Source organism: Psychrobacter proteolyticus, assembly GCF_038155145.1.
In the GTDB taxonomy this organism is placed as follows: domain Bacteria; phylum Pseudomonadota; class Gammaproteobacteria; order Pseudomonadales; family Moraxellaceae; genus Psychrobacter; species Psychrobacter proteolyticus_B.
The window spans coordinates 1-115,343 of record NZ_JBAKAY010000005.1; the positions used below are offsets into that span (position 1 = coordinate 1).

95 protein-coding genes and 3 tRNA genes are annotated in these 115,343 nt (G+C 42.0%); 36 read left to right on the forward strand and 62 right to left on the reverse strand.

Annotated features, from left to right (window positions below):
- The first annotated feature begins 288 nt into the window (after positions 1-288).
- The 6 genes from V6252_RS07305 to V6252_RS07330 all read left to right on the forward strand — a co-directional run bounded on the left by V6252_RS07305 (position 289) and on the right by V6252_RS07330 (position 4,957).
- A tRNA-Gln gene (locus tag V6252_RS07305) sits at positions 289-364 on the forward strand.
- Positions 365-473: 109 nt separating this feature from the next.
- Entirely contained in the window at positions 474-1,421 is a 948-nt protein-coding gene (locus tag V6252_RS07310; protein ID WP_057758042.1) for a ribose-phosphate pyrophosphokinase, read from the forward strand.
- A gap of 421 nt (positions 1,422-1,842) precedes the next feature.
- The gene (locus tag V6252_RS07315; protein ID WP_057758040.1) at positions 1,843-2,523 is read left to right on the forward strand and encodes a 50S ribosomal protein L25/general stress protein Ctc; all 681 of its coding nucleotides are present in this window, start codon (positions 1,843-1,845) and stop codon (positions 2,521-2,523) included.
- Positions 2,524-2,698: 175 nt separating this feature from the next.
- Positions 2,699-3,280 carry an aminoacyl-tRNA hydrolase gene (gene pth, locus V6252_RS07320; RefSeq protein ID WP_101205142.1) on the forward strand — a complete coding sequence of 194 codons (582 nt, stop codon included), beginning with the start codon at positions 2,699-2,701 and terminating at the stop codon, positions 3,278-3,280.
- Between the two features lie 100 nt (positions 3,281-3,380).
- Entirely contained in the window at positions 3,381-3,761 is a 381-nt protein-coding gene (panD, locus tag V6252_RS07325) for an aspartate 1-decarboxylase (protein WP_010196068.1), read from the forward strand.
- 188 nt (positions 3,762-3,949) lie between these two features.
- Entirely contained in the window at positions 3,950-4,957 is a 1,008-nt protein-coding gene (locus V6252_RS07330; RefSeq protein WP_341609921.1) for a calcium/sodium antiporter, read from the forward strand.
- Between the two features lie 79 nt (positions 4,958-5,036).
- Here the strand turns inward: V6252_RS07330 and V6252_RS07335 are convergent, their stop codons facing one another.
- The 3 genes from V6252_RS07335 to V6252_RS07345 form a co-directional block, all read right to left on the reverse strand.
- Positions 5,037-5,699 carry an RDD family protein gene (locus V6252_RS07335; protein WP_341609922.1) on the reverse strand — a complete coding sequence of 221 codons (663 nt, stop codon included), beginning with the start codon at positions 5,697-5,699 and terminating at the stop codon, positions 5,037-5,039.
- A gap of 303 nt (positions 5,700-6,002) precedes the next feature.
- A tRNA-Arg gene (locus tag V6252_RS07340) sits at positions 6,003-6,079 on the reverse strand.
- A gap of 181 nt (positions 6,080-6,260) precedes the next feature.
- A tRNA-Ser gene (locus V6252_RS07345) sits at positions 6,261-6,350 on the reverse strand.
- Positions 6,351-6,701: 351 nt separating this feature from the next.
- Here V6252_RS07345 and V6252_RS07350 point away from each other — a divergent pair.
- Positions 6,702-7,496 carry a hydroxymethylpyrimidine/phosphomethylpyrimidine kinase gene (locus V6252_RS07350; protein WP_341609923.1) on the forward strand — a complete coding sequence of 265 codons (795 nt, stop codon included), beginning with the start codon at positions 6,702-6,704 and terminating at the stop codon, positions 7,494-7,496.
- A 108-nt stretch (positions 7,497-7,604) separates the two neighbouring features.
- On the opposite strand, the gene V6252_RS07355 is transcribed toward V6252_RS07350, so the two are convergent.
- The 5 genes from V6252_RS07355 to ppx all read right to left on the reverse strand — a co-directional run bounded on the left by V6252_RS07355 (position 7,605) and on the right by ppx (position 13,586).
- The gene (locus V6252_RS07355; protein ID WP_224737825.1) at positions 7,605-8,165 is read right to left on the reverse strand and encodes a YggT family protein; all 561 of its coding nucleotides are present in this window, start codon (positions 8,163-8,165) and stop codon (positions 7,605-7,607) included.
- A 128-nt stretch (positions 8,166-8,293) separates the two neighbouring features.
- A complete protein-coding gene (gene proC / locus V6252_RS07360) occupies positions 8,294-9,127 on the reverse strand; it encodes a pyrroline-5-carboxylate reductase (protein ID WP_341609924.1) in 834 nt (277 codons plus the stop codon).
- A 177-nt stretch (positions 9,128-9,304) separates the two neighbouring features.
- The gene (tilS, locus tag V6252_RS07365; RefSeq protein ID WP_341609925.1) at positions 9,305-10,873 is read right to left on the reverse strand and encodes a tRNA lysidine(34) synthetase TilS; all 1,569 of its coding nucleotides are present in this window, start codon (positions 10,871-10,873) and stop codon (positions 9,305-9,307) included.
- A 166-nt stretch (positions 10,874-11,039) separates the two neighbouring features.
- Positions 11,040-11,843: an acetyl-CoA carboxylase carboxyltransferase subunit alpha gene (locus tag V6252_RS07370; RefSeq protein WP_102078709.1), complete on the reverse strand. Its 804-nt coding sequence runs from the start codon at positions 11,841-11,843 to the stop codon at positions 11,040-11,042.
- A 177-nt stretch (positions 11,844-12,020) separates the two neighbouring features.
- Positions 12,021-13,586, reverse strand: coding sequence for an exopolyphosphatase (gene ppx / locus V6252_RS07375; RefSeq protein WP_201548998.1), 1,566 nt, complete (start codon positions 13,584-13,586; stop codon positions 12,021-12,023).
- Positions 13,587-14,046: 460 nt separating this feature from the next.
- Between ppx and V6252_RS07380 the strand changes: the two genes are divergently transcribed.
- Entirely contained in the window at positions 14,047-14,382 is a 336-nt protein-coding gene (locus V6252_RS07380; RefSeq protein WP_227679381.1) for a DUF962 domain-containing protein, read from the forward strand.
- Between the two features lie 161 nt (positions 14,383-14,543).
- On the opposite strand, the gene hemL is transcribed toward V6252_RS07380, so the two are convergent.
- Positions 14,544-15,845: a glutamate-1-semialdehyde 2,1-aminomutase gene (hemL, locus tag V6252_RS07385; protein WP_341609926.1), complete on the reverse strand. Its 1,302-nt coding sequence runs from the start codon at positions 15,843-15,845 to the stop codon at positions 14,544-14,546.
- A 103-nt stretch (positions 15,846-15,948) separates the two neighbouring features.
- Entirely contained in the window at positions 15,949-16,302 is a 354-nt protein-coding gene (locus V6252_RS07390; protein WP_101205152.1) for a zinc ribbon domain-containing protein YjdM, read from the reverse strand.
- Positions 16,303-16,599: 297 nt separating this feature from the next.
- Here V6252_RS07390 and V6252_RS07395 point away from each other — a divergent pair, with 297 nt between their 5' ends.
- Both V6252_RS07395 and V6252_RS07400 read left to right on the forward strand, forming a co-directional pair.
- Positions 16,600-17,352 (forward strand): folate-binding Fe/S cluster repair protein, encoded by a 753-nt coding sequence (locus tag V6252_RS07395; RefSeq protein ID WP_341609927.1) that lies wholly within the window; start codon positions 16,600-16,602, stop codon positions 17,350-17,352.
- 91 nt (positions 17,353-17,443) lie between these two features.
- Positions 17,444-18,769, forward strand: coding sequence for a D-amino acid dehydrogenase (locus tag V6252_RS07400; protein WP_341609928.1), 1,326 nt, complete (start codon positions 17,444-17,446; stop codon positions 18,767-18,769).
- A gap of 92 nt (positions 18,770-18,861) precedes the next feature.
- Here the strand turns inward: V6252_RS07400 and V6252_RS07405 are convergent, their stop codons facing one another.
- Together V6252_RS07405 and V6252_RS07410 are read right to left on the reverse strand one after the other, a co-directional pair.
- Positions 18,862-21,060, reverse strand: coding sequence for a molybdopterin oxidoreductase family protein (locus tag V6252_RS07405; protein WP_341609929.1), 2,199 nt, complete (start codon positions 21,058-21,060; stop codon positions 18,862-18,864).
- 63 nt (positions 21,061-21,123) lie between these two features.
- Complete coding sequence (locus V6252_RS07410) at positions 21,124-21,822, reverse strand: TetR/AcrR family transcriptional regulator (RefSeq protein WP_341609930.1); 699 nt, start codon at positions 21,820-21,822, stop codon at positions 21,124-21,126.
- A gap of 210 nt (positions 21,823-22,032) precedes the next feature.
- On the opposite strand from V6252_RS07410, the gene V6252_RS07415 reads away from it, so the two are divergent.
- From V6252_RS07415 to V6252_RS07430, 4 genes are all read left to right on the forward strand, one after another.
- The gene (locus tag V6252_RS07415) at positions 22,033-23,274 is read left to right on the forward strand and encodes an NADH:flavin oxidoreductase/NADH oxidase family protein (protein ID WP_341609931.1); all 1,242 of its coding nucleotides are present in this window, start codon (positions 22,033-22,035) and stop codon (positions 23,272-23,274) included.
- 436 nt (positions 23,275-23,710) lie between these two features.
- The gene (locus V6252_RS07420; protein ID WP_057758006.1) at positions 23,711-23,914 is read left to right on the forward strand and encodes a CsbD family protein; all 204 of its coding nucleotides are present in this window, start codon (positions 23,711-23,713) and stop codon (positions 23,912-23,914) included.
- 722 nt (positions 23,915-24,636) lie between these two features.
- Entirely contained in the window at positions 24,637-25,299 is a 663-nt protein-coding gene (locus tag V6252_RS07425; RefSeq protein ID WP_341609932.1) for a hypothetical protein, read from the forward strand.
- Positions 25,300-25,383: 84 nt separating this feature from the next.
- On the forward strand, positions 25,384-25,758 hold the full coding sequence (locus V6252_RS07430; RefSeq protein WP_341609933.1) for a hypothetical protein: 375 nt from the start codon (positions 25,384-25,386) through the stop codon (positions 25,756-25,758).
- A gap of 141 nt (positions 25,759-25,899) precedes the next feature.
- On the opposite strand, the gene V6252_RS07435 is transcribed toward V6252_RS07430, so the two are convergent.
- From V6252_RS07435 to V6252_RS07470, 8 genes are all read right to left on the reverse strand, one after another.
- Positions 25,900-26,211: an NGG1p interacting factor NIF3 gene (locus V6252_RS07435; RefSeq protein WP_341609934.1), complete on the reverse strand. Its 312-nt coding sequence runs from the start codon at positions 26,209-26,211 to the stop codon at positions 25,900-25,902.
- A 37-nt stretch (positions 26,212-26,248) separates the two neighbouring features.
- A complete protein-coding gene (locus tag V6252_RS07440) occupies positions 26,249-26,881 on the reverse strand; it encodes a DNA-3-methyladenine glycosylase (protein WP_341609935.1) in 633 nt (210 codons plus the stop codon).
- 282 nt (positions 26,882-27,163) lie between these two features.
- Complete coding sequence (locus V6252_RS07445; RefSeq protein WP_341609936.1) at positions 27,164-27,724, reverse strand: hypothetical protein; 561 nt, start codon at positions 27,722-27,724, stop codon at positions 27,164-27,166.
- A 269-nt stretch (positions 27,725-27,993) separates the two neighbouring features.
- A complete protein-coding gene (purC, locus tag V6252_RS07450) occupies positions 27,994-28,707 on the reverse strand; it encodes a phosphoribosylaminoimidazolesuccinocarboxamide synthase (protein WP_057757995.1) in 714 nt (237 codons plus the stop codon).
- Between the two features lie 128 nt (positions 28,708-28,835).
- Positions 28,836-29,162, reverse strand: a complete 327-nt coding sequence (locus V6252_RS07455; protein WP_425355867.1) for a hypothetical protein — start codon at positions 29,160-29,162, stop codon at positions 28,836-28,838.
- A 141-nt stretch (positions 29,163-29,303) separates the two neighbouring features.
- Positions 29,304-30,209, reverse strand: coding sequence for a 4-hydroxy-tetrahydrodipicolinate synthase (dapA, locus tag V6252_RS07460; protein WP_101204579.1), 906 nt, complete (start codon positions 30,207-30,209; stop codon positions 29,304-29,306).
- Between the two features lie 449 nt (positions 30,210-30,658).
- The gene (locus V6252_RS07465) at positions 30,659-31,867 is read right to left on the reverse strand and encodes a hypothetical protein (RefSeq protein ID WP_341609937.1); all 1,209 of its coding nucleotides are present in this window, start codon (positions 31,865-31,867) and stop codon (positions 30,659-30,661) included.
- A 265-nt stretch (positions 31,868-32,132) separates the two neighbouring features.
- Positions 32,133-33,497 carry a Do family serine endopeptidase gene (locus V6252_RS07470; protein ID WP_413786739.1) on the reverse strand — a complete coding sequence of 455 codons (1,365 nt, stop codon included), beginning with the start codon at positions 33,495-33,497 and terminating at the stop codon, positions 32,133-32,135.
- Positions 33,498-34,463: 966 nt separating this feature from the next.
- On the opposite strand from V6252_RS07470, the gene V6252_RS07475 reads away from it, so the two are divergent.
- The gene (locus V6252_RS07475) at positions 34,464-36,737 is read left to right on the forward strand and encodes a sodium:proton antiporter (RefSeq protein ID WP_341609938.1); all 2,274 of its coding nucleotides are present in this window, start codon (positions 34,464-34,466) and stop codon (positions 36,735-36,737) included.
- Between the two features lie 176 nt (positions 36,738-36,913).
- Here V6252_RS07475 and tmk read toward each other — a convergent pair whose 3' ends face one another.
- Both tmk and mltG read right to left on the reverse strand, forming a co-directional pair.
- Positions 36,914-37,645, reverse strand: coding sequence for a dTMP kinase (gene tmk / locus V6252_RS07480; RefSeq protein ID WP_341609939.1), 732 nt, complete (start codon positions 37,643-37,645; stop codon positions 36,914-36,916).
- 88 nt (positions 37,646-37,733) lie between these two features.
- Complete coding sequence (gene mltG / locus V6252_RS07485; RefSeq protein WP_238050382.1) at positions 37,734-39,023, reverse strand: endolytic transglycosylase MltG; 1,290 nt, start codon at positions 39,021-39,023, stop codon at positions 37,734-37,736.
- 170 nt (positions 39,024-39,193) lie between these two features.
- Here mltG and V6252_RS07490 point away from each other — a divergent pair, with 170 nt between their 5' ends.
- On the forward strand, positions 39,194-39,958 hold the full coding sequence (locus V6252_RS07490; RefSeq protein ID WP_341609940.1) for a DpnI domain-containing protein: 765 nt from the start codon (positions 39,194-39,196) through the stop codon (positions 39,956-39,958).
- Here the strand turns inward: V6252_RS07490 and V6252_RS07495 are convergent.
- Positions 39,950-40,333 (reverse strand): hypothetical protein, encoded by a 384-nt coding sequence (locus tag V6252_RS07495; protein WP_341609941.1) that lies wholly within the window; start codon positions 40,331-40,333, stop codon positions 39,950-39,952. The genes V6252_RS07490 and V6252_RS07495 overlap by 9 nt on opposite strands.
- A 338-nt stretch (positions 40,334-40,671) precedes the next feature.
- Between V6252_RS07495 and V6252_RS07500 the strand changes: the two genes are divergently transcribed.
- Positions 40,672-40,869 (forward strand): DpnD/PcfM family protein, encoded by a 198-nt coding sequence (locus tag V6252_RS07500; RefSeq protein ID WP_341609942.1) that lies wholly within the window; start codon positions 40,672-40,674, stop codon positions 40,867-40,869.
- 3 nt (positions 40,870-40,872) lie between these two features.
- Here V6252_RS07500 and V6252_RS07505 read toward each other — a convergent pair whose 3' ends face one another.
- Both V6252_RS07505 and V6252_RS07510 read right to left on the reverse strand, forming a co-directional pair.
- Positions 40,873-41,883, reverse strand: coding sequence for an aminotransferase class IV (locus tag V6252_RS07505; protein WP_341609943.1), 1,011 nt, complete (start codon positions 41,881-41,883; stop codon positions 40,873-40,875).
- A gap of 3 nt (positions 41,884-41,886) precedes the next feature.
- A complete protein-coding gene (locus tag V6252_RS07510) occupies positions 41,887-42,549 on the reverse strand; it encodes a hypothetical protein (RefSeq protein WP_341609944.1) in 663 nt (220 codons plus the stop codon).
- A 490-nt stretch (positions 42,550-43,039) separates the two neighbouring features.
- Here V6252_RS07510 and aroE point away from each other — a divergent pair, with 490 nt between their 5' ends.
- Positions 43,040-43,903, forward strand: a complete 864-nt coding sequence (gene aroE, locus V6252_RS07515) for a shikimate dehydrogenase (RefSeq protein ID WP_341609945.1) — start codon at positions 43,040-43,042, stop codon at positions 43,901-43,903.
- Positions 43,904-43,934: 31 nt separating this feature from the next.
- Here aroE and V6252_RS07520 read toward each other — a convergent pair whose 3' ends face one another.
- Entirely contained in the window at positions 43,935-45,056 is a 1,122-nt protein-coding gene (locus V6252_RS07520) for an FUSC family protein (protein ID WP_341609946.1), read from the reverse strand.
- Positions 45,057-45,438: 382 nt separating this feature from the next.
- Here V6252_RS07520 and V6252_RS07525 point away from each other — a divergent pair, with 382 nt between their 5' ends.
- Positions 45,439-47,259 carry an acyl-CoA dehydrogenase C-terminal domain-containing protein gene (locus V6252_RS07525; RefSeq protein ID WP_341609947.1) on the forward strand — a complete coding sequence of 607 codons (1,821 nt, stop codon included), beginning with the start codon at positions 45,439-45,441 and terminating at the stop codon, positions 47,257-47,259.
- A 123-nt stretch (positions 47,260-47,382) separates the two neighbouring features.
- Here V6252_RS07525 and V6252_RS07530 read toward each other — a convergent pair whose 3' ends face one another.
- Both V6252_RS07530 and ybaK read right to left on the reverse strand, forming a co-directional pair.
- Positions 47,383-47,757 carry a 5-carboxymethyl-2-hydroxymuconate Delta-isomerase gene (locus V6252_RS07530; protein ID WP_341609948.1) on the reverse strand — a complete coding sequence of 125 codons (375 nt, stop codon included), beginning with the start codon at positions 47,755-47,757 and terminating at the stop codon, positions 47,383-47,385.
- Between the two features lie 204 nt (positions 47,758-47,961).
- Positions 47,962-48,450 carry a Cys-tRNA(Pro) deacylase gene (gene ybaK / locus V6252_RS07535; protein WP_341609949.1) on the reverse strand — a complete coding sequence of 163 codons (489 nt, stop codon included), beginning with the start codon at positions 48,448-48,450 and terminating at the stop codon, positions 47,962-47,964.
- Between the two features lie 247 nt (positions 48,451-48,697).
- Here ybaK and plsB point away from each other — a divergent pair, with 247 nt between their 5' ends.
- Positions 48,698-51,487, forward strand: coding sequence for a glycerol-3-phosphate 1-O-acyltransferase PlsB (gene plsB / locus V6252_RS07540; protein WP_341609950.1), 2,790 nt, complete (start codon positions 48,698-48,700; stop codon positions 51,485-51,487).
- Between the two features lie 102 nt (positions 51,488-51,589).
- Here plsB and ettA read toward each other — a convergent pair whose 3' ends face one another.
- The gene (ettA, locus tag V6252_RS07545; protein WP_057757965.1) at positions 51,590-53,251 is read right to left on the reverse strand and encodes an energy-dependent translational throttle protein EttA; all 1,662 of its coding nucleotides are present in this window, start codon (positions 53,249-53,251) and stop codon (positions 51,590-51,592) included.
- Between the two features lie 449 nt (positions 53,252-53,700).
- Here ettA and V6252_RS07550 point away from each other — a divergent pair, with 449 nt between their 5' ends.
- The 4 genes from V6252_RS07550 (at position 53,701) to V6252_RS07565 (ending at position 57,467) form a co-directional block, all read left to right on the forward strand.
- The gene (locus tag V6252_RS07550) at positions 53,701-54,903 is read left to right on the forward strand and encodes an iron-sulfur cluster-binding domain-containing protein (RefSeq protein ID WP_341609951.1); all 1,203 of its coding nucleotides are present in this window, start codon (positions 53,701-53,703) and stop codon (positions 54,901-54,903) included.
- 158 nt (positions 54,904-55,061) lie between these two features.
- Positions 55,062-56,579 (forward strand): acyl-CoA desaturase, encoded by a 1,518-nt coding sequence (locus V6252_RS07555; RefSeq protein WP_341609952.1) that lies wholly within the window; start codon positions 55,062-55,064, stop codon positions 56,577-56,579.
- Positions 56,580-56,722: 143 nt separating this feature from the next.
- Positions 56,723-57,016, forward strand: a complete 294-nt coding sequence (locus V6252_RS07560; RefSeq protein WP_341609953.1) for a GNAT family N-acetyltransferase — start codon at positions 56,723-56,725, stop codon at positions 57,014-57,016.
- Between the two features lie 157 nt (positions 57,017-57,173).
- Entirely contained in the window at positions 57,174-57,467 is a 294-nt protein-coding gene (locus tag V6252_RS07565) for a 4a-hydroxytetrahydrobiopterin dehydratase (RefSeq protein WP_057757953.1), read from the forward strand.
- 133 nt (positions 57,468-57,600) lie between these two features.
- Here the strand turns inward: V6252_RS07565 and V6252_RS07570 are convergent, their stop codons facing one another.
- Positions 57,601-57,756: a DUF1328 domain-containing protein gene (locus V6252_RS07570; protein ID WP_082624527.1), complete on the reverse strand. Its 156-nt coding sequence runs from the start codon at positions 57,754-57,756 to the stop codon at positions 57,601-57,603.
- 502 nt (positions 57,757-58,258) lie between these two features.
- Here V6252_RS07570 and V6252_RS07575 point away from each other — a divergent pair.
- Positions 58,259-59,545, forward strand: coding sequence for a saccharopine dehydrogenase family protein (locus tag V6252_RS07575; RefSeq protein WP_341609954.1), 1,287 nt, complete (start codon positions 58,259-58,261; stop codon positions 59,543-59,545).
- Positions 59,546-60,296: 751 nt separating this feature from the next.
- Positions 60,297-60,875 (forward strand): hypothetical protein, encoded by a 579-nt coding sequence (locus V6252_RS07580; RefSeq protein WP_341609955.1) that lies wholly within the window; start codon positions 60,297-60,299, stop codon positions 60,873-60,875.
- Positions 60,876-60,993: 118 nt separating this feature from the next.
- On the opposite strand, the gene V6252_RS07585 is transcribed toward V6252_RS07580, so the two are convergent.
- The gene (locus tag V6252_RS07585) at positions 60,994-63,540 is read right to left on the reverse strand and encodes a Tex family protein (RefSeq protein ID WP_341609956.1); all 2,547 of its coding nucleotides are present in this window, start codon (positions 63,538-63,540) and stop codon (positions 60,994-60,996) included.
- A 378-nt stretch (positions 63,541-63,918) separates the two neighbouring features.
- On the opposite strand from V6252_RS07585, the gene ompR reads away from it, so the two are divergent.
- Together ompR and V6252_RS07595 are read left to right on the forward strand one after the other, a co-directional pair.
- Positions 63,919-64,677, forward strand: coding sequence for a two-component system response regulator OmpR (gene ompR / locus V6252_RS07590; RefSeq protein ID WP_057757943.1), 759 nt, complete (start codon positions 63,919-63,921; stop codon positions 64,675-64,677).
- A gap of 105 nt (positions 64,678-64,782) precedes the next feature.
- Entirely contained in the window at positions 64,783-66,042 is a 1,260-nt protein-coding gene (locus V6252_RS07595) for a CobW family GTP-binding protein (protein WP_425355868.1), read from the forward strand.
- Between the two features lie 253 nt (positions 66,043-66,295).
- Here V6252_RS07595 and V6252_RS07600 read toward each other — a convergent pair whose 3' ends face one another.
- From V6252_RS07600 to ubiG, 4 genes are all read right to left on the reverse strand, one after another.
- Complete coding sequence (locus V6252_RS07600; RefSeq protein ID WP_101204603.1) at positions 66,296-66,562, reverse strand: DksA/TraR family C4-type zinc finger protein; 267 nt, start codon at positions 66,560-66,562, stop codon at positions 66,296-66,298.
- Between the two features lie 155 nt (positions 66,563-66,717).
- Complete coding sequence (locus V6252_RS07605) at positions 66,718-67,554, reverse strand: YciK family oxidoreductase (protein ID WP_341609957.1); 837 nt, start codon at positions 67,552-67,554, stop codon at positions 66,718-66,720.
- A gap of 75 nt (positions 67,555-67,629) precedes the next feature.
- Positions 67,630-68,340, reverse strand: coding sequence for an HAD-IA family hydrolase (locus V6252_RS07610; protein WP_341609958.1), 711 nt, complete (start codon positions 68,338-68,340; stop codon positions 67,630-67,632).
- Positions 68,341-68,407: 67 nt separating this feature from the next.
- Complete coding sequence (gene ubiG / locus V6252_RS07615) at positions 68,408-69,235, reverse strand: bifunctional 2-polyprenyl-6-hydroxyphenol methylase/3-demethylubiquinol 3-O-methyltransferase UbiG (protein WP_341609959.1); 828 nt, start codon at positions 69,233-69,235, stop codon at positions 68,408-68,410.
- Positions 69,236-69,740: 505 nt separating this feature from the next.
- On the opposite strand from ubiG, the gene V6252_RS07620 reads away from it, so the two are divergent.
- Positions 69,741-70,361, forward strand: coding sequence for a thiol:disulfide interchange protein DsbA/DsbL (locus V6252_RS07620; protein ID WP_057757933.1), 621 nt, complete (start codon positions 69,741-69,743; stop codon positions 70,359-70,361).
- A gap of 199 nt (positions 70,362-70,560) precedes the next feature.
- Here the strand turns inward: V6252_RS07620 and yjgA are convergent, their stop codons facing one another.
- From yjgA to mazG, 8 genes are all read right to left on the reverse strand, one after another.
- Positions 70,561-71,073: a ribosome biogenesis factor YjgA gene (yjgA, locus tag V6252_RS07625; RefSeq protein ID WP_057757930.1), complete on the reverse strand. Its 513-nt coding sequence runs from the start codon at positions 71,071-71,073 to the stop codon at positions 70,561-70,563.
- A 49-nt stretch (positions 71,074-71,122) separates the two neighbouring features.
- A complete protein-coding gene (rapZ, locus tag V6252_RS07630; RefSeq protein WP_341609960.1) occupies positions 71,123-72,088 on the reverse strand; it encodes an RNase adapter RapZ in 966 nt (321 codons plus the stop codon).
- 51 nt (positions 72,089-72,139) lie between these two features.
- Positions 72,140-73,042, reverse strand: a complete 903-nt coding sequence (panC, locus tag V6252_RS07635) for a pantoate--beta-alanine ligase (protein WP_341609961.1) — start codon at positions 73,040-73,042, stop codon at positions 72,140-72,142.
- Positions 73,043-73,099: 57 nt separating this feature from the next.
- A complete protein-coding gene (gene panB, locus V6252_RS07640; protein WP_341609962.1) occupies positions 73,100-73,900 on the reverse strand; it encodes a 3-methyl-2-oxobutanoate hydroxymethyltransferase in 801 nt (266 codons plus the stop codon).
- A gap of 119 nt (positions 73,901-74,019) precedes the next feature.
- The gene (gene folK / locus V6252_RS07645; protein ID WP_341609963.1) at positions 74,020-74,541 is read right to left on the reverse strand and encodes a 2-amino-4-hydroxy-6-hydroxymethyldihydropteridine diphosphokinase; all 522 of its coding nucleotides are present in this window, start codon (positions 74,539-74,541) and stop codon (positions 74,020-74,022) included.
- A gap of 1 nt (position 74,542) precedes the next feature.
- Positions 74,543-76,747 (reverse strand): polynucleotide adenylyltransferase PcnB, encoded by a 2,205-nt coding sequence (gene pcnB, locus V6252_RS07650; RefSeq protein WP_341609964.1) that lies wholly within the window; start codon positions 76,745-76,747, stop codon positions 74,543-74,545.
- 166 nt (positions 76,748-76,913) lie between these two features.
- Entirely contained in the window at positions 76,914-77,288 is a 375-nt protein-coding gene (locus tag V6252_RS07655) for a ComEA family DNA-binding protein (RefSeq protein ID WP_341609965.1), read from the reverse strand.
- Positions 77,272-78,138, reverse strand: coding sequence for a nucleoside triphosphate pyrophosphohydrolase (gene mazG, locus V6252_RS07660; RefSeq protein ID WP_341609966.1), 867 nt, complete (start codon positions 78,136-78,138; stop codon positions 77,272-77,274). The genes V6252_RS07655 and mazG overlap by 17 nt, the downstream gene beginning before the upstream one ends.
- A 138-nt stretch (positions 78,139-78,276) precedes the next feature.
- On the opposite strand from mazG, the gene V6252_RS07665 reads away from it, so the two are divergent.
- Positions 78,277-79,764, forward strand: a complete 1,488-nt coding sequence (locus tag V6252_RS07665; RefSeq protein ID WP_341609967.1) for a phosphomannomutase CpsG — start codon at positions 78,277-78,279, stop codon at positions 79,762-79,764.
- Positions 79,765-79,865: 101 nt separating this feature from the next.
- On the opposite strand, the gene V6252_RS07670 is transcribed toward V6252_RS07665, so the two are convergent.
- The 4 genes from V6252_RS07670 to galE form a co-directional block, all read right to left on the reverse strand.
- Complete coding sequence (locus tag V6252_RS07670; protein WP_341609968.1) at positions 79,866-81,251, reverse strand: UDP-glucose/GDP-mannose dehydrogenase family protein; 1,386 nt, start codon at positions 81,249-81,251, stop codon at positions 79,866-79,868.
- A 37-nt stretch (positions 81,252-81,288) separates the two neighbouring features.
- On the reverse strand, positions 81,289-82,968 hold the full coding sequence (gene pgi, locus V6252_RS07675) for a glucose-6-phosphate isomerase (RefSeq protein ID WP_341609969.1): 1,680 nt from the start codon (positions 82,966-82,968) through the stop codon (positions 81,289-81,291).
- Positions 82,969-82,971: 3 nt separating this feature from the next.
- The gene (locus V6252_RS07680; protein WP_341609970.1) at positions 82,972-83,865 is read right to left on the reverse strand and encodes a UTP--glucose-1-phosphate uridylyltransferase; all 894 of its coding nucleotides are present in this window, start codon (positions 83,863-83,865) and stop codon (positions 82,972-82,974) included.
- Between the two features lie 69 nt (positions 83,866-83,934).
- A complete protein-coding gene (gene galE, locus V6252_RS07685) occupies positions 83,935-84,993 on the reverse strand; it encodes a UDP-glucose 4-epimerase GalE (protein WP_341609971.1) in 1,059 nt (352 codons plus the stop codon).
- A gap of 145 nt (positions 84,994-85,138) precedes the next feature.
- Between galE and V6252_RS07690 the strand changes: the two genes are divergently transcribed.
- The 3 genes from V6252_RS07690 to V6252_RS07700 are packed head-to-tail and all read left to right on the forward strand — an operon-like array spanning position 85,139 to position 88,527.
- Positions 85,139-86,125: a hypothetical protein gene (locus V6252_RS07690; RefSeq protein ID WP_341609972.1), complete on the forward strand. Its 987-nt coding sequence runs from the start codon at positions 85,139-85,141 to the stop codon at positions 86,123-86,125.
- A 47-nt stretch (positions 86,126-86,172) separates the two neighbouring features.
- A complete protein-coding gene (locus V6252_RS07695) occupies positions 86,173-87,432 on the forward strand; it encodes a nucleotide sugar dehydrogenase (RefSeq protein ID WP_341609973.1) in 1,260 nt (419 codons plus the stop codon).
- 3 nt (positions 87,433-87,435) lie between these two features.
- The gene (locus V6252_RS07700; RefSeq protein ID WP_341609974.1) at positions 87,436-88,527 is read left to right on the forward strand and encodes a glycosyltransferase family A protein; all 1,092 of its coding nucleotides are present in this window, start codon (positions 87,436-87,438) and stop codon (positions 88,525-88,527) included.
- Positions 88,528-88,532: 5 nt separating this feature from the next.
- Here V6252_RS07700 and V6252_RS07705 read toward each other — a convergent pair whose 3' ends face one another.
- The 12 genes from V6252_RS07705 to sdhC all read right to left on the reverse strand — a co-directional run bounded on the left by V6252_RS07705 (position 88,533) and on the right by sdhC (position 107,317).
- On the reverse strand, positions 88,533-90,326 hold the full coding sequence (locus V6252_RS07705; protein ID WP_341609975.1) for a hypothetical protein: 1,794 nt from the start codon (positions 90,324-90,326) through the stop codon (positions 88,533-88,535).
- 63 nt (positions 90,327-90,389) lie between these two features.
- Positions 90,390-91,040, reverse strand: coding sequence for a CatB-related O-acetyltransferase (locus V6252_RS07710; protein ID WP_341609976.1), 651 nt, complete (start codon positions 91,038-91,040; stop codon positions 90,390-90,392).
- Positions 91,027-94,041 (reverse strand): hypothetical protein, encoded by a 3,015-nt coding sequence (locus V6252_RS07715; RefSeq protein WP_341609977.1) that lies wholly within the window; start codon positions 94,039-94,041, stop codon positions 91,027-91,029. The genes V6252_RS07710 and V6252_RS07715 overlap by 14 nt, the downstream gene beginning before the upstream one ends.
- A 106-nt stretch (positions 94,042-94,147) precedes the next feature.
- On the reverse strand, positions 94,148-95,023 hold the full coding sequence (gene sucD, locus V6252_RS07720; protein WP_101204626.1) for a succinate--CoA ligase subunit alpha: 876 nt from the start codon (positions 95,021-95,023) through the stop codon (positions 94,148-94,150).
- Positions 95,024-95,172: 149 nt separating this feature from the next.
- Entirely contained in the window at positions 95,173-96,339 is a 1,167-nt protein-coding gene (sucC, locus tag V6252_RS07725; protein WP_057757869.1) for an ADP-forming succinate--CoA ligase subunit beta, read from the reverse strand.
- Between the two features lie 158 nt (positions 96,340-96,497).
- Positions 96,498-97,952, reverse strand: coding sequence for a dihydrolipoyl dehydrogenase (lpdA, locus tag V6252_RS07730; protein ID WP_114701392.1), 1,455 nt, complete (start codon positions 97,950-97,952; stop codon positions 96,498-96,500).
- 261 nt (positions 97,953-98,213) lie between these two features.
- Positions 98,214-99,461, reverse strand: a complete 1,248-nt coding sequence (odhB, locus tag V6252_RS07735; protein WP_101204629.1) for a 2-oxoglutarate dehydrogenase complex dihydrolipoyllysine-residue succinyltransferase — start codon at positions 99,459-99,461, stop codon at positions 98,214-98,216.
- 155 nt (positions 99,462-99,616) lie between these two features.
- A complete protein-coding gene (locus V6252_RS07740) occupies positions 99,617-102,493 on the reverse strand; it encodes a 2-oxoglutarate dehydrogenase E1 component (RefSeq protein ID WP_341609978.1) in 2,877 nt (958 codons plus the stop codon).
- A 914-nt stretch (positions 102,494-103,407) separates the two neighbouring features.
- Entirely contained in the window at positions 103,408-104,118 is a 711-nt protein-coding gene (locus V6252_RS07745) for a succinate dehydrogenase iron-sulfur subunit (protein ID WP_055123743.1), read from the reverse strand.
- Positions 104,119-104,341: 223 nt separating this feature from the next.
- On the reverse strand, positions 104,342-106,192 hold the full coding sequence (gene sdhA, locus V6252_RS07750) for a succinate dehydrogenase flavoprotein subunit (RefSeq protein WP_057757857.1): 1,851 nt from the start codon (positions 106,190-106,192) through the stop codon (positions 104,342-104,344).
- A gap of 331 nt (positions 106,193-106,523) precedes the next feature.
- Positions 106,524-106,928, reverse strand: coding sequence for a succinate dehydrogenase, hydrophobic membrane anchor protein (gene sdhD, locus V6252_RS07755; RefSeq protein ID WP_057762261.1), 405 nt, complete (start codon positions 106,926-106,928; stop codon positions 106,524-106,526).
- A 2-nt stretch (positions 106,929-106,930) separates the two neighbouring features.
- The gene (gene sdhC / locus V6252_RS07760; RefSeq protein WP_082624524.1) at positions 106,931-107,317 is read right to left on the reverse strand and encodes a succinate dehydrogenase, cytochrome b556 subunit; all 387 of its coding nucleotides are present in this window, start codon (positions 107,315-107,317) and stop codon (positions 106,931-106,933) included.
- A gap of 1,017 nt (positions 107,318-108,334) precedes the next feature.
- Here sdhC and gltA point away from each other — a divergent pair.
- Positions 108,335-109,615: a citrate synthase gene (gltA, locus tag V6252_RS07765; protein ID WP_057757851.1), complete on the forward strand. Its 1,281-nt coding sequence runs from the start codon at positions 108,335-108,337 to the stop codon at positions 109,613-109,615.
- Between the two features lie 132 nt (positions 109,616-109,747).
- On the opposite strand, the gene V6252_RS07770 is transcribed toward gltA, so the two are convergent.
- Positions 109,748-110,677: a hypothetical protein gene (locus tag V6252_RS07770; protein ID WP_341609979.1), complete on the reverse strand. Its 930-nt coding sequence runs from the start codon at positions 110,675-110,677 to the stop codon at positions 109,748-109,750.
- 219 nt (positions 110,678-110,896) lie between these two features.
- Positions 110,897-111,430: a type IV secretion protein Rhs gene (locus V6252_RS07775; protein WP_341609980.1), complete on the reverse strand. Its 534-nt coding sequence runs from the start codon at positions 111,428-111,430 to the stop codon at positions 110,897-110,899.
- Positions 111,431-111,874: 444 nt separating this feature from the next.
- Here V6252_RS07775 and V6252_RS07780 point away from each other — a divergent pair, with 444 nt between their 5' ends.
- Together V6252_RS07780 and ribBA are read left to right on the forward strand one after the other, a co-directional pair.
- The gene (locus tag V6252_RS07780; protein ID WP_341609981.1) at positions 111,875-113,164 is read left to right on the forward strand and encodes a replication-associated recombination protein A; all 1,290 of its coding nucleotides are present in this window, start codon (positions 111,875-111,877) and stop codon (positions 113,162-113,164) included.
- Positions 113,165-113,551: 387 nt separating this feature from the next.
- Positions 113,552-114,664, forward strand: a complete 1,113-nt coding sequence (gene ribBA, locus V6252_RS07785) for a bifunctional 3,4-dihydroxy-2-butanone-4-phosphate synthase/GTP cyclohydrolase II (RefSeq protein WP_341609982.1) — start codon at positions 113,552-113,554, stop codon at positions 114,662-114,664.
- 141 nt (positions 114,665-114,805) lie between these two features.
- Here ribBA and V6252_RS07790 read toward each other — a convergent pair whose 3' ends face one another.
- Positions 114,806-115,297, reverse strand: coding sequence for an acyl-CoA thioesterase (locus V6252_RS07790; protein WP_341609983.1), 492 nt, complete (start codon positions 115,295-115,297; stop codon positions 114,806-114,808).
- Positions 115,298-115,343: the final 46 nt, after the last annotated feature.

Here is a 115,343-nt window from a genome sequence, read left to right on the forward strand (position 1 = left end):
AGGTTTTGATCCTGACATCCGTTGGTTCGAGTCCAGCTACCCCTGCCATTTTTTAGTACGAAGCGTTAGAGATACATCGAGTATAAGAGGTTTATAGACAGCCACTTATCTTATTGTAATTGACAATGTTATCCCAGTTTCGGTATAGTTCGCAATGGACACCGCTAGGGAAAAGTTATGTTCTAAACGGTTTATCCGTTTTTTAGATAACTGACAGGTCATGACACTATATTGAGAACGACTACTTAGTCGCTATTATATATCAGTTGTTCATAGCCTAGACATTACAGGGGTATAGCCAAGTTGGTAAGGCATCAGGTTTTGATCCTGACATCCGTTGGTTCGAGTCCAGCTACCCCTGCCATTTTTTACTGTAATAGTATACTTCAATACCTTCACCACTCTTTTCTTAATTTGAGCAGTTTGACACTGCTTAGCGGTCGCTGCTTGAGTCAATCAATAGGACTTCTGTCATGCCTTATTTGGCGATTTTTACGGGTAATGCCCACCCAGAATTAGCAAAAACCGTAGCCGATCATCTTCACATACCTCTTGGTAAAGCTGACATCACGCGTTTTTCTGATGGCGAAATTGCCGTGGAAATCAAAGAACACGTACGTGGTAAAGATGTGTTTATCATGCAGCCTACTTGTGCACCGACCAACGACAACTTGATGGAAATCATGATGATGGCTGACGCCTTGCGTCGCTCTAGTGCTGGCCGTATCACAGCTGTCATGCCGTATTTTGGTTATGCTCGTCAGGATCGTCGTCCACGCTCAGCTCGTGTACCTATCTCGGCTAAAGTGGTTGCTGACATGCTAAACATCGTTAGTATCGATCGCGTAATGACTGTTGATTTGCACTCAGATCAGATTCAGGGTTTCTTTGATATCCCTGTAGACAACATCTACGGCACACCTGTATTGCTAAACGACCTACAAAAGCAAGACTATGACAATATCATGGTTGTTTCACCTGATGTAGGCGGTGTGGTTCGTGCACGTGCGATGGCCAAGCAGTTAGGCGATACCGACATGGCAATTATTGATAAGCGCCGTGCTCGTGCCAATGAGTCACAAGTAATGCATATCATTGGTGATGTTCGTGACCGTGATTGCGTTATCGTTGACGATATGGTCGATACTGCAGGTACATTGTGTAAAGCAGCTGAAGCATTGAAAGAAAATGGTGCCCGTCGCGTCTTGGCTTACATCACGCATCCTGTCCTATCAGGCAACGCACTGAAAAACATCAGCGAATCTGCATTGGATGAAGTGGTTGTGACCGATACGATTCCATTATCGGCTGAAGCGAAAGCTTGTAGCAAAATCCGTCAGGTAAGTATTGCACCGATGCTGGCTGAAAGCTTACGCCGTATCAATAACGAAGAATCTATTAGCGCGATGTTTGACGCTTAATTTGATACAGCTGCTTTTTTAACAGTCTTTGCCGTAATTTTTAGTAGCAATGACTGTAGTAAGACATCTTAAATACTTAAAAAACAGAGCGTCAAGTATCCTTACTTGGCGCTTTGTTTTGTGTAGGCGTTTTGCGTAGGTCTTTATTATTGCTACAGAATCACGTATAATGCGCGCCTGTGCTGACCTTTTCGTTGTTTTTATTAGGCTGGCGCTATCAAAAGTGCTGATCATGCTTAACAGTAACCATCGTTATAGTAATTATCATAGCGAGCGCTGCTATAAGCAAATGGCTAAGCTTAGACATTACGAGTTTTTTTCGTAACGATAATTTTAGCTATCATCACGTATTAGTGGATTGGTCGCAAATCCACTTTTTTATGACCAGACACTTCATCATTTTTTTTATAGGATTATATCCATGAGCATCAATCATTTTGAACTAAACGCCGTTGATCGTGCTGCTGAACTACAAGGTAAAGGTGCGAGCCGCCGCCTACGTAAGCAGAACCTAGTTCCTGCTATCATCTATGGTGGTAACGAAGAGCCAACAGCTATCTCTATCAAGCTTAACGAACTAGTAAAATCACTAGAATTCGAAGCGTTTTTCTCACACATCTTGACTATCAACGTTGACGGTGAAGAGCATCAAGCAGTTATCAAAGATTTGCAGCGCCATCCAGCTAAAGGCTTCCCAATGCATGCTGATTTCCAGCGCATTGTAAAAGGTCAGAAAATCCACATGAACGTTCCTGTTCATTTCACTGGTCGTGAAGATGCGCCTGGTACTGCTGCTGCTGGTGTACTATCTACTCTAGTATCTGATATCGAAGTTATCTGCTTACCATCACAACTTCCTGAATACCTAGAAGTAGATGTGTCTGGCATGGAAATCGGTGATTTGTTCCGTCTATCAGACATCAAACTTCCTGAAGGCGTTGTTATTCACGAGCTTGAGCTAGAAGACGGCCATGACCGTACTATCGTTAACATGCAGCCACCAACAGTAGAAGAAGTTGATGCTGATGCTGACGTTGATGCTGATGAAGTACCAGCAACTGAGCAAAACGACGGTACTGAAGAAAACAAAGACAGCGAGTAATTACTATTTCTAACTAGTGCATTATTTTGTGCTGGTTAGTGATACATTCGTTTAGTCAATAAGACAGCAGGTGATTAAAGTCTCCTGCTGTTTTTGTAAGTAAGGTTTGAAAATAAACTGTCTATCAGTACTTCACACCTTACCCCTATTTATCAAATTCAAGCAGGGTGTTTTTATGGCCATAAAGCTTATTGTCGGTCTTGGTAATCCTGGTCAGCAGTATATGTTTACGCGTCATAATGCAGGATTTTGGTTTGTCCATCACTTGGCTCAGCAGTTTAATATCACGCTCTCCCCTGATAAGAAATTTCATGGAGTGACAGGGCGTGGGCAGATTCATGGGTCTGATGTGCGCTTACTTATGCCGCTGACGTTTATGAATAAATCTGGTCAGTCAGTGGTGCCTATGGTAAATTTCTATGGCATCAAAAATGATGAATTGTTGATTGCTCATGATGAGCTCGATATTCCAGCTGGTAGTATCAAACTCAAAACAGACGGTGGACATGGTGGTCACAACGGCCTACGTGATATCACGCCGCATATTGGCAATGATTTTCATCGCCTGCGTGTGGGTATCGGCCATCCTGGTCACAAGTCTAAAGTTAGTGGACACGTTCTCTCTAAAGCATCTCCCGATGAGCAGATTGCGATTGATAGCGCGCTGACAGCTGCTTTTGAAGCGCTCCCATTATTGTTAGATGGTGATGTCGAAAAAGCACGTTCACAAATTAATGGCTTTAAATTACCAGAATAATATAGTCATTCAATGATAATGACCTTTTATTTTGGCAGCTTTATCCCCATTAACCTTTTGATTTAGTTAATTAATATCAGTTACGCCAAGGAACCAACCTATGCTACTTAATATGCTTAAATGCAAATTACACCGTGCCCGTGTTACCCATGCCGAGCTTCACTACGAAGGCTCTTGCGGTATCGACGGCGATCTATTAGATCTTGCTGGTCTACGCGAAAATGAATCTATTGATATCTATAACGTGACCAACGGTAAGCGCTTTCGCACCTATGCTATCCGTGCTGAGGCGGGCTCTGGTATTATCTCATTAAATGGTGCTGCGGCTCATATGGCAGATTTGGGCGATATCGTTATCATTTGTGCTTACGCGCATTTTGATGAAGTTGAAGCGTCAACGTATCAGCCAAAACTGGTCTATTGCAACGAAGACAACACCGTAAAAGACACAGCAAATATCATTCCTGTACAAGTTGCTTAATATGACAGGATGGTGAGGTTTTGGTAAATTTAAGATAAACACAAAGTTACATCTTTGAATTAGCTGCTATTATTACTAAAAATCTCGATGCTAAAGGGAAAGCTGAATCTAAATCAAGATTCGGCTTTTTTTATGCCACTTTTATTTATAAAATTCACATTTTTCATCATATACAAGGAAACATACCGATGTGGTTGGCCGCGCTTGCAATACTGATTGGGTTAGCAATTTTAGTTTGGAGTGCCGATGTCTTTATTGATGGGGCGACAGCACTAGCAAAGAAGTTTAGTGTGCCTAGCTTCTTAATTGGTGTCTTAATATTGGGTATAGGCACGTCAGCGCCTGAGATGGTGGTATCAGTACTAGCAGCGATAGAAGGCAGCCCTGAGCTGGCTCTAGGTAACGCCTATGGCTCAAATATCATCAACATCGCATTGGTACTCGGTGCAACCGTATTGATTAGCCCTATTATCATCCGTAGAGGCATCGTAAAGCGCGACTTGCCCTTACTGCTACTGATTACTGTCATCGCCGCTTGGCAGCTACGTGATGGGACATTGAGCCAAGCTGATGGTATCGTATTGTTGATTTTGTTGGTCGCCGTTTTAGGACTACAGATCATAATGAGTATACGCGAAGGCTATCATGAGCACGAAGACGATATAGTCGTGGCTAATGCTGACTCAGAGCACTTAAATAACTCAGAGAGCTTAGAAAAGCTAGAACCAAGCGTAACGCGTGGTCTTGCGAGTTTAATCATCGGTATGCTGATGCTCGTAGCCAGCTCACGCGCTATCGTTTGGGGTGCTGTTGAGCTAGCAACGCTATGGGGGCTTAGTGAGCTTATCATTGGTCTAACGATTGTCGCAGTTGGGACATCATTGCCTGAACTGGTATCGAGCCTGTCAGCAGCCCGTAAAGGCGAGCATGATATGGCACTTGGTAATATTATTGGCTCTAATATTTTCAATACTTTGGCAGTTGTCGGCTTAGCAACCGTCATTGCTCCTATCGCTGCTGATCCAGTGATTCTATCACGTGATGTAATGGCAATGGGACTATTGACGATATTGCTAGTTACCCTGTGCGTATTTGCCTTTAAAACAAAACGCCAGTTCGGTCGTACGTCAGGTGCTACGTTGGTACTGTTCTTTATGAGCTACACCGCATGGCTGATTCAAAGCGTTAGTATGTAACTGGTTAGGCTGAACCAACTGAGCATTGGTACAACTAAATTATTGCGTCGATAAAAATTATTAGGTCAATAAAATCAGACTAAGATTTTTTCTTACGATTTTTAAAACCGCGCCATAGCCCTTCATGTGCCACTTTTGGCATTTTTAGGGTGATGGTGTTGGACAGCATATCTTGTACTGCCAAACCGCGAGGGTTGAATAGGCAGAACACATAGTTGAATACCAAACCAAGAAACGCACTGGCCAATAAGGCGGCGCGTGATCCGTCAATAAGACTGCCAATAATGCCAAAAATCAGCGGCATCAAACAAGCGGCCAAAATACGTTTAAACGACTGACCCCACGTTAGCCATTGACCCGCATCATTGATCGTTTTTAACCGCCATGTCTGCATACCCAATGTCTGACCACCACGGCGCCAAAAGATTCCATAGAATGCCACGAGTGTCAGTACAAATGACGGCGTCATAATGGCGTTCTGATACCAAAGCGGCAGTGACTGAGCTTGTGATGACTCAGTACCCGTCTCCATAGTCAACAGCGTGCCTACGACGGTTAGTATCGTCCCTACCAAAAACAATAACGCTAAAATCAGCATACCGTCATAGAGAATCGCCACGACACGAATCATAGGCTTAGCGATAGTTGGCTCTTCGTTAGGATCTTGCTGTACAGGCGCACTCGATTGAGGCTTTGATTTTTGAGTCGTTTTTGACGGACGTTTAGATGGACTTTTTGACATGGTACAAGCTCATAGCAAGCAGTGAATAGTAACGCTATTGTACCGTAAATGGTGGGGCTATCGTACATTATCCTAGATGACTGTCCAATATCATAGGTGGCCTAACATCGTAGATGACTGTCCAATATCGTAGATTGCTCTTTAATATTATTAGTTGGCTATCCAATCATGTTATACACAGAAGATGATCGTAGAATAAATAAGTAGAAAGGTAAAAGTTACAGACATAAAAAAACCGCCAATTGTCATAAGACAGGCGATTATTTTAATGTTTTATCAGCTTATACTAAGCTATTATGCAAATGGTGCGCCTGGAGAGATTCGAACTCCCGACCCCTTAGTTCGTAGCCAAGTGCTCTATCCAACTGAGCTACAGGCGCGTATTTTGCACTTTATCCACTGCGAAGATAATATCTTTTGCAGTAAATTAGGTTGGTCATTATATAGATAATATCGCTTGTGTCAACATCTTTTTTAATTAAAACAAATTATTTTTTGAATTAATTATTAAAATGTTTAACGCAGTATATTGCGTTACTACTCTAATAACAACTGAATAAATGGCGGTGAAGGAGGGATTCGAACCCTCGATACGCTTACACGTATGGTTCCTTAGCAGGGAACTGGTTTCAGCCACTCACCCACTTCACCTAACGATTCAAGACATTTATAAAAAATCTATAAACATAGTATTGATGCTAACAATACGTCTCATGTCGTGGGCGAGTATTATAACAAAGCCAAAACGAATTGCAAGCGTTGTCTACAGATTTAATGCGGCTTTTATCAAAATTATAGATATAAGTACTTATATTGCATTTTTATAAGGAAAATTGCGACATATCATCGCTAAATATAACGACCAAACTGCTCACTAATATTAGGCCTACTCACTCTACCGTCTTATACCTCATCCACAAGCATAAGACTATGATAGATTTTTTAGTAGTAGGTGGCTATAGTATTTGTCACTTACTTTAAAATATCTCAAAAGGAGCTGTTATGCGACCTGTCGTACTGTGTTTTTCAGGATTAGACCCTTCAGGCGGTGCTGGATTACAAGCGGATATCGAGGCCATTGGACAATCAGGGGCACATGCCGCCATCGCGTGTACGGCGGTCACTATCCAAAGCTCGCAGCAGGTATTTGGCTTTGAGGCTTGTGCGGCATCATTGGTAAAAGCTCAAGCTACTGCGGTGCTTGATGACTTACCTGTTAGTGCTATCAAATCAGGTATGCTTGGCACTACTGATAATATCGCAATGTTGACCAAACTATTTGCTGATCAAGTTATCGATAACAACACGCCATTTGTCTTAGACCCTGTACTAGTTGCAAATAGCGGTGGCAGCTTGGGTGATGAGAAAACACTGGTTAGCGCATTTAGACAATTGCTACCCTACGCCACTTTAATTACCCCAAATACTCATGAGCTACGTGCGCTTAGCGGTGAGCAAGACCTGCATATCGGTGCGCAAAAGCTATGTGCTCAAGGCGCTCATGCGGTACTCGTAAAAACCTCACATGATTTTGATAGCGGTGACATCGAGCAGTACTTATATATACAGGGGGAAATGGTCCATAAAAGTACCTTGCCGCGCTTAGAAGGTGAGTTCCATGGCTCAGGATGTTCACTCGCCAGCTTCATCGCTGGACGCTTGGCAATAGGTGATGCTCTCATCGACGCGGTAAAAGCCGCAGACAGTTGGATTACCCAAACATTGCGAGCAGCTGATGCACCGCATCCTGACGATACTCAGGCTCAACTCATACCAAATCGCTTTGTTCGTTTTTAGCATACTTATAAAGCCATAAACTTCCCAAGTAGCAGACGCAAAAAAGGCGCTCTATATTTTTATAGAACGCCTTTTTTATGACAGTTTTTAAATGTAATTTTATTAGGACTAACCCAAGGTTGGCAACACACTCGCAGCCAAACCACCGATAAATATCTCCAACAAATAAAATGCTAAGAAAGCAACCATTGGCGATAAATCTAGCATACCTAAATTCGGCGTGATACGACGAAACGGGGCCAAAATAGGCTCAGCCAAATTGATAATAATGCCAATAATCGGATGCTCAGATCTGGTAAACACCACAATCCAGCTAACGATGATAGAACCAATCACTAGATAGCGACACATGCGTAAAAAGTCTAACAATAAGCTAGTCGTGCCCGTAAAGAATAGCGGTACAGGGGCAATACCTTTATGCGTTAATGCGGCCTTTCCAGAGATATCGATTAGACGAATCAAAAACATCAGCACGATAGCGGCAATGCTAATACGACCCTGTGCAACAGTCGGAAAAATACGCCCGAACACATCGACGATATGCGTTGCTTTATAAGCAGGCGCAATCATCGGATTGCTCGCATCCATTCCCGCAAACTGCAACATAAAACGAATAAACACCAGCATCATAGCGAATGTGGTGACCAAATCAAAAATTTGAAATAACATGTTGTTCATGAAGTGCTACTCAATGTGACATTATTAACAGATTCTAGGATGACAAATGTCATTATCAGATGCTGATGATTACATAAGGTGTGTCGTCAGTTATCACTCACAGCACACCTTGTCAGTGTTTATTTACTCATCTCTTCACTTAACGCTTGGCTACGATCATAGCAAGCTTGCATGGCCTCGCTGATTTGACGACCAATCTCATTGGCTTGCATTGACTCAACCGCTGCCTGAGTAGTACCGTTCGGTGAAGTAACTTTACTGCGTAACTCAGCTGGTGCATCATCACTATTCATCGCCATTTTTGCAGCACCCAACATGGTCTGCATAGCAAGCGCTGAGGCTTGTTCTTTATCCAGCCCTAATGCAACTGCCCCATCGACCATCGATTCAATGAAGTAAAACATATACGCTGGCGCTGAACCTGATACGGCTGTAACGGCATGCATATGCTCTTCGTCATCGACCCACATGACCAAACCCGATGCTTCCATAACGGCTGTTGCTAGCTGCTTCTGTTCTGCTGAAATGTTATCTGTACCATAAAGGCCAGTCGCACCCATCTGAATCATAGAAGGCGTGTTTGGCATCGCACGGACGATATTGCTATAGCCGCCCAACATGTTTGATAAAAGATCAGTCGACAAACCTGCCGCTACTGAAATGACCAATTGAGTGTCTAGTACGTCAGCAAAAGCACCAACGACCACCTTCATCATTTGTGGTTTTACTGCAAGTACTACGATATCCGCACCGATCACAGCAGACTTTGGATCAGCCATTGGATCAACCGTATTTAGACCTTTGGCGGCTAATTGCTCACGTGCATCGCTGCTAGGATCGGCGACCGTGATTAGATTTGGTTTGATGCCGCAACCCACAAGCCCGCTAATGAGCGCTTGTGCCATGTTTCCGCCACCAATAAAGCTGATTTTTTTATTATCTAATACCGACATACTTGTCTCCTAGTCACAAAATTCAAAGGTATTCAACTTAACATACTGATATGTAAAACGACACTCAGTTTATCATACTGCCACTATCACCGTTTGATAAATTCAAAATGTCACAGCTGACTTCAACCTGATAAAAATCAATGAGTCAGCCAACGGATATTAAACTTTTGACGTTTTCTATTTTAGACTAAGCTCACTTGCAATGTACTCAGCCAATTGATTGTTTTTGGCATCGTTATCGGTATGCTCAGAACTCAAGAGCCAACTCTCAAATGGCGACGCTAGTAACAGAGGAATATCAGTTTGTATATCATTTCCATCTTCAGATTTTTTTATAAAGGTAATGCTGACTACCATTAAACTTTCTCGTAGCCATAATGGAATCCCAAGCGTTTGATACAGTTTTTTGCCTGCTTGTGGGCGCGCAGCCATCTCGGTCTTTAGCCGTTGCTTACGGTCTAACGGTGCTATTTTTAACACTGCCTGCTGTGCTATTCCGTCTGTACTGTTTTCCAACAATCGTACCAGCGCATCTATTTTCACTTGTAACTGCCAAATGCAGTCATTACTGCTGCACAAGGTGACTAATTCGAAGCTATTATCAGCTGAATTATTCTTAGACAAACTCAGGCTAGATAGTGGCAGCACCTGCTCGGTAAGTGGTAGCTTCAGCCAAGACAGCCATTCGCTGCTCATACGATAGAGCTGCTGACGATAGCGCCGAATGGTATAAGATGCTTTACGACCTTGCCAAAACAGTTCTGTTTGATGATCTTGGTCATCACGTTGGCTTAGAGTTAACACATCATCGACAAGTTGCTTAGCAGGTGGTAACGGCTCATCTTGACCGAGCCAATAGTGCAGTAGTTGCCGCTGACGATACATGGATAGCTTTTGCAACGCATCGATATTTAGTACGCGCTGTGCAGGTAAAAGTTGCAGGTCTGTACTTTCCGTCTGCTGCATATCCTGCATAGCTTGAGCATTGATTGTTTCCTGTGCATCACTTAACAGCTGTGCACTGCGAGCAATATTATCGATGACATTAGGATTGTACGTAGCCAGTATTGGCATGATGTCACGGCGTAGTCCACTACGTACATTGTCGCCGCTGTCATTAGTAGGATCATCTATATAAGGCAACTCTAAGCGCTTGGCGTAGGCGCTAATAGTGGCTCGTCGTATCGTAAGCCAAGGTCGCCACAGGATGTTGCACTGTGCGCCCTGCGTTTGCACTCGCCATGGCTGCATACCAGAGAGACCATTGACTCCAGCGCCTTGAATGAGCCGCATCAATACGGTTTCAGCTTGGTCGTCAGCATGGTGGCCCAGTAGCAATACATCGTCTTGGTTGATATGAGCGCGCATAACATTATAACGGGCTTGCCGAGCGGCCTGCTCATCATGTCCATTCACTTGTGCCTGTAAAATTCGACAAGGTATCTGCTGCGCTTGCGCCCAATTGGCAACATGCTTGGCCCAGTGCTGACTATCCGATTGTAACCCATGATCGACATGTAACAGCTGCGGCAGACATGGCAATTTACCTTGTCGGTAGAGCTGCACACACAGCGCCGCAAGTGCCAATGAATCACGTCCACCACTACATGCCAACCAAAGACGGCGACCATGCAACTGATCACTATACGCAGACATACTGCTCAATAACGCGGTTGCTAGTGTCTCATCAACTGGCAAATCGGCAATTGATTTAATAGAATGTGAAATGATTGCACTGCTGGTCATAATCAGCCTTATTTTTAGTTACGTTAGGTGCTTTATATACTAACAACCATAAAAAAACGCGCCATTAAATGACACGTTTTTATTTTAGCATTAAGGCTCAGACTCTAATATGAAAAGCCTATTATTAATAATAACGACTTAACAATAAAGGCGCCATCGCAACCAATTAAGCAGGCAACATCACTTCTGAGTTGAAAGATTTTAACTTTTCATAACGTAGCTCACAACGCTCTTGAGGATCTAAATCTTTAATCTCATCAAGCTGCTCAGTAATGAGTGCTTTTAATGCATTCATCACAGGTTGTGGCTGTACATGTGCGCCCTCGCCCTCTTCGATAACAGCATCAATCAAACCCATTTGATAAAGATTAATGGCGTTTAGTTTTAGCGCTTCACTAGCGTCTTGTGCTTTTTCAGCGGTTTTCCAAAGAATAGAAGCACAGCCTTCTGGCGAGATCACTGAGTAAATGCTGTTTTGTAGCATATTTACTTTATCGCCAACACCAATTGCCAGTGCGCCGCCTGAGCCGCCTTCACCAATGATAGTCACAATCACAGGCACTTTCAGACTAGAGAACACAGCAATGCTTTCTGCAATCGCTTGCGCCTGTCCGCGCTCTTCTGCACCAATACCAGGGTAAGCACCTTGAGTATCTACAAAGGTCATCACAGGAATGTTAAAGCGCTCGGCCATTTTGACCAAACGAATCACTTTGCGATAGCCTTCAGGGTTGGCCATACCAAAATTATGAGCAATACGCTCACGGGTGCTACGACCACGATGCTGACCAATTACCATTACAGGCTGACCATCAAAACGCGCAAGACCACCCAAAATGGCTTTGTCATCGGCAAAAGCACGATCGCCATGCAACTCGTCAAATTCGGTAAAAAGCTGATTAACATAGTCCATAAATAATGGACGCTTGGCGTGTCGTGCAAGCTGCACACTATCCCAGACAGTGCTCATAGACGCTTCCCTTTAATAATTATACTTAATGTATTTATGTTTAAGAATAATATCGTTATCCGTATTCAGATAATGAAAGTACAGTTGTAAACTCAATAGGAGCTATAGTAGCACATCTTAAATAGCATGACATTATCGACAACGCCGCTTTTGTTACGTTAATCTTTAACTCAATACTTACAATGGTAACTGCTCAACCTCTGGAGTCTCGGCCTCTTGAGCTTCAATCACACTAAGCTGTACGCCCCATTTAGCAAACTGGTCAATCTCAGTACGCAAATCTGCCAGCAAGAACGCATAATGCTCACTGCTATCCGCCAAGGTAATTTGCCAACTGTTTTCAGCGACTACCTTTAGTTCTAGCTCTGGTAGCGCATAATCACTGCGGCTATGATGTGCCAGTACGGCGAGGCGTAACAGTAAACAGAGATAAACCAGCTGATCGCCACCAATCTGACAAGTCTGCTCTAGCATATCGGCTTTGAGCTTGCGGCGATGGTTAAGCATCAGCTGCGCCATGCGTTTCTGATCGACTTGCGAAAACCCTGGAATATCAGAGTATTCAAGTAAATATGCGCTGTGCTTGTGATAACTACTATGACTGATTGCCAGCCCTATCTCATGCAAGAAAGCAGCACGTCTGAGCAAGTCGCAATCATCATTGGACAGCGCAAGCTTGTCTTTTACTTGTTCGAATAAATGGCGACTGGTTTTTACCACTTGTTTGGCTTGCTTTTTGTCCCCTGAGTAACGCTTGATTAATGCCAATACACTGCGGTCACGCACATCTTCACTAGCAAAACGGCCAAGCATATCGTACATAACGCCTTCACGTAACGCACCATCTGAGTAGGTAATGGTCTCAACGCCCAATACTTTCATCACAGCGCGCAATACTGCCACGCCAGCAGGAAATACAGCTTTACGATGTTCTTTAACGCCTTCTAACTCGATATCATCAATATTGCCAATCTTAATCAGCAATTTCTCTAATTTTTTGACACCCTTATAGGTAATGCGTTCTTGCTCATCGGCCCAACCTTTTGATACTAAAACATTACGCACCGCTTTGATGGTGCCACTTGAGCCAACCACGCTACTCCAGCCTGTCTTTTGATAGCGACCATTGATGGCTAAGACTTCTTTGCGTGCACCTGAAATCGCACTATTGAAGGCTTCTTTAGTAATCAGGCCGTCAGCAAAGAATTTTTGGGTAAAAGAAACGCAGCCCATTTGTAAGCTTTCAGTCAATAATGGATCGAAATTTTGACCAATAATAAACTCTGTCGAACCACCGCCAATATCCATAACCAAGCGTTTATCACTACTCTCGTTGGTATGCGAGACGCCCAAATAAATCAATCGCGCCTCTTCGCGGCCCGCGATAATCTCAATAGGTTTTGGCAGAATTTTATTGGCACGGGAAATAAAGTCGTTGGCGTTTTTGGCTTGACGCAATGCATTGGTCGCAACCACACGAATACGCTCTGGCGGTACTGAATCCAAGCGCGCCACAAAGCGGCTTAAACAGTCAAGACCGCGCTGCTCAGCGGCTGCGCTTAGGATATTATTTTCGTCCAAACCGGCGGCGAGCTGTACCTTTTCAGACATCGAGACTACTTTTCGCACTTCCCCATGGTCAAGACGAGCAATAGCTAAATGGAAACTGTTGGAACCAATATCGATGGCTGCCATCATTTCATCATCGCCAATTGGCGGATTCGTAAGGTAGTCAATAGGCATAGGACAAGTCGTCACCGTGTTAGAGAGAGTGGATAGTTTACCAAAATCACGTGCTATATAGTTATAAAATCACATGTATAGAAAAAAGTAGTAACCACAAAAATCAGGGCAATTTTATCATTAAAGCATTTATGCCAAACACTCGCAAGCGATGCAAAACTGTAGCGGGAACATCGAAGACCACCCTATAAGCTGAAAGGTATCGGCTCAGCATCTAGCGCTTGTGTTACGCATATCGGTTTGCTACATTGAAAGCTATCAATATCATGATAAAAAACCGTTATTTACAGAATTTTTATCCGTATAATTTATTTAAAAAGTCACCAACTAATCGGTTAAAAATCATCCGCAATTAGTAGTTGTCAAACCCACCAGCAAGGAAGCTAGTCACATGAATCAGACCACCACAAAAGACGCTACCCAAAATAATGAGACCCCTATCAGCAGCGCCAAAAAAGACATGGTAAAAACTGAAAACTCGCCCAAACAGGCATTTTATGATTTTTACTTAGATGAGCATCAAAACATGGCCTGTCGCCGCCTACATTTCGCAGGTAGTAGCTTTGGCCTACTAGGATTGGCAAAGTCTGTCAAAACTGGCTCAGCCAAACCTTTGGTAAAGGGCATTGCCGCTGGATATGCCTGCGCATGGGTTGGACATTTCTTCTTTGAAAAGAACAAACCCGCTTCTTTTAAGTTTCCATTGAAAAGCTTTGTCAGCGATTTTCGTATGTATAGCGATGTGCTACGAGGCAATCTAAGCTTGAGAGATCGCAAGTTTGATAAAGCACGATAACGTTTAGTCATCATATAAGTTAAATGACAAACTTTATATTTTTCCCAATACGATTATAAATAAGATATCGATAAACAAAAAAACCAGCAGAGATCACAGGACGATCTTGCTGGTTTTTTAAGCTTTAACTTTTTAGTTAGCTAATAACTTACATGGCTAAACTATGCTTTTGCCATTTCTGCAAATATCTCATCAGCTGCTTTGATTGACGCATCAATGTCTTCATCGCTATGTTTGATAGACATAAAGCCTGCTTCATAAGCTGATGGTGCCAAGTAAATACCGCGATCTAGCATACCGTGGAAGAAAGTATTGAATACGTCCATATCGCACTCTGTCACGTCATCGAAGTTTTTTGGCGTTTCAGTTGCGCTGTCTTTAACAAAGAACATGCCAAACATGCCGCCAAGCTTATTGGTACGTAGATGGATGCCATGTTTATCAGCTGCTGCTTGGAAACCATCCACTAGGTGATCAACTTTCGCTGCTAATTCGTCATAAAAACCGTCTGCCGTTAAGTCTTCAAACATAGCGATACCAGCGCGCATCGCTAGTGGATTGCCTGATAACGTGCCAGCTTGATAGACGCCGCCAAGTGGCGCGATGCAAGACATGACTTCTTTTTTACCACCGAAAGCACCAACGGGTAAGCCAGCACCGATGATTTTACCGAAACAGGTCAAGTCTGGGTCAATACCAAAATGGGCTTGCGCACCGCCAAGACCAACACGGAAGCCCGTCATCACTTCATCAAAAATCAATACTGCGCCATTAGCTGTACATTCTGCGCGCAACGTATCATGAAACTCTTGTGTTGGGATAACCATGTTCATGTTGCCAGCGATAGGCTCTAAGATAACGCAGGCAATTTCTTCACCCCATTTCTCAAAGCAGTCCTTAATCGCTTGCGGATCATTATAAGGAATCGTAATGGTATGCTTAGCAAAGTCTGCTGGCACGCCTTTCGACGTTGGCTCACCAATATCAAGCATGCCAGAGCCAGCTTTTACCAACAAGCTGTCTGAATGCCCATGGTAGCAGCCTTCAAACTTAACGATTTTGTCACGTTGGGTATAACCACGCGCCAAGCGAATCGCACTCATGGTCGCTTCTGTACCAGAGCTGGTCATACGAATCATCTCAACGCTCGGCACGATGTCACAAATCTTGTCAGCAACGGTGGTTTCAAACGGCGTTGGTGTGCCAAAGCTTAGACCATCATCAGCCGCTTTTTTAACTGCATCAATGACTTTTGGGTGCGCATGACCCAAAATCATTGGGCCCCAAGAGCCAACATAATCGATATAGGCGTTGTCTTCGGTGTCATAGATTTTGCTACCATTGGCACGGTGCATAAAGATTGGCGTACCACCGACCCCTGCAAAGGCGCGAACTGGTGAGTTAACACCACCTGGGATATGTTTACGTGCTTGCGCAAAAAGCTGTTCGTTTTTAGTACTCATAATTATTCTCTACTTATAGCGACATTTATAACGACAATGTTTTGTGATTAAACGTCTGCTTTATATTTGTTTATTATCGTATCTTTCAAGAAGTTTTTACAATTTAAGCTTTTTTGACCACAGAAGACTTAAGCTTCATTGGTCCGTAGCCATCAAGTTTACAGTCGATATCATGACCGTCAGTAGCATCTGGCAACAGACGTATGCTTTTCGCTTTCGTTCCTACTTTAATCACGATTGAAGAGCCTTTGACTTTTAGGTCTTTAATGACCGTCACCGCATCGCCGTCTTGTAGCTCATTGCCGACAGCATCACGTATGACTGCGTCTTGGTTTTCAGCTTGTGCTGCATCAGTCTCAGCCGCCGTCCATTCATGAGCACACATAGGACATACCAGTAACGCACCATCTTCATACGTATATTCAGCATCACATTTAGGGCAATTTGGTAAGCTCATTATTTCCTCGGCAGCCATCGTACATTAGGTTAATTGTAGAGCTGATATTGTACCGTAACTCACCATCTTTAACCAATTTGTACGCTTGAAAATCAAACGCTATGCCCAATTTAACACTTAACTCATCGCTTACTGATGACGTTTTTTATGATAGGGTTTTTTGTGGTACTCTTCTTAGCCTCATTTAGATTTATGTGCACAAATACTGTCAATGATAAAAGCGCCCATATAATTTTTTATCACTTCGATTTCATCTATATTATTACTAAGTAAGCTCTCATCAGAAGGATAATAACAATGACTCAGTCTTCAAATTTATCAGCCGTACCGCAGTTTTCGCAATTAACTATCCAAGGCGAGGACGCCGAAAAATTCTTGCAAGGGCAACTGACTTGTGACGTTACCAAGCTCGGGCTTAGCTATCAGGCAGCCGCCATCGGTAACCTAAAAGGTCGTATTGAGTTTGGCATCTGGATCAAAAAGCAAGCAGAAAAACATTATGATGTGGTCATAAGTAGCGATTGTGCTGAGTCTTTTCAGGCACATCTTAATAAGTACGGGGCGTTTTCTAAATTTGAGACCAGTGCACCAGCAGCGATTTATCCCTGCGTACTAGCAGATGAGCCAACTTTTAGCCACAAAGACGACCATAATACTGCTGAGGATACACAGGCTTGGATAGCATGCAGCCTAGCTACTGGTAATTATTGGATTGTGGCCGCGACTCAAGGTGAGTTTCAACCGCAAGAGCTGCGTCTACATCAACGTGGCGGCATGGACTATGATAAAGGCTGCTATTTAGGCCAAGAAGTCATCGCTCGCATCTACTTTAAATCTGCACCCAAAGCATTTTTGCACTATGTACAAGGCACCGGTGCAGCACCAAGCGCAGGTGACAAGATTGATAAAATCCAAGTGGTCAATGCGATGAAAAATGATGATGGCTTTACCGCTTTGGTCGTGGCACGTCCTGAACAATTGGCAGAGAGTGATTTGAGCATATTGGACTTGCCAGCCGCACTACAGGTAGATGTTGCGCGTCCGAAATAAAAGCACATCGAATCAGGCAAGCGACGCAGCTAAGGTGATGGTAGTTTAATAAAGAGCGGCCGTCATGATTAACATGAGCATAGAGAATCCTATGACACATATTGCGGTACTCGGAGCAGGCGTGGTGGGCGTAACCACCGCATGGTATCTACGTCAGGCAGGCTATGATGTGACCGTGATTGAGCGCGAACCGGCGGCAGGTATGCAAACATCATTTGCCAACGGCGGACAAATCTCTGTCTCACATGCCACGCCGTGGGCCAACCCTACGACCCCGATGAAAGCGCTCAAGTGGCTGTTTAAAGAAGATGCTCCGCTACTGTATCGCTTGCGTGCGGATAAAGCTCAGCTCAAATGGGCCATGCAGTTTCTGCAAGAGTGCCGCGCCGATAGAGCCGATGCCAATCTGGTGCAAATGGTGCGCCTAGGTCTATATTCAAGAGATACCTTACAACAGCTGCGCGCGGATATTGGCATCAACTACGAACAGCAAACACGCGGTATCATGCATTTTTATACCAATCAGGCAGAGTTTGATGCGGCTATCGAACCAACTGAACGCATGCAAGCGCTTGGTTGTGAGCGCCATGTGATTGATATCAATAATGCTGTCAACTTAGAACCAGCGCTTTACCCAATTGCGCATAAGCTCACTGGAGCGACCTATACCAGCCGTGATGAGTCTGGCAATGCGCACCTGTTTACCCAACGGTTAGCGCAGCGCTGTATCGATGCGGGTGTACAGTTTTTATATGATACCGAAATTTTAGCACTCAATGCTGATGCTGACTCTGCCCGTCCGCATGTACACAGTATTACTATCCGTCCAAAAGGCGAAAATGCGCAGACCTTTACGGCTGATAGTCATGTGGTCGCGCTTGGCAGCTATAGCGTACCTCTACTAAAACCATTGGGGATACACGCGCCAATATTTCCAGCAAAAGGTTATTCGGCTACCTATACCGTCAATCCACGAGCACCACATCTAGCACCTTTTGTTAGCTTGATTGATGATGAGTTTAAACTGGTTACCTCACGATTAGGTGACAAATTACGAGTGGCTGGCACCGCAGAATTTAATGGCTATAACTTAGACTTAAATACCACTCGCTGTGAAGCGATTACTCGGCGTGTGCAGCAATTATTTCCAAAAGGCATTATCGCAAACTCGGTGCAATATTGGACAGGACTGCGCCCGATGACCCCATCAAACGTACCTTTGATTGGTCGCGCACACTGTGGTCAAGTCAAACATGGTAGTCATAATACTTCAGCGACTTTTGACAATTTATGGCTGAACACTGGACATGGCACATTGGGATGGACACACTCTTGCGGCTCTGCAAAGGCCCTTAGTTTATTAATCCAAGGTGAAACGCCCAACGTCGATTTTGATTTTATCGGTATGAGCGTTTGATTGGTTCAGCGATATATTTAAATTGCAAACAAAAAAAGGCGCTCACTTTACGTGAACGCCTTTTTTGTATTTCTACAAACTTATCATTAATTTTATGCTAGTGCGCCTTCTGCTACATTGTCTGTAGCAGCAGATAAACCATCAACACCCATATCCAATGCTTCTAATTGCACAGGCACACCGTTAACGGCGGCATTACCACTCAACTGATCAATCAACGTCTCATCGGTCAAATCATTAACACTGACACCTGCATGTGCCTGCGCAATCTTTTGCTTAACCCCTTTACGACCGTGACCAAAGCCATGCGGAATGCTGACCACTCCTGGCATCAGCTCATCCGTCACTTCTGCTGCAATGACCACGCTACCTACTCGAGAAGTTACTCTGACATCTTGACCGTCTACAATGCCATGTTGCGCTGCCGTTTGCGGATGCAACATCAATGTACAGCGAGATTTGCCCTTTACCAGTCGATGGCTATTGTGCAACCATGAATTGTTGCTACGTACATGACGACGACCGATTAGCAGCGTTTGGCTACTGTCATACTCTTGCACCATTTCTTTGACACGGGCCAAATCTGACTGATAAAAATCAACATGAAGATGAATTTGTTTATCAGCGTGTTTAATAGCCTCTGGCAACATACGATGCAGCGGACCCAAATCGATACCATGCGGATTTTCAACCAGTGCTTCGAATGTCACCTCTTTATGAGGTCCATACTTTAGGCCTTGCTCTAACAAGAACTTAGGACCAAAGGCTTTTGTCGCGGCACGTTCTTTTTGCGTTGCTTCTAGTGCATCTTTGTCTAAGCGGTCAGCCAGTCCTAAATAAATCTCCCAGTCATGCTTGGTATCATCAGTTTTATCAAACAAAGCAGGCGAATATTTAGCGACATTGTGCACGGCAAAGCCGTTAAAAGTAATGTCATAATGGTCGCGCTCTAACGGCGATACAGGCGGTAAAATAATATTGGCATGGCGACTGGTCTCAGTCACAAAGTAATCAAGCGAAACCATAAACTCTAACTGAGATAATGCTTCGTCTAACTTTTCACCATTCGGGGTGCTCAGAACCGGATTACCAGCGACCGTAACGAATCCCTTTAACTGACCTTCCCCTTCGACTAACATCTCATCTGCCATCGCAACCACTGGATACTCACCATTAAAATCAGGCAGATTACTCACGCGGCTATGACGTTTACCCAGATAGCCTGGGCCAGAACTGTTCACAACATCGACAGCAGGATTTGGGAACATGAGTCCGCCCACTTCATCTAAACGACCCGTGACGATATTGATGACCATAGATAGATATTGGCTGAGCAAACCAAACTCTTGCACTGAGATGCCCATACGGCCATAACAAACTGAGCTTTCTGCTTCACAAAACTCTTTGACGATACGTTTGATTTCGGCTGCGGTAATACCCGTGATGTCTGCCACTGACTCAGGCGTGTATTGTTCAGCAAATAAAGCAAGTCGATCTATTTCTGGTGCCAAGGCCGCCACTCTAGTATCGAGCTTTGCATAGCCTTGCGTATAGATTTCATTGAGCATGGCCAATAGCAGCAATACGTCCGTCGCTGGACGAATAAAGTGGTGCTCACTAGCGATGTCTGCAGTTTCGGTACGTCTTGGATCAACCACCACTACTTTGCCATCGCGCGCTTTGATATCTTTTAACTTTTGACGCATATTGGGCGCAGTCATGATACTGCCGTTAGAAGCCAGCGGATTGCCACCGATGATAAGCATATATTGTGTGTTATTGACATCGGGAACTGGAATGCGCAGCATATGACCAAACAGATGCATACTGATAATATGATGTGGCAGCTGGTCAATAGAGGTGGCAGAAAAACGACTGCGCGTCTTTAAGCTGGTAAGTAGTTGTTTGATGGTCAACATACCACCCATGTTATGTACGTTAGGATTACCTAGATAAACACCCAACGCATTTTGACCATACTTTTGCTGTATGGACTGAATACCTGCAGCAACTTTATCTAACGCTTCTGGCCAACTAATAGATTTCCAACCGTCTGCCGTTCTCTCTACCGGCTGACGTAAACGGTCAGGATCTTCATGCAAATCTTGCAAAGCGGTGGCTTTCGGACAAATATAGCCTTGCGAAAAGGGATCGTTTTTATCCCCTTTAATCGACAAGACTTTTTCGCCATCATGTTTTATTTCGACGCCGCACATTGCCTCGCACAATGTACAAGTTCTAAAATGCGTTTGCGCTTCGCCTAACGTTGGTGCAGCCGTGGTTGTGGCCATAGTCACTCTCCCTGTTGTGTTTTTCGTTCTAGATTTCATGACAATAATTTTTGCTTATTATCACTACTGACTAGTATTGCTTCCGTGCAAAAAATTGGCGAACAGTGCATCAAAGCTGATACTCAACGTGGCAATCGCTTGTTGTCTTGAGTAACGCTGCTGATGACAGCCCAATATCAACTCATGTACTTGTGCCGCCGCCATATCAACGCATAGATTGACAGCACTGCGCTCGCAAGTACGATTGGATAACTGCAATCCCTGAATAAATATCTCTGTCCACTCTTCTTGTATTTCGGTAATCAGATTGCCCAGTCCATTGTTTAATGAAGACTGGTTTTCTATACTGTCACTAAACCTAGGACGGTCCTCTAACAAATGCTGAAACAGCGCGATATTCTCAAATGCAGAATCAAAAATCATAATCAGACATTGTCGACATTGCTGATTAAACTGATCTTTACTCAACACATCATAATCTTTGAGCATATTGACCCATGCCAATCGCATCGGTGATAGATAATTGTTTTTTAGTTGGGCGCTCAACTCGTTTTGTAGCGCCTCTAGACTCTCAAAATGATTGTAAAAACTGGGCTGTGCAATACCTGCACCTTTGGCAACTTTATTCATGCTCATGCCCTGAGCACCTTCCAAGCTATACAACCGCAAAGCACTTTTTAATAACGCACGCCGAGTCTTGGCTTTTGCTAGCTCACGTTTAGATTCTACTGGGACTGTCAAATCTTGCGCTAATACATTCAATACAGAGGTCTTCCTATTCAATAGATAATTATATCGACACACCAGTAATTTACCTTAGGTGCTATTATGCCAAAAAAATGTGATGATAATGGTCAATTGCCGATAGCGAATATCTTAGCTATAAGGTTATAGTCATTTAAACCATATGTCTATAGCCAAACCCATAGTAGAACTCATGCTTCACAAAACAACCATTTCTAGGCCACTATCATGACATCACCTGTATTCTCCCCTTTAGTGCTGCCTTGTGGCGCTACATTACCCAACCGCTTAGCGAAAGCTGCCATGGAAGAAAACATGGCTGATGTCGGTCAAGTCCCTGGCCCTACTCTGCTCCGTCTATACAAAAACTGGGCAGAAGGCGGGACAGGTCTGTTAATCACGGGAAACGTGATGGTCGATGGCCGCGCTATGACAGGGCCTGGTGGGGTCGTATTAGACAAACACAGTGAGATAGCGCCTTTTAGAGCATGGGCAAATGCTGCTAAGCACAACGATACGCAGATTTGGATGCAGCTCAATCATCCTGGTCGTCAAGTATATGCTGCCATGGGTGGCGATGTGCTATCACCTTCTGACGTGGCGATCGACTTAGGCAAGCACTCTCATTTATTTGGTAAACCGCGTGCGATGACGCAGCAAGATATCGAGCAACTCATCCAGCGGTTCGCGGATAGTGCACTAAAAGCAGAACAGGCTGGCTTCGATGGTGTACAAATTCATGCCGCCCACGGCTATCTAATTTCTCAATTTTTATCACCGCTTACCAATAAACGTAAAGATAAATACGGCGGTTCGGTTGAGAATCGTATGCGACTATTGATCGAAGTAATCAAAGCCGTTCGTGCTCAAGTTACGCCTACCTTTGCAGTCGCTGTGAAGATAAACTCAGCCGATTTCCAGCGCGGAGGATTTGATGCAGATGATGCCAAAGTGGTTATTTCAGCGATGAATGAATTGGCGGTAGATTTGGTTGAACTATCAGGTGGCAGCTACGAAAGCCCAGCCATGCAAGGCAGCACAGCTGATGGTCGCACGTTGCAACGAGAAGCTTACTTTTTAGATTTCGCAAAGGAGATTGCTCAAGTCGCTACCATGCCTATAATGACGACAGGTGGCGTTAGGCGATTGGCTGTCGCAGAAGATGTACTGAAGCAAGGGATTGACGTGGTTGGTATGGGAACCGCATTAGCCATGAACCCTGCTCTACCGAATGACTGGAAAAGTGACAGTACGCTTAGTGCTCACAATCCTGTGGTACGCTGGAAAGATAAAACCTTAAGTGCAGTTGCTACAATGGCGGTCATCAAACGACAATTACAACGTATGGGGCAAGGCAAATCACCCAAACCAAATGCGTCGCCAATTTTCTCATTAATTTCTGATCGTATACGAATAAAGAAACTCACCAAACGCTATCATCAGTATTTGAATAAATATTCGACGAGATAGTTTTTAATCAATTTCAAAGACAATAAAAAAGCAGCTACTCTATTTTTGAGTATCTGCTTTCTTATTTACATAAGTATTTTTGAATAAATAATATATTTTCTTAATATTCATATAAAAAACAAGTTAATAGAAGAAAGTATTCTCACGCATAGTAGACGCAATTTACGTGGCACTACTACAGCTGCCCTGTAGATAACACTTAGTAAACGCTCACTATAATTAAGTAACACTATAAACATAGCATATACAGACAGCTGAATTGAAAAGTCCTATATTTGATCTCACAAGATATTTGGAACCAATCATTTATCCTTGTGCAATACAATTAGAATAAGAATTAAATAGTAGTATCAGTAATCGAAGTCGTGAAATAAGAATCAAAATAGTGATTAAAAAATAGATCAAACACAATAAGTTCAATAAAAGGAATAATACAATGAACGAACATACCCTAAAAGGCGAATGGAACCAAATGAAAGGTTCGGTTAAACAAAAATGGGCTGAACTAACAGACGACGATCTTACTCATATCGAAGGTAGCCGTGACAAGCTAGTAGGCCGCGTACAAGAGCGCTATGGTCACGCCAAAGAAGATGCAGAGCGTGAAGTAGATGACTGGCGTGTAGAAAATAAATATTAATATATTCGCTGCATAATTAATGTACTAAATAAACCAAAAAACCGCATAGAAATATATGCGGTTTTTTTTTGGCAGATTTATATTATATAGATATGCTGTCGGAAAAATAAATCACCGTCCTCCAGACACGATAAAACCGCATAGCAATCAATTGTTATGCGGTTTTATTGTTAACTATCCATGTTACCTATCACGACTGCTTTTCATGCATCCTTGCACAAATATTCAGTATATTGTGATACTGGGCATCCTGCCCTTTTTACTACACTACAGCTTCAGTATTACTTGCTGCTATCAGCAAAGGGTATGTGTCCTTACTTCAATTACTATTGTCATCCTGACGCTAGTTATCGAATCATTATCCTTAATGCGGTCAACTCAATCCTTGAGTCACATTCCCTAATGCCGTGTGACTATAATGCCTAACTCTCACTCGTATGTTAAGTCGCGTAAACGTCATTACGTGTAAGCATATGCTTACAACAAACTATTTTACTTACCACAATTATTACAACTTATTAACGCAAATGACACCTAGCGCAAAGTTTTGTACTCTATTATAGATAATGTAAGGAAATATTTCGAAAAACATTCGTTTAAGATACTTATTAATGACGATTTAATTTAATTCGCCAGAATACTTTTAAAATCTTATAGTTATAGAGAATATAGGTGCCCTTAACCTGCATCGCCTACTTAATACCATCATAGGACACTGCTCCATGAAAACGATAAAACCCTTCTCTATTAAGGCCACTTTGTCTACTGGTCTTGTCGTTGCATTACTGGGTACGACAGTGGGTTGTACAGCTGTAGGCTCAGGATATGACAATCAGCCTGTCTATCGTGGTGATAATAATAGCCAAAACAATAATTTTAATCGCGGCAGTCAGCAGCTTCGACAAGACTTGCGCCGCAAAGGCTATCAAATTATAGATATCAGAGCTGATAGTTACCGTGGTGATCGAGCTCTTACGGCTTATGTTAAAAAGAACAACCAAGCCTACGAGCTAAAATATACTTACCCTGCCCTAAGACTCATCAGCTCAAGCAAAAGAGCATGGCCAGATAACTGGGACAATAATAAGTCGCAAAATAATAATGGCCGTTATAAAGAAAACAAGCATCAAGGTAATTATCAGAATGGTCAGCGCTATAAAAAAGGCGATGTCGAAGACACTATTAAAAGAGAAGCACGTTACCCAACTATCAAACGCCGTGCTATCAACAAAGTAAGGGCTATGGGCTACCGTGTTGAAGATATCGATCTTGAAGAAAAAAACAAACGCGGTGTTTTTGAGATTGAGGCCAAACGCGGTTCACAGAAGTACGAGATACTATTAAGTTATCCGAATTTAGATGTGATCAAAGTCAGAAAAGATTGACTACTTTCAGCGTTTTTAGCTAATTAACTCGGTACATTTAGTTTTTATCCATATTGAGCAACGATATATTACTAGGAAATCATTATGAAAACTCTATCATTTTCAACGTTAAAAACGGTAGCGACTGGCAGCATAGTCGCAGCTTTATTGGCAGTGACCACAGGCTGTGTGACTGCGCCGATTGGCTACAATGGCTATGACGACCTATACGAGCATACTCATAAGGACAATAAAGATCATAAAAAACACAAAGACAAAAAGAACGATAAAAACAGCTATGTCTCCGTTGTCGAGCAACGAGCTGCTAGTAAAGTCCGTAGCATGGGATATCGTGTCAAAGACGTCAAATACAAAAACGGTGATCGTAAGATTAAGATAAAGGCTGAACGTGGACGCGACGATTATAAAATCGAGCTAGGCTATCCAAGCTACAACGTGATTAAACTTAAAAAAGATTAATCAGTTGTTAGGGTCTGATATTCACTATTAATACTCAGTTGGAACTTTAAAAACTTTATAACCAAATAAGTCATCAAATGATTTATTTGGTTTTTTATGAGAATTCTTACACTCAATCATCTGATACTTTTCTATATAAAACTAGAAATCCAAAACTTTTATCACATCATAAGCTGGCGTTTCATAGGGGTGCGCTTCTTTTAACGCGGCAATGGTAGCATCGATAAAAGCTTCATCTACCACCATTTCCACTCGCCACTCATCGACCGTTTCTAAACTATCCTGTGTGCCAATGTGCGGCGTACTACCTGATAATGGCATAAACTGACCGCTTCCTTGTACCTGCCAACAGCATTGCTCATAGTTTCCAATCTTCCCAGCGCCAGCAGCAAACAAAGCAGACTTTACTTGGTCTAACGCTGCATCAGGAATAAAAACGGTCAACTTGTACATAGGCTTACCTCATAGAATAGTTGTGAGTCTCAATTTGCTAGTTCTTAGATAAGGAAGAATGCTCGGTCCATATATAACGTAGCAGCCAGTCTTTGGCGTCACCTGCATAATCAATACCGATACGTGGACGCACTGACACGGGTGGTTGGCAGCCATCATTTTCTATCCAAACGTCTGATGTCGGCGAAATAGGCTTGCCATATAAATCGCGATCAATTTGCAAGCGTTTGGTCAATTTACCAGGGCCTGCGAACTGCTTAGGATGAGTAAACTGCTTATCTGAACTGAGTTGTTGCTCTTCGATCAGACGGTCACTATCATCAGTCAAAAACCCAGCGCGTATCAATACCGATTCAGGCGACTCTACAGAGCCGCTAATCAAATTTAGCATATGATGCACGCCATAGGTCAAATAGACGTAGAACACGCCGCCTTGCTCATACATAATTTCTGTGCGCGCCGTTCGAGTGCCTGCATGTGAATGGCAAGCGGGATCATCTTGACCAATATAGGCCTCGGTCTCTGAGATACGCATACGTAGCGTTTTTTGTTGTCCATCACTATCGGTTAGCTTTCGACATAAAACCTTACCAATCAGGTCAGCAGCAACCACACAGGTCGGACGAGTAAACCAGTCAGGCTCTAAAATAGTTGATGAGGCAGTAGACATTAGCGAAACCTTTTCTTATTTTTATGGTCTAATTGATATGCATAAGTACCAACAAATTAGCACAAAAGTAAGATAAGGTATCGAGGACAGTGTTGGCGCTATGTTTGATTTTTTATACGAGCTAAACTACCAGCCTGTGCCTAAAGGATGTTACTGGTTGATAAATAGATAGGAGTTGCAGTCTTTTATAAGTGGTTCCATTATGATGGTCTGTTAATAGATTTGAAGGATGGGATAACTGTTTCTCTTTGGGTATACGCTATAAAGATTTTCTAATTTAAATTATTTAAACTTACCAAAATTGGATTTGATAAAGTATCTAATGATGAAAAACATTAAAATATTTCCCATGAATAACACAAACATTAAGTAAGCATGACCAACATTTACGAGAAGTTGATTCTTACCTTTTGGTATCTGATAAACAATTTCATCATCATTACTAATACTTATAAGTTGCTTATAAGGGTTATGGTACCAGTATAATTCGGGGATTTTATACCAATGAACAGTAACTTCCTTACCTTGAATAAGAGTTATCTTTTCAGAAGGTATGCGACAGCCGCCATTTCCATTAGGCATTCGCGCACCCAAATAACAATTAATAATCGTATCGCTTCCATTGCTATTTAGGTTTAGCCAATACTTATTACTATAGGTTTCTCTTAGCGTTAAAAAATCTTCACTGCTATAGATACTTGATTTATCAACCGGATATTCATCAGATTTTCTATCTACATACATCACAATAAGCATGTAGATAGTACCTACTACAACTATAAATGTTAAAAAAATAATGTATAGCTTTCCAAGGGTAGATAAATCACGAAAACTTGAGTTCATTTACTGATTTTTCCAAGTAGCAGCTTGTTTAATGTATTGTTAATCTACCAGATTCCAGTGTGAGTAGTGGGCATAGACGTATTGAGTGGAAGGCCTGTATAGCATACTCACCATAGATGAAATATGTATGCTAAAGCAAGTTACAACGTTGATCCCATTAGCCTGAAGCCAAAGGTTCAAGTCCTTACTAGGGTATCATTATAAATATAATGACATAAAAAAACTGAGCACATGGCTCAGTTTTTTATTTTATGCTAAGTATCTGATACTTATTTTAATGGTACACCAATACGGTCAGCGACTTCTTCATAAGCTTCGATCACATCGCCTAATGACTGACGGAAACGGTCTTTATCAAGTTTCTTCTTAGTGTTCTTATCCCAGATACGGCAGCCATCTGGTGAGAACTCATCACCTAACACGATTCGGTCATGGAATACGCCAAACTCTAGTTTAAAATCAACTAAGATTAAATCACCCGCATCAAACAATGCCTTTAATACATCGTTGACTTGATAGGTTAGCTCTTCCATTTTAGCCAGTTGCTCTTTGGTCGCCCAACCAAGAGATACAGAAAGTGATTCGTTAACCATCGGATCACCTAGCGCATCATCTTTATAAAACAGCTCATAAGTTGGCGGCGTTAATGCCTGCCCTTCTTCTAAACCTAAACGACGCACCAAACTACCTGCTGCAAAGTTACGCACCACGCACTCTACAGGAATCATGTCCAAGCGTTTGACCAACACTTCGTCATCAGACAATTGCTTTTCGAAATGTGTTTCGATACCAGCATCAGACAATTTTTGCATGATAAAAGCATTAAAGCGGTTATTAACCACACCTTTACGTGCTAATTGTTCGATACGCTTACCATCAAGCGCTGAGGTATCATCACGGAAGTGCAAAATCAGAAGATCATTATCCTCTGTTTCATAGACAGATTTGGCTTTACCTTTATACAGCAGTTGTTGCTTTTGCATTATGGGGGTTCCTGTTCGTTCAAGCTTATGTGGTAAAAACGCGCAGCTACCGCTGACTGATGTAAGATACATGGCTTGCGGCTATGATAAAAAACGCAACAGTCAGCGATATAGATAAGGGAGTAAGTTTAGTTCGAAGTGCTGCTAACAGCACGCTGAGGTTTTGGCAGCTGATACTGATTGCCTGACTCATTTTGTAGTTGGAGCGTGTTTGCTCCAACATTAGGTGTTGAATATAAAGGTACAAAAGGTGCCGTTTCTTGGGCGGCAGGTAGCTCTATCGGTGCAAGCTTCTTGCTTTGTTGATAATCTAAGCTGCCGTTGTCACGTTTACCAAGCAAGTTTTTGGTCGCTTGACAGCCGCTTAATACCAAAGTGCTACCCAAAACCAAGGTCAGCATTGCTGGAAATAATTTTGTCTTTGATGATACTGTTTTTGATGATACTGTCATCATGTTGTCTCTCTGAGTTAGCAGTTATTGCTCATGTATGCGATTGACTTATCGTGATAAGTTGACTTGCTGCTAGCTCGAATGGCACTCATCTAATGTGCAGCAAGTCTTAAATCGCCGAATATCAATTGGCTAAATATCAATTTATCGTATGTTTGCTCGAACCAATGCTTCATCGATAGTCGCATGATGCTGCTCGGCGAGCCAAACCAATGGCAGACGGATACCTTTATCGATAATGCCCATTTTATGCAATGCGTACTTCGCTGGGATAGGGCTTGATTCGATAAATAGGTCACGGTGCAAATGTTTGACCACGTCATGGATTTTACCAGCCGCTTCAAAGTCACCACGTAAACCCGCAGAAAAAGTCTCGCTCATGGCTTTTGGCGCTACGTTAGCAGTGACTGAAATATTACCTTTGCCGCCTACTTTCATTAGATCAAGCGCAGTACCGTCATCACCAGATAACACAACCATTCTGTCACCAACGGCTTTTATCAATTGCTCACCGCGACCGACAGATCCTGTCGCATCTTTGATAGCAACGATATTATCGATGTCACACAAACGCTCGACCGTTTCTTGAGCGATATCAACCACTGTACGTCCAGGCACGTTATACAGCATTTGCGGTATATTTACGGCTTTGGCAATGGCTTGATAATGCTGAAACAAGCCTTCTTGTGGCGGCTTATTGTAGTAAGGAGCGACTAGCAACGCACAGTCTGCACCTGCATCGGCAGCATCCTGAGTCAGCTTGATGGCTTCCATCGTGTTGTTGGCACCAGTACCCGCGATGACCGGTACACGACCTTTGACATGCTGGACAAAATAGCGAATGACATCGCTATGCTCTTGCATAGATAGGGTCGCTGATTCGCCAGTAGTACCAACAGCCACAAGGCAGTGTGTGCCCTGCTCGATCTGCCAATCTATGAGATCTGCGAGACGTTTATAATCGACCTTACCGTCAGGGTGCATGGGCGTTACCAAAGCTACCATTGAGCCTTGTAGTCGGGTTTTGATCTCGTCGTATGCTGTGCTCATAACCGTGCCTTACTGTATTATCCTAGCTTTTATTAAAGCTGTCACATGATAGGTCGTTTGCAAGTGGCCATTACTTTGTGTGCGTTGATAAACGCTGATGGCGTAACTTACTTGATGTTAATGCTGCGTCTCTACTTACTATAATAGCGTTTGTATCATAGATTATTATATCTACGATATCAGTATCGTGATGGCAATTTACCAAGAGTAAAGGCCTGCTTACTAACCAACATAAATATAATAATAAGAGTGCTCGTTAGTGTAGCATATTTTGATTTGACCGCTATCAATCAATTGGCAGTCAGCCCATAAATTTAGTGCCAAAAAACGTATATGATTTTTTGCTCAAATATATAGAACTTGAACTAAAACCTTGTAGATAAATAGTTACATCATTAAAGGAACAGTTTAGCTCAATCAATGTACGCTGATAAGTCTCTTATGTAATATTAACGAATCGTCAACACATCGATAGTAGGTCGATAGAATCGAAAAGGCAACCCTCTCGTACCGATGCCGCTACTGACAAATATCTGTGCACTTGCATGTTGGTATAGGCCGCGTTGCTTACCCATGCGACTGTTATATAGCAATGCTGACTGCTCACTACTGCGTCGAATATCGTTCTGTTTTTGAGCAAGCAGGATATTTTTTTGAATAGCCTTTGCAGCGCCTGTTATCAACAAAGGGCGTGGTTGTAAAGATTTTGGCAGATCACTGATACTATCAAATCGTGATGCCAAGATAATCACTGGGCTGGTGGCATTGGCTATCTCCGATCCAAGCATTGCTTTATCAGTCGCCTCTGACGTTTCGATATCTGTAGATTGCTTGGGTACATCTTGCCAGCCACAAAGCACCGCTACTAACGGATTTATATTCGGATTTTCTTGCTGAACACTGTCTTGATTATTAGTTCGATAAGTCGACTGATTGACGACTGACTGCTTATTTGTTGCTCTTGTACATTTAAGTGGCAGTGACGTACATTGCTGGCCGATATAGTTAATATCGAGTACATCAAAAGTACTGGCCAATGTATCTTCTAATAATGGCTGACCTTGTTTGGTCGTATTCATAGATTGATAACGCAAGTCCGAGGTACTCATGACTGTATAAACAGGTTTATTCACCCCTTTGAATAGCATTAATTGACCCACCAAGTCTGCACTTGGATAATATAGCCAGTCGCCAGTAATCAGTACGGCATCTGCCGATAAGGCATTGATAGTAGAGACTAGCTTGCGAATATGACGCGGCTTACCACCGTATATCCCTATACGCAAATCTGCCAATACGGCGACTTTGAGCGGTGTAGATAAATCTAAGTCAATAGAATGATGCTCTAATCGTAAGCGGTTGGGTTGTACAATGACAGTATAAAAGTATAAGCCCATCATCAATATTGCCATCAGTATGGCAGGTAGTGATAGCTGCGCTAACATCGGCATCAGGTCCTGTGACCAAGCCATGATAAGCAATATCGCCCAAATAGGCATCGTATAAGCGGCATAATATAATGCAAGCTTCACCCAAATACGCATAAAGCGCTTAGTAGGATTGGCATTAAACGTTTGTAGCCCTGACCACAGTGCAATGTACGCTAGCAATGCTGCTGACGTCGTTGTAATAAGCGTATGTAGAGCGGGGTCAGTCATAATTACCTAGCGGTTGCATAGTGGTACGAGCCTACTAAGCGACTCGGCTCACCTTAGAGCCTATTGATTGATCAATAACTCATTTGACGAATGGATTGCTGTTGAGGTTTTACTCTTAGCTGTTTGATAAAAAGCCAAACATTATAGAGGTCGACCTCCATGATAGACAAGCACAATTATTGACGTGCGCGCTGCCTTTATACTCTGCACCGTAATCTGAGTTACATTATGAGTCACATTAACAGCCACGATTTAATCATGACACCTACTCAATACGTAGACCAATAATAGCAGGAATGCCTTGGCGTATAACTTCTATAGTGACCACGCCTTTTTTAGGAAGAGATGAGATAGCACCTGAAAAGTCTGCCACTGTTTCAATCGGTTTTTGATGAAAGTTAGTGATGACATCACCTGCTAGAATACCTGAGCGAGCGGCCAATCCAGTAGGATCCACTGTGGTAACCAATATGCCGGTTTTGTTATCGACAGCAATTTCTGCTTGTTCATCTGCCGTTAAATCACGTAAACGCAAGCCCAACTGTACATCATCATTTTGCTCATCACCGCTCTGTGCTCTTACATCATTGGGCGCATAAGCAAGCTTGCCGTTAATCACCATCTGCTTACCGTTACGCTGAATCCGTGCACGGAAGGGGTCGCTTGGACGCGCTCGATTGAGCAAGTTCAGCAAATCGGATGCTTCCATAATTTGTACGTCATTGTATTGCAAAATGATGTCACCAGGTTTTAGGCCTGATTTTTGTGCTGGTGAATCTGGTGATACACGAGTCAGTAAGGCACCTTGAGGGCGCTCTAAATTATAAGCCTCGGCCAGATTGCGATCGATATCTTGTGGATAGATTCCTAGATAAGCACGCGCCACTTCACCGTCGTTTTTTAGCTGCTCATAAATGTCCATGGCAGCGTCAATAGGGATAGAAAATGACAGACCCATATAACCGCCAGTACCACTAAAAATGCGCGAATTGATACCAATCACTTCACCGCGTTGGTTAAATAGTGGCCCACCAGAATTACCCGGGTTTAGTGCTACATCTGTTTGAATAAATGGCACGCTCGTCTCACGCGAGAAGCTACGCGACTTGGCACTGACAATACCGGCAGAGGCTGAGTAATCAAAACCAAATGGCGAACCAATTGCCAATACTGGCTCCCCTACTTTGAGACCACTTGAGTCGCCAATAGGCAAGGCTGGAAATTGATTGCCCTCAACTTTTAGCACGGCCACATCTGAGCGCTCGTCACTACCGACCAAGGTTGCATCAAGCTCAGTTCTATCATTGAGCGTCACAGTGATTTTGTCCGCACCTGCGATGACATGATGGTTGGTTAGCATATATCCATTGGAGGTAATAAAAAAGGCTGTACCATAAGCATGTTCAATCGCTGGCGTCGCGACTCGATCAGGGATACGTAGACGATCACCAAAGAACTGACGTAACACTTCAGCAGTCTGAGCCTTAGCAAGCTCGGCTTCACTGATCGTTTTGGTGACATTGACACGTGCCACTGCTGGCGTAACTTGTTGCACCAAACCAGAGAAATCAGCCGTAGTGACTGCAGCTTGCGCACTGTTTATCGTCGTGACATTAATACTAGCGAACATCGCGGTACTAACAGCGAGTGCTAGGGCACTACGTTGTAACCAGCGCTGCATATTGGCAGTGGTCCGTCCTTTGAACATATTGATAGGCATTTTGTGTCCTCCATATGAGTAATCGCTGTTATTAACAGCCACATTATGATTGTCAGCGATAGCGACTACACCAAGCGGCATGCCTCTATTCGTTACTATTTGGTGAATTACATTCTTTTATCTATTTATCTTGTCTATTTATGCGGCGCAGCACTTTTATTTGAACTTCTTGTCATAGCTATTTAGCCGTTACTTTACGCTTATTTTTATCACTACTCATTACTTGAACATTTATAAAGTGCCGGTCTTTAAAAGATGGTTAATAGTGTAGAACATGGTTAGTAGTGTCTTATAAAAATAAATACTCTCAACGTTCAGTATATGACATTTCATGGCGCCAACACTATTATCCTGTGCGTGACGTGCATGCCCCACGCAGCTACTGTATGATAAATAAAAACTTGAAGTATTATGCTAATGCCTTTTGCATAGTGCAGGATAACCCAAGGCAGCGTTATTTCATATGGGCTTCGTATACTTTCGTGGCCGTGAGATAGCTTTTTAGCAGGTACGGCTTACATCAGCTTGAAATAAAATCATGGTATGATGTCAAACCAAATATTTTACTAAACAAACAAAGGTTAGCTTGTATATAAGGCTGCTTATTGCAGGCTTATGAACTGGCTATCATCACTCTTGTTTTCCATCTTTTGCATTTCTAGCGTATTGTGATTTATCTAGAAGCGCTTTTGTCTTTGCTACTTTATAGTAGTTATATCATATCTAGCTTATGTTGTGATTCATTAGGGCTATCAGTGCGATGGCTTGGCTACAACAAAAACGGATAACAACTTAATGTTAAATAAACGGTAGCAACTATCTTATAACAGCTATCGATAGATATAAAATATGACAAGATTATAAAAGGATTAATTTATGGATACCGCCCTTTTGCTATCCGGCGTGGTTGGGATTGGCATTGCCGCCCAATGGTTGGCTTGGTATTTAAAGCAACCATCCATTTTATTTTTATTACTGATTGGTATTATCGTCGGGCCAGTGCTGGGTGTATTTGACCCAGATTTGGTATTAGGCGAGCTGATGTTTCCTTTCATCTCTTTGGGCGTAGCAATTATCCTATTTGAAGGATCGCTAACGCTAGAGTTCGATGAGATTAAGCAACATGGTACCGTGGTACAGATGCTAGTATCTGTCGGTGTACTGATTACCATTGCTATCGTGGCCCTATCGACTTATTTACTATTCGATGTTGATCCATTGATTGCTCTACTATTCGGTGCACTGGTCTGTGTGACTGGTCCAACGGTCATTATGCCGCTGCTGCGTAGTGTACGCCCTAACAAAACCATTTCCAACATCCTAAAATGGGAAGGTATTATCATTGACCCAATCGGCGCTATCGCTGTGGTATTGGTCTATGAGTACATTATCTCAGGCGGCGAAGCCAGTAGTATTCTACTGTTTGCTAAGATTGTCGTATTGGCGACTGCAATGGGTATGGCGGGCGCTTGGTTACTTGCGTTCCTTATGCGTCGTCATATGATTCCTGAGTTTTTGCGTAATGTTTTTACTCTAGCATTTGTACTGGTGTTATTTTCAATATCGAATCACCTAGAGCATGAATCAGGTCTATTGACCGTCACAGTATTGGGCGTGGCATTGGCAAACTGGCCAAAATTCCCCCGTGAGACGATTTTAGAGTTCAATGAATCCTTGACCATTTTACTGATTTCAGTGCTGTTCATCATTCTTGCGGCGCGTGTAGAGCTAGCAAGCTTGCTTAGTGTGGGTTTTGCAGGGCTAGTGCTGCTCGCTATCGTGATGTTTGTCGCACGCCCACTATCAGTTTGGGCATCGGCTATCGGCTCTAACCTTAAGACCAATGAAAAGCTGATGATTAGCTGGATTGGGCCACGTGGTATCGTTGCTGCTGCCATCTCATCTCTGTTTGCGATTCGCTTGCAAGAGTATGATATCCAAGGCGTAGAGCTACTTGTACCTCTCGTATTTATGGTCATTATCGGTACGGTCATGATTCAGGGTCTGGGTGCAAAAGTCGTCGGTAATTTACTTGGCGTACGTGAGCCTGAGACCAACGGTATCCTTATCGTTGGCTCAAACCCAATTGCGCTATTGATTGCTACCTCTCTCAAAGACCAAGGCTTTGACGTCATCGTTGCGCACAATAACTACACCAATATTGCACGCGCACGCATGAGCGGTTTGCGTACTTACTTTGGTAATCCTATCTCTGATCACGCAGATCATCATCTAGATCTAATCGGTATTGGTCGTTTGTTTGCGATGAGTATGGACAAAGAAATGAACACGTTGTCCGAGATTCACTATCGTCATGAATTTGGTGAGCGTAAGCTATACCGTCTTAAATTCAGTGACGAAAAAGTTAAAAGCGAGCGTGATGATAAGCAATCGAACTTCCACTCACAGTGGTTGTTTGGCAAAGATGTGACCTATACCAAGCTTGCCAGTATGCTGTCTAAAAAAGCTCGAATTAAGATTACCAACATTACGGATAGCTATAGCTTTGAGCAATATAAAGCGGATAATAAGCAGTTCGTACCGTTATATACTGTCGACAAAGAAGGCAAACTGCACGTCATCACCGATAAGTTTGACGGTACTGTCCCTCGTGACCGTAAGCTTATATCGCTAGTGGTAGACGATGAAGTACAGCCGAAGCCAGTCGATGTAACGCCTAAGCAAGAGCAGGCCCGCATGGCAGCTGATGCTAACTTTGAATCCAACTCAAAAGCCCCTGAAAAGCGCAAAGAGCAGGAGCCTAGCCCTGACGATAGCCAGACAGCAGCGCCAGAGCCTTCGGTAGATAGTGATAAAAGTGATGAACAAAACACTGCTAATCAATCATCAGCCACCCAAAGCAGTAGCACCGAGACTAAGTCACCTTCTAGTACTACCGTAGAGAAAAGTGAACCAGTAGAAGAGCCAAAAACGTCTGCTACGAATGTGGATAATAAAGGCGTCATGTCTGCAAACTCGACAGCGACTTCGAAAACCAAAACCTCTACGAACAGTAATGGCAATGGTAGTGCACCTAAAAACAAAAAAGGGGCGCTTGACCCAAATCGTCTACCTGACTCTGCTCAAGATAGCGACGCCTCTATCGCGACTACTGAGGATGTAAAAGTAGATAAGTCAGACGACAAATAATATGTGTTGTTATCTGCTTTATTGACTTTAAGATAAAATATTTACCTTAATAAAAAGCCCCAGCAATATGCTGGGGCTTTTTGTTGGGGCTAGCTGACTAGCTGGCTAACTGGCTAACTGGCTATCGATATATCTAACTGCCGTATGAATCTATAAATCTACTTGGCAAAATTTAATTATTTGATATCGAATCTGTCCATAACTGTCTGCCATATACGCGCACTCACATCATCCGTACTGCCCGATGCATCAATACGCTGTATGCGCTCAGGATACTCGCTCGCAAGCTGACTAAAACCAGTATGCACCCAAGTAAAAAACTCGGTAGCCTGCTGCTCAAAACGATCGGCCGCACTGCGCTTATTGGCACGTTTCATACCCTCTGCTACTGGCAAATCTAGCCACAGTGTCAGCTCAGGAAGCTGCGTCACAAATTGTTTGATAAGCATATCGATTTTGCCGCGTACCAGCTCGTCGCCATACGCACGCCCAAAGCCCTGATACGCAATAGTAGAGTCGGTAAATCTGTCACATATCACCCAAGTACCATTTTGGAGCGCTGGTAAGATGACCTGTTGCATATGATCACAGCGCGCCGCAAATAATAGCAGCAGCTCAGTATCGTCTTCGATATCAGTCGCTGGATCTAATAATATGTCACGCAATTGCTCGGCAAATGGGCTACCACCCGGCTCACGAGTACGTAGATACTGGATGCCATTAGCTTCTAAGCGCAAGCACAACTGTTCAATCGCAGTAGTTTTTCCCACGCCTTCGGTTCCTTCAAAACTAATAAAGCGGCCTAACGTAGGTGCCGTCTCCGTATTTAAAGCACTTGATTCAGGTAGATTCGATGCTGGTGTGCTGCTATGTGACGGTGTTGCGCTGGTGTACATAGATACTGACATGATATGACCTTATGTCATTGATGAGCGCTACCTCTACTTTGTAGCACTCAATAAACGATAAGTTTTATAAGAAGATTAAGAAGGAATATTACTGCGGCGGCGTTTGAGATTTTTTCTCACGCATGACACTGAGATAGTCTTTTACCGCTTGATTGTGCTCAGCCAAGCTATTGGTAAATTTGTGCCCACCATTGCCCGTTGCCACAAAATACAACGCTTCACTATCGGCAGGATGTAAGGTCGCTTCGATAGAGGCCGCTGATGGTAGCGCAATTGGCGTTGGCGGTAAACCATCAATTTGATAGGTGTTATAAGACGTCTTTTCATTGATGTCTTTGCGGCGGATATTACCATCATAACGACTGCCCATACCATAGATAATGGTCGGGTCCGTCTGCATACGCATGTTTTTATTCAAGCGATTTCTAAATACGGCAGAAACTAAAGGACGTTCATCAGCAACGCTGGTCTCTTTTTCGATAATAGACGCCATGACTAGCGCTTCATAAGGACTCTTGTAAGGCAGATTCGGCGCACGATTTTCCCACGCATCAGTCAGTACCTGCTGCTGACGCTTATACAAGTCAGTCAATACTTTTTTATCGCTGGTTCCTTCACCATAATAATAGGTATCAGGCGCGAACCAACCTTCAAGATTGTAGTTAACAATCGGGTCACTGCTATTAGTCACACTATCTGGCAATACACCCGTCAAATCCAATGCTTGGGCAATACTCGTATTGTCACTATCTGCGGTCAGTACTTCTTTTTCGATTTTGTCATTGTCACGCAGCGCTTGATAAAGGTCTTTAGATGTCTTGCCTTCGATAATCTGTACCTTGACCATAGCCGCTTTTGCGCCTTGACCTAGTATTTGTAGCGCCTCAGCGATAGTCGGGTTTTCGGGTAATTGATACGTACCAGCATGCAACGGCGCATCGACTTGCGATTTGATATATAGCTTGGCCACACCTGCCGAAAACAGCGGAATCTGCTGCTGCCACTGCGGTAGTAGACCATAATACGTCTGACCTGGCTCAATCGTGACCATTTGCTGCGGCTGCTCGATACGACCAAACAACGTCTGATAAACCATGACTAAGAAAAATGCAGCAATCAGCCCCAACACTAGCAGCACTTGATAGCCACGTTGCATAAAAAACGATGGGTTATTGACTTTATATTGACGCGGTTTACTGTTACCACTGATAAGCGAGACGTTGGTTGCTGGCGTTGCTGATGTGTCTTCCACCTCATCTACCACTGGTTGCGCGTCCGGCAGCGTGGTATCGACACGCTCCTCGACTGTGCCATCTTGCTTGTTTGACGGCGACTCATTGGGACGTTCAGGTGGTATATTGGGTGTAGGCTTGCTCATGGCAACTCGCGAGGCAGATGTTTGCTAGAATTTAGCACTGAACCGTGCGATTTTCAATGGTATTTGCTTAGCTTATGAATTATCTTGCTATTGATAGCAGTTTATATGGCTTAATACTTAAGTGTTTTTTTCAGTATTCTCAGCTTATCTATTAATAATGAAAATATCTTATGAACCTACATTTTAACCAAAGTCTTGCTAAAAACTATCACTCTGAACCTCAAAAAGTTCGTGTACTCAGTGAAGCATGGGTAAAAGAAAATAGTTACTGCACCAATTGTAGCGCCCAATCGCTAGCTGAGTTTGCTAATAACAAACCTGTCGCTGATTTTTATTGCGAAAATTGTAATGAGCAATATGAGCTAAAAAGTAAAAAAGCTAAGTTAAGCAATGTTGTCAATGATGGTGCTTATAAGACGATGATTGAGCGTATCAATAGTAAGGACAATCCCAGTTTCTTCTTTCTGACCTACTCAAAAGAATACACCGTCAACAATTTTCTAATTATTCCCAAGCATTTCTTTACACCCGATATTATTGTTAAGCGTAAACCCTTATCAATGACGGCAAAACGAGCAGGTTGGGTTGGTTGCAATATTGACTTACGCCAAGTACCCGAATCAGGCAAAGTATTTTTGGTAAAAAACCAACACGTTATACCGCGTGAAAATGTAACCCAACAGTTCCAAAAGACTTTGTTTTTACGCAAGCAATCTATGGCTTCACGCGGTTGGACACTCGATGTCTGGCAATGTATCGACCGACTCGATGACAGTTTTTCTCTAAATCAAGTCTATGCTTTTGCTGATGAGTTGCAGCTCAAACATCCTGAAAACAACCACGTAAAAGATAAAATTCGCCAACAATTACAAGTATTACGAGATAAAGGCATCATTGAATTTGTGAGCCGTGGTCATTATCGAAAGTTATACTAGTCGCTTCTCGTTGTAGTGCTTAGGTCTTGGCTGTCCTTTTCTGTCACGGTACACATCGGCAATCAGCTCATCTCTATCATCCCATAATGGTAATCGCGCAGTAGCCACAAGACGCTGATGAAACTTATGCGCTGGATACTCCCAATCAATTTCATCATTGATTTTGAAAAAATGCTCTTCACGATAGTCAATATAAGCATGCAATCGATTACGTACATAGCGATTCCACTGCCATAACAGCTGTACCGAGTTGCGTGCAGGTTTGGTAAAAGGAATTAGATTAACTGTCAAGGCACACATTACCAATTCATCATTAGGAATAACATCGATACCCTGCTCAATGACTTCTTCTCGCGTATGCGCATACTCAAACATACCTCCAAAAGCCACAAACCTTTTAAGGGTTTTTAAATATATGACACCAAAAGCCAATTGAGTATAAGGTGACAAATGCACGATTTCATTAGGCTTAGCTTTGGCCAATCTACAAATTTCATCGAACACCATTAAACGTCTGATTTGTATTGGAACCCTTACCTTTTCATATATTAAACGCATTCGATATTGTCCTTTTAATCATTTCTATTGAAAAAGGATCATTGATCGATTTGCTTTATGGCACAAGTCTGCGTAACAAAAGACGATCACTTCTTTTGAGGGCTTTTGCTAATCTACTTGGTATAAATGACTGAAGCGATATATGAGAATCGAGTGTGAGTATAATAAGAAAAGATAAAAAGGCAGCACAAACCTTTCAAATTGAAATTGTCGAAACATTAAGCACTATCGTGGAAGTTGTCGCAGAAGATGAGCAAAGTGCGCTTTTGAAAGCGCAAGAGATGTATAGAAATGAGCAAGTGGTTTTATATCCAGATGATTTTATTGATACCAAATTTATTGTTTTTCAATAACAACTAAACGGATTCAAAATCCACAACATCACCTGACAACAACGTCAGACTGCTCATTGGCATGATACCGCGCAGTGCATTGCAAAAGAATAACTGCGTTAGTTTAGGCAAATCTTCATCTTGTAGCGACCTGATTCTGACTGGATATTGCGTCGTGGATAGTGCATCTATAATTACTTGACGCATGACGCCAGCAACGCCCGATTGAGCCATAGAAGGCGTGTACCACTGACCGGTGGTTAGGTATTTTTCGTCATTTTTATGAATACTAGAGGCAGTTTTGGATTCTGATAGTGGTGCTTCTGCCAATTGATAGAATACATTACTCATCGTACCCTCAACCCATTGCCCACTCATATCGCGTAGCAAACCTTCACCAAGTGTTGAAGCAAGATTTGATGCCAATGGCTCAGCTTTTATACGTTGTAGCTCACCACTAGCGAGGACATTGTCTAAACGATTAAGGCTCTTGAGACCTGCCAGCGGTGGTGGTAAACAAGCAATCTGAGAAGACAAACATATTGCCGAAGCATAAGGTTGGATGGGTACCAAGTTTCCATTAGGCAAAGACAATTGCAGCGCAATAGAAACTCTCATTGCGGTAGCCTTTAGCCATATCTCACAGTCGCTACCATTTGCATTAGGTGTATAACCATAACCGCGTACATTCTGCGCAGCGCGAGTGACTACTAGCTTTAGCATACCTTGCTCTAACTGCTGGGCATACAGTTGCAGTACGGCTAATAGCTCTTCGCTGTTTATATTAAGCTGTAAGGCTTCAGCATGAGAGACAAGCCTCTGATAATGATAATCTGACCATAGGAGCAACCCATCGATGACGCCCATGGTAGTAAAAAACCCATCAGCGTATGCCAGTCCGCGATTATCTAGAGACATCGTTACCGTTTGGTTGGTTGCCCTGTTAACTTCGGTTACCCTATTATCTTCAGTCAAACTACTGTCTTGAGGGTACAGACATACCCAGCCGTTTGGCACTGACATCGTATCGGTCATGATTTAGCTATTGTCTGTTTGAGCAGCGGCTTTATTGATAACCAGCATGCAACTGTAGAACTCACATTTTGCTAGCTCTATCTTTTGTCCACCGACGATTCTATTTTTGATGATTTGACTATTGAGCATATCAGCAACCATTTTTCCGCCATCATCGCCCATCAATTGACGCGATAGTTGATAGGCTTTTTTGGCGTGGTTTTGGCTCAGCTCTTTTTCTTTGTCTGTATCAGTAGGATTGGCATAGTACCAGCCTAGCTCTAGATATTTTTCAGAGTCGATGATATCTAGATACGGCGCGTCCGTTTTCATAAAGCGATATTTTGCCGCTGGATTACTGGCATAGTCTAGGCTGTTTTCATCAGTGCTCATCACTTCGCCAAACACCGATTTTATACTATCTAACTCATCTACAGCGAGCGACTCAACCTTAGCCGTACCCCATGCTGCGACATCATATCTCACTGGCGTGCCTTGCTGAGCAGTGGCACCGTCTAGGTCAGGATTGTTTGCGCTGTCCTGTACTGGCTCATTCGTTGTAGCCTGCTCACTGGTCTCAGCATCTGGATTTGGAGCATCTTCTTTGGTGCTGTCACAGCCACTGAGCGTCACACCAACTGCCATTATCGTACCGACTAGAAGGGTCTGTAGGTTAGGATTCCACATGGATAATTTACTCACACTTTTAGATTGATCTCGAAATAGTATTAACGAGCTGGCAGGAACGCCGCTGATAACGAATAGTTTTCAATAAAGGGCATATTTCACAAACATTATAATCTAGCAGTCATTACAGCATATTGATATAGGTTTCCATATTTTATAGTTTACCCAACTGCTCAGCACTTGACTACCTTTTACGTTACGCGGAGCACTCCCCGAGAGTACAGATTTGTTAAATATATAACGTACTAAAACGACCTTCTCTTTAGTAGAAAGTACAAAATTGCTTGGGCGTGTTTTGCGTATGCTTGCCTCAATGTCACAATTTATTTTCAAAAGCGATAAAGCAGCTTCTGACTAACAATGTCACTTCCTAATCATTGATTGGTGATAGCCTCTTGGTTTGTCAATCATAGCGTTATCCCTTATGATGATTGAGCGCCACTTATTGCTTCTTTGATAGTATTTTTATTTTCTAGCCAGCGGACTATTTATGACCCAACACTTTATCGTTATTGGCAATCCAATCGCCCATAGTAAATCTCCCGAGATTCATGAGCAGTTTGCTGTACAAGCAGGGATTGATATTAGCTATCAGCGGCAGTACTGCCCTGATGATGATGCCAGTTTTACGGCTGTCATTGAGGCTTTTTTTTGTGGTGGCGGTGTGGGCGCTAACGTGACAGTTCCTTTTAAACAAGTCGCTTATGATTGCTGTGCGGCGCGGGGTGGTTTATCAGAACATGCCAAGACGGCAGGCGCGGTCAATACATTAATGTTGAACAAAGCACTATTAGAAAGTGGCGTACCAGTCACTGAAGCACTCTATGGTGATAACACGGATGGTCAAGGACTTATCAATCACATTATGAGTATGGACTGGCCGCTGGCCAATGCTCATGTGGCGCTAATAGGTGCAGGTGGTGCCGCTCGTGGCGTAATATTGCCATTATTTGAAGCGGGTATTGGCTCTCTCACGATTGCCAATCGCACTGTGTCTAAGGCAGCTGATTTGGCAAATGAGCTCAGTGCGGCCAGCTCAATAATCGATGAACAACGTATCGAGGTTTGCGCGACCAATGAACTCAGTGGCGCTTTTAATATTATTATTAATGCCACTTCTATTGGTTTATCAGGTAATACGTTGCCGCTGGATGATGCTCTAAACTGTCAGTACGCTTACGACATGATGTATGGTCGTCCGCTGCCATTCTTGCAGCATTTTGCTGCTCGTGGTGCACAGACCTCAGAAGGCTACGGTATGCTCATCGGTCAAGCCGCTTTAAGCTTTGAGCGTTGGACTGGGCATACTATCGATGTGGCACAAGCGACAACAGCGCTAAATAAAGACCGTTAATCAAAGAGTAATCATTGTAGAGCTATGGCAATTAACTAAAACGCAGTAATAGCCAATTTTCAAAACGGCGCAGCGGTACACGCAATCGCGTAGAGTGTATCGCTAGACCACCACTCAGTCCAATCATGCAGCCGAGTGCCGTATCAATCATACGCGCTTGGATAACGTCTCCAGCGACTGGTGGCACTGACATCGTACTACCATACTCAGCGATAAATATCGTCAGCGGCGTGATAAATATCACCGCCAGTCCATAATGCCGATCCACAAATGACTCAATCAAAAACATCATACATAATATCGCGATAGCGATGCCCCATCCTGATAGTCCCCAAGACAGCATCCAACCTGCCACGCCCATGCCAGCCAATGTACCTAATAATCGATGCAACTGTTTGATCCACATGGTTCGTAGCTGCATACCTTGGATGATAATAAAACAGCTCATCGCTGCCCAGTATGGATAAGGCAGCTCTAACAGAACGGCAACGACCAACGCCAAACTGACGAAACTTACCACGATAAGACTATCGCTAATCATCTCAGGCTGATAGTCATAGACAGGTACAGAAGCAACAGGACGCGTCGCCAATAAGAACAAACTATAGAGTAGCGCCAGCAACATCGAGGAGCCACTACCCAATATCACAAGCCCTATCGCTGAGAGCACTTGATCAATCGGTACAGGGATAAACAATGCAATCGCACCCGCCATCAACACAAACAATCCTGCGGGTGGTGGTTGCCGATAGTAACGACCTAGCATCACTACGCTAATACCAATCAGCATAAACACAGGCAGCCGAAGTACTGGTAATAGCTGCGCGATCAGACCCAGTGCAAAGCTCAGTATCATCGCAAACCCCCAAGCCATAACTGTCACTAGCCGATGTGGTAGCCCGCCTGCAAATGGTAGGTTTAAAATAATCATTGAGCCTAGCGATGCTTTGATACCTGAAGACAAGTCACCAAAATAAGCCCCTACAAACACTGGAAAGCTAATCGCAATCGCCGCGATGACTGGCATATGCCATGGTCGATGGCTACGATTGACTGTGAGTAAATGATTCAGCTCACCATCGATTAACCCCTTAATACGAGTTAACAATGTGCTCAACCAAGAGGCTCGCTGTTGCTTTTTTGAGGTGCTCATAAATGGCTTTTCCTATTTGATAAGTCCATTTGTCTTTGAATTTAGATGAGTCTACATAGCCCTTTATAGAATAATTTCAAGCGAAGATACAATTTACCTATACAAACTAAAATGAATTAATAACATAATTAATCATGAATAATAGTTATTAGTTGTATATTTGTCGCTGTAGAAGATTTATAATCATATCAACGCTATAACAGCTGTCTGCTACTAAAGACGTTCTAATAACTAATACACTAGAAAGCTGTCCACTAATAATTCACTTGATGACTAATATAACGTCTAGCTCATCTAAAATAAGTAAATATCGCTTACATAAGTTGTGACTCAAATATTGCGCCATAAGTCTATGATAGCGAACTAACCAAAGAGAGCGATTATGTTAACTTACAAAGCCCCCTTACGTGATATCAAATTTTTGATTAATGATGTATTTGACTATCAGACGCATTATAAAAGCTTAGACAACGGCGAAAACGCTGATCCTGAAACTGTAGACATGATTCTACAAGGTATGGCTGATTTTGCTGAAAACGTCATTGCCCCGCTCTATCAATCAGGTGGTGAAGAAGGCTGTCATTTTGAAGATGGCGTCGTGACCACGCCAAAGGGCTTCAAAGAGGCTTATGACCAGTTCGTAGAAGGCGGCTGGCAAGGTATCTCATATCCTGAAGAATTCGGTGGTATGAATCTGCCAACGTCAATCAACCTTATCAAAGCTGAAATGATCGGTACTGCTAACTGGTCATGGTCGATGTATCCTGGTCTATCAACAGGTTGTATCAACACATTGCTTCAGTACGGTACTGACGAGCAAAAAGCACTGTATTTACCTAAACTGGTCGAAGGCTCATGGGCAGGTACCATGTGTCTGACTGAGCCACAGTGTGGTACGGATTTGGGTCAAGTTAAATCGAAAGCCATTCCACAAGATGACGGTACCTACAAAATCAGCGGTACCAAAATCTTTATCTCAAGCGGTGAGCATGACTTAACAGATAACATCGTCCATATTGTTTTAGCACGTCTACCAAATGCACCAGAAGGCACGCGCGGTATTTCACTATTTATCGTACCTAAGTTCACGCCAAACGCTGAAGGTGAAGCTGGCGAGCGTAATGCCGTAGTTTGTGGTTCAATTGAGCACAAAATGGGCATCAGCGCATCTTCGACGTGTGTATTGAACTTTGATGGTGCAACAGGCTATCTAATCGGCGAACCGCATAAAGGCCTAAAAGCTATGTTCACATTCATGAACACGGCTCGTATTGGTACTGGTATCCAAGGTCTGGCGCATACTGAATTGTCTTTCCAAAACGCCTTACCATATGCCAAAGAACGCCGTTCTATGCGTACACTATCTGGTACTAAAGATCCTGAAAAAGTAGCTGATGCTATTATCCATCATGCCGACGTACGCCGTATGCTACTGACGCAAAAAGCCTTTGCTGAAGGTGGTCGCTCAATGATTTATCATTCAGCACGTTATGCCGACAAAATGGCACAAGGTATCGTCAATGGCGATGACGAAGAGTTCGAAAAATGGGATGACAAATTGGGCTTCTATACGCCAATTCTAAAAGGCTTCTTAACTGAGCTAGGTATCGAAGCTGCCAAGCATGGTCAGCAAATCTATGGTGGTCACGGCTACATCAAAGAATGGGGCATGGAGATGATCGCTCGTGATGCTCGTATTGCGACGATGTACGAAGGGACTACTGGCGTACAAGCACTTGATCTACTAGGTCGTAAGGTTATCTTACAGTCTAAAGGTAAGATTATCCGTGACTATACCTCTAGCATCATGAAATGGTGTGGCGAGTACGCACTCGATAAAGAAATGCGTAAATTCGTTTGGGCACTGACCAAGCTATGTGCTGAGTGGAATACCTTGACGGTACGCTTGATGCTGATGGCACGTAAAGACCGTGAAATTATCTCAGCAGCATCAGAGGACTTCTTAATGTACTCAGGCTATGTGATGATGGGTTATCATTGGGCGCGTATGGCAGCAGTAGCTTACGAAAAGCTAGAAAATGGCGGCACAGAAGCACCAGAGTTCTACAAAGCAAAAATTCAGACTGCTGAATTCTACTTTGATAAGTTGCTACCACGCACGTCTGGTCACGCAGAAGCGATGGTTGCCCCAAGCGAAAGCATGACATCAATGGAAATCGATCACTTTGCCTTTTTAGACTAAAATTGACTAAAACCGCATCGATAATCAATAAAAAAGCGCCTATTATTTAGGCGCTTTTTTATGCTTAACTGAAAGTATGCTTATACGGAATCCACAGCAATGAGCTGTTTGAGGCGAGTACTGTTAGTCACCAAGCATTTTCTTATGATAGACCGCACTTATCTCTTCAACCTCTACACATATCTGCAATGCCGCACGTCCTGACTGCTCTGCGCCTATTTTTTCTTCGATAGTAGCAACCAACAGCTCAGCCAACTGGTCACGAGTGGCCATATCACGTCCGCTCATCAGCTTTAGGTGGGCGTAAATAAATCCATTGGCCTGCTCATCGTCTTCAACACCTACTAGAAATGACTTAATAGGTACAATGCGGGCTTTGATATCAGCAGGTTGCTTAAACTGACCACTATCCCACAATGCTTTGTTTAGCGATTTGAGCAATGATTCTTCGTGAGCGATACTGACGTTAGGTGTCACTTGAATGGTTAAATGTGGCATGAGCATCTCCTTAAATGTAGATAGAAATAATAGATAAGCTGGCGTATAAGTCTACGCCTTATCGCTATGGTCAATCTACAATAATCTTGCGCCAAAGTATCCTCAGTACAAGCACGCTGAGTGTAAATTACTCATGGGTATGATTAGCGAAGTTGTCGACATGGCGAATTTATAATAAGCAGATTACAGCCACCGTATAATCTTTTACTCATCCGTAATAGCGTCAAAACAAGCATCAAGCGTTGCGGCCAATTGTGTAGGCGGCAATTCAATCTCTAGACCGCGGCGGCCACCACTCACATAAACTGTGGCCTGGTCTTGAGCTGTGCTATCTATCACGGTTTTTAGTCGTTTTTTTTGACCCAGTGGACTGACGCCACCCAACACATAGCCTGTACTTCGTTCTACTTGTTTTGGGTCGGCCATCTGTACTTTTTTGCAGGATAGCAATTTGTTAGAAGATAGTGCCTTAGCCATTTTTTTAAAATTAAGTGTTTTATCGACTGGTAATATCGCTACAGCGAGCACACCAGTATCGGTAGTCACTACTAAAGTTTTAAATACCTGTGCCACCGCTACGCCAAGCTTTTCTGCAGCTTCTAAACCAAACGATGCGGCATTGCTGTCGTGAGTATATTCGTGTACTTGGTAATCAAGGTTACGTTTTTTGGCAAGATCGATAGCTGGAGTCATAAGTTTTAGGCTTAATAAAATGAAATTGAAAAATAGACGCTATATTTATGAGTCATCGGTGATAAAAATATATTATTACCCTAAATATATGAACTTTCAAATATTTGAGCATTTTGTATAATCTGTCACTCTCTACAGCGTAACCAAACCGTATTAATATTGGTAGTATATACAGACACTATATATCGCTTTGGTGGCTTTTATGGCATCATAAGCGCAACATATTTGACTATTTTTGATACTGATTATGATACCGAAGTTCCTAAAAAAACGGATTTTTAAAGCGCCGGTCGCGACTGACCGTGCGTCTGAAACTGATGGCAATGCAATCGCTACGAAGCCTTATTCTAATGCACCGATCAATCAGCTGTATCGTAAGCTGTCTGGTCAGATGCTCGATATCGCCGTAAAACCTAAGTTATTAGGCGAGCTACCTGAGTTCGACAATGATGATCAGACGCTACGGTTTTATGTACTACAGGACTATTCTCGTTCCAACAGTATTCTGATTGATTTGCAAACGCAAGAGCACAACTTACCGCCAGCACTGGTTGGAGTAAATGATGCCGCCCATAATATTAAAGAAAATGCGGCCATCATATTTTTGAATCACCCAAGTGCCAAAGACAGCCAGCTGTCTCCTCGCCTTTCTCGCTTAGTATCTGCTGTACTGCAATATCCGGAGCTAAAGGTACGTCTAGTGCCTGTATCGATTCTGTGGGGACGCGCACCTGAAAAGGAAGATTCGCTATTTAAACTGTTGACTGCTGACAACTGGCAAGATCCTAGTATCACTAAACAATTATTTAATATTGGAGTAATGGGCCGCGATACTTTTGTACAGTTTCACCCACCGCAAGACTTACGTACCATTATCAATGATAACCTCAAAGGCGACGTGGAAGGACCTGCTACCTTTGACTCAGTCGCTACAGATGCTCTTAAAGCAAGTTTAACAGCGGCGGATTCAGTCGATACAGAGTCAATGGCCACTAACAGTAATGCAGCAGCTGACGCTGAGCAGACACCAAACTATGCGCTAGTTGCATCAGCTGATAGTAATCGTGAACTGGTTCGTATGTTGCAGCAGCAATTGTCGATTTATTTAGACAAGCAGCGCGCCAGTATGCTTGGCCCTGATTTATCAGATAGACGCAACTTGGTAGACAAACTGGTGTACTCGCCAGCTATCAAACATGCGATCGAGATGGAAGCGGCCGAAAAAGGGACTAGCGTTCGAGAAGCTCGCAGTCAGGCTAGAGGCTATGCTAATGAGATGGTCAATGACTACTCTCATTCTATCATCCGTGGTTTTTATAAATTTCTGACATGGTTGTGGACGCAGTTGTATGACGGCGTAGAAGTTCATCACTTCGAGCGGGTACGTGACCTTGCGACCGATTATGAGCTGATTTATGTGCCTTGTCATCGCAGCCATGTTGACTATCTATTACTGTCTTATGTCATCTACAAACGCGGTCTGAGTATCCCTTATGTCGCAGCAGGTGACAACTTAGATGTGCCGGTATTAGGCCCACTATTACGCGGTGCAGTCGCTTTTTATATTCGTCGTAGCTTCCGTGGTAACGCGCTATATACTGCAGTACTGCGCGAATATATGCATACCCTTATCACGCGTAACACTCCGATTGAATACTTCATCGAAGGTGGTCGCTCACGTTCAGGTCGCCTACTACCGCCGAAGATGGGTATGCTAGCGATGACCGTTCACAGCCAACTACGCCAAACCAATAAGCCTGTGGTATTTATACCGACTTACATTGGTTACGAGCGTATTATGGAAGGCGGCACTTATGTCGGTGAGCTAAAAGGTAAACCAAAAGAGTCGGAGTCTTTGATCGGGCTGCTCAAAGTTGGCCGCAAAATCGAACGTATCTTTGGTAATGTACACTTGAGCTTTGGTACGCCGTTGCACCTTAGCGATTTTATGACAAAATTCGATGTGCCAGCCAATAGCTTGCCATCCGATCGTACTGACTCACCGCTCGATGAAAAGACTAGTGCCATGGTTGATAACATCGGCGTGAAAGTCATGCAGCATATCAATAAAGCTGCAGTCGTCACCCCTGTATCGCTATTATCGCTGGTTCTACTCTCGGCACCGAAAGCTGCATTGGATGAAAACATCTGCCGTGAGCAAATCGCCTTGTATCAAGGTCTGGCTCAGCAGCTGGTCTACTCAGATGATACGGTTATCACTGACATGACGCCGCAGCAAATCATTGATTATGGTATTAAGCTAAAACTTATTGAGCGTACGCCGCATATCTTGGGCGATATCATTCAGGTCGCAGGTAAGCAAGCAGCGTTACTCAGCTACTTCCGTAACAACATTTTGCATGTCTTTATTTTGCTGTCGTTCCTGTCTGCACTAGTCGCACGCAACGGACGTATCAAACGCAGCCGTCTCGATAGTATCGCTGAGCAGCTATATCCGTTCTTACAAAGTGAGCTATTCTTATATTATCCAGCACATGGCTTGGCTGATACGCTTAATAAGAAAGTTGATAACCTGCTGTCTCATGGACTTATCGTTGACTTGGGTGATGATACGCTCAGTGTTCCTGAGTCTAATAGCAAGCATTATCAGCAGCTGCAAGTACTGGCAACTCCAGTTGGTCAAAGCCTTGAGCGTTACTTTATGACGCTTGCTTTACTTGCTCAGCAAGGCTCTGGTAATTTGACTGAAAACGAAGTTGTTGACCTATGTCACTTGCTTGGGCAGCGTTTGTCTGTGCTTTATGCAGATGATATTCCTGACTTCTTTGATCGCGCCTTGTTTACCAGCTTCATCAGTGCGTTGACTCGTCTTGACTATCTACAAAAAGACGATGAAACAGGCATACTGACTTTCGATCATCGTATTAATGACATTGCTCATCATGCTAAGTACGTGTTAACTCCTGATATGATGCAAATCTTGCAGCAAGTCGCTAGTTTGGACGAAGAAGAAATCACTCACGCCATTACTGAAATTAGTAATAAAAAGCAGCGTAAGTTTGGGCGTAAGCGTTAATTTTAACGACTACCCATACCCTTTAAGATTTTAAGCTAAACAAAAAAAGACCGCTAACGATTAGCGGTCTTTTTTTGGATTGGACTATATTAAACAGCCGTATTAGTTCGTAATTTTCTTATACTTGGCACGTTTAGGACTGGCATCATCACCCATTGTCTTTTTACGATACGCTTCAAACTCAGTATAGTTACCGTCGAACCAGACTGGGCCTTCTTCTTCGAATGCCAAGATATGAGTCGCGATACGATCAAGGAACCAGCGATCATGCGATACGACCATTACTGTACCTGGGAATACTTGAATCGCATCCTCTAGTGCACGTAAGGTTTCGATATCCAAATCGTTTGATGGTTCATCGAGGAGCAATACGTTTGCGCCTTGCTTTAGCGTTTTCGCCAATTGCAGACGGTTACGCTCACCACCTGATAATTGGCCGACGTGCTTTTGCTGATCTGAGCCTTTAAAGTTAAAACGTCCGATATAGGCACGGCTTGGCGTAGTGTAGTCACCAACGGTAATGATATCAAGGCCGTCAGAAACTTCTTCCCATACGGTTTTGTTGTCATCTAGATGATCACGTACCTGACCGACATAGGCAACTTTAACACTTTCACCTAAATCAACTGAACCAGTATCTGGTGTATCGCGCTCAGTAATCATGTTAAATAGCGTGGTTTTACCCGCACCATTTGGACCAATAATACCAACGATACCACCAGCTGGTACGTTAAAGCTTAGGTTTTCATATAACAGACGATCGCCAAATGATTTAGAGATGTCATTGATCTCAATAACCTTGTTACCCAAACGTGGACCAGGTGGAATATAAATCTCAGAGGTCTCATTACGTTTTTGGAACTCAGTTGAGTTCAATTCTTCAAAACGCTGTACACGAGATTTAGACTTGGCCTGTTGGCCTTTTTGGTTTTTGCGAATCCATTCAAGCTCTTTTTTCAGCGCTTTAGCAAATGATTCTTCTTGCTTGTTCTGCTGCTCTAGACGCGTATTCTTTTGCTCTAGCCACTCAGTATAGTTGCCTTCATACGGATAGCCATGGCCACGGTCAAGCTCCAAGATCCACTGAGCAACATTATCCAAGAAATAGCGATCATGGGTAATGGCAACGATAGTACCGCTGTAGTTCTGCAAGAACTGCTCTAGCCATGCAACAGACTCGGCGTCCAAATGGTTGGTCGGTTCGTCAAGTAATAGCATGTCAGGGCGCGACAATAGTAGACGGCATAGAGCCACACGGCGTTTTTCACCACCTGACAGTTTGCTAACGTCGGCATCCCATGGTGGTAGACGTAGTGCGTCGGCTGCTTTTTCTAGTTGGTTATTTAAGTTGTGCGCATCCCAAGACTGGATGATATCTTCCATCTTGCCTTGCTCTTCAGCAAGCTTATCAAAATCAGCATCAGGCTCTGCGTATTCAGCATAGATAGCATCTAGACGTGCTAGCGCATCTAATGCTTCGCGCATACCATCTTCGACATTACCACGAACGTCTTTACTGTCATCTAGCTGTGGTTCCTGTGGCAGATAGCCAACTTTGGTACCTGCTTGCGCGCGTGCTTCACCACTAAACTCAGTATCCACACCTGCCATGATACGTAGCAAGGTTGATTTACCTGAACCGTTAATACCCAAAACACCAATTTTGGCACCAGGAAAAAACGATAGGTTGATATTTTTTAGGATTTCACGCTTAGGGGGAACAAGTTTTGACACGTTGTTCATCGTGTAAATATATTGAGCCATTAACACTCCGATAGACTGCATAGAAGAGAACAGCAAATGCAACTCAGCGATGATGCCAAGCGTGCCGTACCTCAAAATCAGGGTTACAAATTATAGGTCATTATCGCATTGTGGCGCATACCCTGCAAGCTGACAGGTTGTTTTACCAGTTGTTTTACTGTTTTTGATAGCAGGCTATGCCCTTTGGCTATAAAACTCGCTTTAAAAAATAACTCAAGGAGTCTTATCCTAATGAACTAACTTAACATTTTGATTCATTAGCGTTTTATAAAGACCACAAAAAATAGCATCAAAACTTTCGCAAATTTAATCAATAGCCGTTAGCATGTTAGTGTGGCTTAACAAGGTCGAGTAGACCCGTTTGATATCTAATTATCAAACGGATTGATCATCTGACCTTATGTTCGTCTCAACATCTACTTTATAGCAATCATACAGGTACTGATAATATGGCCAACGGCTATCGCCCTGAAATTATTCAACGTGCGTTTGTCGATTTTATCGGATCGCGCTTACATCCGTTTTGGTCATTGACGACTCCTAAGTTACGCCTGATCGCACGCTATACATTAAGTGATGATTTAATAGCACTTCGATTTGAGACCAATAGAGCCTTTAAACAGCAGACTTCTAAGGTGATGAGTGGTTGGCAAGGTGGTCAATATCTTGATTTACGTGTTTGTATCGATGGAGTTTATTACCAACGTAGTTACTCGATAGTGGGCTTGGCGCATCAACCCCTCTGGTGGCTCGACGATACTACCGATAGTAATACAGCAAACCAACGCCATACGGTGACTATCGCGATTAAACCGCAAGGGTTGATATCTGACTATTTAACCAAGCAGATGCCACTGGCTAGCGTCGTTGATACAAGTCTGCCACTTGGTCATTTCACTTTGGAACAGACATCCATAGCATTGCAGGAAGGCTCAGATAATAAGCAGTCCACTCCTTTGCTATTCATCGCTGGTGGTAGCGGTATCACGCCTATGCTTGGACTTATCACTCAAGCCCTGAGTAATGGACATCAGGTGACGCTGTTGCATTATAGTCGGACTGTTGCATCCAAACTGCAACATCAGTGGCAACAGCTGAACGATACTCATCCAGACTTCACTTATCATCTAATCCATACTGAAGATCCGACTACCTATTTGGCTAGCACACGATATTTAAGTGCAGAGGGTCTGCTGTCTCTAGACTTACCTCTAGCAGATACGCAAATATTTGCCTGCGGTTCACCAGCGTTATTAACTGGCTTATATAAAGCTGCCGCAGAGATAACTTTACCTACAGACAAACAGCTGCGCGATAACATCATAGTAGAGAACTTTGGTAATGCCCTAGCTAATGTTGATAACAGTAGCAATCAAACATTCGATAAAACAATACCTGTAGAAGAACACACTGTCTATTTGCGGTCACGGCAACGACAGTTTAGCAGTGACACGACCATACTGGCTGCGGCTGAAAATGCAGATGTACGACTAGCACATGGTTGCCGGCAAGGCATTTGCCAATTGTGCCGCTGTAATAAAGTCAGTGGCGTGGTCAAAAACATCCAGACAGGGAAAATGAGTGGTGATGGTTATGAGTCTATTCAGACTTGCATCAATATTGCCATGACTGATGTGGTTCTCGATGTTTAATGACTGGCTTGATAGAACGACTGGCTCAATAGAAAGCATATGCTAAACAACCTATGAGAAATAAAAGACAAACGTCACTTTATAGGCTAAAACTCAGATAACTTATCAAACCGGATGCAGTGCTGCTTATTCATGCCGTTTCGGTTAAGGATTTATTTATGCGCTTATTACCACCTGTTACTACGCCACAATCTGCTGTGCCTATCTTGACGCCCCTGTCCGATGCACAGCTAGCGAAAAACGCGCCTTTGCCTTTGACGCCGCAAACGCCTTACTCGCAGCTTAATGATGAAGCAATCAATGATAGCGGTCAGCCAGACACATCGACACGGACTCGCTATCCAACAGTAACTGATGCCCCTTTATCAAAGTTTCAAAGTGATGCTTTAGCCGTAGAGCTCAATGCCCTGTACAAAAGCGTCATGGACTCGCTAGGTAGTGAGGATGCACGCTACATACAGCGGATATATGCCACCGTGGTATATAGTGAAATTATCGCCCGTGGTTTGCTTGCAGCGGCTGGGCGTATGCCATCGAAACGCAGTCTGGTCGCTACTTGGCTACTAGGTACGTCTTTGCTTAGCTTTAGCAAAATATTGAATAATATGGAGCTGGGTCATAACGTCATGCATGGTCAATATGACTGGATGCAACACCCACACCTTAATAGTCAAAAATTCGATTGGGATATTGTCTGCCCTGCTCCATTATGGCAACACTCTCATAATTATTTACATCATACTTTTACCAATATTGTAGGTCGTGATCATGACGTAGGCTATCACTTGATTCGAGTGACTGACGAGCAGCCTTGGACGCCAGAAGATCGCTACAATATGTTTAGTACAGCGGTACTGGCATTTGGCTTTGAATGGGCAGTAGCCTTTCATGATATCCAAATCAGTGCAGATGAATACGCTGACTCCCCTGATTTGCACAAAATCATGCAGCAAAAGTCTCGCGCGTTATTTGCCAAAATTGGACGACAAATAGGCAAAGACTATATCGCACTGCCGTCTGTGGTAGCGCTGACACTAGGTCGTTGTAGCGCCTTTAGTACGCTGAGCGGTAACATGACTGCCAACACTGTCCGTAACCTATGGACGTGGGCGGTAATTTTTTGTGGGCATTTCACTGAGCAAGCGCATATCTATATCCATCTCGATGCCAATGAAAGTAAAGGCGACTGGTATGTACGCCAGATCCTTGGCTCTAGCAATATCAAAGGCAGCAAATGGTTTCACCTTTTAACAGGTAACTTGTCCCACCAAATTGAGCATCATATATTTCCTGATATGCCAGCTGCCCACTATGCAAAGATTGCGCCGCAGGTACAGGCCATATGCCGTAAGTATGGTTTAAGCTATAACACTGGCCGCTTTGGCACACAACTCAAGCAAGTACTCGGACGTATTTATCACTTTAGCAAACCTAGTGAAAAAGAGTGGCAAGCCTATGTACAGTCAGTGGAAAATGCAGATAATACTACTCTTAAAGATGATAGATCAGCGGCCAATTTAGAAAACAAATTAGAAGACAAATTAGCGATAGAAAACACTAGTGGTTTCACTCGCTTTTTGCCTCCAGTCGTTCGTAAAGCCATATCCTATGCATGTGGTGACATATTCAGATTTGCAACCAGATACGGCCATGATAAGGTAGGACAACAAACATAGGTGACGTTAACAGTCGTCCTATCTACCATTACGGTAAGCGTCTAGATTATTAAGCATCAAACCTACATACTAAACTGGCACTATTAAATTAATAAATATTTAATTCATAATAAAAATTTGATAATAAGAAATGGAGTATATTAATGAGTAACCAAACCTCTAAACCAAATCTAGAAATCGTTCATAATCAAGCAGCGAACCGCTTTGAGACATCTATCGATGGTCAGACAGGTTATATTAGCTATCAGGAAAGTGCTGACAAGTTGGTCTACGATCATACTATCGTACCGCAGCAATTAGGCGGTCAAGGCGTTGGTTCAGCCCTCGTTAAGCACGCGCTTGATTATGCGCGTGAGCAAGACAAGAAAGTGGTACCGCAATGCTCATTTGTCGCGTCATACATTAGCAAACATCCTGAGTATCAAGATTTAGTTTAATTGGCTACGTAGTTAGGTTCAATTACTTCGTTAACGAGACTCAGTTAAGTGATATCAGGCGAAGCAGAAAAATATGTAGATATTTATTTCGCATAGGAGACATACCCCAACACCACTTTTAATAAACCAATTCGACATAACAATAAAGGTTATTAATATGAGTAGTTTATCTGACAAACAAATCAATCTACAGCTAGAAGAGCTTGCTGGCTGGCAACGTGACGGCAATAGTATCGTCAAAACCTATCATTTTAGCGATTTTATCGAAGCTATGAGCTTTATGAATCAAGCGGCATTTCATGCTGAAGCGCTTGAGCACCATCCAGAATGGCGTAATACGTATAATATCGTGGAGGTTCGTTTAACCAACCACGATACAGGCGGTATCTCTAGTCTAGATATTCGTTTAGCCAAACGTATGGAGCATATTATTCAGCCCAAACGGTTGTAGTAGCAAGTCTATAACGTATGCCTTGATGCCGATTATCTTTGCTCTGTACAAATTACCCTAGTTGAAGCAGACAAAAAAAGACCCTCAATTGAGGGTCTTTTCTATAGTAATTATTTATAACTATAAGCCGTGTCTACATCTTACGACTGACAAAAGCAACGATAAACAAAATAACAGCGACTGCTAAGAAAATGTATGCCAAATTAGCAGACAATCCTGCGACACCGCCAAAACCTAGGAAACTCGCTAATAATGCGATTACTGCAAAAATAATAGCCCAACGAAACATAATCTTCTCCTCAAATAATGGTAAAAAACAGATATTAGAATTTATATAGCATCTATTTAACTTGTTTTTATCTAATGCTAGTTATTACTGTTTACGCTTATAGATTAGCAATGTTCGTCTCTAAAAAACGTTCATTTTAGTAATAATATCGGTAGGTTATGTAAAGTTTGTAGTAACTGTTGATATCTCATACCTCTTTTTCTTTAATAGATGATATTTTCAAAATAGAATTATATTTCTGAATGCAACGTTATTTAACTGAGAGTTCTTAAAGTAAGCGCTTTTTACCTGAATGTCCTTTTATTGAATACTCTTTTACTGAACGCTACTCTTCCAATTGCATGCAGAACTATTTTAAATTTCTAACGTTATACGTGATGTTGTATGGGAGGTAGGCTGCAAACTATAAACTGTAGCGACCTCACAAACCCCTAACCTAATCAAACGACTTGGTTTATAGTTTACTATCCACCTATTCTCAAATCTATTAAGGACAATACATATGGATACCAATACGGATACTGAAAACCCTACACAAAAAACCAGCGGCGACACACGCCCTTATGCAGTTGTTCTATATGGCGCGACAAGTTTCGTCGGTCAGATCACTGCCCACTATTTAACCAATTTTTTATCAAATAATAAGAACGAAGATGGCTCGAACGTATCATGGGCGATCGCAGGTCGTGATGAAGACAAGCTCAACAAGCTACAAGCCAAACTTGAGAGTAAGGTAGACATTATTATCGCCAATAGTAATGATGCTGCCAGCCTTGATAAGATGACAAAGCAAACTCAAGTCATCATCTCTACTGTAGGCCCATATCTGAAATATGGTGAGCCACTGATTAAATCCTGTGCTGAAAACGGTACAGATTATGTCGATCTTACTGGTGAGGCCATTTTTATCAAAGATATGATGGATAAATACCAAGATACTGCGAAGCAAAGTGGTGCCCGTATTGTTAATTCTTGTGGCTTTGACTCTATCCCATCAGATTTGGGTGCGTACCTCACCCAAGCCAAAGCAGAAGAAAAATTCGGCGAGACCTGTAATGTCATCCATATGCGTGTCAAAGCAGCGAAAGGTGGTATCTCAGGCGGTACTATCGCATCGATGGCATCAATATTTGAAGAAGCTGGTGAGGACAAAGCACGTCGCAAACAAGTGGCCAATCCTTACTTGTTAAACGATGATTCTGATGCACCAAATGTACGTCAGGATAATGTTAGCAAACCAGTATATGACAGCAATCATAAGCGCTGGTTAGCACCGTTCGTCATGGCGACTATCAATACGCGTATCGTCCATCGTACTAACCAATTGCTCAGCTATGAGTACGGTCGCGATTTTAAATATGATGAAGCGATGTGGATGAAAGATGGCGTCAAAGGAAAACTGTCTAGCTATGCCATGAGTGCAGGTTTACTAGGCTTTGCCACTGCAATGATGATTAAACCAAGTCGCGAGTTACTATCCAAGCACGTCTTACCAAAAGCTGGCTCAGGCCCTTCTAAGGATGAGCAAGAAAACGGCTACTTTGATATTCGTCACTTTGGACAAACGGCCAATAATGACACTATTACCGTTAAAGTAACAGGTGATAGAGATCCTGGTTACGGCAGTACCTCTCGTATGATTTCGCAGGCGGCATTATGCTTGGCACAAGATATCAGCAAAGAGGACGTTGGCGGTGGGTTCTGGACACCAGCATCTGCGATGGGAGATAAGCTAATAACACGTTTAGAAGCGCATTCTGGTCTTAGCTTTGAAGTGATTGATAGTTAATCTATTGAATGATAACAAAGGCTCAATGTTTTTATGACCGTATCTTGGTTTCGAGATACGGTTTTTTATTACCTACTTTAAAATTTCAGCTAGGATTAAATTGAGAACAACGTATTTTTTTGGTGAACAATGTTTCTGTTTCCCAATTATTTAATACTTTATGATACTAACTACTAATCTAATATTGCTACTATCGTTTTATAAATATTGTAGAAAAATTATATGTAAACATTAGTTTAATTAAATGTATATCATCAAAAAACTTATGTACTAAAATCTGATAATTATCTAAACACTGGTTTTGAATTATAAATAAAAACTACTGATAAAAGTCTCTATAATACTGACAAATAGCACTCAAAAAAGCTATTAATAACAATCAGCTAAGTTCAAATAACAATTATAAGCAATCAAACATTCATATTTTTAATACTAGAAACGTCAGTAGATATCTATTATCAGCAGACTCATTTATTAACAGCTTTAATAACACAATCAACCTTTGCTACTAATGAGTTTTTGGAAGATCTAGAAGTTAAAATATCAGCTAGACTTAAAGTATGACAGTTTCATAACGTCACAAGAAAACATTAAACTGTTAGAACCTTAATGAGTTTGCTACTGAAATATAAACTACATCGTTGATAATTTGCATACAGTATTTACAGACACATTTGAATGAAAACAGCTCATCATTAAATATGAGTTATCATTTTTAACTATTGCTAATTATGTATCATGGAGTTTTATAATGAAAAAGAATGTTTTATCACTAATCGTCGGCGCTACCCTTGTACTACCAACTATGGCAATGGCGGCACCCGTTAACAATAGCGATCTAATGCCAGCAGATATGCGTAATGCTGCTGTCGAGAGCACTGTGCAAGCCGAAATAGAAGGTCCTGATGGTGAGTTGCTAGCGACTCAACCTGGCGCTGTAGATGTCGAAGCGTCAAATGCTGCTGATGTCGATATGGACATGAATAATGAAGCAGATGAAATGAACGACGAAACTGACGATATGGATAATGAAGCAAGCAATGATAACGCAGCTTTGATGAATAACACTCAGGCAACAACCAATGCGGCAGCAATGACTAATGCTACAACTGCTCAGGCTCCTGTCCATAACGCTCAAGCGCCTAACATGCAACACAGCAATGCAGACTATCAGCCTTTAATCGCTGGTGAAGCGGCTACTGAAAACAAAGTTGCAGATGCTGCTAGTACGTTGCAAGAAAAGAAAAAAGACAAGCGTGGTGAGTTATTAGCTACTCAGCCAGCAAACGTACAGTTTAAAGAAAACCGTCGTATCGCTGTATCACGCTAAGCAGATAGTTAGTTAGTTTGTTTGATTAGTTTGTAAGCGTATTACTTATATAAAAAGGCAGCCATATGGCTGCCTTTTTTTATACTAAACTATAAATTTTGGCTGTTGTTAGCAGTGTTTATTTCTTATTTTTAGTCACACCAGCTTCTTGTAATAAAGCACCGAATGTACCCATTTTACTTGGGGCTTCAGCTTTATCATTTTTCACTGGCTTACTACGATTGCTCGCGTTGTCTTTATCCTGACGCTTGCCACGTGGCTTAGAAGGACGTTTGTCAGCAGCTGGACGGCTATTATTTGGACGGTCACTATTTGTATTATTATTGCGCGGACGGCTGGTTTTCTCACCATCTGTACTAGCTGTCGTAGACTTGGCAGCCGTACGGACAGGTTTTTCAGATTCAGGTTTCATGCTAAAGCCGATACGACCACGTTTTTCATCGATAGAGATAACCCGTACCGATACGATATCACCAGGTTTGACACGATTCATAGGATCTGCGACAAAGTCATTGGCCATCTGCGAGATATGTACCAGACCATCCTGATGCACACCGACGTCAACGAAACAACCGAAAGCCGTTACGTTGGTGACTACCCCTTCTAACGTCATGCCTTCGCTCAAATCTTTGATACTATTGACGTCATCACGGAAATTGGCCGTTTTAAACTCAGGACGAGGATCGCGAGCAGGTTTAGCAAGTTCTTCGATAATCGCTTTTACGCTGACATTATCATCGTTAGCAGCCAATGTAGTCGTATCGATAGTGTTTAACACGCCGTCATTACCGATGATTTCTGACAACGGTTTGCCCGCTTGTGCGAGTAAACTATCGACCAATGCGTAGCTCTCTGGATGCACACCAGTGGCATCTAATGGATTGCTACCATTATGAATACGCAAGAAACCAGCTGCTTGCTCAAATGTCTTAGCGCCTAGACGTGGGACGTTTTTGAGCGCTTCACGACTATCAAATGCACCGTGCTCTTTGCGATAGGTGACAATTTGCTGCGCCACATTGCGGTTAAGACCTGCGATATGAGCTAAGATAGCTGGACTGGCTGTGTTTACATCCACACCCACGGCATTCACGCTATCTTGAGTTACTTTATCAAGACTGTCTGCAAGCTGGTTTTGATTGACGTCATGCTGATATTGACCCACGCCAATGGCTTTTGGATCAACTTTAACAAGCTCTGACAATGGATCCTGCAAGCGACGCGCGATAGAAACCGCTCCGCGTACAGAAACGTCTAGATTGGCCAGCTCATCACTAGCAAGTTCACTCGCTGAATAAACAGACGCACCCGACTCATTAACGATAACAGCTTTGGCTTTTAATGCATCATTCGCGGCCAAAATCTCTTTAATCATCGCATCTGTTTCGCGACTTGCCGTACCATTACCGATAGCGACCAAGTCAACGTGATAAGTGCTCAACAGCGCATCGATGACTTTCTTGGCTTCATCCATCTTATTATCAGGTGCAAACGGATACACTGTCGCTATGACAGGCTTCTCTTCGCTATCTGACATCACATGACCTTGCGCATCGACGACAGCCATTTTTACGCCATGACGGATACCAGGATCGACACCCAAGATTACTTTAGGGCCTGCAGGTGCAGACATTAGCAAATGCTGTAAGTTGCTAGCGAACACATCAATCGCATCCGCTTCTGCGGCTAGGCGCTTTTCAGTTAACAAGCGGTGCTCGATATGCGGACGCCATTTGTCTTTCCACAAGCTACTGGCTGCCTCTGACAAAAACTCACGGCGGGCTGCTGGCGCTTTGGCATCAACATCGAAATGATTGATAATTTTTTCGATAAATGGTGCGTCTTCGCCTTCAATCTTTAGACCCAAGACGTTTTCTTGACGACCGCGCAACATTGCTAATAGGCGATGATTTGGCAGTCGAGCAAGGCTTTCGCTATGCTCAAAGTAGTCTTTGAATTTTTCGCCAACTTCGCGCTTTTCTTCGCTCGCAACGCTCGATACGATACTGGCAGTTTTGGCAAAACCACTGCGTAAGTTGTCCAACAAGCCCAATGCTTGTGTCCATTCATCAACGATAATCGCTTGTACGCCAGCGAGTTGTTTTTCGATATCGCTAAAATCAACCTCAATTTCATTACCACTGTCATCAGTGATACTTGACTGGACTTGATAATCAGCCAAGGCATCTGTCGGAGTGATTTCTTGGGTCAAGACCGCTTGGGCAGCAGTATCAAGACCCGCGGCACGAGCTTTGGCAGCAGGTGAACGACGACGCGGACGATATGGCAGATAGATATCTTCAAGCTCAAGCTTAGACGTCGCATTATCGATACGCGTCTGTAGCTCATCGGTCAGATTGCCCTGTGTGCTTAGCAGCTCAGTAATTTTGAGACGACGTGTTGCCATGTCACGCTCGTAATTAAGCGACTTCTCTAAAGCACGCAGCTGCGCATCATCAAGATTCTGAGTCTTTTCTTTGCGATAACGCGCAATAAAAGGAACCGTCGCGCCTTCATCATAAAGTTTGACAAACGCATTGACTTGAGCAGTCTTAATGCCAAGCGCGCGAGCAAGCTTGTCGTGAATATTCGCGTGTGTGGTTGCATCTAAAACCTGTGCATTTGTCGAGGTTTGAGATGACGTTAAGGTATCAGTGCTACTCATATACGTATCAATCGTTGAGAAATGTAGCTTTGCATTATAGCAAAAGCTGCATGAATAAAAATCCTTTTTATCTTTTCGTTATTTATTGCGCATTTTAGGACGCAAATCGTTCTATATCACACATCCTATGGACTTGTTAAACAAACGCATACAGCATTTATTATCATGGGTGATGCAATTCTCGGTGCAATCTTATACACTAAAGTATCAATAACACAAATATTGATATGTGCTGACATATTGAACAATAGTTTTTAATTTTATGAAGTGCTTATTCGTAACCAATAATTAAATAATGATAATTAGTGGCAGTGTTTTTGCTCATAGCTATTTACTTGTAGTTTCTGATAACAATAATTTTTATAAAAGGATGCCTGTATGACTGATAACAACAGCCCTGACACGTTGACTCAGCGTATTTTAGTCGTCGATGACGATGCTCGTCTGCGCTCTTTGTTGCAACGCTTCCTAGAAGACGACGGTTTTGTCGTTCGTACCGCTCATGACGGCAGTCAGATGGACAAACTCATGCAACGTGAGCTTTTCTCTTTGGTCGTACTCGATTTGATGCTGCCAGGCGAAGACGGTATCAGTATCTGTAAGCGTCTGCGCGAGGACAATGCAGATATTCCTATCATTATGCTGACTGCCAAAGGTGGCGATGCTGACCGTATCGCAGGTCTAGAAGCGGGTGCAGATGATTATCTGCCTAAGCCTTTTAACCCGAAAGAGCTATTGGCTCGTATTAAAGCTGTACTACGTCGTCAAAACCGTGAATTGCCAGGTGCGCCAAGTCATCAAATGGAAGTGGTCGAATTTGGTCCATGGACACTAGATTTATCGACTCGTACGCTCAAACGTGATGGCAACGTCGTCACTTTGACGACAGGTGAGTTTTCAGTACTAAAAGCGCTCGTACAGCATCCACGTGAGCCATTGACTCGTGATAAGTTGATGAACCTTGCTCGTGGTCGTGAATGGGGTGCGATGGAGCGTTCTATCGATGTCCAAGTATCACGTCTGCGTCGTCTGATTGAAGACAACCCTTCACAGGCGCGTTATATCCAGACTGTATGGGGCGTGGGCTATGTGTTCGTTCCTGATGAAGCTGAGGTAGAAACCATCAAGAGTGAATAACTTTTGACTGATCTAATTCCTTTTAACTTTTGACTGATCTAATTCCTTTTAATATAGGCCGTGTTTGTTTATTCACAAACACGCGCCAATATGATGAGCCTATTTGTGAAAAACCCAATTATTTTTCAAAACTTACCCTGCACGTTAGTGACAGGGTTTTTAGGTGCTGGTAAAACTACCGTAATTAATCAGTTACTGGCCACAAAACCTGACGATGAACGCTGGGCTCTCTTAATCAATGAGTTTGGCCGTATCGGTATTGATGGCGCACTCCTAGCCAGCTCCCAAGACAACGATCTTGAGCAAAAGAATATTGCCATTCGTGAAGTCAGTGGTGGCTGTATTTGCTGCACCAGCCAGCTGCCCTTACAGATTGCAATCAGTCGTCTGCTCAGTGACCATCATCCACAGCGATTGTTAATCGAGCCCACAGGATTGGCACATCCACGTGAGCTGATATTACAACTCAGTGCGCCGCATTGGCAAACTGCCCTAAAAATGAATGCTGTCATAACCGTGCTAAGTGGCGAGCAGTGGCAACAGATTAAGTATCGTGATCATGATGGTTTTCAAGCGCATGTCCGTGATGCCGATGTGCTGATAATCAATCGTTATACCCAATTAGATACTAGCGAAAAACAAACCTTGGTAGAATGGATAACCACGCTAAATTCGCAAGTAAAAATCATTTGGGCAGCATCAGGACTAACAGCATCTGAGACAACAGATTCATCGGATGTCCATTCATCAGATAAGTTTGTAGCAAATAAACTTGTAGCAGGTACATACTCGACTACGTTAAACGACCAACTGAATAAGCCCAGCTCTATCATTTCGAAACAACGAAAAGTCAGTATCTCTAATCCTACAAAATCGATGATTGGTTTACAGTCTCAAGCCAATTCTTTAGCAACTGTGCCATCATCGAGTCTATCTACCGATGAGAGCGAGGCTCAGGCCAATCCTCAGACCAGTGCTGATAGTGATCTGCCCTATCGCTACCATGAAGAGCAGCAAGATTTTCAATTGGCTGGATGGCGATTACCTGCACACTACATACTAAACGCTGACGATTTACAGGATTGGTTATTAGCACTGCCAAACTGGCAACGCATCAAAGGCGTGGTACATACTTCTGATGGCTGGATGCAGATCAATTTTAACCCTGGTAGTCTAACCACCAAAACCATTGACCCACAGACTGATAGTCGATTGGAAATTATTTTGCAATTAGGCAATACTGTCGATACAAATTCTATCGATAAAGCTACAGAAAAATCAGAAACTGAGAATGATGCCAAAGCATCATCAATATTGATAGATTGGGAAAAGTGCGATCGCGAACTGATGGCACTGGTTATATAGCAACAGACAAAACAAGGGCGGACATTGCTATTCTATCTAGCCATGTCCGCCCTTTCTTTTTTCAACGCAACTAGGGCGTGTCCTCATTTTAAAAATGGTGATAAAAATGAGATAAATCGCAGTCAAACAAGGAAAATAGCGCAGATAATATAGAGATATTAGTCAGCTATTTGACGCTGTTTGGCAAGATTTAGCCATTTCTAACCCGTCCAGATGACTATCGATTAAATTGAGGACACGCCCTAACTATTTCTTAACGCAATTGGCTATCTTTACTACCACGACGATTAAACAGCTCAGCCGCTTTTGCTTCTTGTTCAAGCTCCGTCTGGCAGCTAACACAATGCTGAATACCGGGCACTGCCAGTCGCCTTGCCTCTGGAATAGGTTTACCACATTCGTCACACAGCTCAGCACTTACACCTGTCGGTAACGAACGTCGCGCGCGTTCCAATGCATCATTTACCGTTGCATCCATTTGTTCGTGCTCAGCACCATCTCTTGACCAGCCACCTGCCATAATCTTATCCTATTTTTTTATTCATTATAATTAGAAAATACAAATGTCTTTAATAACAAATAGATGGGGCTAGCTATGGTTAATTGCAACCTGCGATAATTTACAGAACCATCAGTAAAGAGTAATAAAGTCGATTCAACTCAAAAACCTCACTGCTAGTCTTTTGGTTGTAGCTCAATCACTTGACCGCGTACGGCAATACTTTCATCACTCATCAGACAGACATAGCCTGCCATGATATCTTCAGGTGTTTTTAAGCTCATAGGGTTTTCACCGGGATACGCATGCGCGCGCATATTGGTACGAGTACCACCTGGATTAACGCAATTAAAACGTAGATTGGTAGTGTTCTGAGTCTCTTGAGTAAAGATATCACTCATACCTTCCACTGCTTGTTTGGAAAGTGCATAAGCACCCCAAAATGCGCGAGGATGTGTACCTACAGTGCTAGAGGTGAAAACAACAGAGCCATGATCAGCATCTTTTAATAGCGGCAATAGCGCTTGAGTCAGCATAAAAGTCGCTGTGAAATTGACTTTCATCACTTGGGCAAAAGTATCGACGTCATACATCTCAAGCGGCGTCAGTTGTCCTAATACACCAGCATTATGCAAGATACCATCTAACTGGCCGACTTCTTTATTGATTAGCCCTTCGAGCTGCTGCATTTCAGCGTAAGTCGCCCCTTCTAGATTCATCGGCAACATAGCAGGCTGCTTACCACCAAGGCTCTCAATCTCATCGTAGACGTATTCAAGCTTGCTACTAGTGCGGCCTAACAATAAGACAGTGGCGCCATAACGAGCATAGGTCAATGCCGCAACACGACCAATACCATCCCCTGCTCCTGTTACCAAAATAGTCTTACCATCTAGGCAGTTACTTGACGGTACAAAGTTACGAATATCATCATGAGTCAAAGGCTGAATAGGACTTTGAACCGTTTTTTTATCGTCTTTTGGGTCGATTAGTTGATTATTATTGTCACTCATGGCATTGCTCACTACTTATCATTAAATCGTTGAGGATATGTGCTTATGGTTGTAAATCTGGTGATATATAGCAGTCTATAAATACTCAAATTTACCAGACGATAGCAGTAATTTATTTAACTGCTCAGGGGTATCCGTAATATAGTCAGCGCCCCATTTTTTCAAAGACTTTTGATCTTCAGGTGGAATATATCCATAAGCGGCCAAAATCGTTGGCATACCAGCGGCGTTGCCAGCTTCAATATCACGTACATGGTCACCGACATAAAGTACGCAGCCTGCCGCCCCTCTCGGAATACCAAGTTTTTCTAGCGCCATATACATTGGCTCTGGGTCTGGCTTGGTACGTGATACATCATCTGGACAGACCAAAACCGCACAGCGTTGATCCAGTTGCATCTCACTTAATAGCTTTTCAGCTAAATAACGTGGTTTGTTGGTAACGATACCCCACGGCACACCCTTTGCTTCAAGCTCTGTCAGCACCGCTTCAAGCGCCTGAAACACGCAGCTATCGACACAGATACCTGCTTCATAATCATCTAAGAACTGCTGACGAAACTCAAGCAATGCTTCCTCGCTGACTTCGAGTTGATCGTTATGTCTTAGCATCAATTGCACCATGGCTGAGGCACCGGCAGAGACTTGCTCGCGGATTTCCGCTTCAGGCGGTGCCTGCCAGTCATTTTCGAGACTCATTTTACCAATGATACGAACAAAATCAGCAGCAGTATCGATTAATGTCCCATCAAGGTCAAATAAAACAGCTTTTACAAATTGGGTCATAGTGAATGCTCTTGAGATTGATGACGTGTTTAGTGAAAGTATGGCAAATAAATGGCTGCGTGCAGCATCAAGCCAGTGGCTTTTGTACGGCTATCATATAATTAACATCGACGTTTTGGGCAAGCCAGTAGCGTTTGGTCAGCGGATTATAATGCAAACCGATAATATCCTGACGAACAAATCCAGTATTGAGTGCCATTTTGTCTAATTCTGCTGGCGTAATAAATTTAGCATAGTCATGGGTGCCGCGATCAAGCAACCGCAGTACATACTCTGCACCAACAATGGCAAACAGATAAGACTTAGGATTGCGATTAATCGTTGATAACACACAGACACCGCCAGGAGCTAACAACTCATAACAAGCCTGCACAATCGAGCTAGGATCTGGCACGTGCTCTAGCATCTCCATGCACGTCACCACATCAAACTGACCAGCCTGTGTTTTTGCCAACTCTTCAACAGGTATATGTTGATAACGAAGCGTATTCTCTAACTGGCTTTGCTCTGCATGTAACGCAGCAGCTTTTAAGTTTTCTGTACCTAAATCAATCCCTGTCACATCAGCACCGCGGCGAGCCATAGATTCTGACAATATTCCGCCGCCGCACCCTACATCGAGTACTTTTTTGCCAGCAAGTCCTTGCTTAGCGGTTTTATTAGCAGCGTGTTGATAGCCACGTTTGACGTTTTCTTCTATCCAGTTTAAACGTAATGGATTGATCTCGTGTAGCGTTGTAAACGCCCCTGTGTTGCTCCACCACTCACTCGCCAAGTTATTAAATTTTTCGACTTCGCTAGGATCTACGTTGATGGTGGTAGACTCTGTACTATTGAAAGCGCTATTATTATTTTGATCATTTGAAGTTGATGAAGAATTTAAAGCAGAGCTCATGGTATATTCCTTGATTGTCACTATCGTTATTATCGTTTACAGTGCACGATTATGTGCTTAATATTAGCATGAGAGTAGCAGTTTTGTCGTAAGCACATCGTCAGCGATTGTGAATAAGCTTAAACTTTACCCTGTTTTTTGGGCAGTATCTTGATATAGAAAAGATGCATATCTTCGTGACAATATCGCATCCTGATACTTTTAAATCTCTTAAATTCCATATAGAAATAAAGCAGACCTTTGAGAAACAGTAGGTTCAGAAAGTAACAAGCAATATACCTTAAATAATAGCTAACAGCTTTACAACTATCGGTTAAGAATGCGATTCACAAGTACATACATTTTACGTTATCATAGTCGATACTTTGCTATTGTTCGATTATACTCGACACTGTCTGGTTTAGACGCTTTAAAAGCTATATATTTTAAAGTGTCACATGTTTTACAACCATATAGACACCAACCTCTTAACCCATTCTAAGTCTCCACACCTCAAGGATAAAGTATGAAACGTGTCATCACACTGACTGGTCTAGCCATGGCCATTGGACTTGCCTCTATGGGCGCACAAGCTGCAGACTATGTCGCTGGAAAAGATTACCGTGTGCTAGACAACCCAGAGAAAATCAGCGGTGATGCTATCATTGTTCGTGAGTTCTTTTGGTATGGTTGTCCACATTGTAATGCGCTTAACCCGCACATGGAAAAATGGGCAAAAACTAAAGACAAAGACGTGGCATTCTTTAAGACACCAGCGGCACTTAACCCTGTTTGGGAAGCCAATGCACGCGGTTTCTATGCGGCTCAGCTTTTAGGCTTTGAAAGCAAAACTCATGACGCATTATTTGACGCTATCCATAAAGATGGTAAGAAACTGTTTGATCAAGCGTCACTAAGCAAATGGTATGCATCAAAAGGTGTTGATGAAAAGAAATTTAACAGCCTATATAACTCATTTGCCGTTGGTACAAAAATTGGTCGCTCTCAAGAAGGCGCCAAGCGTTATCAAATCACTGGTGTTCCATCTGTCGTTGTACAAGGCAAATATGTGGTAACTGGTGAAAATGCTAAAGTCGCTAAAGTTGTTGACTATTTAGTTGACAAAACTCGCGCTGAAAAGAAATAATTCGAGTAATAAGCACTTGAATAACTCACATGACGTACAGCATATCTGTATGTCGTGCATAAAAAAGCCAATCATATATTGATTGGCTTTTTTGCATCTTAATCTTTTAGTTATACATCTTTTAATTACTCATTTTTTAACTACTAATCTTTCAACTAATAAAATTCTAATTAATAGATTTCTAGCTTGGTTATAAATGTTATTTCTTCAGCTGCGATAAAATAGCCACTTCACGAATATAACTTGCCAAATCTGCTTTAGATTCTGCTAGCAATTCATCATCTTGCATGTGTTTGGCATACTCTATCCACAATAATAACTGATACATACTGTGGTGCTCAGAAGCTTTATACTGCTTCACAAACTGCTTGAGCGTACCTTCATCATTGATATTCAGGCGCTCGTACCAGCTCTCTATTTTTGAGACTTGCTCTTTAGGAAAAAAGGCATCAAATAGTGCCTTTATCAGCTCATGACGATTTTCTTCAATCATCAGCTTGCCAACACGTTTGGTCTGACGGTTGCGAGCATTGGCGCTGGTAATATCAGCCAATGCCATTAACTCTGCCATAAAATAATCACTGGCAGGTAAGGCTTTTAGCTGTTTTTTCGATAAGCTAGCAAGCGGTATAGATAATTGCTGCAAGCGCTCATGGGCTTTTTTGAGTTCTGTGCGCGAAACGCGCATGTCCTGTTCTTTCCAGTCGATCATAAAAGCTTTCCAAAATAATAATTAATAAATTAAAGAGTGTCTGATATCACTACCAACGACTTTTTTCGCGGTGTTTTGCCAATACCTTCACGCCTTTAGGCATGGCGTCAGCAAGGCGGCGTTGTAGATGATCAGTGATAAAAACAGAGCGATGTTTGCCGCCCGTACAGCCTATGGCAACCGTGACCGTATGACGATTATTGTGCAAAAACTCTGGTAGCCAACGGGTCAAAAACTTATCGATATCACCCATCATTTCTGCTACTTCTGGATAATCTGAGAAGAATGCGCCTACTTCGGTATCTAATCCTGTCGAGTCACGTAACTCAGGGTTCCAATGCGGATTCGGTAAAATTCTAACATCGAATACAAAGTCAGCATCAATAGGGCTACCGTATTTAAAACCAAAGGACAGTAGATTGATGACAATCTGATTGTCCATGCCTATGTGTTCACGCAGGCTGTCTTTTAACTGATGAATATTTAGGCTACTGGTATCAATCCTAATATCAGCATGACTAGCAATTGGCTCTAATAGCTCAACTTCTTTTTTGATAGCAGCAGGTAAGTTGAAAGTAACATGCTTAGCATTATCACTATCGAGATCTTGTGACATTAGAGGATGTACGCGTCGCGTCGCATTGAAACGAGCTATCAGCGTACTCTCTTGTGCAGTCACATATAAAATCTGTACCGCATGAGACCCATAAGTCTCCTTGAGAGAAGCATATGTCACTGCAAAGTTAGATAAATCAGCACGTGGCGTTCGAATATCGACACCCAGCGCAATACGATGAATGCCGCTTTCATTGACCAGTTTATGAGCAGCATTAGGTAACAAAGACAGCGGCAGATTATCAATAGAGTAATAGCCTAGATCTTCTAAGATATTCAATACTGAGGTTTTACCAGATCCTGAACGCCCTGAGACCACCAGTATACTGAGCTTATCCGTAGACGTCTGATCCGCTATCGTTGCTGCCGCATTACTATTTTGATCCTGACTTACACCCATGATCTACTCATCCAAGTCTATTGTATCTAGTCTACTGCTATGTCATAAAAGCTAATTTACCATTACCAACTGATTGTCCAACAAACGCGCTTTTCCTAGCCACGCTGCGACTAAAATAACGATATTTTTGTTTTCTATATTAAAGGTTTTAGAGTCACTTACGATAGAACCTAACTCCTCAGTCTTTATTTCCAGATAATCAATAATAAAACCTGCGTCACTAATACGTGTCCGCGTATCTACTAATAGCTTATCAAATGCTTGTTGACTAAGAGCCGTACTTTTCAAACTCTGCGCTAATTCTTGCAATGCTTGATGTAATACAGGGGCAGCTTGACGCTCATTTGCACTTAAGTATTGATTACGCGATGATAGCGCTAAGCCATCATCAGCACGAACAATAGGTGCACCAATGATATTAATAGGATAACTCAAGTCACGTACCAATTGCTTAATGATAGCAAGCTGCTGATAGTCTTTTTGTCCAAATACTGCCACATCTGGTTGTACGATATTGAATAGTTTAGCGACCACAATACCAACACCATCAAAGTGTCCAGGACGTGATTGACCACATAACTGATTGGCAACAGCACCAGCTAATACAGCAGTAGGTGGTGGTAATACTGGATACATTGCATCAATGCTAGGTGCAAACACATAATCTGCATTCACTGTCGCAAGCTTAGCCACATCTGCATCTAGTGTACGCGGATAGCTGTCAAAATCTTCCCCAACGCCAAACTGAGTGGGGTTAACGAAGATACTGACCACCACTACATCTGCATGCTGTTTGGCAATCTTTACTAGCTCGAGATGACCGTCATGTAGATTACCCATCGTTGGTACTAGCGCAATGCGCTGCTGACGGACTTGTTTGTCACGTTGCTGACCACGATAAGGCTGCAGCGCTTCACGTAGTGACGAGATATCATGATAAATAATTGGAGACATGATTACTTTTCTTCTATTCAGACGTTCTTTTTTTCAATAGCTTAAACAACTTCAAAATCAGCTAAATTGGTGCTGCTCAGTCGGGAAACTACCTTCGCGTACTGACTGCTGATAGAGCGCAAAAGCACCTTCGATACTGTGTGTACTATTGCGCTCATCGGTTAAAAAGTCATGAATAAAACGTGGAACTCGGCCATGCGCCATACCTAGCATGTCATGCATAACCAATACCTGGCCATCAGTATCGGCTCCAGCACCAATACCAATAACTGGCACAGCAACAGCTTCAGTAACGGCTTTTGCAAGCTCAGCAGGCACACACTCTAGTACTAGTAATGCAGCACCAGCATCGACGACTGCTTTGGCATCGGCAAGTAGTTTATTAGCCGCTTCATCACCGCGACCTTGAATTTTATAGCCACCAAACACGTTCACAGACTGCGGGGTCAAACCAAGATGTACACAAGTTGGTGTGCCTGCTTGTGCCAAGGTCGTTACCAATTCACCCAGCTCGCTACCGCCTTCGATTTTTATGACATGCGCCCCTGCTTGCATCAGCATGCGGCTATTAGCAACGGCTTCTGGCAATGTCACATAACTCATAAATGGTAGGTCAGCTAATATCAACGCGTGCTTGTTACTACGGGCAATATTGGCAGTGTGATAAGCCATATCATTAACTGTCACAGGTAGTGTCGAGTCATGACCTTGTACAACCATGCCCAAGCTATCCCCAATTAAAATCGTATCAATTTCGGCTTTTTCCATCATTCGTGCAAACATCGAGTCATAACAGGTCAAGCACGTGAACTTGGTACCGTCTTTTTTAAACTTATTTAGAGTAGATAATGTTGTCATATGACCCTCAATTAATCTGCAATGCCTTTGATTATCAATATTGCTACTATTCTAGCTATGATTGAGATGTCTCAGACCAATCTCCCAATCATCTATCACTTAGCATCAGTTACTTATAATCAATCGCTTGATAGTAATGTTAAACCTGTCCAATCGCGACTTTGTGAATAGTCACTTATCAACTTACCTGCGATGGTTAAGTGTGGTGCCAACTCTCGCAGTGGTATTAAGACAAAATTGCGATCACCTAAGCCAGCATGCGGTATTGTCAGTGTTGGATCAGTAATCTGCGTCTCACCGTATAGCAAAATATCAACGTCCAGACTACGTTCGCCCCAACGGCGCAAACGTGCCCGCTTGGCCATACTCTCTAACTGCTGACAAAAAGCAAGCAGCTCGTAAGGGGCAAACGTTGTCTCAAAACCAGCCACTGCATTGACAAAATCTGGTTGGTCTTGTGGACCCATCGGTGCTGAAGCGTAAAAAGAAGAGACACTTACTTCGCGCACCTGCTTATGTGCTCGCATCATTGCAAGCGCCTGCTGCAAATGATCGGTAGGCGAACCCAACTCATTAGCGAGGTTGCTACCCAAGCCCACATAACAGGTAACCCAGTTACTATGATCTGTACTGTTATCCATATTATACGCTTTCAGTACTAGGCTGACGGCGGCGGCGCTTCGATGGTACAGGGCCTTTGTTATCAATGACTTTCACAGCAGGCATGTGAGCATTCGTATCTTGCTTCGCTTTAGCAGCCTTTGCAGTAGTTGCTTTCACCGATTTCTTGGCTCTCGCAGGTGCAGCAGTTTTTGTAGCGTCTTTGCTATCTACTGCCTTGCTAGCTACTTCCTTTACACTTTTAGTATCGCTTTTATCAGTTGATTCAACTGCAGGTTTAGGCGCTTTTTTCGCATACTTCGCTGCTGGCTGCGCTTTATCATTACTACCTTGTACTTCGATGTTGCTCACACTATCTACAGTAGGTTGACGACGGCGACGCTTATGCGGGATCGGCTCGTTATTCATACTGACTAGCGCAGGTGATCTTGCGATCGAGCGAGCTGGTCTAGCTGATGCCTGAGCTTCTGGCTGGTCAGTATTAGACGGCTGAGTGCTACTATCTACGCGCTCGGCTTTAACCGCTTGCTTTGGTGCATCTTGATTGGTTGATGCTGGCTTTCGCACAGGTGCTTTGCTGTGCTTCAACGTATCATCAGCTGACAGTTGCTTCTGCAATGGCGGTACAACGTTCTCGTGCTCGATAACAAATAACGGCTTAGGCTTTGCCTGTTGATTTGCCGATTGTTTGTTATTAGCAAGAGACAACTGCTGCAACTGAGCAAGCTCGTTATTGTCTTGCTCTATTTGCTGCACGCCGTGTCTTCCGCTGTCATTGCGACTAGCTTTAGATTGGCTGGCAGCACGGCGACGACGGGCTGGAATATTTGACGAATCATTTACCATTGTTTGATCATTTCTACCTTTTTCAGCACGGTCATCGGCTTTGTTTTGCTTTGTACTGTTCTGATTGGGTGCTGCATTATCAGTAGTCTGTGTTTTTGATTCTTGACGGTTACGTCCGCGACCACGTTGCCCTTTTTTATAAGCACCTCGGCGAATATTTTCGTCAAATTCATCAATCGCCTGCTGCTGCTCTTGTTCAGATAAGGTTTGATACGTCTGCCACCAGTCACCCATATCGTTGGTTGACTCTGATAGCGGATGCTCAGCATCGCCACATTGCTCACGCAACAATAAAAAGTCAAAGCCCGCACGGAAGCGCGGATGCTCAGATAGCTGAACGATTTGTTTGCTACGCGGGGCTGCAAGTTTCGGCTGCAATATCCAAATATCACGGATAAATTGCTCAGCAAATTTAGGAATAGCGGTTTTTATACGCTGACGGTCAATGACTTTGCCAGCAGCATGCATTTGCGCTTCGGCAAACGGCATATTACGCTTCTTAGCTTTTGCCAATTGATGTAGGTAATTTTCCCATAGTAAGGCAGCATAGAAGAACGCAGGATTGATACTTTTGCCCGCCGCAATACGCTTATCGGTATTGATAGCTACCTGATTGACTAAAGCGCTTGGCTCAGACGGTGGATAGATAATGAGACTATCAATCGCACCTGATTCAAACAATAATGGCAATAGGGGTACTAGATAGCCGCCGGTAAACATCTTTTGCGTTTCATCATAGAGACGATGCGGTGATATTTGCTCAAGCAGCGCCCAGTTCCCGTCATTAAATTGCGCGGACAACGCTTCATCAAACTCAAAACCTAACTTGGCTTTGAAACGTAAGGCACGGAGCAAACGCACAGGATCTTCTTCGATACGTACTGGCGCATTGCCCAATAGACGAATGATTCTGTTATCAATATCATCAAGCGCGCCGCAGAAATCATGAACGATGCCTTTGAGCGGTTGATAATAAAGCGCATTAATAGAGAAGTCGCGACGGGAGAAATCTTGTTGAATATCGCCCCAAACATTGTCGCGCAGAATCATACCATCTTGATTGGTATTGGCATCACTGGTTGGTGGACCACGGAAAGTAGCAACTTCAATCAACTCGCGACCTGAATATACATGCGCCAACTGGAAGCGGCGACCGATAATGCGGCAGCGCTTACCAAAGACATCTTTAATCTCATGTGGCTTGGCATCAGTGACGGCGTCAAAGTCTTTCGGGCGCAGACCTAATAAAGTATCGCGCACACCACCACCGACGATATACGCATCAAACCCAGCACGGGTCAATGTGGCAATCACTTCAGTAATGGAATTGGGTAATTCAGATTTGTTCAGTTCTAACTGCTTGGCGGCACGCTCGGCCATGCATCTACTCCTCGCCGGTATTCTTTAACTACCCCTGAATAACACAGCGTTTATCAGGCGGATGTACCCGCTAGTTTAACAAATTTTGGACCTACTGGGGGTGTTATGACATTTACTTACATGCTATTTTGTCAATATTGGGGTTAATTAATGCAAAACACCATAATTAATCACGCACGCTTAAACGTCTTTGGTTTTTCTCGACTGTTTTTGCACCGATACCTTTCACTTTTGCTAACTCATCCACTGTCTTAAAATCACCAAACATATCACGATATAAAATTATCGCCTGCGCTTTACTGCTGCCGATACCATCTAACGAAACAAGTTCACCTTCATTGGCTCGATTGATATTGATGACTTTTTGCTCACGCGCTTGTGTAACAGCTTTTTCTTTTGCGATCAAATACTCATAGGCACGCTGAGGGTCGTCAAAACAAGGATCTGCGTTGGCGTTATTGAGTGCGACTACAGATAATAGGAGACTAAAAGCTGTGGTCGTCAGTAAGTTGGCAAATGAAAATTTACGATGAGCGTTCATGTTGTTTCGCCGCTTCCCACAGTGCATCCATTTCTATTATATCGCTGTCTTCAATACGCTTGCCAGCGAGTTCTAGCTGCTCCTCAATATAACCAAAGCGAGATTTAAACTTGTGCACGCAAGTTAAGGTAGCCGCTTCTGCATCCAAATTTAATTTGCGTGCGACATTGACCAGCGCAAACATACAGTCGCCTAATTCTTTTTCGACCTCTCTGATGTTAGCTTTGACCTCAGCTGTAGACTTATCTGTTAGCTCATGTTTTAGCTCAGCAATCTCTTCGTCTAACTTGTCTACAGCACCTGCAATACCTTCCCAGTCAAAACCCAATTTTGACGCTTGCTTTTGTACATCTTGCGCCTGCATCAATGCGCTACCCGCTTTGACTTGATCTAAGCGACGCTTTGATTTACCACGTGCTTCGCGTGCCTGCTGCTCCTCAAGCTTGATTTCGTCCCAGCGTACTTTTACTGCCGCATCGTCTTTGAGCGTTTCGGCTTCAAACACATGCGGATGACGGCGAACCAGTTTTTCTTGTAAGGTCGTAATGACATTACTCATATCAAAGCGCCCTTGCTCCGCATACATCTGACAATGAAACACCACTTGCAGCAGCACATCGCCAAGCTCACCTTTGATGTCCTCATCATCATTGCTTTGTACCGCTTCGCCTAGCTCATAAGCCTCTTCAATGGCATACGGAATAAGGCTATGGTTGGTTTGCTTTTTGTCCCACGGACAGTCTGCCCTTAGTCGTGCCATCAACGCTAACAAATCATCAAGCTCGCCAGTGGCGTCTGGCGTTCCTTGTACAGGCTTAGGCACGGTAATTTTATTGTCTGAAATACTCATAAGTGCGGCTCTTATCGTTTTATATGTTGTTTGATGATTCGTCTAATAGTTAGTGTATCATTGAACACAGCTTGGCTTATAATTGTGCTACTGACGTTTTCATTTTACCATCGCTCATGCGCGAGGAACTTTATCATTATGTCCACTTCTGCGACCACCAGCTATCAACCAGCTGCGACATTCGACCCTATTACTATCAGCTCATTTAAGGCCTATGACATTCGGGGTGAGCTTGGGGTCAATCTCGATGAAGAGATTGCCTACCGTATCGGGCGCGCGTTTGCACAGATTTTGTATCAGCGTTATCAGGCAACGGCTCAAACTCAAGCCGCTGATATAGCAACTCTAAAACCTGCTATCGTTATCGGTAGTGATATTCGCCACTCTAGTGAGCAATTAAAACAAGCCGCTATCAAAGGCATCGTTGATGCAGGCGTTGATGTTATTGATTTGGGCATGAGTGGTACTGAAGAAGTATATTTTGCTACCAGTCACTATCAGGCGTTAGGTGGTATCGAAGTGACTGCCAGTCATAACCCTATCAATTATAATGGCCTAAAACTGGTTAAAGAACATTCAAAACCAATCAGCGCTGATGATGGTTTGGCAGAGATTCAAGCACTTGCAGAATCTGGGCAGTTCACTACGGATAATCAATCAGGCAAATTACAGTTATTGACGGATAAAAGCGCGTACATCGATCATGTCATGACTTTTATCGATACTGATAAACTAAAACCACTTAAACTGGTCGTTAATTCAGGCAATGGTAGTGCAGGTCCTGTGGTCGATTTATTAGTTGATAAATTAGCACAAGCAGATGCACCGATTGAAGTGATTAAATTGCATCATACACCAGATGGTAGCTTCCCTAACGGCATCCCCAACCCTATGATCGAAGCCAATAGAGTGGCTACCCAGCAAGCCGTTTTGGAAAATAACGCTGATCTTGGTATTGCTTTTGATGGTGACTTTGATCGCTGCTTTTTATTCGATGAACGTGGCGAATTTATCGATGGTAGCTACATCGTTGGTATGCTCGCTCAAGCCTTTTTGAATAAATATCCAAGTGAATCAATCGTCTATGATCCGCGAGTGATCTATAATACCGAAGCAGTGATAGAGGAACACAACGGTAAGGCTGTCATTAGTAAATCTGGACACTCATTTATCAAGCAAGTCATGCGGGACTCAGGTGCTGTATATGGCGGTGAAATGTCCGCGCATCATTATTTCCGCGACTTCTTCTATTGCGATAGTGGCATGATTCCATGGTTATTGACCATTGAACTGTTGTCTATCACTGGTAAAACACTATCCGAATTGGTCACAGGCTATATTGCCGCCTATCCTAGCTCAGGTGAACTAAACTTTCGTCTTACAACCTATGACGCACCAACAATTATTAGCGCAATTGAAGATAAATTCAGCAACGAGCAACCAATTAAATCAACACTCGATGGTTTAAGTCTGAATTTTGGTGACTGGCGCTTCAATCTGCGTGCATCGAATACCGAACCGCTTATCAGATTGAATATTGAAAGTCGCGGTGATCAACCGTTACTGGCTGCTAAAACTCAAGAAATTCAGCAATGGCTAGCAACGCAAGGTGCCGTACCAGCATAAAGTGATTACCCCAGTAAAATAATTCTGATTGTCAGTCGAAAAAGGCTCGCTAATGAGTATTAGCGAGCCTTTTTTCTATACACAGAAAACCTTAAATCAAACTATTTAGTTCGACCAATACCCGTATAGACACCTACTAAGCTATTAATTTGCGAGCGTGTCAGGGCATTTTGCGCATCAAATACTGGCATGGCTTGTTGATTGATTTTGCCAATATCCAATTGATCTCGTGGTGACCAACTAACGATGAAAATAGCATGGGTATCGCAAAGCTGTTGATAGGGACTAGTAATAAGCTCAAGCAAAGGTTGTTGTTGATAGAGCTCGGCAAGTTCATGCTGTGCCTTATCGCTATAAACCAGTGTGCGAATATTATAAGACCACAGTAATGCTAACAACGGATGGATAGCTGAACCAGCGGTACGTCCTGAACCTGATTTATAACTACCGCCCCAAATCGTGACTGTTTTATTATCAATGAACCCATCAAAATACTGCCAAAATTTACGGAATATCAGCTCTTTTTGATCTTCATTGATATGCACGATAGATTGTAATAGAGGCATATCTAAGCTATGCGTATAGCTTGACTGCTGCAATTTAGCCAGCTCAGTGGGCAAAGTATTACCACCGAAGCCCCACCCTGCTTTTAGATAACTACTACCTACCCGCTCATCCAATCCCATAATGCGACTGACTTGGCTGATATCGACATTTTGACTATCAGCCAAACGTGACATCTCATTCATAAAGCTCACTCTAGTCGCTAGCATCGCCATGATACTACTGCGGGCAAACTCTATCGTTGCGATATCCGCATGATGAGTAGCGCGTGCATGCTGCATTAAAGGCTTCAACACATCTAAGTGCTGGCTACTACTTGCTGTCTTTTCACCCAGTAGCCATAACGAAGGGTTCAGCATCGAGCTATAAGCATCGCCATCTTGTAAGAATACAAATGGCACATAATAGACCCAAGCACGCTGTAAACGCTGAGCCAATCCTGCTATATGGCCTAATTGCTCAATGCCGCTCATAATCACAGGTAGCGCCTGCTGATGGCTTTGATTAAACGCGGTAATCCAACTGTCTTCTATCCATGCTAGCTTGACACTGTCTAAAAATAACCAATAAAGCGTCACTGTACTTTGAGCATCAGTTTCGTTATGACCAGCTGCTTCATAGCCTTTTATTAGCATATCGGCACTAACTGGTAATTCCTTACTAATAATAACCTGCTGCTGCTCATACATTTGCCATAGCGCTTGCAGATGATGCTCAAAACCATACTGTTGTATCTGCTGCGTCAGTAGCGCTTTGTCTGCGTAAAGATGTACACACTGACCGAGACTTGCCAGCACCACTGCGCTGGTAATTGCCTCTATGCTGTGACCAATAAGTACACAAACTGTAGAATCAGATAACTGGTTTGGTTCAGATTTGTTGTTATATTTATTCATATGGCTACCATCTAGAGCCGTCTCCATGAGCGTGCTTTCCTATATTATTGACACACCACTATCGCTAAGACAGCTGTTTGATACGCTGTAGTAATTGGTCAGTAGACGTATCGAATAGACCTTGAGCATCTTTCTGTACATGCTGCATAGCATGGTGTACGGAGTCTGCCATTTGCTTACCCATCTCGACGCCCCATTGATCAAACGGATTGATATCCCAAATGCTGGCCATGACATAGACCTTATGTTCGTAGAGCGCTATCAATGCGCCTAAACTATGCGGCGTCAGCTCATCAATCAGTAATGTGGTTGACGGTTGATTCCCACGGTAGTACTTATATTTGTCTGCTTCGGAAACTGTCTGTGGATCCACCAGATCTGTCACAGCAGCATTACCAAATGCCAATACTCGACTTTGCGCCAGACAGTTGGCTAAAGACAACTCGTGCTGTTGTTGCAATGAGGAGTTTCGCGCCTCATCACCGTAGCGACGTACGCAAGCGATAAAATCACAGGAAACCTGCTGCGTGCCTTGGTGTAGCAGCTGATAGAATGCATGCTGTGCATTTGAGCCAATTTCACCCCATAGAATTGGACACGTATCATAGTCAATATGATCCCCATTCCGAGTAACGGACTTACCATTACTCTCCATCTCTAGCTGAGTAAGATAGCTGGGTAAATATCCCAATCGACCGTCATAAGGCAATACAGTATGCGCATTTACTTGTAAAAAAGTACTGTTCCAAACAGCTAGCAAGCCTAGCAATACGGGTAAATTGTCGGCAAAGTCAGCTTGTGCAAAATGCTCATCCATACTATGAGCACCACTTAATAATGCCTTAAAGCCACTCATACCAATACGAATAGCAATGGCAAGGCCTATCGCCGACCATAAAGAAAAGCGACCGCCGACCCATTCCCAAAGCTGCAACTGATGCTCAGGATGAATTCCCCAAGCACTCATTTTTTCACTATTGGCTGAGATGCCGATAAAGTGACGACGCAATACACTATCTTCTGTACCTGCACGGAGTTTTGCCGTCGCAAGTAGCCAAGATAATGCCGTCTTGGCATTTGATAAAGTATCAACCGTACCAAAGGATTTGGAAGAGATAATAAATAGTGTGGTCTCAGGATTTAAATGCTTGAGTAGATTATCAAGCTGAGTACCGTCCATATTGGAGACAAAATGTACTTCAATACTGGTATCTGCCCACTCGTCGAGCGCTGTAGTCGCCATGAGTGGGCCTAGATCAGAGCCACCAACCCCAATATTGACAACATCTGTAATCGCCTTGCCCGAAAACCCGCGCCACGTGCCATTGCGCACGCGCTCTGAGAGGCGTGTTACTTGTGCCAAACTATGATGTACATCAGCGACGATATTTTGTCCATCGACTTGTAATGTCGCTGCCGCTGGCAATCGTAATGCTGTGTGCAATGCAGCACGCTGCTCGCTGGTATTTACCATCGCCCCTTGTAGTAAAGAATCAATACGAGCATCTAGCTCACAACTATCAGCCAAACTCAGTAAGTTAGACAATACTGTCTGATCAATACGCTGCTTACTAAAGTCCATATACAGCGTACCAGTCTGCACACTAAAATGCTTAGCGCGCTTATCATCTTGTGCAAATAGCTGTGCAAGCGACCAAGGATGCTTTGCAAGCGTTTGTAGTTGTTGCCAGTATTTAGAATGTCGAGCACTGCTATATGCCTTATCGCCCTTTATCTCTTCCATCAGCTATTCATCATCTGCTAATTGCTGCTTGGCAAAGTAGATGAATGCCTGCATATACGAGCGCATATCGCCTGCATCGTAGCTATCACCACGCATGGTCGTGACATGGACACCGTATTCACTAATGAGCGCGTCAATCGCATCTGTCAGCTGAATCTCACCACCGACAGATGCTTCAGTATTGGCTAAGTAATCAAAGATATGGTTACTAAATACATAGCGTCCTACCACAGCCAGATTTGAAGGAGCATCAGCTAAATTGGGCTTTTCTACAAAACCAGCCACTTTAAAGCTAGCATTAATATTTATTTCTTCATTAATATCATTAGTATCATTAGTATCACTGAGCTTTTCATCTAGTCGAGCGATACCATACTTATGTACGTCTTCATCCGCTACTTGATCAACCAATATCTGTGAGTGACCATCTGTAGCAAAGGCGTCTAACATAAAGGCCAAATTATCAGCAGACATATCAGTGGTAAATGGATCAAGCACGACATCAGGTAACAATACGGCAAAGTCATGCTCACCGATGATTGGTCGCGCTGCCAGTACCGCATGACCCAAACCTAACGCTTTACCTTGACGTATCATCGACACAGTTACATCTTTTGGCAACCAGTTTAAGCTATCAGCCAGCTCATCTTTGCCTTTATGACGTAATTGATTGTCCAACTCTGCATTGATATCAAAATAGTTTTCAATCGCGCTCTTTTGCGCATGACCGACCAAGACAATATGCTTGATACCCGCAGCGATGGCCTCTTCGACCACGTAATGAATAGCAGGACGATTACCAAGCGGTAACAACTCTTTTGGTACAGATTTCGACAATGGCAGCATACGGGTACCAAAGCCTGCAACAGGAATAACGGCGTGAGTGATTTTTTTCATATGAATAATATTATTTCAGAAGTTAAGTTAAAATAAAGTAGTAGATAAACAATGATAGCTTAACAAGTATTAAAATACATTGTATCCATTCGGGTTCATGCTCTGCCAACGCCATGTATCTTGACACATATCAGCAATCGATAATTCAGCTTGCCATCCTAACAGTGTTTTCGCTTTATCGGCACTGGCATAGCAACTGGCGATATCCCCTGCTCGACGATTTGTAAACTGATAAGGAATAGCCTGTCCAGATACACCAGAAAATGCAGATACCAATTCTAATACAGACGTACCTTTGCCAGTACCTAAGTTAATAGGTAAAAAACCTACTGAGTTTTGCATCGTACTATCTTCATTTAGACTGATTTTTTTATCTAGATAATTTAGTGCAGCCACATGACCTTGAGCCAAATCAGTGACATGAATAAAGTCACGGACACCTGTTCCATCGACAGTAGGATAATCATTACCAAAGATACTGAGCTTATCAAGTTTGCCGACGGCCACTTGAGAAATATAAGGCATTAAATTGTTAGGAATATCATTAGGGTCTTCGCCAATCTGTCCTGATGTATGCGCGCCTACTGGATTAAAATATCTGAGAGCAATCAGGTTCCAACTGTCATCAGACACGGCTAGATCTTCCAAGACATGTTCAACTGTCAGCTTGCTCTGACCATAAGGATTGGTACAAGAACGCTTCGAGCTCTCATCGATAGGTAAGGATTCAGGATCACCATAGACAGTGGCAGATGATGAAAAAACTAAATTCTTAACGCTATACTCTGCCATAACTTCTAATAAGGTTATGGTGCCGCTGACATTGTTATTGTAATACAGCAATGGCTTTGCTACTGACTCCCCAACTGCTTTTAACCCAGCAAAATGAATCACGCCAAAAAATTCGTGAGAAGCAAAGACTTCTCTCAGTAACTCAGGATTGCGTATATCCCCTTTGATAAACTCAATTGTCTGTCCAATAAGAGTAGAGACACGGTTAATTGCTTCACGGCTACTATTAGATAAGTTATCGTATACAACAATATCATAGCCTGCTTCGTGTAGTGCTATACAAGTATGCGAACCGATATATCCAGCACCGCCTGTAACTAATATTTTATTTTTCATAACATCGATCCGTTACTTTATGAATTAGTTATTCGTCTTTGCTCATAAACGCAACTATACTGGGAACTATAATACATTGCCAACGTAAATATATTAATAATATATTTCCAATTTTCCGCTACCAACCCAAGCCGTCGACTACGCCATGAAATTCAATAACTACTTCAAGCCACTATTATCAGGTTACTATAAACACTATCGCTACCCTAACCAGCGTTTGGCGCTAGTGGTTGGTATGCTGCCATGGAAAGATATCGTCAACGAATGGGTGTTTGAGTCGGCACATATACAAATACAACGACACTTTGATAAGCAATATTTTAATCTTTGGCTCAAACCTTTTATCCAAAAGGTCAATCCCGTCATCTATATTTGGGGCTATAAAGCGCCTCAATACTTTATTGAGTATGTCCGCGAGCAAGGTGTAGACATTTTCTTTTTAGAAGATGGTTTTATCCGTTCAGGCCCTGATGACGATAGCAGTGCGCCCCCGCTGTCTATCGTAATGGACAGCCAAGCCCCCTACTTCGACACGACTCGCCCAAATGACTTGACAGATTTGATTGCTAACTTTGAATTTGAACAGGACGGATATAATGATGAGCAGGCACAAGAAATGCTTGATTATTATGTGTCGCATAGAGTGAGCAAATATAACCATCAGCCATATATGGACGTTGTACCTATATACGGTATCAAGAATAAAGAACGTATATTGGTACTTGGGCAAGTACCATACGATGATTCATTGAAATATGGTGGTGGCACTGGTATTACACTGCTTGATGTGGTCAATAAGGCCATTGAAGAAAACCCTGATGCGCAAATCATTGTAAAACCACACCCAATGACACTCGATGACTTATCTATCGTTAGTACACTTACTGAGCTAGATTGTCTTATCCTCACTCAATCTATCCACTTAGTTGACGCATTAGAGTCAATCGATCACGTCTATACGATTACGTCATTAGGTGGCTTTGAGGCTTTATTAAGAGGAAAAAAGGTCACCGTATTAGGCCGACCTTTTTATGAAGATCTTTGTACTAGTAATGCAAAATCAAACACACCTTCACTTTCTCAGATATTATATATCTGTTATTATGCCTACCATCTTATAGTTGCTACTTGAGCAAACAAACGTTGTTATATAACTAATTTATATCAAAAGGTTCTTCAATGAATTCTAAAAAAATCGCGATTATAGGCTTAGGTTACGTAGGTTTGCCATTGGCCTGTGCATTTGCAAAAAAATACGATGTTATAGGCTTTGATATAAATAAAACACGTATTGACGAATTAACTAATGGAGTTGATAAAACTAGAGAAGTAACTAGTGATTACTTAAAAAATACTTCTCGGCTTACTTTTACTTCTAGCAATGACAAATTGTCTGAAGCAAATGTCTTTGTGATCACTGTGCCAACACCGATTGATGATAATAACCTACCTGATTTAACACCTTTGATCAAAGCCTCACAAATGTTAAGTAAAGTCATCAAAAGAGATGATATTATTATTTATGAGTCAACAGTATATCCAGGTGCTACAGAAGAGGTTTGTATTCCCGAATTAGAGAAATCTGGTTTAGCATTAAACGACGACTTTGGTGTAGGTTATTCTCCGGAACGTATCAATCCTGGTGATAAATTACGTACAGTAGAGAATATACTAAAAGTCACTTCAGGTTCAAACCCTTATTATACAGATATAGTAGATGAGCTATATAGCTCAGTAATAACTGCTGGTACGTTTAAAGCCTCATCTATAAAAGTTGCTGAGGCGTCTAAAGTTATTGAAAATACTCAACGCGATGTCAATATTGCCTTGATAAATGAGCTAGCTCTTATCTTCAATGAGATTGGCATTGATACTCATGAAGTAATAGAAGCTGCTGCCACTAAATGGAACTTTATTAAGCTTATGCCAGGCTTGGTAGGCGGTCATTGTATTGGTGTAGATCCTTATTATCTCGCTCATAAAGCGTCATCTTTGGGTTTAAACCCTAATTTAATATTGACCTCACGTGCGATAAATAATTCTATGAGTAAGTTTGTTGCTGAACAAACTATTAAAAAGCTTATTTCATACGGTAAGAACATTAAGGATGCACGTATTCTACTTTTAGGCGTCACTTTCAAAGAAAACTGCCCAGATGTTAGAAATACTAAAGTCACAGATATTGGTGTTGAGCTTGAAAAGTACGGTGTGAAAATGACTTATTCTGACCCTTGGGTCACTGTAGAGGATTGGAATAGTCTAAAGGTTGACCATGTAAATTATGAAAATATTGAAAAAGATAGTTTTGATGCTGTTATTGTAGCTGTGAATCATTCAGAGTTCGTTGGTGAAGATGATAAAATCAATAGTTTCTGCACTAAACCTAAAGTAGTTATTGACGTTAAAGGCGCATTAGCAAATCCAGATTGGCGTCTATAACATATGGGTAAATTGTTAGAAGAGTTTGAGTATTATGTCCAAACTCAAAATTACTCTAGGGCAGACTCTCTCATAGAAAGTCTGCTAGACACTAATATTGTTAGTAGGTTAGAAAGAAAGGAAGCTCTTTCACTTCTATATAGAGTAGGCTATGTTTATCCTGATTTAACTTTGAAACTATGTAATCAACGAAATGATGTTCCAAGGCCGTTTATAGATACACTACAAATGACATTAGGGTATACACCTAGTCTTCGCTTTTACAACCACGCGGACAGTCTGATTTCTATAAAAATTGCACTAATGAGAAATAAACCTCTACTTGCAAAACTACTCTGTTATAGATTCTATCGTCAATATAATTTGCAACCAATAAATTTAGTGCAAAATAACAAACTTACTATTGGTAACAATCGCAAAAAAGTTAAAAAGAATCATAACAAACAAAAAGTTAGTATTGTAGTTACCACTTATAACTCTGAGAAATTCGTAGAGAACTGTATAAACTCTTTATTAAATCAATCAATTAGCAATATTGAAATTATTGTCGTGGATGATGCCAGTACTGATGATACTGTAGAAATTCTCAAAAAATACCCATCCATTAAGGTCATTCAACTTAGTAAAAATCGAGGAACATACCATGCTAGAAATATTGGTATAGAACAATCTTCTGGTGTATTTCTAACCTTTCAAGATTCGGATGATTGGTCACATCCAGAACGTGTAGAACGTCAGCTATTACAGTTAACTAAAAACCCTGATAATATAGCTAATTTTTCTAATTTTTTTAGGGTAGATGAAAATACAGGACTACCAAGCTGTCGACAAAACTACCCACTTTTAAGACTTAACATCTCTTCTATGATGATTCGTAAAGTAACGTTAGAAGAACTAGGCGGATTCAATGATAAACGTAGAATTGAATCGGATAAAGCTTTACTCAATACTATTATCTCTACGTACGGGCCATGTTCTGTTGAATATATAAAAACTCCTTTAGCCATTGGTTTGTTACGAGGAAATTCGTTAACAACTTCGGAAAACTCGGGGTTTGATCGCTATGGATACTCTAAAAATAGAACCCTAACTTAATTTAGTTACTCATATGTGGTCCATACATGTAGCTTATCTATATTAATATTTAAGCCTGTTTTAAGAGATGATATTTTAATTGACGTTATGGCAATATTTGATGGTAATATTAATTTAATACCATCACGCAGCTTATCATAATCAAAATACAAAATTCTATGAAATCCTAATTTTTGGTTGTGTGAAATGTAATTTACTTCTGAAGAAGGAATTACTTTAGAGCAACTTAACAAATTATAAAGAGTTAATTGAATCAGAACACCATATTTTTCTTTTTCTTTTTCTTTTTCTTTTTCTACAAGATTTTTGTGATGAAAATGTAGAAATACTATATAACTTTTATTTGAGTTTATATCGTGATTATAGTTAGATATTTTAAATATAGTGCCTTCCTTTCGAAACTCTAAATTATTACACAATAGGAGGTTGTCACCCTTTAAGACAGGTCTATTTATTTTTAGATGATACTTCTTTTGATGATTACTATTAGGATACATAAATTTATTTTCTAGACGAGACTTCATCAAGATAAAAGCTCTTTCTAGATTAGTAGTATAGAAATCACTATATACTAAATTCTCTAAAAGACTAATAAAACTATTTCTTAAATAAAATGGAGTTGAGACAGCACCTCTGAAATGGCTTATAGAAGAATATAAGTCGGCTATTAAAGGATTGTCTTGGAACTCCACATCTCCTATATAATCTACATATTCTTCCAATAAGTACGTACTGGAGTGATTATCCACTACAAACTGTCTAAGCTTTTCTACCTTTATTTTTCCAACTAATCCTAATTGTTGTTGGAAACCTTCATAATCTAAAGACTTTAAGTTCCTTCCAGTAAAATTCTCGTAAGCCAACTCAGATATATTTTCTTCGTTAACAAAGCCTGACATAAATTCATTACCACCAGTACCGATTACAAAAGCTAAATTCTGGTTAGCTATTGCTTCCAAAATTACACGGCCTACACCGACTACTACCGCATACTGGTTGAGTAATTCACTAGTGACATTTCTTTCACCTAAAAAAGTAACATAACTATCTAGACCACACTCCATGACTTCAGACTTAATAAAATCTGTTAAAGTACCATCTCCAACTATATCTATTCCCTTTATTCCACTTAAATAAGCATATTCGATAAATTTCAATATACCTACATACTTTTCAATTGATAGCCTACTAACAATAACCCATTTCTCAATACTTATATCAACATCTCTGTTTACCTTACAATTAAAATACTCTGTGTCAACTAAATTTGGTAACACCTGAACTTTGGAGAAAGGATATTTAATTATTACATCTTTTAAGCTATAAGACATAGTTATTAGTAGACTGAGTGAAGGTGCTATCAGATAATAAAAAATAAAATGTAATACTGGATTAAGCCTATTGCTAAACACCATTCCTTTACCATGCAAAGTACAAAATATTGGGATCTTTAGCTGCTGAGCGACAAAAGAACCTATCAGAGCTTCTATATCAGAATTATGAATATATAGCGCTTGTATATTGTGCAAATGACAATAACTGACTATTCGGGCTACTGTATCTATAACGAAGTCTATAGATATATCTGAAACTTCTGAAGATAAATTATAGTCAGTAATCAAAGCATATTCAGATAATAGCTCAGTTGCCCGTTTACTTTTGTTATTAAACATATTAATCAAATGTAAACTTATTTTGCTTTTAGAAGTGAGAACTTTCATTTCTTCTAAAAGTCTAGTTTCCCTACCACCCATATCAATAGAGTTGGTAAGTATTAATATTTGTCTAATGACAGGCATGATTACAAATGACCTTGTATAATTACTTCTAATGACTGACTTATAATAAGATATAAATAGTTATCATTGAATGTCAATTGGATAAATTACTTTGTAAGACTTTTTATATATTTCGGATACATTGTCAAGAATTTCTATATATTCTTTCACTGATAAGCCTTTAGGTAATTCATGAAGGATTTTAGGGTTAATATTCCACCATTTTAATCTATTTAATTTTTCGATAGTCTCCTCATCAAAACGATACCTCATTATCTTTGCTGGTGTTCCAACTACTATAGCAAAACTTGGTATATCTTTAGTAACTATACTACCAGCTCCAATAATTACACCGTCACCTATCCTAATACCTTTCTTAATCAGTGTATTATCACCTATCCATACATCATTACCGATGATCAAATGTCGTTCTGGACTTTCTTGAATACGTACATCTGGGGCATCTTTCAGATTACCCAAATGCTCTAAAAATGAAGAAGTTGATATACTAGATAAGTTATGGGAACCTAATCCAATTTTTACATCTCGACCAATAGAACAATAACGTCCAATCTCTGTTGTTCCTCGTATTGCTCCAGAGTTTATATAACTTCCAAAGCCTACATATATAGTTCCATGAAGTTCACAACTATTTATAGCCACATTACCTTCTGCAAATATACGTGTATGCCCTAGCTTACAATCATTTAACTTACTATCTTTAAAATATGACAAGTTGTTCAGCCTCATTAATTGCAATTACTTTACGAAGTGCCGTTTCTAAACCTATACGGCTAGAACTGATGTGATTTCTTTTAAAGTTTAACAAACTTAATCTCGAGTACTCTTTCCATGCATTCTCATCATTGTATAACCACTGACACATTTCACCAAATATACTCGGCTCAGTAACAGGTACTCCAGTTAAACCAATCGCTTCATTCAATGATTGAAGCATAGATCTGTATACTACAGGAGTTCCTACAGATTGAGACTCTACAGGTACCATCTCATAAGTAGTAAACTGGTTAAGACAAATAGATAACCTTTTTTTAGATATCCAACGCATTAATTCTGCGCTTTCCATAAAAGGGGCAAACTCGAAATTAGGTATCTCAAATTTCCCGCTATAATGTTTAATCACGTAAAAATTAGTCTTCGGCATCCTTTTTCTAGCCTCAGAAACCCAATTTATCACTTTGCCATCGGTTATCTCTGGATTGTTTAACTTCGTCGCGTCTCCGAAAAATATTCCTTCCCTATCGTTAAAACTTGGTAACTCCTCTCTCAAGTTATCAACATCAATAGTTTTAGGGAAACTGACAATGTATTTTTTTATAGAGTTTAAATGCGCGTCAAATTTCATGCTTTCACTAAAGGCCATCAAGCACACTTTAGATTTGGATTTTTCTAAATTATATAAGTTTATAGTTTTAGAAATAAACTTTGAACGAACTGGGTTTGAGTTATATGACATATTTAATAATATTGGAATACCCATTCCTCTTAATATATCCATTTTCTGAAGAGACTCAGAGTAGTCTGGTCTATTTGGATCTCCAGGATAAATCATCGCCACATCGATTCTGTTATCAAAAATTTCAAAGTTAGTTGATTGACTATCTATTGTATAAACTTCGTGTCCTAATTCTTTTAAATATTTTTCAATTAGTAAATTTGACTTATGTATCCCACCCTTTTTAAAATTATCAAAACGACCAACTAGAAGTACTTTTAATGCTTGAGAGTTGTTTAGACGCCAATTTAAATTTGTTGAAATATCATTTTTATATTTTCGAACATTTTTTGCAGATTCAACTTGCTTTTGTCCATGCTTATTAATAGAGTCTTCTTGGAACTCTTCTATAGTTTCTATTTCTTTAGGTTTGTGCTCCATGACAACGAATTTAACTTTCTGTTGCTGTCCCAATCTTGCGAAGAAAATATCAGCCATATTAGGTCTTTCAAAATCTTGCAAGCTGACTTTCATAGTTGAAGAGTGAAAACCTAATACTCCAGTTCCAAGAATATGAACATCTAAGTCAAATGGTCGGCCAGCAGAGTAAGAAAAAACTCTACGGTCTTTAGGATCATAGTAATCCTTAAAGAAGTCTGACACGACTGATCCATGCCAACCAACTACCGCTCTATAATTGTAATATTTAATCTTATTTATAATTCTCTCAACATAGTCGTTTGGATAGACCAGATCATCATCACAACTGAAGTAGTATCCTTCAAAATCATTCACCCAGAAGAATTTTCCTGCATCACCTAAATCTCCATGGTCTTGACTTGTAGCAACAATTATTTTTGGATGATTTAAAAAGTCTGGAATATGGTTCCAACCATTTAAATATACCCCTAACTGATCAACCTGATGCACTAACGAGTTAACCACTCTCTTAAGAGCTAGCTCTCTCGAAGGAAGTGCGGCCAATCCAGCAAACTTTTTTTCATGAAAAATATTTTTCACTATTTTGTTAAAACGATTGGTATTTTCTTCAACATCAAGAGATGTCAACTTTCTTTTATGTTCAGTTAGTTCTGTACTCTCAATTAAGTTTCGAGATAAATGTATAGGAGAAGAATCTAAATTTTCATGTGTTTCTGGGTTCTTATTTATGACATCGATAAGAGTAGTATTTATTTCATTTTGCTTATTAGTAATTTTTAAAATTTCTGAACGTAACTTACCAATTTTTTCTTGGTTAAAGCTTTCTTGATGTTTATTTTTTTCTATATAGTCATCAAAAGACACTTTATCAAATCCAAGACGGTTTCTTGCAAATTGTGTATATTTCCAGGTATTAGAATTAAGTAACGCTCTTATTTTTTTATCACGCTTAGTTACTGTTTTATTAAGGTTGTATATTTCCTTTTCATAGACATTTATAATATCGTCTATAATTCTTTCAAGAATTAATAAGTCACTTCTTTCTAAATTAGGACGCAAATTATTAATTGTATTGAAGAAGTTTAACTGAACAGAGTGTCCTACTTTTATTTCGTTAACTTCCTCTTTTAAGTTTTTAATACTTTTAAGTATTTCGCTGATACCAGTCTCCATTTTTTCTTCGACAATGAAGTTGTTGTTAGAGTAACTCTCTTTCGTAATCTTACTATAAAACAAGTAACCAGCGTAATCATCAATGATTTTTAATTTATCAAGGTTTTCTTCATTTTTAATACAACTTTTCTTTATAATTATAAGCTGTTTATTATTTTTATTATCGTTATCTATATAATTCAAAAAAGATTCAACATTCTTTAGTGTGCAGTCATTTATAAGTATAAGACCCGTATCGTCCTCTATATCTTTGAATAGAAAAGAACTTACGCTTCCACTAATGGACTCAGCCAATATTGATGTTAACGGCTTTGAAGAGTTAGTATAAGCGTCGAATTTTTTTGCAACAGAATTTATGACTTTCGAATCATAAGTAACATGCTTACAACCATTAGATAATAGATTTTTCTTCGATATTTTTGAAATATATGGATCCACCTCCAATATTTTGACATCTCTTTTAAACTCTTTTTCAAAAAAAATACCATAAATACCGTAACAGCCTCCTTGAATCAATACTTTATTTGAGATAGATGAATAATGATGTTTGAGATGAGCTAATAACTTATCATTTGATATTTCACTAACTTTTATATTCGTTGGTACTTCTAAAATATAATGATTATTTAAGATCTTAACTTTTCTCTTAGCAAGCATATCATTCATAATTTTCACTCTATACCGTTGTCAAATCAATAAAAAACACCCCATTGTAGGGGTGTCTTCTTAATAATTCAATATAGTTTTAGTAGTTAATAGGCTTTTGCCCGTTTTACCAACCAGTAACTTCTTTTAGCTTATCGCCAAGTTTAGATGGGTCACGTGTATACGCGATACCAGCATCTTCAAACGCTTTGAATTTCTCTTCAGCAGTACCTTGACCACCAGAGATGATAGCGCCAGCATGGCCCATACGCTTACCTTCTGGAGCAGTAACACCAGCGATATAACCAACAACTGGCTTAGTTACATGGTCTTTGATGTAAGCAGCAGCTTCTTCTTCAGCAGTACCACCGATTTCACCGATTAAGATGATAGCTTCAGTTTGTGGATCAGCTTCGAACAGTTTCAATGCGTCAATCTGGTTCATACCAGGGATAGGATCACCACCGATACCGATACAAGTTGACTGACCAAAACCAAGCTTAGTCGTCTGAGCTACAGCTTCGTAAGTCAACGTACCAGAACGTGAGATGATACCCACTTTACCTGGCTGATGGATATGGCCTGGCATGATACCGATTTTGCATTGACCTGGAGTGATAACGCCTGGGCAGTTAGGACCAACCAAACGTACGTCACCAGCTTCTTCAAGATAGCGTTTTGCTTTTAGCATATCGATAGTCGGTACGCCTTCAGTGATCACAACGATCAACTTAACGCCAGCATCGATTGCTTCAACGATAGAATCTAGTACAAATGGTGCTGGTACGTAGATAACAGAAGCGTCAGCTTGAGTCGCTTCCATGGCTTCCGCCATAGTGTTAAATACTGGTAGGCCTAGGTGCGTTTGACCGCCTTTACCTGGCGTCACACCACCAACTACTTTTGTACCATATTCAATGGCTTGTTCAGAATGGAACGTACCATTTTTACCAGTAAAACCTTGTACCAATACTTTGGTATCTTTATCGATTAATACACTCATTATATTTTCCTTGTATTCGGTTGTCTTGTAACAGTGGTCTTTATAACTAGTCTTATCAAATTTTGATAACCAATCTTTGCTATAAAACCACTACTACGATTTGACTACTATGCTTAAGCATTTATCTCTAAACACTTATGTTTAAAGACTTACGCTTTAACAGCATCGACAATTTTTTGAGCCGCGTCAGATAAACCTTGAGCTGAAATCAATTTCAGACCAGACTCTTCTAGGATTTGCGCGCCTAGCTCAGCGTTGTTACCTTCTAAACGAACAACAACTGGTACTTGTACGTCAACTTCTTTGATAGCAGCGATAATAGCTTCTGCAATCATGTCACAACGTACGATACCGCCGAAGATGTTGATTAGAACGCCTTCAACACTGCTGTCTTCTAGGATAATTTTGAACGCTTCAACAACGCGATCTTTAGTTGCACCGCCGCCAACGTCCAAGAAGTTAGCAGGCTTACCGCCATACAATTTGATGATGTCCATGGTCGCCATTGCAAGACCAGCACCGTTAACCATACAACCGATGTTACCTTCTAGAGCAACATAGTTTAGGTCAAATTCAGCAGCTTTAAGCTCACGCTCATTTTCTTGAGTCTTGTCTTGTAGCGCTGCGATTTTTGGCAGACGATATAGTGCGTTTGAATCGATACCGATTTTGCCATCAACACAAACGATTTCGCCATTTTCACGAACAGCTAATGGGTTAATTTCCATTAGAGCAAAGTCGTTTTCAACGAATGCTTTATAAGCGCCAGTCATCAATTTAACGAACTGGTTGATTTGCTTACCTTCTAGACCAAGTTTGAACGCAACGTCGCGCGCTTGGAAAGGCATTAAACCAACTAAAGGATCAACATTTACTTTGAAGATTTTTTCTGGAGTGCTGTGTGCTACTTCTTCGATATCTACACCACCTTCGGTAGATGCCATGAAAGTTACACGACGAGTTGCACGATCAACGACTGCGCCAAGATATAGCTCAGTTTGTACTGGATACATATCTTCTGCAACCAATACAAAGTTTACTGGCTGACCATCAGCATCAGTTTGGAACGTTACTAGGTTAGTACCGATCAGCTCTTCAGCAACTTGCTTAGCTTCTTCACGAGTTTTAACTAGCTTTACACCACCAGCTTTACCGCGACCACCAGCATGTACTTGCGCTTTAATTACCGCAATGTCAGTTGGGGTTTTGTCAAAAGCTGCAGCAGCTTCTTCGCCGTTATGAGCGATGATGCCTTCTTGAATTGGCAAACCGTAGCTTTTTAATAGCTCTTTTGCTTGATACTCATGTAAATTCATTGATTGTATCCTTTATTTTTTACAATTAATAAAAAGTGAAATCAAGTGCGCACATATAAATATTAATCATACGTCTGACGCACTCATGATTGTGGCATCACCAAGATAGCGATACCCCAATCAGGTTGTAAATCGATAATAACTAAACGAGCAACTACTTATTTCTTACGTTTTTTGCGCTGGATAGCGTGAATAGCACGGCCATCTGCAGATAGAGCAGCTTCATGCACTGCTTCTGAAATAGTTGGATGAGCAAATGTCATCAACTGCAAATCTTCGATACTAGAGACAAATTCCATTGCGATCATACCTTGATGGACGATATCACCAGCACCAGCAGAGATAGCATGCATACCTAATAGACGATCTGTTTTCGCATCAGCAACTACTTTCACAGAACCTTGCGCTTCACTTTGCGCTAATGCACGACCGTTGGCAGCTAAGTTGAAAGAACCTGTTTTAACTTCATAGCCAGCTTCTTCAGCTTCTTGCTCAGTTAAACCTACCCATGCGATTTCTGGGTGAGTATAAATGACATTGATGATAGTGTCATAGTTAACTTGAGGTTTTTCGCCATGAATACGCTCAACAGCCATCATGCCCTCTTCCATTGCTTTGTGCGCAAGCATAGGACCACGGACCAAATCACCGATAGCATAAACGCCATCAAGATTGGTTTTGCACTGGTCATTGACATCGATAAGGCCACGTTCAGTCAACGTGATGCCACTATCATCGCCAAGCAGTTTTTCAGAATAAGCGCGACGACCAACACAAACGATTAGTTTGTCGAAGCTCTCTTCAGAAGACTCGCCTTTGCTTTCGCTAGTGACGACAACTTGGTCACCTTGTACTTCAGCATTGGTTACTTTGGTATCGACACGGATATCAAGACCTTGCTTCTTCAGCATTTTGCCGGCTTCTTTTGAGATGTCTTTGTCAGCAGCAGCTAAGAAGCTAGGGAGTGCTTCATATACCACTACTTCTGCACCTAGACGACGCCATACTGAACCAAGTTCAAGACCGATAACACCAGCACCGATAACGCCTAGACGCTTAGGGACTGAGGTAAAATCAAGTGCGCCAGTTGAATCAACAATACGGTCGCCGTCAGTTTTGGCAACAGGAATCTCGATAGGCACAGAACCTGCCGCAAGAATGACATTCTTAGCAGTGATCGTTGTTTCGCTTTCGTCTTCTAGAGCAGTAAATTTGACTTTTTTGTCAGCGCCTTTACCGTCGACCAATGTACCCCAGCCTTGTAGCCAATCAACACCATTGCCTTTCAACAACGCGGCAACACCGCCAGTCAACTGCTTAACAATGCCTTCTTTACGCTCTATCATTTTTTCGATATTGATAGCAACGTCACCAGTACTGATACCGTGCTCGTCGAGGTCATGCTTAGTAGCTTCGTAACGATGTGAGCTGTCAAGTAGGGCTTTTGATGGGATACAACCAACGTTTAAGCAAGTACCGCCAAGTGCTGGCTCGCCTTTATAAACGCGCTTTTCGATACAAGCAACACTCATACCGAGCTGGCCTGCACGAATAGCTGCCTCGTAACCACCAGGACCGCCGCCGATGACGACTAAATCATAATTGTCTTTCATAGTACGTTCCTATTTTTAATTGTATGTGTCATTTAAACTGGTTGTTATCTCGCTGATAAATCAGCGTTATTTACACTGAATAGTTAATACACTATGTCAATGAGATAGACTCACTCATCGATAATCGATAGCAAGTCACCATTATTAAATTCGTTTAAATACAGTTATCAGCACATCAAGAGATCGCTGAGTAATAAAAATCATTATCTATACCAAAGTTAAAAAGCTTGTATCAGCGGTTGCCAATACAAGCTTAAAAGCTTACAGGTCTAGTAGTAGCATTGCAGGGTCTTCGACCAACTCTTTGATAGTTACCAAGAACTGTACTGCTTCTTTACCATCGATCATACGATGGTCATAAGATAGTGCTAGGTACATCATTGGTAAGATTTCAACTTTACCATCGACTGCCATTGGGCGATCATTGATAGCATGCATACCTAGGATAGCAGTTTGTGGTGGGTTCAAGATAGGTGTTGACATCAATGAACCAAATACACCACCGTTAGAGATAGTGAACGTACCGCCAGTCATGTCTTCTAGACCAAGCTTACCTTGCTGTGCTTTACCGCCAAACTCACGGATTGTGCTTTCAACGTCAGCCATGCTCATGCGATCAGTATCACGTAGTACTGGAACAACCAAGCCACGATCTGAAGATACTGCTACACCGATATCATAAAAACCATGATAAACAATGTCATCGCCATCTAGTGAAGCATTTACTGCTGGGAAGCGTTTTAGCGCTTCTGTCGCTGCTTTTACGAATAACGACATAAAGCCTAAACGTACGCCATGACGTTTTTCAAACTTCTCTTTGTATTTAGCACGCATGTCCATCAATGGCTTCATGTTCACTTCGTTAAACGTCGTCAACATCGCTGTATCTTGTGATGCTGATAATAGACGCTCAGCAACACGCTTACGAAGACGAGTCATTGGAACACGTTTTTCAGTACGCTCACCCATTGATTCAGCAACAGGACGGCCACTATCAGACTTGATGCTGCTGTCTGATTTCAATGTCGGGTTAGCCATATCAGTTTTGGTTACACGACCACCGCGGCCACTACCTTCAACTTCTTTAGGATCTACGCCTGACTCTTTTGCTGCTTTACGAACTGCTGGGCTTTGATCTTTATGATCAGCTTCGCCTTTCTTATCTGTTGCTTGAACAGGCTCGCCACCATCAGCAGCTTGCTTTGCTTGAACTGGCGCAGCTGGCTGGTCTGGATCTACTGCTGGCGCTTCTTCTGCGCTAGCACCAGCACTTGCACCGGCTTCAAACTGAGCGATAAGCTCATCAGACAATACAGTATCGTCAACTTGCTTTACGATTTTGGTCAATACACCATCATCAGGTGCTACAACTTCTAATACAACTTTATCAGTTTCAATTTCAGCCAATAGGTCATCACGATTAACTTGTTGACCTTCAGTGACGTGCCACTCAACGATTGTGCCATCGGCAACCGATTCTGGAAAAACGGGGGCTTTGATGTCAGCCATCGATATACTCCTTAGATTTGGATATTCATACTTATTATTAAGTCGTGATAGGCAGTCAGTAATCTTTTAATAACTTTGCTTATATTTTATTAAGAAACACTGACTGTCATCGCCTGATTCATTTATCTTCTGTAATCTTTTGATTAGACAAGGTGTTACTGAGCTAATTCATCAACACTTATGCCAAGGCCACCAGCAATGAGTGCTTGCTGTTGTTGAGCATGCAGTTTCGGTGATCCTGTTGCAGGGGCTGCACTAGGAGGACGCGCTACTGGCTCCATGACTTTTGCTTTGGTTGGATGCGGTACGACAATACGGAACATATGCGGTGCTAAATAGTACCAAGCGCCTTGGTTCAATGGCTCTTCTTGCGTCCATACGATTTCAGTTAGGTTGCTGTACTTTTCGATTTCAGCGATTAAGCGAGTCTCTGGCAATGGGTACAATTGTTCAATACGAACGATAGCCACATGATCAAGACCTAATGCACGGCGCTGCTCTAACAGATCATAATAAACCTTGCCACCACAAAGAACCATACGAGTCACTTTATCTGCGTTGTGATCGTCCATCTCTGGCAATACCGTCTCAAACTTACCGTTAGCAAGCTCTTCTAGGTTAGAAGTCGCTAGCTTATGACGTAATAAGCTTTTCGGTGACATAACAATCAGTGGCTTACGAATAGGACGTACTGCCTGACGACGTAATGCATGATAAATTTGCGCAGGAGTCGTTGGGGTAATGACCTGCATATTGTCTTCAGCACATAGCTGTAAGAAACGCTCTAGACGTGCAGATGAATGCTCAGGGCCTTGACCTTCAAAGCCATGTGGTAACAACATCGTCAAACCACAAACACGCTGCCACTTGGTTTCGCCACTTGAGATGAACTGGTCAATCACAACCTGAGCACCGTTCACGAAATCACCGAACTGTGCTTCCCAAACGATCAATGCGTTCGGTACGGTGGTCGCGTAACCATATTCAAAGGCTAGTACTGCTTCTTCTGACAACAATGAGTTGTAAGTAGCAAAGCGCGCTTGATTTTCGCTCAAATGAGACAACGGTACATACATGCTGCCATCATTGACATTATATATTTCACTGTGACGATGTGAGAAAGTACCACGGCCAACATCTTCACCAGTAATACGTACTAATACGCCATCGTTATCAACCAATGATGCATAAGCCAATGTCTCAGCTGCACCCCAGTTAAGAGGCTCTTCGCCCGTTTGCATCGCTAGACGCTGCTCAACGACTTTTTGAACCTGACGTTGTAACTTGTAGCCTTCTGGCATTTCGGCCATACGGCGTCCATAACCTTTAAGCTTTTCGATATCAACACTGGTATCCCAGTCATCAACCAAATCATGACCTAGATAAGGTTTCCAATCTACAAATAACTGTTCGTTAGGCTCTTGAACCAATGAGCTGACAACATAATCACCACGGTCTAACGACTCACGATAATCATCTTCGTACTGTTTCTCTTCTTCGGCATTCAAGATACCTTCTGCGATAAGTTTTTGCGCATAAAGAGTACGAGTAGTCGGAAGCTTCTTAATAACAGCGTACATCAATGGCTGAGTTGCAGATGGCTCATCTGCTTCGTTATGGCCGTTACGACGATAGCAGAACAAATCAATGATGATGTCTTTGTCAAACTTATGACGATAATCTAATGCTAACTGAGCGGCAAATACAACTGCTTCAGGATCATCACCGTTTACATGTAGGATAGGAGCATGAACCATTTTGGCAACGTCAGTACAATATTCAGTTGAACGAACATCTTCTTGACGGCTAGTAGTAAAGCCAACTTGGTTATTAATCACGATATGCACAGTACCGCCAGTGGTATAAGCACGGGTCTGTGACATCTGGAAAGTTTCTTGAACCACACCTTGACCAGCAAAAGCAGCATCACCATGAATCACGATAGGTAATACTGAATTACCACCAGTATTATCTAGTAGTGGCTGATCGTTACGACGTACTTGACGGGCACGTACTGAGCCTTGTAGTACTGGCGCGACAATTTCAAGATGCGATGGGTTAAATGCTAAAGCCAAATGCGCTTCGCCACCCGGTGTCATCACATTAGATGAAAAACCATTGTGGTATTTAACGTCACCTGAACCTTTTTCTGGCTGTACTTTACCATCAAACTCGTCAAATAAGTCTGCAGGATTTTTACCTAAGATGTTAACTAGTAGGTTTAAGCGGCCACGGTGAGCCATACCAATAACCATTTCTTTTGTGCCATATCCGCCAGCACGTTGAATGATTTCATTGATAGCAGGAATAAAGCTCTCACCACCTTCCAAACCAAAACGCTTAACACCCGTGTATTTACGAGCAAGGTATTTTTCTAGACCTTCAGCAGCCGTCAAGCGCTCAAGAATAGATAAACGTTTTTCTTTATCGAATTTGATATAGCCTAGATTAGTCTCTAGGTATTCTTCCATCCAGCGTTTTTCGGTACTGGTGGTAACATGCATGTACTCGACACCGATATGGCCACAGTAAACACGTTCCATGATTTCGATGATTTCGCGCAATGTCGCTTCATCTTTACCAATGACTAAATCATTGGTCGGGAATACGGTATCAAGATCAGCTTCTGACAAATTATGATAAGCAAGCGTCAAATCTTCTACTTCTGCACGTGGATGCAAATCTAAAGGATCAAGCTTGGCACGGCGATGACCGCGACGACGGTATGCTGAGATTAGTTGCTGTACGCCCATCTGCTTAGGATCACAGTTGACAGAGCTGCTAGAGTCGGTATCAGTACTGCTACTCTTATTTGCCGTTTGATTACGAGCAAGTAGTAAGAACTGATCTTTGATAGCATTGTGCTGAGCATCGTTCTGCGACTTATACTGTTCAAAGTACGTTTGCCAGTCAGTATCAACACTATCAGGGTCTGTTAGGTATTGCTCGTAGAGAGCTTCTATATAGTTGGCGTTATCGGCAGCCAGTTCGGTATGTACTTGGCCAGATTTTTCTTTGGTTATACTATTCATAATAATCGTCTATTTGATAGATAAATGAATGGAATCGTGCTTATTATTGTGTCAGTCGTTGTATGCTCAGGTAGTTAGACAATGTGTCATATCCTGTTAAATACTATTCGATAAAACACTTTTATCCCTAAGTATTGCCATCACCATAGAATATTGCTGTCATTGTCTACAAGAGCAAGTGATGCTAAATAGTGGTAACAAGTCTTATTGCAATACCCGTCTAAAAATAAAACTATTTGTGAACGCTCAGTTTTCTTATCTAGCTCGTTTCACAACATTAATTTATATATACTTCTTTGAGTCATAACCAATCCATTAATGATAAGCTATTAATAGATAATTATATTTTCAGCTAACCTATAAACTGGTTATTGATGCTGAATTACCCTAAGTTTGCTGATAAACCCTGCCTTTTCAGACAGACATACATTGCTGTATAGATTATCATGCCCATTTTTTGCGACATAGTTTGTTTGTTCAATACTAGGTATTTATGTAATGAATATCTATCATCAATTATAAACGCATAATCATTGTGCGCATAGTATTTTAGCCTGATAATGTCATAATCTGCTCAAACGGCACATATTAAGCGCTAAAAAAGACGCTTTGATCATCTCATCAAATACCAAATACAATTATAACAAAATTCGACTATGTCTATATTCGATTATATAGGGTGATTGTCTATATATTATTTCTTCTTACATACAACCAACGTATTGACCATACAGTTTTACTCTTAAATAATTTAATACCTATTTTTCAATAGGCTAAATTCATCATATTTTTTAAATGACAAGTTAGCTATAAAAGTAGTAAACCTATATATCAGCTTTTTAACTAACAAAAACACCACCTAATGAATAGGTGGTGTTTTTCGTATAGTAACTATAAATATCAATTACTTATGCTTAACCAGCTTGATCAATCAACATATTACGTAAGTGACCGATCGCTTTGGTTGGATTCAAGCCTTTTGGACAAACTGATACACAGTTCATGATACCGCGGCAACGGAACAAGCTAAACGGATCGTCTAAGCGAGCTAAACGTGCTTGAGTATCACCGTCACGACTATCAGCAACGAAGCGATAAGCATGCAGTAATGCTGATGGACCTAGGAACTTATCAGGATTCCACCAGAAAGATGGGCAACTGGTTGAACAACAAGCACATAGAATACATTCGTATAGGCCGTTCAGCTTTTCACGCTGTTCAGGCGACTGTAGACGCTCAGTTGGCGGTGCTGGCTGATCATTGATCAAGTACGGATGTACTTTTTCATACTGCTCATAGAACTGGTTCATATCGACAACCAAATCACGAACCACTGGCAAACCAGGTAGCGGACGAACCGTTACTTTTTCTGGTAGCGTGTTCATGTTGATTAGACATGCCAAACCGTTCTTACCATTGATGTTCATGCCGTCAGAGCCACAAATACCTTCACGGCAAGAGCGACGGAAAGTAAGCGTTTCGTCTTCTTTCTTTAGGCGTAATAGTACGTCAAGCAACATACGATCTGAATCAAGTAGCTCAATCGTATAAGTTTGCATACGTGGCGCTGCGTCCAGATCAGGATCGTAGCGATAGATTTCGATGGTGCGAGTACCTCGGCTCATAATGCTAAACTCCACACGTAGGTGATGGCGGGCATACAAAGATTGCAACATATTTGCGCTAGCTATTAATCAGTACTGATAACCAGTATCGGATACCAATTAATAGCGTAGTAGCGCTGGCATGAGCATGTAGCTGGCGGTCACCTTTTTAATAAATTAATAAGGGATAAAACGTTAACACTGCTGTTATCTATCAACTATATATAAAGTATGCAGTCTAGAATTAGTAGACGCGAACTTTTGGTTCGATATAATCAACAGTTAATGGCACTTTACGTACTGGCTTATAAATGATGCGATTGCCTTCAGAGTACCATAAAGTATGCTTCATCCAATCATGGTCATTACGGCCGTTAGGTGCGTAATCATCATCTTCTGGACGATCATAATCAGATACACTGTGTGCGCCGCGGCTTTCATGACGCTTCGCTGCAGATATCATTGTCGCTTTTGCTACTTCATATAAGTTAGCAACTTCGAATGCTTCAATACGTGCTGTGTTGAACACTTGTGATTTATCGCCAAGATGGATCTTGTCAATTTTTTCACCTAGCGCTAAAATCTTCTCAACACCTTCGTCCATCATCGCTTGCGTACGGAATACACTAGCGTGTTTTTGCATCGTAGCACGAATCTCATCAGCCACATCTTGAGCGTTGTAGCCTTCAGTAGACTGTTGCAATTTGTCTAAACGCTTCACTGTAAAATCAAGTACACGCGGATCAAGCGGCTTATAGTTATGATCAGCATGATGGAACTCATCAACGATATGCTTACCAGCTGCACGGCCAAATACCAATAGATCTAGTAAAGAGTTCGTACCTAGACGGTTAGCACCATGTACACTGACACAAGCACACTCGCCGATTGCATAAAGACCTTTAACAACGTTGCCTTTAGCATATAGGCCGTCTTCATCAGTACCTGCTTCTAGATCCGGTACAATCACTTGACCATGAATAGTGGTTGGAATACCGCCCATCATGTAGTGAATGGTTGGGATTACTGGAATTGGCTCTTTAGTGATATCAACGTTAGCGAAGTTTTTACCAATCTCAAATACTGATGGTAGACGCTTCATAATAGTTTCAACACCTAAATGCGTCATATCCATTACGATATGGTCAGCATTAGGACCACAACCACGGCCTTCTTTGATTTCTTGGTCCATTGAGCGCGATACGAGATCACGCGGTGCCAAGTCTTTCACGGTTGGTGCATAACGCTCCATAAACGCTTCGCCATCTTTATTACGCAAGATAGCACCTTCACCACGGCAACCTTCAGTCAATAGTACACCTGCACCATGAACACCAGTTGGGTGGAATTGCCAGAACTCCATGTCTTGTAATGGAATACCAGCACGTACTGCCATGCCAATACCGTCACCAGTATTGATATAAGCATTGGTAGAAGCTGCGAAGATACGACCAGCACCACCTGTTGCTAGGACAGTAATTGGTGACTGGAATACTGCAATCGTACCCGTCTCTTGCTCAAGTGCGACGACACCGTTGATGTTACCAGCTTCGTCTTTGATCAAGTCAAGGGCGATCCACTCGATAAAGAACTCAGTGCCCTGCTCTAGGTTTTTCTGATATAGCGTATGTAATAGTGCGTGACCTGTACGGTCAGCAGCGGCACAAGCACGTTGTACTGCTTTTTCGCCATAGTTAGACGTATGACCACCGAACGGACGCTGATAGATCGTACCATCTTCGTTACGGTCAAACGGCATGCCCATGTGCTCAAGCTCATAGACTACTTTTGGCGCTTCACGGCACATATATTCGATAGCGTCTTGGTCACCCAACCAATCTGAACCTTTAACGGTATCATAGAAGTGAAAGTGCCAGTTGTCATTGCTCATGTTGCCCAAACTTGCACCGATACCACCCTGAGCGGCAACTGTGTGCGAACGCGTTGGGAATACTTTGGTAAGGACTGCAACCTTCATGCCCGCTTCCGCTAAATGCAATGAAGCACGCATACCTGAGCCGCCGCCACCAACGATAACTGCATCGTAGTTTAGGGTCTTGATATTACTAATGGTATTGTCTTGTCTAGTTGCCATTACGGTTTTCCTAATGCCTGTTAATGCGTAAAAGTAAATCAAAGACTGTTTAAGACATCTCTATTACAGCTATAAAGGCCTATTATTTGGCCATTTCGTACGCTTATAAAATAAAGAGTCTCAATAATCATTAACCACTTAACTTGCATATTTATCGTTATACTGAACTAAGCCTACTCAACTATAATCAGATTAGCTGATCAGTAATGCCAGTCCAATGCTATGACTATTCTTGGCTATCAACGGATGACTCTAAAATACTTTGCCAACTAATGTAGCAGTTGGATGCATCCGTCGTTATATACAGATATCAGAGCTTTTTATGAGATGGTTAAACGGCAGCGATACCGAAACCGTTACCCCAAAAAATCATGATGCCCCAAAATAGAAATACTAAAATAGCGATAATCATCAATGACTGTAGTACTAAACGTAAACCTGCTGCGCTTGAACCCAGTTTGCCTGTTGTAATATAGTCAGTAAATACTGTCCACATCCCAACCCAAGCATGTCCAGCTAGTGCAAGTACTGCAACCAAGCTGAATAGACGCATCGGTAGGCTGGTCATAAATGATGACCATTCAACAAAAGTGACATCGCCATGGGTCAAAAAGAAGCCCAGCAACACCACACTATAGACGGCTAAAACAACAGCACTAATACGCTGAATAATCCAATCACGTGAGCCTGAACCTGTCAGACCAGTAGCACTTTTGATTCCTGAATCATTTTTTATCATTAGAACATCACCCATACAAATGACGCGACAACTAAAATCGCTGCAATCACAAAACTGACCATAGAGGCAGTGCGGCCAGATTTTAGCTCTTCGTTCATGCCCATATCAGCAAATAAATGTTTGATACCCATTACAAAATGATATGCAATGGCGGCAACAAATATCCATGCTAAAAAGCGCACAAGTACGTTGTCAAATACGGTCGCAAAACTCTCAGGCGATGCCAATGAGTTCTGTAGTATCCATAACATGACAGGAATCAGTAAAAATAAAATAATGCCAGAGATACGATGCAAGATAGAGGCGATCGCGATCGGTGAGCGATTAACGCTAATCACTTGGCTTAAAGGCAGATCAATAGGTCGGTTGCTTTTCACAGCGGGCATCCTTTTGCGGTTATACTCCTGTATCTGCTATCAACGCCTGACATAAATAGTGCCAATTGAGCATTGAGCAACACACGAGACGAATAAAGTAAGGAAGAGCTAGCTGACTTCGTTTAGTTTGCGCTAAATATGAAGAAAGGATCATGTATATAAAGGTATTGATAGACTGTTCAATGTCGCTTGTCGAATCGACAGGCCTATCAAACAACCTATCTATTATACAACAAAGAAAATAAACATGAGTAACATCGACTAACCAGTCTATTTTAGAGGTCGTATGAATAGTAAGACAACGTTACTATGTCTTCTATATCAGAGCAGACCTTATATTAGGCACTTGAAATCTTGTGCCAAACAAATAAAAAGAATTGGTTAAGAAGAAAGTTCAAACCATAGAATGCGGTTTGGTCTATCGTAACTCCAGACAATCGTAAATAAGCATGAATAGAAGACGCTCTGAACGACACTATAACATGGTCATTTATTAATTCGCGCAAAGCTAGTGCCAGTTAATTCCTACAATTATAAAATGCCTGAGCAATAATTACAAATTTATCCATTCAGTAAGAATATATACATATTTAATCAATAAATGAATGGGTAAGGATAATACTGTTTTTAACAGTATTTATTATGACAAACTTTAATCCGCTTACTAGGCATAGTCTGCCAGTTTTTAGTATCATTATTTATGAGTTTTGTCTCTAAAATATATTAAGAGACTCAAAATACTGGCCTGATAATGATGCTATAAACTTGCTCAAAAACAGATGGATTTTAAGCAAAATAACCTGACAGACATATTTTGATACAAAAATTACAGCGAATAACTACCGCCACACCGCGCCAATTGGACACATGGTCCATAAAAGTTTTTTCAAATCATCAAGAATTGCTGCTAATATACCCTGCGTACTAAATGAGTTGAATGCACTTTTACCGTTCAACCGACAATGACGCGAGGGTATGCGTCTGTAGTAATTTATTCTAACAAGTCAAACCAATGGAGAGCAATTTATGGCTGATACTAATGCCAAACTAACCGTGAATGGTGAAGAATACGAACTTCCTATTATTAAAGGTACTTTAGGGCGCCCAGTTATCGATATTGCTGCTTTACAAGAATCAGGATTTTGGTCTTATGACCCTGGTTTTAAAGTAACTGCTCCTGTTGAATCAAAGATTACTTATATTGATGGTGGCAAAGGCGAGTTATTACACCGCGGCTACCCTATCGACGAGCTAGCGAACAATGCTGAATACCTAGAAGTTGCTTATGCACTTTTACATGGTGACCTACCTACTGCTGAACAAAAAGCAGAATTTTTTGAAAAAATCCGCGAGCATACTCCTGTTCATGATCAATTGCGTAAGTTTTTTGAAGGCTTCCGCCGTGACGCGCATCCAATGGCTATCATGGTTGGTGTCGTTGGTGCTTTATCAGCGTTCTATCATGAAGACCTAGACGTGAGCAACGAAGAACATCGCGAAATCACAGCTATTCGTTTGATTGCTAAGATGCCTACGCTTGCTGCGATGAGTTATAAATACTCACAAGGCGAACCGTTCATGTATCCGCGTAATGACTTTAACTACGCAGAAAACTTCTTATACATGATGTTTGCAACGCCTGCTGACGTAGACTATGAGAAAAACGACGTTATCACTCGCGCAATGGACAAAATCTTTACCTTACACGCTGACCATGAGCAAAACGCTTCTACGTCAACGGTACGTTTGGCTGGTTCTACTGGCGCAAACCCTTATGCGTGTATCGCTGCTGGTATCGCAGCCCTTTGGGGACCATCACATGGCGGCGCGAACGAAGCTGTTCTTGAGATGCTAGATGAAATCGGTACTGTTGAGAACGTGCCTGAATTCATGGAAAAAGTGAAGAGCCGTGAAGTGAAGCTAATGGGCTTTGGTCACCGTGTTTACAAAAACTTCGATCCACGCGCTCAAGTAATGAAAGAGACTTGTGATGAAGTACTAGAAGCACTAGGTATCAACGATCCTAAGCTTGAATTGGCAATGGCACTAGAGAAAATTGCGTTAGAAGACCCGTTCTTCATCGAGCGTAACCTATATCCAAACGTTGATTTCTACTCCGGTATCATCTTGAAAGCCATTGGTATCCCAACGTCAATGTTTACCGTAATCTTTGCGTTGGCTCGTACTTCAGGTTGGATCAGCCATTGGTTAGAGATGCACAGCGCTCCGTTCAAAATCGGTCGTCCACGTCAGTTATACACTGGTGAAACGCGCCGTGATTTTGTAAAAGTTGAAGATCGCAAGTAAGCAAAAATAATATTTATCCAATAAAAAATCCCGCCATCGTGCGGGATTTTTTATTGTTTTAACTTTCTTTATTCGATACTGACTATTTTATGAGAAATGACTAACTAAATAAGTTTATAAAAGTATAGTCAGTTACTGAAACTCTTTTAACGTTTGCTCATATTTGGCAATTTGCTCATCGTATCCTTCGATAGTTTCATTAAATTTAGCCATCAATGCTTCAAACTCTTGTTGCTGCTTCTGTTTCATTTGCTGCATATCAACCACTTGTTGAGCTTCTATTTGCTCCCATACCTGATGCTGAATGATTAAACGGGCAAGTGCTGGACTTTTTGCACTTACTCTACCAGCAATCTCTGCATGCTCAAATAACTGCGGAACCAACGTCGCCACATTGATTAATGTATCAGAATCCTCTGCACTAAGCGGTGTTGTCACTGGTTGATACAAGGCATCCATGGTTTGCTGATAGCGTTCTATAATTTGGTCCTCGGTCAACATAACAGGTTTACGCGGCTCAAGACTGATGCGTTTTAAAACCGTTAAGTCACGCTTACCAACTTCAGTGCTAGTATTGACGTCAACCTCTGCATCTACATTCGTATTATTGTCTATCGGGGCGATATCGATATTCGATGACGCCACTTCTTCAGAACTGGTAGTAGTATTTGCGTTAGGAGCGGTATCATCGGTCGCTACTTCGTTATTACTATCTGTATCTTCACTATTATTAGTATTCAGTAATAAAAGCTCCTCACTGTCTGACGCATCTGCCGCTTGCAATGACTCATATTCTGCTTGCAATCGTCTCTGTAAACTCTGCGCTTGTGCGACATATATCGGCTGAAATTGTTTTATGCGCGCCGCAGCTGAGTCACTTTTTGGCATAGGCTGACTGTCTTCTACGCTTGTTTTTTCGCTGGTTTGACTGTCATCAGCTACAGGTGATGTGTCAGACTGCTGACAGCCTGTCAAAAACAACACTCCTGACAGTGCGGCTACAAGCAAGGTTGGTGGATATCGAGTATCAACATTAGGCTTTACTGACAAAAATTTAAACATGAGAGGGCATATCCTTTGGTAAAGCAAAATTATTAAAGGGTAAATTACAACTGCGGTTCATTATTCTTTGATTTTTCGCAACACAACAGACTGTTAAATCGTTCAACTTACTTATCCAGTATTTACCAAACTGACCTATGTTTCAGTTAATGTATAGCTCAATCGTTCTCTAATTCGGTTATGACTTATCATAGCTAAGCTTACTGTTACTTTTAAAAATTAGATGACTGATGCATCATCAGTACTTTCTGCCTTAACAGTAGACTGCACCGTCAAGAATGGAATACAAGCTTCCCACTCTTGGCAATTCTGACCACGCTGACGACGGACAAAATAGTCTTGTACCATGTGTGCCTGCTGTTCAATACCATACTTAAAGAACGATTTACCTGTTTCTAACACGTAGTCATATTTTCGGTTGATGATTGCTCCGCGTACCACTTTTAAGCCTTGCTGTAACTGCCATACGTGCGTTAGCTCGTGTATGAGCCAGCTTTGTTTGCTCAGTGGAGCTTCGCTAAAATCCTTAATCCAATCGACTGAATTAAAGTAAATATTGCCATTAGGGCTAACTGCATAATGTTTTAGTACCCACCACGCTGTCTTTAACTGCACTTCATCAAGTTTGATGCTGTCACCAAATACTGAATACGCCAACGCTATCTCGCCAGCTGTCAGATAACGTGATTGCTGCTTGCCTGTATCACTATGCAAGTAACGATTGAATAAGCGTTTGAGAGTCGATTCAGACATCGTTAATGCAATACCTTATATTTGATAAGCCATTTTTAGTTCTTAATAGTTAACAGTCGCAATTAGCCAAATTTTCCTATCGATACGGTAGAACCGTTAACAGTAGAGCCGTTAATATAGATGAATGATGAAAACTAAAGTGCTCAGGACACAAGCTATACGCTTAGATAGCTTTCATTAACATATTTTTGCGTTAGCCTAGCCTGTATGACTTATAACAAGTACCATCCTTATAAACTAGCCTACTTCTACTGCTGATGTCTAATACTCATTACTATTATAAAATTGCTGCGAAAATCATGCCAAACGTATATGAGTGCCAAAACCCAATAAGAATGATAAAGGTAGCCTAGTATGCTGTTATTTGGGTCTAACTATAGAGACCTTGCCATTACTACCATTACAGCTAGTAGATAGCTTTTTCATTTTTCGATAGAGAGTCTTATGTCACCTAACTTCCATGCCGATACCCCACTTGCTCAGCGTATGCGCCCTACTTCTCTTACCGAAATCATTGGTCAAGAGCATTTGCTGGCAGCTGGCGCACCGTTACGACGTTTAGTAGATCAAGGGCATCTGCCATCTATTATCCTGCACGGTGAAGCAGGTATTGGCAAAACAACCATTGCGATGTTGTTAGCCGATGCCGTGAATAGACCTTTTTATGCGCTCTCCGCGTTAAATACTGGTGTCAAACAGTTACGTGAAGTCTTAGATAGTAAAGATTCATTGGCATTTGAATCACCTGTAGTCTTTATTGATGAGATTCATCGCTTTAACAAAGCACAGCAAGATGCACTTTTGGGTGCGGTAGAGTCTGGTGACATTACTTTGATTGGTGCTACCACTGAAAACCCATCATTTAGTGTCAATAACGCTCTACTATCACGTTGCCAAGTATATCGTTTAGAGCCGTTAACACCTGAGCAGATAAGTGCCGTGCTACAACGAGCGCTTTCAGAAGACAATATACTCAAAAAGTTAACCGTCGACTTACAAGCAAAAGATACCATTAGTCAGCTGGCTCATGGTGATGCTAGAAAAGCGCTAAATTTATTAGAGTTAGCGATTCAAACAGCTGATGCAAAGCAGTCGCCAGTGATTATCGATGATGAATTGATTAGCCGAGTGGCACAGACTGCTTTGGTAAGATATGACAAAGATGGTGAGCAGCATTACGATATTATCTCAGCGATGATAAAGTCAGTCCGTGGCTCAGATCCGGATGCGGCATTATATTGGATGGCACGTATGCTCGTCGGCGGTGAGCCTGCTGATTTTATTGCGCGGCGCTTGGTGATTTTGGCCAGTGAAGATATTGGTAATGCCAATCCTAATGCCTTACTCCTAGCTGATGCGGCATTACGTAGTGTGCAATCTATTGGTATGCCAGAAGCGCGTATTATTTTGGGTCAAGTCGTGGTGTATCTAGCGACCAGTGCCAAAAGCAATAGCACTTATAAAGCGATCAATGCTGCGATGGCGTTGGCTGAAAAAGATGCCTCACCTGTACCGCTACATTTGCGCAATGGTGTGACCAAACTGATGCGTAGTCAAGGCTACGGTCAAGGTTATGCTTACCCGCATGATTATCCTAACCATTACTATCCTCAAAGCTACTTGCCAGATAATTTGGTTGGTACCAGTTTCTACGAGTTTGCAGATAATCAGCGAGAACAGCACAGTAAACAGTTTATGGATTGGCTAAAAAGCCAAGCAGCGAGTAATGACTAACTACGATATAGATTAATAAAAATATAACGCACAGATTTACGAGTCAGTTTTAATGTTCATTGATAATATTTATGACTATTTTTGACATACTGAACGATATAGTGGGAAGATGGCGCAGCACGTGACGCTGAAAAGCGTTAAAATAACCTCATAATGATATATACAAGCAATTAAGCAAGTCACTTTTATATCAAATTATATTGCTTATAGCGCGATTTACTTGACCGTAGTAGCGCTTTGCTTGACCGTAACAGCGCTTTGCTTGACCGTAACAGCGCTTTGCTTGACCGTAACAGCGCTTTGTATTATCTACTGCTACAATAAGCAGATAGAGCCTTATATTCTAAATGACACCTATTTATAAATAATAAAATATTGAGATTTACTATGAGTTTAAATGCAATCCCTGAGATTATCGAAGATATTCGTGCTGGAAAAATGGTCATCTTGATGGATGATGAAGACCGCGAAAACGAAGGTGATATCATCATGGCAGCGACGCATGTGCGCCCTGAAGATATTAACTTTATGATTACTCACGCGCGTGGCTTGGTTTGTTTGACCTTATCACAAGCGCGTTGCCAGCAATTGGCACTGCCACTTATGTCAGATCGTAACGAGGCTAAATTTAGCACCAATTTTACTGTCTCGATTGAAGCGGCTGAAGGCGTCACAACGGGTATTTCTGCTGGTGATCGTGCACGTACTATTCAGGCAGCGGTATCTTCATCAGCAAAGCCTGAAGACATCGTTCAGCCTGGACATATTTTTCCAATTATGGCACAAAACGGTGGTGTTCTTCACCGTGCAGGCCATACAGAAGCGGGTTGTGATTTAGCACGTTTAGCAGGTCTAGAGCCTGCAGCGGTGATTGTAGAGATTATCAATGCAGATGGTACGATGGCGCGCCGTGACGACCTTGAAATATTTGCAAAAGAACATGACATCAAGATAGGCACGATTGCTGACCTTATCAATTATCGTATCGCTAATGAGCAAACGGTCGAAGAGATTGAGTCACATCCGTTTGAAACTGAACACGGTACTTTTACGCTACATCGCTTCCGTGAGTTTGGCGCTGAAGAAACACATTTAGCCTTGGTAAAAGGTGATGTTAGCGAAGGCGTCAGCACTGTACGTGTACACGGTTTCCACCCATTACGCGATTTGTTTGCAGCTAAAAACGATATGACTGGCCGTAGTGGCTGGAGCGTACAGTCAGCACTAGAAGAAATCAGTGCTTCAGATCGCGGTGTGTTGGTATGGATTGGTAACAATCAGCCAGTTGATTTGGGAGATGCGCTGGACAAAGCCGCAGACAATGAGTCTCAATCAACCATCACGCAACAGCCATATCGTAGCATCGGTGTTGGTGCACAGATATTACGTCATTTAGGTGTCCGTGATATGCGCTTATTATCATCGCCAATGAAGTTTTTTGCATTGTCAGGTTTTGATCTAAACGTGGTTGACTTTGTTCATGCGCCGCAACAAGACTAAAAACTGTTTAAGAGTTTAGTTGAAGAATGAGTTATTAAAAAGGCACGCTGACATGATGTTAGCGTGCCTTTTTTGTTTTTAGCTTTTAATTTATGATAATTTTTTTGAAAAAATGAACAATCGACTCACATAGAAACCAACCTAAAGCTCAGGCGTATGACCAAACTTGGCTTCCAGTGCTAGCAGCTGTTGACGCTCTGCTGCTGTCCATGGCAATTTACCTTTTCCCTCACTATCCAGACGCACTACCACAGCCTCTGCCGTAGCAACGATTGTTTCTTGCGCGGTACTATAGTAACTATATTCCATCGCCATACTCGTATTGCCCAAACGCTTACAACGAACCCCTAACAATAACGTATCAGGATAGGTAACTGGGCGTAAATACTGACAGCTAGACTGGGCTAAAACAGTGACCATACTCCCATCAAACATACCTAGCGCATGCAGATAGCTGATACGTGCTGACTCAGCGTAACGATAGTAAACCACATTGTTCAGGTGATTGAAGGCATCCATCTCACCCCACTGTATAGGCTGATGATGAATAACAGGATAATGAGCTAGCAACTCAGGGCGGTGTTCGTTTGCTGTATCAGATATAGATGTCGAGCTTTCATTAGAATGGGTCATTGCTTACCTTACGTTTTATATTTTCTGTATTAACTATTGTGACTAG

What these genes read in the sequence shown, in the direction of transcription:
- V6252_RS07405 (WP_341609929.1), bottom strand. Translation starts at nt 21,060, where the DNA reads ATGGCCACAACCACGGCTGCACCAACGTTAGGCGAAGCGCAAACGCAT.
- V6252_RS07715 (WP_341609977.1), bottom strand. Translation starts at nt 94,041, where the DNA reads ATGAATGATATGCTTGCTAAGAGAAAAGTTAAGATCTTAAATAATCAT.
- V6252_RS07570 (WP_082624527.1), bottom strand. Translation starts at nt 57,756, where the DNA reads ATGTTTCGTTGGGCTATTATTTTTGCAGTAATCGCATTATTAGCGAGT.
- V6252_RS07380 (WP_227679381.1), top strand. Translation starts at nt 14,047, where the DNA reads ATGGTAAAAACTGAAAACTCGCCCAAACAGGCATTTTATGATTTTTAC.
- V6252_RS07440 (WP_341609935.1), bottom strand. Translation starts at nt 26,881, where the DNA reads ATGTCTACTGCCTCATCAACTATTTTAGAGCCTGACTGGTTTACTCGT.
- V6252_RS07665 (WP_341609967.1), top strand. Translation starts at nt 78,277, where the DNA reads ATGTCCACTTCTGCGACCACCAGCTATCAACCAGCTGCGACATTCGAC.
- mazG (WP_341609966.1), bottom strand. Translation starts at nt 78,138, where the DNA reads ATGAGTATTTCAGACAATAAAATTACCGTGCCTAAGCCTGTACAAGGA.
- V6252_RS07465 (WP_341609937.1), bottom strand. Translation starts at nt 31,867, where the DNA reads ATGACTGACCCCGCTCTACATACGCTTATTACAACGACGTCAGCAGCA.
- panC (WP_341609961.1), bottom strand. Translation starts at nt 73,042, where the DNA reads ATGTCTCCAATTATTTATCATGATATCTCGTCACTACGTGAAGCGCTG.
- V6252_RS07605 (WP_341609957.1), bottom strand. Translation starts at nt 67,554, where the DNA reads ATGAGTGACAATAATAATCAACTAATCGACCCAAAAGACGATAAAAAA.
- V6252_RS07415 (WP_341609931.1), top strand. Translation starts at nt 22,033, where the DNA reads ATGACATCACCTGTATTCTCCCCTTTAGTGCTGCCTTGTGGCGCTACA.
- V6252_RS07790 (WP_341609983.1), bottom strand. Translation starts at nt 115,297, where the DNA reads ATGACCCATTCTAATGAAAGCTCGACATCTATATCTGATACAGCAAAC.
- V6252_RS07370 (WP_102078709.1), bottom strand. Translation starts at nt 11,843, where the DNA reads ATGAGCACTGTCTGGGATAGTGTGCAGCTTGCACGACACGCCAAGCGT.
- V6252_RS07690 (WP_341609972.1), top strand. Translation starts at nt 85,139, where the DNA reads ATGAAATTCAATAACTACTTCAAGCCACTATTATCAGGTTACTATAAA.
- ppx (WP_201548998.1), bottom strand. Translation starts at nt 13,586, where the DNA reads ATGCCTATTGACTACCTTACGAATCCGCCAATTGGCGATGATGAAATG.
- V6252_RS07655 (WP_341609965.1), bottom strand. Translation starts at nt 77,288, where the DNA reads ATGAACGCTCATCGTAAATTTTCATTTGCCAACTTACTGACGACCACA.
- V6252_RS07490 (WP_341609940.1), top strand. Translation starts at nt 39,194, where the DNA reads ATGAACCTACATTTTAACCAAAGTCTTGCTAAAAACTATCACTCTGAA.
- ettA (WP_057757965.1), bottom strand. Translation starts at nt 53,251, where the DNA reads ATGGCTCAATATATTTACACGATGAACAACGTGTCAAAACTTGTTCCC.
- V6252_RS07455 (WP_425355867.1), bottom strand. Translation starts at nt 29,162, where the DNA reads ATGATGACAGTATCATCAAAAACAGTATCATCAAAGACAAAATTATTT.
- tilS (WP_341609925.1), bottom strand. Translation starts at nt 10,873, where the DNA reads ATGACCAGCAGTGCAATCATTTCACATTCTATTAAATCAATTGCCGAT.
- V6252_RS07740 (WP_341609978.1), bottom strand. Translation starts at nt 102,493, where the DNA reads ATGAATAGTATAACCAAAGAAAAATCTGGCCAAGTACATACCGAACTG.
- V6252_RS07315 (WP_057758040.1), top strand. Translation starts at nt 1,843, where the DNA reads ATGAGCATCAATCATTTTGAACTAAACGCCGTTGATCGTGCTGCTGAA.
- gltA (WP_057757851.1), top strand. Translation starts at nt 108,335, where the DNA reads ATGGCTGATACTAATGCCAAACTAACCGTGAATGGTGAAGAATACGAA.
- V6252_RS07420 (WP_057758006.1), top strand. Translation starts at nt 23,711, where the DNA reads ATGAACGAACATACCCTAAAAGGCGAATGGAACCAAATGAAAGGTTCG.
- ribBA (WP_341609982.1), top strand. Translation starts at nt 113,552, where the DNA reads ATGAGTTTAAATGCAATCCCTGAGATTATCGAAGATATTCGTGCTGGA.
- V6252_RS07600 (WP_101204603.1), bottom strand. Translation starts at nt 66,562, where the DNA reads ATGGCAGGTGGCTGGTCAAGAGATGGTGCTGAGCACGAACAAATGGAT.
- V6252_RS07530 (WP_341609948.1), bottom strand. Translation starts at nt 47,757, where the DNA reads ATGCCACATTTAACCATTCAAGTGACACCTAACGTCAGTATCGCTCAC.
- ybaK (WP_341609949.1), bottom strand. Translation starts at nt 48,450, where the DNA reads ATGACTCCAGCTATCGATCTTGCCAAAAAACGTAACCTTGATTACCAA.
- V6252_RS07565 (WP_057757953.1), top strand. Translation starts at nt 57,174, where the DNA reads ATGAGTAGTTTATCTGACAAACAAATCAATCTACAGCTAGAAGAGCTT.
- V6252_RS07770 (WP_341609979.1), bottom strand. Translation starts at nt 110,677, where the DNA reads ATGTTTAAATTTTTGTCAGTAAAGCCTAATGTTGATACTCGATATCCA.
- hemL (WP_341609926.1), bottom strand. Translation starts at nt 15,845, where the DNA reads ATGAGTACTAAAAACGAACAGCTTTTTGCGCAAGCACGTAAACATATC.
- mltG (WP_238050382.1), bottom strand. Translation starts at nt 39,023, where the DNA reads ATGAGCAAGCCTACACCCAATATACCACCTGAACGTCCCAATGAGTCG.
- ubiG (WP_341609959.1), bottom strand. Translation starts at nt 69,235, where the DNA reads ATGAGCTCTGCTTTAAATTCTTCATCAACTTCAAATGATCAAAATAAT.
- V6252_RS07470 (WP_413786739.1), bottom strand. Translation starts at nt 33,497, where the DNA reads ATGTTCGCTAGTATTAATGTCACGACGATAAACAGTGCGCAAGCTGCA.
- V6252_RS07495 (WP_341609941.1), bottom strand. Translation starts at nt 40,333, where the DNA reads ATGTTTGAGTATGCGCATACGCGAGAAGAAGTCATTGAGCAGGGTATC.
- V6252_RS07585 (WP_341609956.1), bottom strand. Translation starts at nt 63,540, where the DNA reads ATGAGTAGCACTGATACCTTAACGTCATCTCAAACCTCGACAAATGCA.
- V6252_RS07580 (WP_341609955.1), top strand. Translation starts at nt 60,297, where the DNA reads ATGAAAAAGAATGTTTTATCACTAATCGTCGGCGCTACCCTTGTACTA.
- V6252_RS07330 (WP_341609921.1), top strand. Translation starts at nt 3,950, where the DNA reads ATGTGGTTGGCCGCGCTTGCAATACTGATTGGGTTAGCAATTTTAGTT.
- V6252_RS07775 (WP_341609980.1), bottom strand. Translation starts at nt 111,430, where the DNA reads ATGTCTGAATCGACTCTCAAACGCTTATTCAATCGTTACTTGCATAGT.
- panD (WP_010196068.1), top strand. Translation starts at nt 3,381, where the DNA reads ATGCTACTTAATATGCTTAAATGCAAATTACACCGTGCCCGTGTTACC.
- folK (WP_341609963.1), bottom strand. Translation starts at nt 74,541, where the DNA reads ATGGATAACAGTACAGATCATAGTAACTGGGTTACCTGTTATGTGGGC.
- dapA (WP_101204579.1), bottom strand. Translation starts at nt 30,209, where the DNA reads ATGAGCACAGCATACGACGAGATCAAAACCCGACTACAAGGCTCAATG.
- V6252_RS07610 (WP_341609958.1), bottom strand. Translation starts at nt 68,340, where the DNA reads ATGACCCAATTTGTAAAAGCTGTTTTATTTGACCTTGATGGGACATTA.
- V6252_RS07555 (WP_341609952.1), top strand. Translation starts at nt 55,062, where the DNA reads ATGCGCTTATTACCACCTGTTACTACGCCACAATCTGCTGTGCCTATC.
- V6252_RS07550 (WP_341609951.1), top strand. Translation starts at nt 53,701, where the DNA reads ATGGCCAACGGCTATCGCCCTGAAATTATTCAACGTGCGTTTGTCGAT.
- V6252_RS07350 (WP_341609923.1), top strand. Translation starts at nt 6,702, where the DNA reads ATGCGACCTGTCGTACTGTGTTTTTCAGGATTAGACCCTTCAGGCGGT.
- V6252_RS07780 (WP_341609981.1), top strand. Translation starts at nt 111,875, where the DNA reads ATGTCACCTAACTTCCATGCCGATACCCCACTTGCTCAGCGTATGCGC.
- V6252_RS07505 (WP_341609943.1), bottom strand. Translation starts at nt 41,883, where the DNA reads ATGACCGATACGATGTCAGTGCCAAACGGCTGGGTATGTCTGTACCCT.
- V6252_RS07355 (WP_224737825.1), bottom strand. Translation starts at nt 8,165, where the DNA reads ATGTTATTTCAAATTTTTGATTTGGTCACCACATTCGCTATGATGCTG.
- proC (WP_341609924.1), bottom strand. Translation starts at nt 9,127, where the DNA reads ATGTCGGTATTAGATAATAAAAAAATCAGCTTTATTGGTGGCGGAAAC.
- V6252_RS07390 (WP_101205152.1), bottom strand. Translation starts at nt 16,302, where the DNA reads ATGAGCTTACCAAATTGCCCTAAATGTGATGCTGAATATACGTATGAA.
- odhB (WP_101204629.1), bottom strand. Translation starts at nt 99,461, where the DNA reads ATGGCTGACATCAAAGCCCCCGTTTTTCCAGAATCGGTTGCCGATGGC.
- V6252_RS07310 (WP_057758042.1), top strand. Translation starts at nt 474, where the DNA reads ATGCCTTATTTGGCGATTTTTACGGGTAATGCCCACCCAGAATTAGCA.
- panB (WP_341609962.1), bottom strand. Translation starts at nt 73,900, where the DNA reads ATGACAACATTATCTACTCTAAATAAGTTTAAAAAAGACGGTACCAAG.
- V6252_RS07700 (WP_341609974.1), top strand. Translation starts at nt 87,436, where the DNA reads ATGGGTAAATTGTTAGAAGAGTTTGAGTATTATGTCCAAACTCAAAAT.
- sdhA (WP_057757857.1), bottom strand. Translation starts at nt 106,192, where the DNA reads ATGGCAACTAGACAAGACAATACCATTAGTAATATCAAGACCCTAAAC.
- galE (WP_341609971.1), bottom strand. Translation starts at nt 84,993, where the DNA reads ATGAAAAATAAAATATTAGTTACAGGCGGTGCTGGATATATCGGTTCG.
- ompR (WP_057757943.1), top strand. Translation starts at nt 63,919, where the DNA reads ATGACTGATAACAACAGCCCTGACACGTTGACTCAGCGTATTTTAGTC.
- V6252_RS07680 (WP_341609970.1), bottom strand. Translation starts at nt 83,865, where the DNA reads ATGAAAAAAATCACTCACGCCGTTATTCCTGTTGCAGGCTTTGGTACC.
- V6252_RS07395 (WP_341609927.1), top strand. Translation starts at nt 16,600, where the DNA reads ATGACTCAGTCTTCAAATTTATCAGCCGTACCGCAGTTTTCGCAATTA.
- V6252_RS07670 (WP_341609968.1), bottom strand. Translation starts at nt 81,251, where the DNA reads ATGGAGACGGCTCTAGATGGTAGCCATATGAATAAATATAACAACAAA.
- rapZ (WP_341609960.1), bottom strand. Translation starts at nt 72,088, where the DNA reads ATGGGTGTAAGTCAGGATCAAAATAGTAATGCGGCAGCAACGATAGCG.
- pcnB (WP_341609964.1), bottom strand. Translation starts at nt 76,747, where the DNA reads ATGGCCGAGCGTGCCGCCAAGCAGTTAGAACTGAACAAATCTGAATTA.
- lpdA (WP_114701392.1), bottom strand. Translation starts at nt 97,952, where the DNA reads ATGAAAGACAATTATGATTTAGTCGTCATCGGCGGCGGTCCTGGTGGT.
- yjgA (WP_057757930.1), bottom strand. Translation starts at nt 71,073, where the DNA reads ATGATCGACTGGAAAGAACAGGACATGCGCGTTTCGCGCACAGAACTC.
- V6252_RS07445 (WP_341609936.1), bottom strand. Translation starts at nt 27,724, where the DNA reads ATGAACTCAAGTTTTCGTGATTTATCTACCCTTGGAAAGCTATACATT.
- sucD (WP_101204626.1), bottom strand. Translation starts at nt 95,023, where the DNA reads ATGAGTGTATTAATCGATAAAGATACCAAAGTATTGGTACAAGGTTTT.
- tmk (WP_341609939.1), bottom strand. Translation starts at nt 37,645, where the DNA reads ATGTCAGTATCTATGTACACCAGCGCAACACCGTCACATAGCAGCACA.
- V6252_RS07510 (WP_341609944.1), bottom strand. Translation starts at nt 42,549, where the DNA reads ATGTGGAATCCTAACCTACAGACCCTTCTAGTCGGTACGATAATGGCA.
- V6252_RS07430 (WP_341609933.1), top strand. Translation starts at nt 25,384, where the DNA reads ATGAAAACTCTATCATTTTCAACGTTAAAAACGGTAGCGACTGGCAGC.
- V6252_RS07695 (WP_341609973.1), top strand. Translation starts at nt 86,173, where the DNA reads ATGAATTCTAAAAAAATCGCGATTATAGGCTTAGGTTACGTAGGTTTG.
- aroE (WP_341609945.1), top strand. Translation starts at nt 43,040, where the DNA reads ATGACCCAACACTTTATCGTTATTGGCAATCCAATCGCCCATAGTAAA.
- sdhC (WP_082624524.1), bottom strand. Translation starts at nt 107,317, where the DNA reads ATGCCCGCTGTGAAAAGCAACCGACCTATTGATCTGCCTTTAAGCCAA.
- V6252_RS07520 (WP_341609946.1), bottom strand. Translation starts at nt 45,056, where the DNA reads ATGAGCACCTCAAAAAAGCAACAGCGAGCCTCTTGGTTGAGCACATTG.
- V6252_RS07475 (WP_341609938.1), top strand. Translation starts at nt 34,464, where the DNA reads ATGGATACCGCCCTTTTGCTATCCGGCGTGGTTGGGATTGGCATTGCC.
- sucC (WP_057757869.1), bottom strand. Translation starts at nt 96,339, where the DNA reads ATGAATTTACATGAGTATCAAGCAAAAGAGCTATTAAAAAGCTACGGT.
- plsB (WP_341609950.1), top strand. Translation starts at nt 48,698, where the DNA reads ATGATACCGAAGTTCCTAAAAAAACGGATTTTTAAAGCGCCGGTCGCG.
- V6252_RS07435 (WP_341609934.1), bottom strand. Translation starts at nt 26,211, where the DNA reads ATGTACAAGTTGACCGTTTTTATTCCTGATGCAGCGTTAGACCAAGTA.
- pgi (WP_341609969.1), bottom strand. Translation starts at nt 82,968, where the DNA reads ATGGAAGAGATAAAGGGCGATAAGGCATATAGCAGTGCTCGACATTCT.
- pth (WP_101205142.1), top strand. Translation starts at nt 2,699, where the DNA reads ATGGCCATAAAGCTTATTGTCGGTCTTGGTAATCCTGGTCAGCAGTAT.
- V6252_RS07425 (WP_341609932.1), top strand. Translation starts at nt 24,637, where the DNA reads ATGAAAACGATAAAACCCTTCTCTATTAAGGCCACTTTGTCTACTGGT.
- V6252_RS07335 (WP_341609922.1), bottom strand. Translation starts at nt 5,699, where the DNA reads ATGTCAAAAAGTCCATCTAAACGTCCGTCAAAAACGACTCAAAAATCA.
- V6252_RS07525 (WP_341609947.1), top strand. Translation starts at nt 45,439, where the DNA reads ATGTTAACTTACAAAGCCCCCTTACGTGATATCAAATTTTTGATTAAT.
- V6252_RS07560 (WP_341609953.1), top strand. Translation starts at nt 56,723, where the DNA reads ATGAGTAACCAAACCTCTAAACCAAATCTAGAAATCGTTCATAATCAA.
- V6252_RS07705 (WP_341609975.1), bottom strand. Translation starts at nt 90,326, where the DNA reads ATGCCTGTCATTAGACAAATATTAATACTTACCAACTCTATTGATATG.
- purC (WP_057757995.1), bottom strand. Translation starts at nt 28,707, where the DNA reads ATGCAAAAGCAACAACTGCTGTATAAAGGTAAAGCCAAATCTGTCTAT.
- V6252_RS07400 (WP_341609928.1), top strand. Translation starts at nt 17,444, where the DNA reads ATGACACATATTGCGGTACTCGGAGCAGGCGTGGTGGGCGTAACCACC.
- V6252_RS07620 (WP_057757933.1), top strand. Translation starts at nt 69,741, where the DNA reads ATGAAACGTGTCATCACACTGACTGGTCTAGCCATGGCCATTGGACTT.
- V6252_RS07575 (WP_341609954.1), top strand. Translation starts at nt 58,259, where the DNA reads ATGGATACCAATACGGATACTGAAAACCCTACACAAAAAACCAGCGGC.
- V6252_RS07745 (WP_055123743.1), bottom strand. Translation starts at nt 104,118, where the DNA reads ATGAGCCGAGGTACTCGCACCATCGAAATCTATCGCTACGATCCTGAT.